This is a genomic window from Vibrio cidicii (assembly GCF_009665415.1).
GTDB lineage: Bacteria > Pseudomonadota > Gammaproteobacteria > Enterobacterales > Vibrionaceae > Vibrio > Vibrio cidicii.
Map to the genome: position 1 here is coordinate 57,672 of NZ_CP035922.1, position 115,343 is coordinate 173,014.

A 115,343-nucleotide genomic window follows, 5' to 3' on the forward strand; every position below is an offset into this window, starting at 1 on the left:
TCAGACCAGAGGCGACGTCCACTGCATCTGGTGCGTATTGTTCCGCCAGTTTTACCACGTACACTTGCAGCCCGGGCACGTTGCCAAAGGCAAAGGCGCCCCACAGCAAAATGGTGGCGACCGCCGCCATTGGGTGCGCCGCGGTAAAGTTAAACACCACTAAAATCGCCGCTAGACCAGTAAAAATAATCGTCAGCGCTTTAACCGGTCCCATTTTGTCGGCCATTTTTCCGCCCCAGAGATTGCCAATCGCTACCGATACGCCATATACCAGCATGATGATGCTGATCGCGCTGGCGCTAAATCCGGCTTCTTGCTGCAAAATCGGCGCAAGGAAGGTAAAAGCGGTAAAGGTGCCGCCATAGCCAAGTGCAGTAATGGCGTACACCAGTAACAAACGAGGCTGCGTTAACACCCTAAGCTGGGAGGAAAACTTTGCCGCAGCAGGCTGTTTTAGGTTGTTGGGCACTAAGAACGCACTGCCAATTAAAGCAATCAGCCCCAGTAGCGCAACGATCAGAAACGTCGCCTGCCAGCCAAAAGTTTGCCCAATGTAAGTGCCAAGCGGTACCCCCGTAACCAGCGCGACGGTCAGGCCAGTGAACATCAGTGCAATCGCACTGGCCGCTTTTTCTTTAGGCACCAAACCTGTGGCGATGGTTGAACCAATCGAGAAAAATACCCCATGGGCTAAACCGGTCAAAATGCGGGCGAGAATCAAGGTGTTGTAACCGGGTGCTTGCCATGCCAGTAGATTACCGACCACAAACAGCGACATCACTGCCAGCAGAACGTACTTGCGGTTCCATTTTCCGCTCAGGGCGGTCAAAACAGGCGCGCCAACGGCTACACCAAGCGCATACAGGCTGACCAGCAAACCGGCTGAGGGGATCGAAACGGCTAAATCGGCGGCCATCGTCGGGATAAGCCCAACAATGACAAATTCGGTGGTACCAATAGCAAAGGCGCTGAGCGTCAAGGCTAAAAGAGCTAACGGCATAATCTCTCTCACTTATTTTAAAATGGATTTTGAGGAAAACACCGTCGCGACTGGCGTCGTCATGCCTAACACGTCGGTGTTGATGGGAGGATTATGCGCAAGGCTTATTTTGCGAAAAATAGGTGTTTTAACAAATGATATTTGTTATTAATGCAAAAATAACGCAACAACGCCGAAGCGAGAAGACGATGAAAACACGATCCGATGACTTAGAAATACTGCTGGCGGTGGTCGATAGCGGCGGCTTTTCTGCGGCAGCGGAACAGTTGGACATTCAGGTCGCGCGCGTTTCTCGCGCGGTGAGCAAAGTGGAAAACCAAGTGGGCGTGTCTATCTTAAACCGCACCACTCGCCGCATCGAACTCACCGAGGAAGGACGCCAGTTTGTCGAGGCAGTACGAATGGGGTTACAACAGATCCAGCAAGCGGAAGAGGAGATTATCTCGCGCGGAGAGTTACCCAAAGGACGCCTGCGGGTCGATGCTGCCAGCCCGTTTGTCTTCCATCAACTGATACCGCTCATCCAGCCGTTCAAACAAGCTTATCCCGACATTGAACTGGAGCTCACCTCCAACGAAGGGTTTGTCGATCTGCTGGAAAAGAGAACCGATTTGGCGATCCGCATCGGCGCGTTAAGCGACTCAACCTTACACGCGAGACCGCTTGGCCGCAGTTCACTTTACATCGTCGCCTCTCCCGATTACTTGGCAAAACGCGGTTTCCCCTATAAAAGCAGCGATCTCGCTCACCACGATACGCTTGGGTTTTCGACCCCAAAAACACTCAACGAATGGCCACTCAAAGGGTTTAGCCGCCTAACGCCAACCCTGACATCAAGCAACGGCGAAACGATAAGACAGCTTGCTTTAATGGGCAACGGTATCGCCTGCCTGTCGGGATTCATGGTGAAAAAGGACCTCGCCGAGGGCCGCTTGATTGCACTGCTGGAGAGCGAAAAAATCCTCAATACCGGCCGTGAGCAGATCAACGCGGTCTACTACAAATCCTCTTCTGTGGCCAAGCGCATCTCGGTTTTCATTGATTTTATTCAGCCGAAGTTAACACTTTAACCTCACGCTAGCGAATCAAGCCGTTCGGCTGACGGCGTAATATTTTGTCAACATTTCCCTGAGCTTAGATACACCTTTTTCCTCGGTTTACCTTGGCAAAATTGATACAAATCAAATTTGCTTGCCACGGGGTTTCCCTCGTGGCGACTAAACCAATCCAGTCGCAATGACGTAATAGTCAATAAAGATGGGGCTGACTTGCCTTCACCATCACTGGTTTGTTTCATTTTTTGAGGAAAAAAGATGTTAGATACCCTCATGTTGTCGCGGATCCAATTCGCCGCCAATATCAGTTTCCACATATTGTTCCCCACCATCACCATCGCTTTGGGCTGGATGCTGGTGTTTTTCAAATGGCGCTATGTGCGAACGCAGGCCCAACAGTGGCTCGATCTCTACTATTTCTGGGTCAAGGTGTTCGCCTTAACTTTTGCTTTGGGGGTGGTGTCGGGCATCACCATGAGTTTCCAGTTTGGCACCAACTGGCCGGGGTTTATGGAACGCGTCGGCAACGTCGCCGGCCCATTGCTCGGTTATGAAGTGATGACCGCCTTTTTTATGGAAGCGACTTTTCTTGGCGTGATGCTGTTTGGCCGCGGCCGTGTGCCGGAATGGCTGCACACCTTAGCGACCGTGTTGGTGGCGGTGGGAACCACTCTTTCGGCATTCTGGATTTTGGTGCTCAACAGTTGGATGCACACCCCAACAGGACACGAAGTGATCGACGGTATCGTACATGTCACCAGTTGGAAAGAGGTGATTTTTAACCCTTCCATGCCGTATCGATTCGCGCATACCCTGCTCGCTTCTGCGCTGACTGCCAGCTTTTTGATCGCCGGGCTCAGCGCTTACCAAGTGCTGCGCGATGGCAAAAATCAAGCGGCGAAACTCGGACTAAAAGTGGCGGTGAGCGTGGCAGCCATCACCATTCCTGTGCAGATCTTGGTGGGCGACCTACATGGTCTCAACACATTGGAACATCAGCCAGCGAAAATCGCCGCGATGGAAGGAGTGTGGCAGACCGAACGAGGCGCACCTTTGCTGCTGTTTGCCTTACCTAATGAAGAGACGCGCAGCAACGATTGGGCTATCGGCATTCCGCACTTGGCGAGTTTGATTTTAACCCATGAAATGGATGGCGAAATCGTCGGCTTAGATGCCTTTGCACCGGACCATCCTCCAGTCGCGCCGCTGTTTTTTGGCTTTCGCGTGATGGTGGGCGTCGGCGTGCTGATGCTGCTGGTCAGTTGGTTCGGCGCTTGGCATTTTTGGCGCAACAAACCCGTGCCGAAACCGTACATGTATGCTTTGGTGGGAATGACTTTCTCCGGTTGGGTCGCCACTCTTGCCGGTTGGTACGTGACCGAAATCGGCCGTCAACCTTGGCTGGTGAACGGCGTTTTGCGCACCTCTGAGGCCGTCACACCCGTGGCAAGCAGCTCGGTCGGAATCTCGCTCGCGCTCTATCTGCTGACCTACGTGGTGCTGCTCGTCGCCTACATTCATACCTTGTTCTATCTCGCGCGCAAAGGCGTACAAGCCGCGCCGACTTCCTCAACCACTTCAAAGGCCGCGTTATGATGCAGTATCTTCCAGAAATTTATCTTCTGTTACTTGGCTTTACCGTGTTTATGTACGCGGTGCTGGATGGCTATGATCTCGGTGTTGGCATCTTGCTGCCACGCAATGATGTGGTGCAACGCGATCGGATGATCGCCTCCATCGGCCCGTTTTGGGATGCCAATGAAACTTGGCTGGTGCTGGCGGTGGGTATTCTGCTGATTGCTTTTCCCACCGCGCACAGCTTGATTTTTACTGAGCTCTACTTGCCAACAGCACTGATGCTGATTGCCCTTATCATGCGCGGAGTGGCGTTCGATTTTCGTGCCAAAGCCAAAGCAGATCACAAAGAGCATTGGGATCTCTGCTTCAAGCTCGGCTCGCTGCTCGCCGCGTTAACCCAAGGCTATATGATTGGCCGCTATGTGGTAGGTTTTGATGCTTCGCTGGCCGCTTACGGTTTTGCTGTGCTCAGCGCGTTGTGTGTTGCTGCGGCCTACGTGTACATTGGCGGTGCATGGCTGGTGCTCAAAACCGAGGGCGAATTGCAAGTGCGCGCTGCGCGTTGGTCGCGCAAAGCGGGTTGGCTCGCCGCACTGGGCGTGCTGGCAGTAAGCGTGGTGAACCCATGGGTGAACTCCGCCGTGGCCGAGCGTTGGTTCAGCTTTCCTGAAGTGATTTTACTCGCGCCAATTCCGCTTATTGTGCTCGCCACCATTTTGGTGGTGGATCGCTATCTAAAGCGGGTGCCGACCGTCAATGACGCAGGCGTGCAGTGGCCATTTTTTGGCGTGGCGCTGATTTTCGGCCTGAGTTTCTTAGGGCTCGCCTACAGCTTTTTTCCAGAAATCGTTCCCGGAATGATGACGGCCCAGCAAGCTGCCTCGTCACCCGACACCTTAATGGTAGTGGGTATTGGCGTGGTCATTGTGATGCCGACCATCTTGCTTTACACCTTTTTCGTCTATCGGATCTTTAAAGGCAAAGCAACCGATCTCAGTTACTTGTAATTGAAACCAGCAGCGATGTGAACAGGGCTTTGCCCATCGAACGGGCGGTAACATTCACCGCCCGTTTTTGTATTGGCGCTAGCGGCACAAATCAAACACAAAGAAGAATGTGGCCTGCTGCAGGACGCAGATTGAACCGATTAAGGCCGCATTCGGTTGCAAAAGACGTATCCGGTTGCAAAGCTAGTCATTATTTTCGTTAGCAGCGCTGTTTAGTATCTCCTTGCGCAGCCCCACATTCGACAGTTGCACGGGGACAAAGTGAGGTAACGCTTCGACTCGCTTCAGCCACACTTGCACATCAGGGAAATCCGCCAAACTTATGCCGCCTTCTGGCGCTAACTTGATATAACTGTAGAGGGCTAAGTCAGCAATAGTCGGCGCGCTTCCGACCAACCATTGGCGGCCATGTTGGTAGCTCTGGAGCTGTTTTAGCAGCTTGTATGCTTCTTGAGTCAGCGGTTCACTGTCTATCGCTCGGTTAAATAAATTCGCCGCGCGCAGTTTGGCAATTGAGCCTGCGAGTCGATGCGCGGCAAGAGAAAGAAACTGTTCAATATGCGCGCGCATTTGCGGTGAATCCGGCAGCCATTGCCGCTCTTTATCATAAACGCTGGCGAGATAAACCAAGATCGCGTTTGAGTCAGCAATGACCGTTTCGCCATCCACCAGTACGGGGATCTGGCCAAAGGGGTTAAGCGCCAAAAATTCGGCTTGTTGATGCTCCCCGGCAGGCAGATCAACGGTAATGAGTTCAAAATCCAATTCGAGCATACTCAATAGCATATGCGCGCGGTGTGCATGCCCTGAAAAGGGGTGCCAATATAGTTTAAGCATCGTTTTCTCCTAACTGATTGTTTTTCTATTTAAGAACAACTTGCTAAGAAGAAAAACCCCGCTAACATGGAATGATAATTTCCACTATGTTGATAATGCATGGATACTATCGATGGAATGAGAACAGTGGTAGCCGTCATAGAGACAGGCTCATTCACTGCCGCTGCAGAGCGTTTAGGTATTTCTAAATCTCTTACCTCCAAATACGTTAACAGTGTCGAAGAGCAGCTCGGAGTCAAACTGTTTCATCGCACGACCCGCAAACTTTCTGTCAACCAGTCTGGCCACGAATACTACAATCAAGCGCAACATGTTTTGGCCAATCTTGATAAGTTGTACCAGCAGCTCCACGCCAAAAACAGAGAGGTCTCTGGGCCTTTACGTATAACGGCCTCGCAAGGTTTTGCCGAGGAGCTATTAAGTCCGCTGATTCCAGAGTTCCACCTTCGCTATCCCAATATTCAAATTGATATCATCGTTACCAATCAGAAGCTTAACTTAGTTGAGCAAGCGATAGACATCGCGTTTCGTGCCAGTGAACTACCAGACTCCAGTTTGAGATATCGTAAGATAATGTCACTTCAAAGCTCGGTGTATGCCGCACCCGATTTAGCAAAGCGGTATAGCCAAGGTATGGCGCTGTCACAACTTCCTTGCCTTATCGATAGCAACCTTCACCCGACAGCGCGTTGGCCCGTGCTCAGCTCTTTGGGCCAAGGGAATAGCTTTACTGTAAACACCGTTTTCAAAAGCAATAGCCCAAGGATGATCCGCCAATTGACGCTCTCCGCGGTCGGAGCAAGCTATCAGCCGGATATGATTGTGGCCCCTTATGTAAAAAAGGGCTTATTGCAAAAGCTTGATGTCGGTTTTAAGCCGCTTGAGTATCCGTTAAACGCGCTATATGGCGGAGGCAATTACCAGCCTGAACGAGTAAAAGTCTTTTTGGACTTTGTGATTGACAAGCTCGCCACGGCGAATGGAAATAACATAAATACAAAGGCTTAACCCTGAAGTGCGTATTACCATAGATTATAGATAACGACTTATCAGTACCTATATGTCAGGACACATTTGTGAGCTAGCGGTGCAGGCAGATCGAAATTGCCCCTTTCTTTGTTTCGCCAGATTGAATACACACTTTACCAAGGCATCACTTGACTTACTTTTTATAATACAAGTAAGACTAAAAAAACGGGAAAACATCATTTTAGGATGACTATCTATTACACAAAGCTACGCCAGTATGGTTTCGCTGGCGTTTAGCAAAATATGGCAGTCGATGTATTTCCCAGTAACATATATACAAAAGTCCAACACCCCATGTTTAACAACTTGAGTACTAGACATAAATCACACTTAACACGGTTGAAAAATGCACCACCAAGAGCCATAATCAACAAAAATATGTTGATTATGGCTTTTGCATGCTAATAAAGTTTATCTGTAAAAATTTCTACTCATTTGGCAACGAGCAAGAAGTTTCTTTTGAAGTTGGGAAAAAACCATCAGCTTCCTACTACGACATAAACCTAGAATCTGGTGAGCGTCTAAACAAGGTATTGGCAGTTGTTGGGGCTAATGGTGCTGGTAAGACTCAGCTGTTGCGTCCACTTGCTTTCCTTGGTTCATTTATATCGACTTCTGCGTTCGACTATAAACCTTCTGAAAGTATCCCATACATGCCCCACCGATTGTATGCCGATAGGCCGACTGATTTTGAGTTGCACTTCATGCTCGGTGGGGAGCAGTACAAGTACAACTTGTCGGTTACAAAAAATGATGTCTTGTTGGAATCACTGTATAAAAAAACTAGTCGTAGCTACTCGTATGTGTTTGTTAGAGAGAAAGCTGATGATGGGTACAGCTACAAGCAAAAAGGCTTCGGCTTTTCTGTGGCTCAAGCTAAAAAAGTGAGAAGTAATGTCTCTGTTATTTCAGCTGCATTCCAGCAAAACGTCTCTAATGCATCCGAACTCTATACGTACTTTAATAGTTTTATTTTCAATGTGAATATGATGGGGCGTAGACATTTCAATGATGGTGATATTCTGGAAGCGACCGAATTTCTAAAAGATGAGAGTAAGTTGAAACAGAGATTACACCAAGCTGTCTTTGATTTCGATTTGGGAATTCACGATATTGAATATAAACAGCAAAAGGTTACAGATGAGAAAGGAGAGGAACACGAGTTTGACTTTCCTTTCGCTATCCATAAGTGTGAAAAAGGTGAATTTACACTCCCATTATTCGAGGAGTCTAGCGGTACTAAAGCTCTTTTCGTAATGCTTCGCAGGGTACTGCCAGTATTACAATATGGTGGTGTTGCTATACTAGATGAGATTGATAACGACCTCCACCCTCACATGCTTCCAGTCATTCTGGATTGGTTTAAGCATAAAGAGACTAACCAACATGATGCACAAATTATCTTTACTTGCCACACCCCAGAAATACTAAATATGCTCAAGAAACATCAAGTCTACCTCGTAGAAAAAGAGTGTCTTGAAAGTGATGCATGGCGTTTGGATGAAATGGTAGGAATTCGTGCCGATGACAACCTTTACGCTAAGTACCAAGCTGGTGCTCTAGGTGCTGTACCCAACGTATAGGAGTGTTGAAGTTGGCTAAAAAGAAAGTTAGAAAGGCTAATGTTGCATCACTAATCGTCGTTGGTGAGGGTATTCACGACAGAGCATTTTTGAATCACATGAAAGACAACTATGACGGCCGAGAAACTGGCCAAGTAGTTAAAATAGAATCATCAGATGGTGGTTCACCTAGAAATATTCTCATGTCTGCTAAAAAGAGCCAAGAAGCCGCATACGACAAACGATATGTGTTAATGGATAGTGACGTCGCAATACCGCAACAAGATTGGGCGTATGCGAAAAAGCATAAGATTGAAGTAATTTTATCCACACCTGTATGTCTTGAGGGGATGCTGCTTGATGTTCTTGGTGTTAAGGCTGGAACCTGTGGTGACAGTTGTAAAACTAAACTTAGACCTTATCTTGGTGGCTGCCCTACTCAAAAGACTAGCTATCAAAAATCATTTTCAAAAAAAGTTTTGGATGCTACTGAAAAAGAGCAGATTGTTAAGCTCAGAGAATTGCTCTCTAATCAAAAATAAATACAAATAGTTTAATTTCCATTGATGGGGTGTGGGTAATATCTTCACAGTCGAGAGTTAGGCACGGAAAACGTTACGGGACATTTTCTAAATTTCTATAGAAACAAGATACTTTTTCTTATCTGACAGAACCCTTTTAGAACAAGTACTCTAACAAGGTTCTGTCCAAAAACAAGTTAACCCCCCAAATTTACACTGTAAAAGGGCGTACTACGCCCTTCTCTATTCAACCGCCTTTGGGCTGACTTTGCATCACCAAACATCCACCAATCAGGGCAATGCCCAGCCAGCCAAGCAGAGAAATGCTCTCACCAACAATCCACACAGCCAGAAGGCTGGCGACCACGGGCTCAAACAGCGTCAGCAAGTTGGCATTGTGCACTTCGACATGGCGCAGCCCGTAGCCAAACAGCAGGTAACCCGCGCACATAGGAAACACAGCCATATACAAGGCAATGCTACTGTTGAGTGGGTTTGCGAGCAAGTTCTCACCAGTCAGCGCTAGGCTTGGCAACAACAAGAGCGCGCCAAGGGCGAAGATAGCCCCTACCGCCGCTTGTGATTTCACCCCTTGAACGATCATCGCTTTCGCAACCCAAGAGTAAATCGCGTAGGCTAGCCCTGCCACTAAACCAAGCGCGATACCAAACAGATAATCGCTACCACTTTGCGCATGCATCGGCGTTTTCGCCCCCGCTAGTAACGCGATACCCAAAGCGCCAGTTGCAAAGCTCTGCCACCAGCGCCGAGAAATTACTAACCCTTTGCCAAAAAGACGCTCGATAAGCACGGTAAAAAACGGCGCACTGGCAATCGAAACCACCGTTCCCACCGCCACACCCGCCAGTTGCATCGACGTATAAAACGCCAGCGGATAGACGGCTAAAGCAAGCGCACTGCAAAGCAGCGCCGAGCGAAACTGCCACAACTGACGACGTTGATAGACGATGATCTTGCTGGCGTTGGAGGCTTGCAGCAAGCCTCCAACGCCCATGGCAAAAGCACCCGTCGCGAGGGGCGAAACCGCTTGAGTAAAGCTGGCCGCCGTACCCGTGGTGCCCCATAAAATGCAGGCCAGTAATATGGCGGCAACACCAGTTTGGTATTGGTTGGTGTCGGCTTTAGTGATTATCTCGGTCATTTTTACGCTCGTTTTTAATCGAATCTTGGCGTTATCCTAACCAGAGAAATTACTTTTGACTTTGCTAAACGGACGCAAAAATTGCTTTGTCAGACGTTTTAGGTAGAAAAAAGCCCACTCGATGGAGTGGGCAAAAGCGTAATCGCATTTTAGGGGGTGTATTACGCCGTAGCGCGAACGCCTTGTTTGGCTTTTTCGCGCATGCCAAGCATGACGGTTAAGCCGAAGGCAACAGCAAAAGAGATCGCCATGCCCACCACGTAGTAGCCGATCTTCTCAGGGTTAATTGAGATGACGCCTGGCAAGCCTGCCGCGCCTAGCGCCTGAGCTTTAACGTTAAACAGGGTGATAAAGGCACTGGAAACCGCCGCGCCGATGATCGCAGCAATAAATGGGTAGCGCAGTTTTAGGTTCACACCGAACATTGCTGGCTCAGTAATACCCAGTAGCGCCGTGATACCCGAAGGCAGCGCAATGCCTTTCAGCTTGGTCTCTTTGGTGGTGAAGCCGACGGCTAAAGCCGCTGCACCCTGCGCCACGTTTGACATCGCCGCGATTGGGAAAATAAAGGTGCCGCCCGTAGTCGCGATGTCGGCTAAAAGCTGAGTTTCAATCGCGATAAAGCTGTGGTGCATGCCGGTGATCACAAATGGCGCGTAGATAAAGCCAAACAGTGCGCCGCCGATAAAGCCCGCCGAATCGTACAGCCAGTTCAAGCCGTCGCCCAGCATAAAGCCAACATCACGAGTGATCGGACCTACCAGCGTGAAGGTAAGGAAACCAGTGATGAAAATTGCCAACATCGGAGTAAGCAAGTTATCGAGAACCGATGGCACCACTTTACGCAGGCCAAGCTCCACTTTCGCTAAGATGAACGCCGACACCAGCACAGGAAGCACCGAGCCTTGATAGCCTACTTTTTGGATTTCCAGACCGAGAATATTCCACGTCGGCACCGTACCGGAAACCGTCGCGCTACCAAAACCCCAGCCGTTGAGTAAGTCTGGATGAACCATCAACATACCAAGTGCCGCGCCAAGGAATGGGTTGCCACCAAACTTGCGAGAAGCAGAAAATGCCAATAAAACAGGGAGATAAACGAAAGGTGCATTGGCAAAAGTGTTGATCATACTGGCGAGATCAGCAAGGCCCGGATTGGCATCAATCAAAGATTGCCCATCAATAAACAGCCCCTTGGCGGTTAGCACGTTAAACAGACCCATCAACAGGCCGCCCGCGACAATCGCCGGAATGATAGGGACAAAAATATCCGACAAACCTTTGACCGCACGCTGCACAATGTTCTGCTTTTCTGCGCCCGCGCTGGCGACGTCGTTGGTCGACATCTCTGCCATACCGGTGAGTTTCGCCATTTCGGCATACACTTGGTTGACGATGCCAGAACCAAAAATAATCTGGTACTGACCAGCGACCTTAAACTGGCCCTTTACCCCGTCTAGAGAATCAATCGCACTCTCATTGATCAGCGCTTCATCTTTGACTGCTAAGCGCAGACGTGTTGCACAATGCGCTAATGCCTGAATGTTGGCTTTACCGCCCAAATGTTCTAAAAGTTGTTTTGCTATGACTGGATAGTCCATAACTCACCCCGATTGTTGTTTCGTTTCAGTATAGTGGTTGACTGCGATTTTGTTTTCATTTTTTGGGAACGTTTGCAAAACGAATTCTTGTCAATAAATCGCCATTGGTCAAAACATGCGGGTAAAATCTGTGAGTGGGATCGGTAAATTCAACGCAGAGGATCCGTAAAACAAGGGTAGAATCACGTTAAAAGCGGATTGAGATCGATCAGTTCTGCAATCAATCCCAAATGAAATGTGAAATAGGATGCTTTATGGCAAGTTTGCATGACGTCGCCAAAATGGCTGGCGTGTCCAAATCGACGGTTTCTCGGGTGATCAACGACGAGTACGGTGTAAAAGAATCAACAAAAATCAAAGTGTTACAAGCTGTTGCCGAATGTGGTTACGTCGTCAATCAAGTCGCCAAAGATTTAAAATCGCAAAAGACCAACTTGATTGGGGTGATTGTACCGCGCGTCTCTTCCCATGCGACGGCGCAAGGTGTGGATGGCCTCACCGCCATTTTTGAACAAGCAGGCAAACACGTTCTGCTGGCCAATACACATCAAGTTCATGAAAAAGAACTTGAATATATTCAGATATTTAACCAGAAGCGTGTCGAAGGCATTGTCTTTTACGCCACCCATTTAGACGCACCGCTGGTCAAGGCTATCCAACAATCCGCCGTGCCCGTGGTACTGGTTGGGCAAGATGGCTCCATGCACAATATTCCCAGCGTGGTGCACGATGATATGCGTGTCGGCTTTGAGGCCGGTAATCGCTTAGTCCAAGCGGGCTGCTCGCAAATCGGCTTTATTGGTGTGCAAAGGGACGACATCGCCGTGGATGTGCTGCGCTCACAGGGGTTAGAGCAATCTTTGGCGTTTCATCAACAAGCGCTTTTGTTCCATGTTCGCGGCGATTTCTCTATTGAGTCGGGCTACCGTTTAGCAAAGGAACAGCTTAAAGCGCATCCTAAACTCGATGGCCTGTTTTGCGCCACCGACCGTTTGGCTGTGGGGGCGGTGAAAGCCTTGCAAGAAGAGGGCGTTCAGGTTGGCGAGCAGATCAAAGTGCTGGGCGTGGGGAACGATGAACTCGCTTACGTCAGCACACCCTCACTTTCAACATTCAACTATGCCTTTGATAAAGCGGGAGAAAATGCCGCAAAAATGCTTCTTGAACGCATCGCGGGGCGCGGTCAGGAAATGAGTAAAGTGGTGCTTACCTTCCAAAATATCAGCCGCGAAACTTGCTGAGCTCCCCTCTCAGTTTTTTCTCTTTTGCGCCGGGTTTCTGTGCCCGGCCTCACACTCACTGACACTCTGCCCTCCTCTTTTGCCAGAAAGACTTGCCTAAATCTGCTTTGTTTTATATTTTTGAGAACGTTCCCGAATTTATTATTAGGTAAGTTATGTCACTAGAAAAGCTTATCGAACTCGCTGGCGGGCTCGATAATATCCAACGAATTTTGGCACCGAAGGGGCAAGTGACGGTTGCCGTGATCGACGCAAAGCGCGTTACACAGCCCGACGCTGTCTGCGCCGAGTCTGTCCTCGGAGAATGGCAACTGTCGATGGCGCGCGATGCCAGCATCAGCGATGAGGATCTTGCCAAGGTGGGTTTGGCTATCGCTGCTCGCCAGCGCCAACAAGCCTCACAGCATCTGCAACCCACCGCTTGCCCCTATCGCCCACAATGGCACATTTCACCGCCGCAAGGCTTACTCAACGATCCAAATGGCTTTGTCTACCATCAAGGAGAATATCACCTTTTTTATCAATGGTACCCTTTTGCTTGCGAGCACAAAGACAAATACTGGGTACACCTGAAAAGCGCGGATCTCGTCAACTGGGCTTGGCAGTCCATCGCCCTCACCCCTTCAGATTGGTTCGATAGTCACGGGGTATTTTCTGGTCATGCCGTGAGTGATGGCGACAATTTGTGGCTGTTCTACACCGGCAACACTCGCCTTGGCCATGAACGTGACAGACAAACCATGCAGTGTGCGGCTCGCCTTAGTGCAAATGGCACTTTTGAAAAAATGGGGCCTATGATCCGCACGTTGCCGCCCGGTGTCACCGAGCATATTCGCGACCCCAAAGTGGTGTTCAAACAAGGTCGTTGGCACATGTTGCTTGGCGCGCAGACGCAAGATTTGCAAGGCAGGTTAGCGGTGTACCACAGTGAAGATCTGCATCAGTGGCAGTTCGATAAGCTCTACGGCGATGAACTCGCGCCATATGGATATATGTGGGAATGCCCGGATTGGTTTGAGATCGATGGTGAGCAGTTTGTCGTGTTCGGCCCCCAAGGCATCACCTCAGATAACCCGCACCACACCATAGTGCACCAAAACCGCATCTTTCGTGTTGAGCAGGATGAGCAAGGCGGATTCCATTTTCTGCAAGGTTGGGAACTGGACGCTGGCTTTGATTTTTATGCTCCGCAAAGCCTGCAAACCGCCGATGGTCGCCGCGTAATGTGCGCCTGGATGGGGCTGCCCGACGAAATTGATCACCCAAGTTGTGATAACGGCTGGATCCACCAGTTCACTGCGCTGCGTGAACTTCGTTGGCAAGAAGGTCAAATTATCCAGCAGCCAACGGCCGAACTGGACGCTCTGCGCGGCGAAACACAATCACTGGCGCTAAGCGCTCAGCCAATCACGCTTGGTACTAAAAGCTTTGAACTGCAAGTCACTCTGCCTTGGGGCAGCGAACTGCACTTAATGCACGATGAGCAGCATCGCGTGGTGCTAGCTTTAGACGCACAGCAGCGCGTACTGCGTTTTGATCGCAGCGCCACCGATATTCGCCAAGGCGACACCATTCGCGAACTCGCGCTCACGTCCGATAAAGTGAAACTACACATTCTGGCCGATAACTCTTCGCTGGAAATCTTCATCAACGACGGAGAAAAAGTGATGACAGGGCGCATCTTTACTCCGCCAGAGGCGACGCAAATCTCGCTCCATCATACCGAGGCGCAGGCGCATTTTACCCCGCTAAATACTATGTCATGGTCATTTGCACCACGCTAAAACCAAAAAACCACCGCATGCCAACGGTGGTTTTTCTTTCTCCTCTGTTTTACCACTCAGTTAATAAAATTCACTGGCGGCAAACTCTCAAAACCGGGCTTGGCAAAAAGATAACCTTGCATCAACACCACCCCAGCCTCTTTTAGCCAGCGATATTCACCCTCACTCTCCACTCCCTCTGCAAGCGGGTTGATATTAAGATCGCGAAACATCGCCAAACAGTGCGTGACGATGGATTGACGCGTTGTATCGCGGTCAATATCACGAATCAAACCCATGTCCAGTTTGACAATATTGGTTTGAAAATCCGCCAGCAGACTCAAACCAGAATAACCCGAGCCAAAATCGTCGATCGCAGTTTTAAAGCCTAACGATTGGTAATAAGAAACGATGCGTTCAACGTGCTGGCTGTCTTCTATTTTTTCGACTTCGGTAAACTCAAACATGATGCTTTCTGTCGGGAAATCATACTTTTTCGCCGCTTCCAGCGTGGTGCGAATGCAGCGCTCAGGTTGGTAAACCGCATTGGGAAGAAAGTTAATGCTCAGCATCGATTCTATGCCTAGCTTCGCCGCCAACGAAATGGCTTTGACGCGGCACAACTGATCAAACAGATAACGATTTTCGTCGGTAATACGAGAAATGATAGAAAAAGCAGGTTCGTTATTCAGCCCTCTAACCAAAGCTTCATAACCAAAAACAGTTTGCGTGTGGCAGTTAATGATGGGTTGAAACGCCATCGAGAAATCGAAACCCAGCTGATTTTTATCAGCACAATTTCGGCAGGTTATTCGCTCGCCTTGCATCAATTCTTCTGCCATATCCTAGCCTTATTAGAGATTTACTCTAAAGACTAGCTGGCTATTGAGTTGAGCGCAACTAGGCAAGCTGGCAGTTTACGCATGGGAAAAGTGGCAAACGCTCCCCGATAAACCAATTCGCAATATGACAAGTTGCAGTATCTTTCGCTAACACGCTGTTGTGTGCTCTTTTCAACATCACAGCCAACCTAGTTAGGTAGCAAGCATGCCTGCGTTATCTTGTGTAGCTAGACTATACTGCAACCTTAGGGAACGATCCCGAAATTTAATAGAAAACTTTAATCTGATTCACGATCTGAATCGGTTTTGTGATCTAGGCAGATAAAAAAACGACAACAGAAAAAAGGCGAGCTCGCAGCTCGCCCAAAACAAATTCACTCGCACCATCAAGCAAGAAAGGCCATAAGCGCCGCTTGATTGGGCAGTGCCGTCATCGCGCCTTTCTGCGTCGTAGCAAGCGCGCCACAGCCGTGCGCCCAAGTAATAGCCTGTGTGATGGCCTCTGCCGAGCGCCAATCTTGCGCGACAGACAGTTGGTAAAGTAAGCCGCCAACAAACGCATCGCCCGCTCCGGTCGTATCAATCGGCTTCACCACTTTTCCGCTCACCAACGTTTGCGTTTTGCCCGCCACCACTAAAGCACCCTTGGCACCTTGGGTGATCACCACCAGCGGCAGTACATAGCTTTGCAATACCGCCAAACCTTCTTCAATCGAGGCCGTTTGAGTGAGGAACATCAGTTCTTCTTCGGAGAACTTCACCACATCCGCCAGCGCAACCGCACGCATCACCACCTCAATCAGCTCCTGTGGTTGCGCCCAAACTTCTTCGCGCAAGTTTGGGTCAAAACTGACAAAACCGCCTGCCTGTTTCATCCGCGCGATCGCTTCAAACGTGCTGCTGCGGCTTGGCTCGTTGGCCAAGGCAATTGAGCAAACATGCAGCCACTCTCGCGATTTAAATCTTGGTATATCAGTAGGTTGGAGAAATTGATCCGCACTTGGCTTGACCATAAATGTGAAACTACGCTCACCGTTGTCGTCCAAATCGACCACCACCGTTGAGGTGCGTTTTTCGCTATCTAGGGCTAAATGCTGGCAATCCACCGCTTCATCGCTAAGTGTTTGCTGCATAAAACGCCCAAAGGGATCGTTCCCGACTCGACCAAAAAACGCGCTATCTCCACCTAGGCGAGCAATCGCCACCGCAACATTGGCAGGCGCGCCACCCGGACATTTAAGGTAGTGCGTTTCACCATCGGGGATTAAATCGACCACCGCATCGCCCGTTACCCATACTCTGCTCATCTCACTTCTCCAAACATGATTTGTTTCAGTGTAAGAAGATTTACAGCACCACTCAAGCCTTTAACGGTTAGTTTCGGTAACGTTCCCTAAAAACTTTAACCTTCATCTCACTTGCTGAAAATCATCAACGGCAAAATCAATCAAAGCGCGTACTTTTCTCGGCACAACATTCCCCGCGAGGTACACCACGCTGATGGGATGGGTTTTCATCGTATAATTACCAAGCAGCTCAACTAGCCGGCCTTGGTGTAGCGCATCATGCAATACAAAATCTGGGCATAATGCGATTCCACGTCCATCCATCGCCCAATCTCTGGCGATGCGCGCGCTGTTCACCAGCAAATGGCGTTGCGGCATAAAGGTGATCGGGGTTTCACCACGATAAAACGTCCACTTGCTGTAATCGCGTCGATTGGTATCGACGATGCACAAATGCGATCTCAGATCGTCCGGCACCAACGGCGTGCCGTAATTCGCCAAGTAGTGGGGTGAAGCAACCAAACAGCTGTTAATTTCACCCAATTTGCGCGCTTTGAGTGTGTTCACCTCCGGCTCTCCGATGCGAAAAGCGAGGTCAAAACCATCGGCCGCCAGATCAACGTATGAATCGGTTAGGCGCAAATCAACACAAATTCCCGGATGCAGCGCCGTAAAACGGCTGATAAGGCCTGTGATGTAAATCTCGCCAAAGGTGACGGGCGCAGACATTCGCAGTTGCCCAGTTAACCCCTGTGAGGCTTCAGACACGCTTCCGAGCAGATCGTCCAGCTCGTCGAGCAAAGCAGGTGCACGCGTCAATAACTCCTGCCCGATTGGCGTTAAGCCCACTTTGCGCGTGGTGCGTTGCAACAGCCTAGCCCCCATGCGCTCTTCCAACTGAGCGACATATTTTGAGGTAATGCGATTGGAAACCCCCAAACGCTCTGCCGCCTCAGTAAATGAGCCCGTTTGCGCCGTTGCCACAAACGCTTTTAGTCCATCGATTAAGTCCATTTTGCCACGCCAATTAAGAACATTTTGAGGATTGTTATTCTACATAATCGCCATTTCGTGGAAAAGCAGCGAGACGGATACTCTCTATATCGACGACAAAAGCATGACCGAATAGGAAAGAGTATGAGCCTTGCATCTTCACTAGAAAAACTCAAACACAGCCTGAAAAAATCGCCGAGAATGCCACTCGTCTTCCTCGGGCATGGTTCGCCAATGAATGTGATAGAAGATAACCCTTTTAGCCGCAGTTGGGCAGAGCTTGGCCGGTCGCTGCCTCGGCCACAAGCCATTTTGGTCATTTCAGCACACTGGATGACACGCGGCACCACATTGGTTGATGTGTCTGCCAAGCCTCGCACCATTCATGATTTCTACGGTTTTCCAGAGGAGCTGTACGCCAAGCAATATCCAGCCAATGGGCATCCGCAACTGGCAGGCGAAGTAGCAACATTGCTCTCGCCGTATCAAGTAGAAACCGATGATACTTGGGGGTTAGATCATGGCGCGTGGGCACTCTTAGATGCCTTGTTCCCTGCCGCCGATGTGCCAGTGTTCCAGCTTTCTGTCGACATCACTCAAACGATGGACTGGCATTTGCGTATCGGTCAGACCTTGTCTGAACTGCGCGATCGCGGTGTGCTTATCCTCGGTTCCGGTAACATTGTGCACAATCTGCGTGCGCTGCGTTTTGACGGGAAAGCGCACGACTGGGCACTTGAGTTTGATCGCTTTGTTGCGGATAGACTGAATGAGCGCAATTTTGCCGTGCTCGCCGATGTGAGTTCGATGGGACAATTGATGAACATGGCCAATCCGACATTGGAACATTACGCACCAGCATTGACTATCGCGGGCGCTTCCAGCAGCAAAGATGAGCTCTTCTTTGCGACCGAAACCATCGACCTCGGCTCCATCGCCATGCGATCGTTTGTGTTTCACGGCGGGTAAAGAGCGCGCTTCTACCACTGGCTGCAAACAATGATTGCAGCCAGTATCTTCCGCTGTTATTGGCATATGCTATTAACTCAATTTGCCTAACCAACGGGATCACCATGAATCACGCCCTCACCCTGCACAAAAGCTGTGCTGTCTGCGCCAGCGAACAACAAAACCCGTACAGCCTTGGAGTGGAATACCAATTGAGTGAAGAAAACCTCGTCTTTGCGCAGTTTACTCCGCAGGTTCGTCATATGGGCTATCAAAATCTGCTCCATGGTGGTATCGCCAGTGCCTTGCTCGATGGCGCAATGACGCACTGTTTGCTGTTGCAAAATATTCCAGCGCTGACGGCAAGGCTCGACGTTCGTTACCATGAACCGATTGAAATTGGCGATCAGGTGATGATTTTCGCCCGTTGCGATACGCAGAAACGGGGCATATATCAGCTTTCTGCCGAGCTGTCTGTTCAGGGAAAGGTTCATGTGAGCGCAAGTGGCAAATTTATTGTGCCAAAGCCGCAAAACTAGCGAGCACACTCGCGGGGAGATAGGCCAAAGTGGAGCGAAAAACGGCGGCTGAAGGCGGAAAGATCGCTGTAGCCAACCTGCTGCGCAATCAATTGAACAGGCAAATCTGTATGGGTAAGCAGCGCTTTGGCTTTTTCCATCCGTCGCTCAGTAACATACTGCAACACACTGCAAGAAAGGTTTTGTTTAAAACGCTTTTTAAACTGAGTTGGGCTTAAACAGGCCACCGCCGCAAGCCGATCAATCGAGAGCGGTTGATCGAGGTTTTCCGCAATATGTCGCTGCACCGCCCGTATTCTCGGCTCGATCTGTTTGCTGCCGTTTTGCTGTTGCAAAAGCAGGTTAAACACGCTGAGTATCGAGCTTTCAATGCCACTATCTACCTGAAACTCAAGCTGCTTTTCGATGAAATGCAAAAAACTTAACATAGGCGGCGTAAGCTGAAACACCAGCCATTCTTGCTGGGTCAGCGAAGCAGGTAGCTCACTTAAGTCAGCGACAATGAACCTCGCTAGCTCATCGGCTTTAAACGCATGCGATGTACCAGAGGCAATCACCACACACTCCCCGACGCTCACCTTACCGCAAAAACTGGCCATTTCGATATCGATACTGCCCTGCACTGGCAGCACCAACTGGTGATAGTCATCGTGTGCATGGCTTTGCAATTGCTTGGTGTAGGCACGAATACTCAGGCTGTCTTTCATCAACATCGGCTCAGAAAAAAAGAGAGTGGGCAGTATAACTAGCCAAGCCTAGCTCGCCTAGCGAGAAGGGCAAGCGTCATCGCTGACCGAAGAGACATCGCGAGATCGTCAGTCGGCTTCACACTGTGGGGCGTTTTTTCTTTCAGCTCATTCGCATCAAGCTTTACCGCTCATTTTGCCGAAAGGGAACACTCCCTCTAGTTCAATATGATAGAAACCGCCGCGCGACTGGTTGATACTTCGTTGTTTAACATGTTGTTTAAGAATGTGCTAAACTACGATGTAAGCAATTGTGACAAAAGCTATAATCCTTAATACTGTCCTTCGCCCAAGGTAAACCGACATGTTTTTTAATAAATCTCAGCAAAGAGAAAACCAACAACTAAAAGAAAGATTGTATTCGCTTGAACAGACAAATGAGAGCCTCAACAATGACATGTTGCGCATAACGCTTGACCCACAAGGGAAGGTCATTGACATCAACGCAAATTTTGAGCAAGAACTGGGTATTAAGCTTAATGATATCTCTGGCGAACACCTCACTAACCTCGTTCCCAAACACGCTAGAACTACCCCACATTATACGCGGATGAAAAGTGCCATTGAGAAGCGTGAACATTGGAATGGCGCCTTGCAGATTGAGAAAGGTAATCACCAAGAAGCCTGGCTCAGAGCGATTATTCAACCTGTGATAGATATTAAGGGCAAAGTCCAAAGCTTCGTCGTTTTTGCCACTGAGCTAACCCGTACCATCAGTAAATCTCGCGAGCACGAAGATTTGCTCAAAGCGCTCAATCGCTCTACCGCTGTGATTGAATTTAACCTTGATGGCACAATTATCCGCGCCAATGAGAATTTCTTGCGCGGCATGGGATTTAGCAACAATGAACAAATCGCCGGGAAACATCACCGCATTTTTTGTCATAGCGAAGAAGCGAATTCTTCCGCTTACATAGAATTTTGGAAAAAGCTGGCAGCAGGTCAGTTCATTTCAGACCGCTTTCAGCGTATCGATAACTACGGACGTACCGTGTGGCTCGAAGCCTCCTACAACCCCATCCATGATGACTTCGGGGAACTGTATAAAGTCGTCAAGTTTGCCACGGTGATCACCGATCAAGTGAATCAAGAACAGGTTGTTGCCGAAGCCGCACATTTGGCTTACAGCATCTCGGAAGAGACTGGAAAGCAGACATCGCAAGGTCAAGAAGTGGTCAGAAGCATGATCGACAAGATGGAGAGCCTAGTCGAGCAGATGCAGCGTGCCACGCAAGACATAGAAAAACTGAAAGACGACTCACAGAAAATTGATGACCTCGTAGGCGATATTAGCGCCATTGCCGACCAAACCAACTTGCTGGCACTAAACGCGGCGATTGAAGCGGCGCGAGCGGGCGAACAGGGCCGTGGATTTGCCGTGGTGGCGGACGAAGTGCGCAAACTGGCATCGAGAACCAACCAGACCACCAAAGAGATAGCCGATGTGGTGTCGGAGAATTTACAAAGAACCACCAAAGCGGTTGAGCTTATCGCGGACTGCCAAGTGCAGGCAGGCGACACGTTGCAATTATCCAATCAAGCTGGGCAATTGATGGAAGAGATCAAATCTGGCGCGGAACAAGTCATCGAATCGGTCAGTCAGTTCAACCAAAAGCTCTAAGCCGACAACAAGCGAAAGTGCCACTGGAATTCACCACTTGTGGCACAAAAGCAAAACGCCCACAGCAATGTGAGCGTTTTTTGTTTTTGCGGGCATCAGGTGGGTTATCAGCCAATCAAACGTTCGCTGTTTTCCACTTGTTCATTCAGCGCGATGGTCTGCGCACGTTTGAAAAAGTTAAAGTCCGTGGCCGTCGCGCTGGTGTACGCGCCCATGGTACGGCCAATCACCAAATCGCCGTTTTCCAGTTTTGGCAGCATGATGTTTTCCGCAATCACGTCCACACTGTCACAAGTTGGGCCAGACAACACGCTTGGCAATAGCTCACCGCCTTGTTTGATAGTCACCAATGGGTATTTGGCATCATCGAACATCAAACCACTGAACGAACCGTAGATACCGTCGTCTAGGTAATACCAGATCTGTCCTTCACGCTCGGCTTGCCCCATCACCGAAGCAACGCTAGTTACCGCTGGCGCGCAGATAAAGCGTCCGGGTTCAGCCAGCACATGCACCGTATCAGGCAGTGCATTTAACGCTTGGTTAATCGGCGCACAAAACTCATCAATCGGCATCACTTGCTGAGTGTAGTTGACTGGGAAACCGCCACCGATATCGAGCGTGCTCAGTGCTGGTAGACCCATTTCCACCACTTGCTGCATCACACGATGGCAGGTGTGGATCGCTTCTACATATTTATGCGGATTGGTGGTTTGTGAACCAACATGGAACGACAAGCCTTTAATGCGAATATTCCACGCTTGAGCGGTTTCAATGATGGTCAGTGCTTGCTCTGGTGAACAGCCGAATTTTTTCGATAAATCAGCAAACGCTTCTGAGTTACGAAAGCTCAAACGCACCAACAATTCCACCTCTTCGCTGTACGCTTTGAACTTCGCCAGCTCATTGAGGTTGTCGACCACAAACACATTACAGCCATACGCCAGCGCATCGCGGATATCCGCATCACGTTTGATCGGATGGGTGTGGATGGTCAGCTCGGCCGGTACGCCTTCTTGCGCAACGACATCGACTTCTCCGCTGGTTGCCAGATCAAAACTGGCGCCTTCCGCCAACAGCGTTCTGACCACAACTGGGTGCGGCAGTGGCTTGAGCGCGTAGTGTAACGTCACGCCGGGTAAGGCATTTTTCAGTGCACGGTACTGCTGACGAATAATATCGCAATCAAGCAGCAACAGCGGCGCGCCAAATTGTTCCACGGAAGATTCGATCAGCGCGATGTCGTCATTGGACAGCGCAGGAGAAGAGATAGATTGAAAACCAAATGCAGAATGAGCCATTGTAAACCTCCAAGTCTGTTGGGCACTTTTCATGTGAGTCGTGATGAAAAGTGGAGCGTCAATAAGAGCGCGCGTGCGCCGTCAAAGTCACTCTTGGATAGTTGCTCTATCGCCTTGCCACAAAACAGAATGTGATGTACTCGGATTGGCTATCATCAAGAAGCAGGGGGATAATAAGGTCATCGTTTACTCAGCACAATAAAAAATGTCCCGCCTAAGGAAAAGATTTTTTATGGTAAAGACCACGATTATTTATAACTATATTTTGCATATCTATCTAACAAGTCCTAATGCAATTGCATTTTTCCTTTTGGCTCGGCCTCTTTGCGCTGATGAGGTACACTTGGCGCTTAAAGCAAAAGATAACAAGGCGTTGTGATGAATCTGGCTCTGTTTGATTTCGACGGTACACTCACCAACGAAGATATGTTTTCACTCTTTCTCAACCATTCCGCCTCAGGCACGCGTAAGTGGATGGGTCGAATGGTGATCGCGCCATTTTATCTGCTGTACAAAGCCAATCTGCTGCCAAGTCATCTTATGCGCCCCATCGCCAGTTGGATCGCGTTTAAAGGCCGCCGAGAGGCAAGCTTGCAAGTAATCGGAAAGCAGTTTGCCCGTGAGGTTATTCCACGTTATCTACGGCCGGAAGCAATGGCGAAACTGGCTTGGCATCAACAGCGCGGCGATCGGATCATCTTGGTCTCCGCGTCGCTCGATCTCTATCTACGCCATTGGTGCGACGCGCAGGGCATAGATCTATTGTGCAGTGAAATGGCGGTCAGACAAGGCCGATATACGGGCAAGTACCAACAGGGCGATTGCAGCAGAAAACAGAAAGTACAGCGGGTAAAACAGCACTGTCGCTTAAGCGACTACAGCAAGATTTATGCGTATGGTGACACCGAAGAGGATAGGCTCATGCTCAATTTGGCCGATGAAGCCTATATGAATTGGCAGCGCGTGCGCACTGCCAATCGTTAGTCGCGAGACTATTTCCAAACGCCCCACTCTCCAGTGGTACCCGGTTCCTCACCTTTGGTCCACCATTTGGCAGTCCATTCGCGTCCGTTGTGGCTCACTACATCGCCCGCCTGATAAACTTTGCCTTTGCTCCAAAGGTTGTCTGGCTCGGTCGGTGGTGTGGTATCGCCTTTGACCAGCGACAGCGCGTAACTGAAATCGGCGCTTGGCGCATAGACTTGGTTGGCAAACACGTTGCGCGTATCGAACATATAGTGGTTCATCTCCTGATGCCAGATACCGATGTACCAATCTTTGTGTTGCTGACCATTAAACTGCCCTGCCAGCTCAGCTCCCCAAGTACTGGTGTTGTTGGCGCTGATCGGTAAAGAGAGATCCACCAGCTCTGCGCCGGACGCATCAAAGGTTCGAAAACGCACCGTATCTCCCGATTCCACCGTAAAGCCTTGCGGAACAAAATAGCCCAGCACGCTCAGGTTGTTACCCGGCTCAGTCGGTGGATCCGTCGGGTCGGTTGGAAGCGTGGTTCCTCCGTCTTTGAACGTGATGTCGCTACAGTTGTAGAAGCCTTCACCACCGGCATCAACACGCTGCCAGCGAGTGTAGAGAATGGCATCACCGCTGCGCCCCGCCGGAAAGCGGACCTTAATGCGATAGCGTTTTTGATCATCCACTGCCACATCGCCAGCACTATCGATCAGCTCGAGATCATCCCAGGTCAGTGGCAAAGAAGGATCGTAGCTTGGTTTGGTGAGATAAAACTCCCAGTAAGAGGGGTTATGTGGCACCACGCCAGCGAACACTAAATCCAGTTGATTGTTGGCATCCAAAGAGACATTGGTTCTTTGCCAATGGGGCGAAGGCAGATTCAAACCCGCTTTCGCCGCATCGCCCGCCGAGCACAGCTCGCCATTGGCCACAATCGCTTTTACATGGGCCATATCACGATAGTTAGGCACATTGGCCGAGACTTCATTGCGCTGCACAAATGGATACGCGCCAGAGACATCATACGCCGCCTGACACGCTTTATTCGGTATTTGATTAGTCCAGAAACCGCCATCTTCATAACAGATATTTTGTCTCGCATTGGGGTATTCGACCCAGCCATGGGCACTGACATTGAATGCGCTGAGCGCGGCGATGACACTCGCCCCCAAGGCAGACAGAGTAATTGTATTTTTCATCCTGATCCCTTTTGATTCTCAAAACGTTACGTATTGAAAACCTATCCCGCTTAGTGAGAATAGGCGCTTGTAAAGCTAGCAGGATGTGCGTGGCATGCCGCGCTCAAAATGGGAATCCGTGGGACTTTTTGCCCGGTTTGCTAGCTTCTTTCCAACCTGTTTGTAGCACGCCAAAGCGCTCGACAAACATTTTCGAGCCACTTCAAACCGTGCAGGTAATTGGCGATGAAATCGGATTGGCGGCAGAGCCAAAATCAGGCATAGTGATTTGCAGGCATAATGGCTTGGCTATTTAGCGTAGTTCATTGTTATTTTGGGAGATTTTAACATGCGCACCGTTCTGGTAACTGGCTTTGAACCCTTTGGTGGAGAGTCCATCAACCCCTCTCTTGAAGCGGTAAAAAAGCTGAGTGACAGCCCTTGGCAGCAAGTACGCGTGGTCAGTTGCAGCGTTCCTGTGGTGCGTTATCAGTCGGCACAAGTGGTTATTGAGGCAATTGAACACCATCAGCCGGATGTGGTGATTATGCTTGGTCAAGCTGCTGGCAGACACGCCATTACTCCTGAGCGTATCGCGATCAATCTGGATGATTTTCGTATCGCTGACAATGCGGGCAATCAGCCAGTAGACCAAGCGATTGACGCGGCAGGCCCTGCGGCCTATTTTTCAACTCTGCCAGTCAAAGCCATCACAAAAACGCTACAAGACGCCGGTATTCCTTGCCAGATCTCACATTCGGCCGGAACATATGTCTGCAATCACCTCTTTTACAGCGTGCAGCGCTATCTCGAACAACGTGCGATTCGCAGTGGATTTGTGCATATTCCGCTGCTCACTCAACAAGCGGTTTTGGGCCAGCAGCCCAGTATGAGTTTGGAGACGATCGTACACGGGCTCAAACTTGCCATTCTCGCCTCGCTAGAGCATCCGAACGACATCGCACTGGCTGGCGGCACGATTTGTTAACCGTAAATTGACATTCTCCGCTGAACCGCAAGTGAAGGTGCTAGTCTTAAAAAAAACCGTCAACCCACCCATGCCAGATGATGACTATTCGCCTTTTTGCAGCTTTGTTACCGACTATCACCACTTTTGCCGCACTCACTCAACCGCTCACTTATCAAGTTCAGGTCGACCCGCTATTAAAAAGCCAACTGCACTTTTCCATTGATACGAGCTCGTTACCCAAAATGACGGTTTTGCCGCCAAAAAGTGGTCCCATTACCGCCCAGCCTGATCTCTTTTGTCTGCGTAACGGCACATCCACGCCACTGGATTACCACCGCGAAACAGCGTGTGATGCGCTCACGTGGCAAGTGAACCTGCCAACGGTTGATCCGCAAGGTTTTGATCCTTCCAGCCAAGAAAATACTTACTCAGCGAAATCCGGTTGGTATTTTATCTCTGAATTCAATACCTTGCCGCGCATCGCCGGCAGCAGTAACGCGCAAGTGTGCACTCCGCAAGCTCGTTGCTATCCACTGAAAGGGGAAGATGCGCCGCCACTATACTTGTTGTGGGGGATGCCAACAGCGACGTTGAATATCAATGGCCAGCCCGTAACCATTCACGTTGAAGACCCGCAAGTATTGCAACAAAAGCAGCGCTGGTTACCCACGTTAGAGCATCAGTTGCAGTATCTGCAAAAAGTGTTTCCAGCACAAATGCAGGATTGGGAATTGGCCTTTTTCAAGCGTGAAAAAGAAGGCGGCAGCATTGGCGGCGCGGCAGGCAGTAACCTGTTGCTCACCAATACCCTGCTCGAGCAGGGCGAGTTAACCGATGAGTCGCTACGTCATTTGTTAAAAATTTCGGCCCATGAATCAGTGCACTACATGGAACACCGCAACCTTGCCGGTTGGAAAGCCGAAAGCTTGGCTGAGTATTATGCGCAAAAATCGCTGTTTGGCAGTAAATTCGCCTTTGACACGCCGGACGTGCTTTGGCAGAAAATGGCGCAGAAGTTTCCCTTTGCCAAGCTGGGGTTATACGAGGCGCATCGCCAAGTCAAAGAGCTCGGCAACTATCAATACTACCCTCTGTTTTACTTCAAAGGTGCCGCATTTTGGTACGCTCTTGACTTAGCGCTACAAGCAAAAGGCCACTCTTTAGATAACCTGCAAAACATCGACCTTGGTAGCCAAGTTCAGCTCAGTAGCGACTTTACCACTCAGGTAATTCAGTTTATCGGCCAAGAGAAATGGGAGGCGTTAGCGAGCGAATTTCTCTAGCGTTCATCCTTTGGCGAGTCCATTACCACCATAGTGGTGATGGATTTGACCTGCTCGCACTCTCCTAACACATCGGCGTGAAATTTCTTGTAGCTGACCAGATCGCGTGTTTCGACTCGAAGTAAGTACTCATTCGCTCCCGTGATGTTGTGACACTCGACCACTTCATCGACAAAGCGCACATGATCTTCAAATTGTTGCTGCGCTTTTTTACTGTGCGACGCCAGCCCAATCGACACATAGGCGACAAAACCGATACCAAGTTGGTTGCTGTCGAGCACCGCCCGGTAGCCCTGAATCACCCCTTTCCGCTCCAGATCTTGCACTCGTCTTAAGGTGGCCGAGGCCGACAACCCGACACGCTCTGCCAGCTCAACATTAGGGAGACGACCATTATTTTTCAGTGCGTGCAATATTTTTTCGTCAAACTTGTCCATGGTGAAATTTTCTTGCTGATATTGTGTTTTGTCATCAAATATAAGCACAAAATTGCCATTGAAACTACTTATGATTGTCGTGACCGGTCAAGCGTTATCTCATGAACCAACAATAAGAGAAATTGAGGAAAAAATGATGGAGTTGCAACAATTGGGGGCTTTGGCCTTGTTTGCGTTTGTTTCTACCTTTACCCCCGGTCCGAACAACATTATGTTGATGACCTCAGGGGCCAATGTCGGATTTGTGCGCACCATTCCGCACATGCTTGGCGTTACATTCGGTTTTGCCCTGATGGTGATCTTAGTCGGCGTGGGGCTGATGGGGCTGTTTAACCGCTACCCACTCAGCCATGATATTTTGAAATACCTCAGTCTGAGCTATTTACTCTATTTGGCGGTGAAAATCGCCACCAGCGGCAAAGCGGCCGAGAAAGAGAATTTCACGCCGCTCAATTTTTTACAAGCCGCCAGTTTTCAATGGGTTAACCCTAAAGGCTGGTCGATGGCACTGACTGCGGTCAGCGTTTACAGCAGCGGCAGCCATTGGTGGGAGCTGACGTTGATCGCCGGGATTTTTATCGCTGCCAACATTCCTTCGGTCAGCTTTTGGGCCGCCGCTGGCACACAATTGCAGCGTTGGCTTACCACTAGCACGCGAGTCAAAGGGTTCAACATCAGCATGGCGCTTCTACTGCTGGTCTCCACCCTCCCTATGCTGGGATAAGCAAAGAGCCGGACAAGCCGGCTCTTTTTGATTGCGATGATTTGCTGGTAAAAATCGGCGGCTTTACTGCGCGCTGGCCAGCGAACCCCACAGATCGTACTCATCGGCGTGCTCGATCACCACCTCAACCAGCTCACCCGGCTTGAGGCTGGTTTCGCCATTAAGGTAAACCAGACCATCGATTTCCGGCGCATCAGCGTAGGTACGGCCAATCGCGCCCTCTTCGTCCACTTCATCGATGATCACTTTCATGATGCTGCCAACACGTTTTTGCAGCTTGGCGGCACTGATCTCTTGCTGAACCAGCATAAAACGTTCGAAACGCTCTTGCTTGACCTCTTCGGCGATCTGCTCCGCGATCTCATTTGCCGCCGCTCCCTCAACCGGAGAGTATTTAAAGCAGCCAACGCGATCCAGTTGCGCTTCTTTTAGCCACTCCAGCAGCATTTCGAAATCTTCTTCTGTCTCGCCAGGGAAGCCAACAATGAAAGTCGAACGGATCACCAACTCAGGGCAGATTTCGCGCCATTTTTTGATTTGATCCAGCGTACGCTCGGCGCGACCCGGACGTTTCATCGCTTTCAAAACATTCGGGCTGGCGTGTTGGAACGGAATATCCAAATACGGCAGGATCTTTCCTTCCGCCATCAGCGGGATCAGATCATCCACATGTGGATACGGATAGACATAGTGCAAGCGCACCCAAATGCCCAGTTTGCCAAGTTCTTCGCTCAGCGCTTTGATGTTTTGACGCACAGGCGTGCCGTTGGCAAAGCCTAAGCTGTGTTTGCTGTCGACCCCGTAAGCACTGGTGTCTTGGCTGATCACCAGTAGCTCTTTCACGCCAGCGTTTTTCAAACGCTCCGCTTCGCTGATGATTTCACCCACCGGACGGCTAACCAGATCGCCACGCATCGATGGGATGATGCAGAAGGTGCAGCGGTGGTTACACCCTTCCGATATTTTCAAATAAGCGTAATGCTTTGGCGTCAGCTTAACGCCATGATCCGGCACTAGGCTAGTAAACGGATTGTGCGCGGGTTTTGGCGCAAACTGGTGCACGTGTTCAAGGACGTTTTCGTAGGCATGCGGGCCAGTAATACCAAGCACATTCGGGTGCACCTCGCGGATCTCATCTTCACGCGCGCCCAAACAGCCAGTCACAATCACTTTGCCGTTCTCTTTTAACGCTTCGCCGATGGTATCCAGCGATTCCTGCACCGCACTGTCGATAAAACCGCAGGTATTGACGATCACGACGTCAGAATCATGGTAACTATTGACGATTTCGTAGCCTTCGGTACGTAACTGAGTCAGGATTCGCTCAGAATCCACCAGGTTTTTTGGACAACCCAAAGAGACAAAACCGACTTTATTGCCGCCCGTTGGCGTCATTTCTTGGCTTTGCTGCTCGATGGTTTTCTTTGCCGTCTCCAACGTAGTTGTTTGGTTAGGCGTAAACGTTTGAACTGTCATTACTTGGTCTGCTTCCAGTGTTGATTACTTCCAGCCGGTCGTGATCGGATTGCCACTTTTCGCTGCTGGCGATATCTCTAAAGAGCGCGAATTATAACTGACGGCAAAAAATTGCAAAGAGCCAGATAAGGATTTTAGTGCAAAATTTAGCCAATAAAAATGGGAACGCTCGGTTCCCATTTTTGCCGATCTAGAAACGGATTTTTAGCCCAGTTTATAGAACAGCGTCGACAGCGGCGGCAGGTTAAGCACAATGGATTGCGCCAGACCTTCGCTCTCAATAGCTTCGGTTTTCGCTTGTGGCAGCACGGCGTAATCAGCACCAGCGTATTTGCCGTCATCGGTGTTGAGCAACAGCGAATAGGTACCCTGACTTGGTACACCAAGGCGGAAATCGTCGCGCGGAACCGGAGTAAAGTTGGAGATCACCAAAATACGCTCACCCGCTTCGCTAATACGCTCGTGAGCGATGATGCTCAGTTCTGCAGCGTCTTGCAAACGCCACTCGAAACCGGCTGGCACACAATCTTGATCGTGCAGCGCCGCTTCGTTACGGTACAAGAAGTTGAGATCACGCATCAGCGCTTTCACCCCTTGATGGCGTTCAAAATCGAGCAAGAACCATTGCAGTTGATCGTCGTGGTTCCACTCCGCCGTTTGACCAAACTCAGCGCCCATAAAGTTGAGTTTTTTACCCGGCTGACCATACATATAACCGTAATACGCACGCAGGTTGGCGGTTTGCTGCCACTCATCCCCCGGCATCTTGTTGTGGATCGAGCCTTTGCCGTACACTACTTCATCGTGCGACAACGACAGCACGTAGTTTTCACTGTGCGCATACACCAGCGGGAATGTGAGCGTGTTGTGGTGGTATTTGCGGTGAACAGGCTCTTCTTTGATGTACGCGAGACTATCGTGCATCCAGCCCATGTTCCACTTAAAGCCAAAGCCTAAACCACCGAGGAAAGTCGGGGCAGACACGCCCGGAAACGCGGTCGATTCTTCAGCAATGGTCATGGCATTCGGGAAGTATTTGTACACTTCCTCGTTCATCCATTTGAACATCGCAATCGCATCGTAGTTCTCATTGCCGCCGTCTTGGTTCGGGATCCACTGGCCGTGGCTGCGTGAATAGTCGAGGTAAAGCATCGACGCCACCGCATCAACGCGAATACCGTCAATGTGGAACTGCTCGAACCAGTAGAGCGCGTTGGAGACCAAGAAGCGGCGCACTTGCTCGCGGCCCACATCGTAAATAAACGAGTTCCAGTCTTGGTGCCAGCCACGACGCGGATCGGGATCGTGGAACAGCGGTGTGCCGTCAAAATTGGCCAAGCCGTGATCATCTGACGGGAAGTGCGCCGGTACCCAATCGAGCACAACGCCAAGGCCAGCTTGGTGACACGCATCGACGAAATATTTGAAATCATCTGGTGAGCCATAACGGCTGGTGGGCGCAAACAGACCAACCGGCTGGTAACCCCAAGAGCCGTAGAACGGGTGCTCAGAGACCGGCATCAGCTCGACATGGGTGTAACCCATTTCGGTAAGGTATGGCACCAGTTCATCGGCCAATTCGCGATAGTTAAGAAACTCGCCATCAGCATTGCGTTTCCAAGACCCCGCATGCAGCTCATAAAACGACAGCGCTTCTTTGCGCTTCGCCGTCACCGGGCGCGATTGCCAAGCGTCGTCTTGCCATTGGTAGCGATTGTGATCGTAAGTGACCGATGCAAAAGAAGGGTATTGCTCAGCGTAGAAACCCCAAGGGTCTGCTTTGTGCGGTAACCCTTTGCCATCAGGCCCTTTCATCTCAAACTTGTAGCTAACGCCCTCTACTAAGCCGGGGACAAATAGGCCCCAAATGCCGTAATCCAGACGCTGCATCGGGTGGCGGCGGCCATCCCAATCGTTAAACGCACCGACCAAGCTCACCGCAGAAGCGTGTGGCGCATAGACCAAGAAACGAACCCCGGAGATCGACTTTCCGCCGCGCTCTTGGGTGACAAATTGCGCGCCCATATGGTGATACATCTGCTTTGGAGTGTGCAGATCGTCATACTCAGCGTAAATGGTATGGTACTGATACGGGTCATCGATAAGCTGCTCCACGCCATTCCAATCGATTGCTAATTGGTAATGCGTTAGATGCAGATCGCGCTTTTCTTCTAGAATAAACGCGCTCTCTTTTTCGCGTTTTAAGGTGATGCGTGGTTGCCCATCCAGCACCAGTTCAACCCCAGTTGCTCCGGGCATCCAAACACGCAGTGAGCCTGCTACATCATCAATAAATGGACCCAAAAATGAGAACGGGTCGGCGTAAGCGGCTTGAGACAATTTCTCCACCACCTGATCTCGCTTACTTTTTACACTTTTTTTCAAACCTTTTCCCTCGCCAAACAGCCAACGTTGTGAACTAAATTCCGCGTTCACCACAAACTTATTGCGTTACACAGTAAAGCGCAAACGGCAATAAATAACAAAAATGCCCGCTTTATGGGGCGGGCATAATAACGGTACCTTATTCTACCAATTTACTGGTAAAGATAGAGTGACCCATGCTGTAGTTTCTGTGCGTAAAATCAAGTCATTACATCGGGTCATCTCTTTTCAAGCCGGCTTATTTGCTCGCTTGGGCGCGCACTTCGCTCAAACGTTTGGCGATGCGGTTAACATCGTCACGGCTGAAGATCTCATCAAGATTCATCGACAGTTTACGACGCCAGTTCGGGTACTCATCGACCGTGCCCGGAATGTTGACTGGGTTGTCCATTTGCAGCCAGTCTTCAAGCTGAACGCTAAGCAGTGCCGACGAACCCGCTGCGACGTGCAGTTGCAGCGCTTCGCTTAGGTAAGCATCCATTGGCACAAATTGCGCGTCGTGACCGATACCTTCTGGCAGATAACCGTGCCAACGCACGCTGTCCAGAATGCCTTGTTTGCACTTCAAGCGATCATCAAACAAACCGAGCAGTTGCTCTTCATTCGGGTAAAGGCCAATCTCACGACCCATTTTCAGGTCATCACAGTGCCAGAAACCGCGTAGCGTTGGCATGTCGTGGGTACACAGTGCCGCCATGGATTGCTCGGCGTAATGCTTAGGTGAAATAAAACCCCCATCTTCTTTCGATGTTTCGAAGAAGAACACTTTGTAGGAGTGCACGCCCGCGTCACGCAAAATGTCAACGATCTCATCAGGTACGGTACCCAAATCTTCGCCGATCACGCTGCATTGGTGGCGGTGAGATTCCAGCGCCAAAATCGCCAGCATGTCTTCCACTGGGTAGTAGAGATACGCCCCTTCAGTCGCTTTCTCACCTCTTGGGATCCACCACAAACGCAGCAAGCCAAGTACGTGGTCGATACGCAGTGCGCCACAATGTTTCATGTTGGCGCGCAGCAGTTTGATGTACGCGTCGTATGAGGTGTTTTGCAGCACCTGTGGGTTAAGCGGCGGCAAACCCCAGTTTTGACCAAGTGGGCCCAGCACATCTGGCGGCGCGCCAATGCTTGCGTCTAGCACTAAGTTGCCGTTGTCTGCCCACGTTTCACTGCCGGAATCGGCCACGCCCACCGCGAGGTCACGGTACAGACCAACCGACATGCCTTTCTCTTCTGCGAGTGCTTGCGCTTCGTTGATTTGGCCATCCGCAATCCATTGCAGGTACATGTAGAGGTGAACGCGATCTTGGTTCTCTTTGATGTACTTCTGCGTCGCGGCAGAATCAAAACGGCGATACTGCTCAGGGAAAACAGGCCAGCCCCACATGTTGCTGTCTTTGGCGTGCAGATCGGCATGCAAAGCGTCAAACGCCGCTTGGTGTACTAAGCTGTCGCCGCCATCTTCCACAAAAGCGAGAAACGCGCGAGCGCGGTCGCTGTTTTTGTCCAGATGACGCGCTTTGAACTCGTCAAACAGAAGCGGCAGTACGCTCATCTTCAGCTCGGCGACTTGCGAGTAATTCACCCAGTGCGATTCACGCACTTTTTGCAGGCGCTGCTGGAACTCTGCGCTGCCGACTTTTTGCTGCGCTTGCGCACTTAGGGCAAACTCAGGTACGGAACTCACATCGATGTACAGAATGTTCAGCCAGCGGCGAGAAGATGGGCTGTATGGGCTAGCCCCTTCAGGGTTGGCTGGGAAAAGTGAGTGGATTGGGTTTAGACCAATGAAATCACCGCCACGCGAAGCGATGTCGCTAACCAGTTGTTTCAGATCGCCAAAATCACCGATACCCCAGTTATGCTGAGTGCGCAGGGTGTAAAGCTGAATGCTTGGCCCCCAAAGTTTCTTGCCGTGCTCCAGCGAACCTTGTTTGAAACACGCGCGTGGCGTTTTGATCAGCGTCATTTCATAAGGCGCTTTGCGACGCTTACGACTGACATACAATTTGTGATAACCCCACGCCAAATCTTTTGGCAGTGCAAACACTAGAGGGCCACCCTCGGCACGCTCGTCACGCACAATTTGTGATTGAAGATAGCCTTCCAGTACCTCTCCTTGCTCGGTTTCTAAGCGCCAGTTGAACTCGCTTTCACGCGCGCTCACGCCAAGGTTAAGCTCAACCTCAACCGCATCACCGTCACGTAGAACCAAAACAGGGGCCAATACGTCTTTCTTGTGCATTCTTTCAGCAGATGCCAGTAGTTTTTCGTCGCTGCTGGTGTCGTAGCCAAGCGAAGTCAACAGGCGGCGAAGCGTTTCATCGGAAACGTACGCTTCATCTCCCCAAGCGCTGACGTAGCTATCGGCTAATCTTGCCATCTCTGCGACTTTCTTTAATGCTGTTTGTTCTTTCATCGCTTTCTCCGAAGGTACTTCTCAAGCCTTCAATGTAGGGTTTTATTGCTGCAATTAGTGTTGTTATTTAATTCTTAGATAAACAACCAAGTCGTGGATAAACAACCAAGGCAGCCGTTGGCTACCTTGGTTATTTTGCTTAACGGTGAACCGCTTCGAGTTTCCAGATGTTGTTCACGTAGTCACGAATTGAGCGGTCTGAGCTAAACTTGCCAACCAAGGCGGTGTTCAAAATCGCTTTCTTCGCCCAACCCGCTGGGTCACGGTACTGTTTGTCCATCGCTTCATGCGCTTGCACGTAAGAGGCGAAGTCAGCCAAGCAGAGGTATGGGTCGCCGCCATCAAGCAGGCTGTCGTAAGTGGCGCGCAGCAGACCAGGTTGACCCGGAGTGAACTCCTCACCCAGCAGCAGATCCATTGATGCTTTGAGTAGCGGATCGGCGTGGTAGTAATCAAACGGGTTGTACCCTTTCGCTTTCAGCGCTTCAACACCATCCACTTCCAAACCGAAGATGTAGATGTTGTCATCGCCCACTTCTTCGCGGATCTCCACGTTCGCGCCGTCCATGGTACCGATGGTCAGTGCACCGTTAAGCGCCATCTTCATGTTGCCGGTACCAGATGCTTCTTTACCTGCTGTTGAGATTTGCTCAGAAACGTCTGCCGCTGGAATGATGATTTCCGCCATGCTGACACGGTAGTCAGGGATGAAAACCACTTTCAGCTTGTTGCCGATACGTGGATCATTGTTGACCTTCTCTGCAATCTTGTTGATAGCAAAGATGATCTCTTTCGCTAAGTGGTAACCCGGCGCCGCTTTGGCTGCAAAGAACACCACGCGAGGCGCCATGTCGAAGTTCGCATCGTTCAGTAGACGATGATACAGAGACAGGATGTGCAGCATGTTGAGATGCTGACGCTTGTACTCATGCAGACGTTTGATCTGTACGTCGAAGATCGCATTGGTATCTAGCTCGATACCCATGTTCTCTTTCACCCACTTGGCCAAACGCTCTTTGTTGGCTTTCTTAACCGCCATGTATTGCTTCTGGAACTTGGCGTCATCGGCAAACTTGGCAATGCCTTCTAGCTGCTCAAGATGAGCTGGCCACTCCGTGCCAATCTTCTCAGAGATCAGCGCAGACAAACCTGGGTTACAGAACTTCAACCAGCGACGTGGCGTCACACCGTTGGTCACGTTTTGCAGGCGGGTTGGGTACAGTTCGTTGAACTCTGGGAACAGGTCACGTTTAACCAGCTCTGAGTGCAGCGCTGCAACGCCGTTGACCGCATAAGAGCCAATCACACACAAGTTCGCCATGCGCACCATACGGTGGAAGCCTTCTTGAATGATCGACAGTTTTTGCTGTTTCGCCACATCACCCGGCCATTTGGCACGAACTTCTTGCAAGAAGCGGTGGTTGATCTCGTAAATGATCTCCATGTGACGCGGCAGCAGGTGCTGAATCAACGACTCGCTCCACGTTTCCAGTGCTTCAGGCAGTAGTGTGTGGTTGGTGTAAGCGAAGGTTTTTGAGCTGATTGCCCACGCTTCATCCCAAGTCAGACCTTTTTCGTCGATCAGAATGCGCATTAGCTCAGGGATAGCGATGGTTGGGTGCGTATCGTTAAGCTGAATGGTTTCAAATTTTGCCAGATCCGCCAGCGCGTGACCCGCCGCTTCGTGGCGACGCAGAATGTCACGTACCGATGCAGCGCTGTGGAAGTATTGCTGCATCAGACGCAGTGTCTTGCCTTTTTCGTGGTTGTCGTTCGGGTACAACACTTTGGTGATGTTGCCCGCGTCGATCAATGCGTGCTGCGCTTCAAAGTAGTTGCCGTTGTTAAAGCTCTCTAGCGAGAATGGGGCGATCGCCTGACATTCCCACAAACGCAGCGGATAAACGGTGTCACTCTCGTAACCAACGATAGGCAGATCCCACGGCATCGCTTTCACATGCATGCCCGGTACCCAACGGCGTTTCTCTTTGCCATCTTCTTGGTACGCTTCCACATGGCCGTAGAAACCGATCTGTTGCGCCAGTTCAGGACGCGCTACTTCCCATGGGTAACCTTCAACACCACACCAAGCATCAGGGGCTTCTTTTTGACGGCCATTTTCAAAAGATTGTTTGAACAGTCCGTACTCGTAGTGCAGACCGTAACCCACGGTTGGGAATTCTTGCGCAGCCAGCGAGTCCATAAAACACGCCGCGAGACGACCAAGACCACCGTTACCCAGAGAAGGGTCACGCTCTTCTTCCAGCAGATCCGTCAGGTTTTGACCAAGCTCTGCCATCGCCTCTGTGATCTGCTCATACAGACCTAAGCTGATGAGGTTGTTACCGGTTAAACGGCCAATCAGGAATTCTAGAGAAAGATAGTTAACGCTCTTAGCTTGAAGAATTTTCTTGTCGGTTTCGGTAGCAAGTAAGTCGAAAGTCGTCAGCTCCGCGAGCGCACGACCCATCGCCAGATACCAAGCGCGGCTATCGGCGTTTTCTAGAGTGTGGGCGTAAGTTGCTGAGAGGTGTTTTTTGACACTTTCTTGGAACGACACTTTGTCGAACTGTTTTTGTTGAGTAGGTTTCATTAGAGAAATCTCACCTTTGGTTCTAATCCATCTGCGGTACATCGTGCATGGATGGCAATGAATAAACATCCTCCCATTTTTGGGCCTTTACGGGAGGAGGGGTCAGGGCGTAGAGGGGGGACCAGCGATGAGTTAGTGATCTGTCTCTCACCAATCAACCTCAGCAACCAGATTGCAGTGACCAAGATCACAGCCATCACTCAATCACCTTAAAAGAGAAACATGACGCTGTGATTGACAGGCAATTTTCTAAAATCCATTTATGTAAAACCGATCACAATAAATTTTCCAACAATGGAAAATATTACAAAATGTTGCGCAGCCACATTTAAATCTAGACTGAAAATAGAGATTAATATTGATAGAGTTCACAAAAACGGGGCGTAGTTGGCGTGAAAAGCATCAGCTCTTGAGAATTAGGAAGTGGATCAAAGTCTTTCGTCTTTTGTTTAACGTAACATGCCGGACAAATCGAGCAAATTGACTAATTTTTGTTCGCCCGTTTTTACGGTGTCCTCACTGCGGGCACCGCCAAAATAAGGACAGTTAACGATGTGGATTCCTTCTAAACTCACGCGCCCAGGACGACTGCATAACGCCATTGTGCGTCCCAGAGTGCTGGATCTGCTACAGCAAGCACCACACTACAAATTGGTGCTGTTTCGCTCGCCTGCAGGTTACGGAAAAACCACCATGGCCGCGCAGTGGTTAGCCGATAAAACGCATGTCGGTTGGTACAGTGTCGACGACAGTGATAACGATGGCTTCCGCTTTGTAAACTATCTGCTGCAAGCGCTGAATAAAGCCACCAATGGCCAGTGCGCCAACGCGCTCAAACAGGCCGAAAAACGCCAATTTTCCTCGCTCCGTTCACTCTTTAGTGACGTATTCTCGGAGATGAGCGATTTTCATCAAGAGTGCTACGTGGTGTTGGATGACTATCACGTCATTACCAATGACGAGATCCACGAGGCGATGCGCTTTTTCCTCAAACACATGCCGGATAACGTCACCCTAGTGGTGACTAGCCGCGCCAATCCGCCACTCGGTACCGCCAATTTGCGCGTGCGCGATCTGATGATTGAGATTGGCAATGAGATGCTCGCCTTTGACACCGAAGAGACCACGCGCTTCTTTAATCAGCGCGTTAGCGACGGAATAGACGAAGATACCGCCAATAACCTCCGTATTTACGTTGAAGGTTGGCCATCGGCGCTGCAATTGATCGCGCTGCAAGCGCAGCACCAAAAGCGCACCTTGGCGCAATCGGCTGAATCGGTCTCGCATTTTAACCACGCTCACTTGTGGGATTATCTGGTGGAAGAGGTTTTTGATCTGCTCGATAAAGAGACGCGTCAGTTTCTGATGCAAGTGTCGGTGCTCGATCATTTCAACGATGAACTGGTCTATGCACTCACCCAGCGCGAAGACGCGCTAGGCATGATTGAATCGCTCAACCGTTATGGCCTGTTTATCTATCCGCTGGAGGGGGAACAAAACTGGTTCCGCTTCCACAATCTGTTTGGCGAGTTTTTGTCGCACGAACGTCAGGCGCGCATCCCGCAGCAAGAGCAAGATCTCAACCGCAACGCGGCGATCGCTTGGCTCAAACAGAAGATGCCCCATCAAGCGCTGCGTCATGCACAGCGCGCCTACGACGGCGAATTGGTGGCGGAGATCCTCAACGAGTACGGCTGGAAAATGTTCCACCAAGGTGAGCTCTCAACCTTAGAAGCGGCGATCAACTTGCTCGATAAAGATTTGCTGTTTAGCGACCCCAAACTGACCATGCTGCGCGCTTGGCTGGCACAAAGTCAGCACCGCTACAATCAAGTCGGTACCTTGCTCGCCGAAGCGGAAAATGAGCACACAAAACGCAATATTGACCTCGACATTCAATATCAGGGCCAAGCCAATGCGCTGCTGGCGCAAGTGGCAATCAATAACAATGAACCGCAAAAAGCGCTGGAGCTTGCCGAACTGGCACTGAGTCAGCTTGATAGCACTATCTATCGCAGCCGTATTGTCGCCACTTCCGTGGTCGGCGAAGTCAACCACGTGATTGGCTGCTTGGACCGTGCGCTGCCGATGATGCAACAAACCGAGAAGCTGGCGCGTCAGTACCAAGTGTACCATCAGGCGCTGTGGGCAATTTTGCAGCAAAGTGAAATTCTCATCGCGCAGGGTTATGTGCAAGCGGCATTCGAACTGCAAGATTCGGCGTTCAAATTGATTGAAGATCAGCAGTTGCAACACGTACCGCTGCACGAGTTTTTGCTACGCATCCGGGCGCAAGTGCTGTGGTGTTGGAACCGCCTGGACGAAGCCGAAGAGTGCGCCTACAAAGGGCTACAGATCCTTGAAAATCACGCGCCAAGTAAGCACTTACACAGCTACTCGATGTTGGCGCGTATTGCCATTGGCCGCGGTGAGCTGGATCGCGCCGGTAAGTTTATCGAGCACATCCAACATTTGATGAAACAGTCTACTTATCACGTCGACTGGACTGCCAACGCCTCGCTTTCGCTGATCTTGTATTGGCAAGCCAAAGGCAACATGGCAGCAACGCAAGAGTGGCTCAACAGTGCGGTTCGTCCGGAAACCGCCAGCAACCACTTCTGTCAATTGCAGTGGCGCAACATCGCCCGCGCGCACATCAATCTTGGTCAATACCCAGAAGCGCGTCAGGCACTCGATTTTCTGCAAAGTGAAGCGAACCGCTCACGTTTAATCACCGACAAAAATCGCAACCTAATTGTTGAAGCGATTTACGCAGTCCAGCAGAAAGACGAAGAACAAGCCAAATCGCTGCTTAAAGAGGCGTTAGTGCTCACCAACCAGACAGGTATGGTGGGGAATTTCTTAATTGACGGGGCGACCATTGGCAACTTACTAGAGAAACTGACCAACCGTCACGAGCTCGGCGATCTGGAACGTCACCGCGCGCAGCAACTGATGAAAGACATCTCATCGAGCCAGCGCAGCCGTTCGATTCATTTTGATGAAGAGTTTGTCGAAAAACTGGTCACTCACCCGAATGTGCCGGAGTTAGTGCGCACCAGCCCGCTCACCCAGCGTGAATGGCAAGTGTTGGGGCTGATCTATTCTGGCTTTAGCAACGAGCAGATAGCACAAGAGCTGGATGTGGCAGGCACGACCATCAAAACCCACATTCGCAACTTGTATCAAAAGCTCAATATCGCTAACCGCCGCGAGGCGATCACCACCGCCGAAAGCCTGTTGCAATTGATGGGGTATTAAGCCACACAATGAGTCCCCCAACAAAAGCCGATCGACTGATCGGCTTTTTTCTTTCATCACATACGCTGGCTTATATTCTGCGTTGAGACCCAAACCGCAACATCATAAGATCCCACTCTATCTCGCTGAAGCAGGTTATTCTCTCGCCAAACTGATAAAAACTATATCAAAATCACACTTAAAGGGAGGATTAAGGTGAAATCGACTCGTTTTTATTACCATGCAAGACTAATGAGTTTTATTCTCATTTATAAGGTAGAATAGCAAAACGACATAGCTAGGTATCCGAAAAACTAAGTCATGAATACATCAATCAAACCGCACCATAAATTTTCGCTGTACATGGGTGACAATCGTTCAGATTATTCCGAGTGTGAAATCAACAGTATACAATTTAATATTCATAATTTTGACATGTATGCCTCAAACTCTACTTACATCCAGAACTATGCTGCTTCCGACGATATTTTCTATCGAATAGCAAGCGCAATTCTTTTGCATTGGTCTCGACCTGCGATTCAATATTTGATTGGTTCGGCGTCCGAGCTGGCTAAGATGCATTGGGCGATTCACTGCCAGCCGAACCAGACCATTGAGGTGGACTATTTTACCCAGCGCTTGCAAGTCACCACAGTAGAAAAGCAGCACGATTACAACAGCTACGACTCTTTGATTCATTGGTTGGATGGCGCAAGCATGGCGATTTTGGCCGATAATTCACAGGCGAAAACGCAGCTCAACGCCGTTCCCGCTCATGAAATCTCACGGAAAACAGACCTCACCGATTTTCGTCCGATTGAACAAGATTTCTTTCACTTGTTTAAGGCGTTTTTGTTTGGTGAGCAAAACAAGGAGCAACAGGCCGCACTGCTGCAAGCGGTGGTTCCCTACCTCACCAGTGAGTTAATTGCGGAAAAAGGCCACCCTTACTGGTAATGCCGATCAGTTAAGAAAAGTTTTTGAGATCATTTGACCGATCCTCAAAAGGCTTCAAAATCCGATATTAGGAAACTAATATCGGATTTTTCATGTCTTTAGAGAGCCAACTTGCGAGTACTTTTCGCTCATGCAATACCTTCCATCACTTTGACAAATACTCTGAAATTCTTAGTCCAGAGCTTATCCAGCAAGGTTTTGAAAAAGCTGGCGTAGCAACAGTTAGAAGAAGACGTTTACCCTTGGAAGCAGTACTTTGGTCCGTTGTTGGAATGAGTCTTTTTCGGCAACAATCTGTTTGGGATATTGCTAACCAACTTGATATTGTCCTACCAGACAAACGGCGTTTTGTTGCGCCAAGTGCTGTTGTCCAAGCTAGGCAGAGATTAGGCGAAGAAGGTGTTAAACAAGTCTTTAAGACGATGGCGGCTCAGAGTTATCAATCTTCTAAATTTGAAACTTGGTGTGGACTCAATCTCCTATCTGTCGATGGTGTCGTTTGGAGAACAGCGGATACACCTGAAAATCATCAAGAGTTTAAAGCACAGCGTAATCAGTCATCTGAAAATATTTACCCTAAGGTACGCATGGTTTGCTTGATGGAGCTTACAAGCCATCAGCTCATCGATAGTGCATTCTCTGACTATCGAACCAACGAAATGCGGCTTGCAGAAGAGCTCATAGAACAAACGCCAGACCATTCTCTGACTATTTTTGACAAAGGATATTACTCTCTGGGACTGCTGAACCGCTGGAACAAAGTCGGCCAAGAGAGGCATTGGATGCTTCCTGTGAGAAAAGACTTCCAGTATGAAGTCGTTCATAGGTACAGCAAGAGTGATGCAATCGTTGCGATTAAAACCACTCCTCAGGCAAGAAAGAAGTTTAGTGAACTTCCTGATGTAGTTGAAGCAAGGCTAGTCTCGAAAATCATTAACGGTAAAGAGTATCAGATACTTACCTCAATGCGTGACGGGTTACGTTTTCCTGGCGAAGAAATTGTAGAGCTCTATCGTTATCGCTGGGAAATCGAATTAGGCTATCGGGAAATGAAGGAAACCTTGCTTGACAGAGAGTATACATTGCGAAGCAAGCGTCCAGATATGGTTAAGCAGGAGCTCTGGGGTATTCTACTAGCCTATAACCTTATCAGGCAGGTTATGACAAAAGCGGCAAGTAGGTTAGATAGTGTCTGGCCAAATCAACTGAGCTTTACGAGCAGTGCTATGGCTGTGACGCAATACTTTGCAGCGTTGCCTTTAACAAGCCCAGGAAAGCTCCCTAAACACTATGAAGTATTACTGGAGCATGTATCCATGTTTATCCTACCACCTCGAAGAGAAGATAGAAGTTATCCTCGATGGGTGAAGTTGAAACCCAAGAAGTACGCGACAAATAGAAAAAATGCCAGTCAGCTTAACTGACTGGCATTACACCCTTACTGGATGGATTACTATGAGTTCCTCATTTTTCCGCTCTACAGCCTGATTGCAATTAGCTGGGGATTTGAAGCAACACCGCTAGACCAAGCGGTGGAAGCGTCTATCGAGGCCAACTATCAATGGTATGCCTATTTCGCCGAACAAAATGGCGGCAAAACCGGAGAAGAGAGCTTGCACCTTAATGACCGTAGCTGCTTGTTTCATGACATTCTCACCGCGTTTTTAAAAGTGCACTACCAACAAACGGGTGAAACACCAAGCTTCGATTCGCTCTACGCTCCGATGTGGTTGATCAAAGGCGAAGGCCCAAGCTTTGAAGCGCTCAAGGCCAACCCACCCGAGTTCACCGTTGAATCCGTGTTAGCCGAATAGTTGAGTAGCAAGGTAAAAATCCGATAGCCTTGGCTATCGGATTTTTATTTAAGCAGGGTTTTATGCAAGCATTAACGACGTAGCTTAAGGCTAGAAAGCACCTTGGGTGGCACTGCTACTGCTGCTCAGTTGATTGTTTGCACCAGATTGCCAAACCACGTTTAGCGCAGGATTGGTTTCATCCCGTTTTAGGCACTTCCACTCAATATTTTGCGCCGCTGGTACGCTAATTGTTGCACTCCACGTTGGGTACTGAGCTGGGTCAAGTTTGACCGCGCCTGAGGCTGCCCAGTTGCCGAGCTGCGCAACACTGCCCACCGCGTAAACGCTTTGACCAAGATTGGTGTAGCCGTTGTAGCAAGTGAAGGTGACACTTTTCAACGTCGGATCCACACTGCCACTGCCTGTGGCATGCAGTACCACCGCTTGGTTTTGTGCCAAGTGGAACGTCGCCTGTCCGCCAGCAACACTAACGCTGTCATCGCCAATCAAACTGGTGTGGCTACCGTCTTTCATGGCCAAGTTGCTCACCGTCACCGACGTTGCAGGGCCACGGTTGAGCGCTACGGTCACCACATCGTCGCCCTCTTGGCGCTCATAGACCAACACATCGTCATTCACCCAGCGCTGAGTATAGCTGCCGCGTTGAATCGCTAAGCTGTTCTGGCGGAGTTCAGTCAGCGCTTGGATGATCTTAAAAGCTTGCGTATCTTGGCTAAAGCTTGGCATCTTTTCACGGTTGTATGGGTCACTGCCCACTTGACCAAACGCGTTTTGGGTAAAGTTCGCCGAGTAGTGCTCCGTTCCGTAGTAGATCGCGGGAATACCGCGCACCGTCATGGTCGCTACTAAACCTAAATTAACGCGCTGCTGGGCAAACGCTTCGCTCTGATTGCCACCGGTTTCGTTGTTGCCCGGGCCAAACGTCGAGGCACTGGAGCGCAACGCGGTCGAGATACGCGCCATGTCGTGGTTGTCCATAAACACCACTTGCCAATCATCACTGCTGAAGACGGATTTGCGCGTTTCCAAATAGTTGTTCAGCGTTTTCATGCTGTTGCCTGCACGGCCGGCCAACACGCGCTCTAACGTATCGCGGAAACCGAAGTCGAGCAGTGCTGAGCCTGAGGTGTTGGCGTAGTCAATCGCGTAGCCATCAATGCCTGTGGTGGTATTGGCACTGGCACCAAACCATTCGCCGAAGAAGTAGAAGCCATCGCGCCCCAGCGTTTTGCTGTAGTTGTAGATGTCCGTGGTCCACTGTTGGATAAAGGATTTATCCATGTGTTTGATTGCATCGATACGAATCGCATCCACCCCGGCATCTATCCAGAATTTTGAGCCATCCAGCAGGTATTGATACACATTGGCATCTGACTGGTTAAAGTCCGAAAGGTTGAACAAGTTGAAATTGCGCACTTGGTACCAGTCATTCCAGTTGGTCACACCGCCGTTATGGTGATACCAATTGGTGCCCGCCGCGACATCGCTGTTGTAATCGGTGATGAACTGACCATCACGATACAACGCGCCGTATTCGTTTTCATCGTTGCCGTTGGAATGGTTCGGCGCGTAGTCCAGCACCAGCTTCATGTTGTACTCTGCGCTGTGCATTTTAGCGGTCAGTTCTTTGAAATCGTCTAGCGTCCCAAAATGCTCATCGACGCGAAAGAAATCTCGTCCCCAGTAACCGTGATAGCCCGCGCCACCATTGGCATCGAGGTTATCGGCGTTGTCCACTGGCGGCGTGATCCAAATGGCCGTCACGCCCAATGATTTCAAGTACGGCAGTTTGTTGATTAAGCCACGAAGGTCTCCGCCGACATACTTTTTCAAGTTGTTCGGATCGTAAGTTGCTGGGTTGCGGCCCGTGTTGTTAGTTGCATCGCCATCGCTGAAACGATCAAGAAAAACAAAGTAAATCGTCTCTTTGCGAAAATCGAGAAAAGTGCCACTTTCCGTCTGCGCGCTGGTCGCAGCATAAAGTGTTGGGCTAAACATCAGTCCATTTGCGGCAATAGCCGCCAGCAGCGCACTGCAAAGCATAGTGCGTTTTTTCATTGGAGATCCCCCGTGGTTTGTGAAAATGAACCGGGAACTATTCCCGGTTGTTGGTTAGATTCTTTTCACTGTAGAAATCGAAGATGTGGCAGAAGGCGGTATTGAGGTTGAAGCGCATCGGTTTGCCGATGTCAGCGGTAGTGATGGTTTGATCGTTCACGCGCGCGATCAGCTCCTTGCCTCCCACTTTGAAGTAGAGGTACTTCTCGTTGCCCATGTTTTCGACCACCGTCAAAATACCCTCGACGGCGTTAATGGTGTCACCCGGCGCGGCAACACGAATGTGTTCTGGGCGAATGCCAAAGCAAACCGGTTTATCCACGTATTCGCTGAGCGCTTTCTGCTTTTCCACCGGAATGAACATGCGCAGGCCATTGCCAATTTCAACATAGAGCTGGCCATTTTCCTCGCGGATCACCGTATCAATCAGGTTCATCGCCGGAGAGCCGATAAAGCTCGCAACAAATTTGTTGGCCGGATAGTTGTAGAGGTTGGCGGGAGTATCCACCTGCATGATCTTGCCTTGGTTGAGCACGCAGATGCGATCGCCAAGCGTGAGCGCTTCGGTCTGATCGTGCGTCACGTAGATCATGGTCGCCGGATTACCCTCTTCTTTGAGCGATTGATGCAATTGGGCGATTTTCACCCGCATAGAAACGCGCAGCTTGGCATCTAGGTTGGACAGCGGCTCGTCAAACAGGAAGACATCTGGCTTACGCACAATCGCGCGCCCAACCGCTACGCGCTGGCGCTGACCACCAGACATCTCCTTCGGCTTGCGATACAAAAGATCGGTGATCTCCAATTTTTCAGCCGCCTCTTCCACGCGGCGCTTGATCTCATCTTTCGGCCGCTTTTGCATTTTCAAACCAAAGGCCATGTTGTCAAACACGGTTTTGTGCGGGTAGAGCGCGTAGTTTTGAAACACCATCGCGATGCCGCGATCTTTGGGTGGCAAGTCGTTGACCACTTTGTTGCCAATGCGGATCTCACCGCCCGAGATGCTTTCCAACCCCGCTATCATGCGCAAGGTGGTCGATTTTGCGCAGCCCGATGGCCCGACAAACACCATAAATTCGCCTTCGCGAATATCCAGATCTATGCCATGGACAGCTTTAAAACCGTTCTCATATTTTTTTTCTACTTTACGTAAGCTAACCGTCGCCATGAATCTCTCCACTTACCAAAAGGGTATAAAATTGGTCCTCAATTTACCGAGGCAGACTGGCAGGCAATCTGTCTGGGTAAATCGGGCAGCCGAACGTATCTTCGGCTGCCAACTCGATGACTTTGTTACTGACACTCAGTGACCATCGCCAGCAGCGGTTTTTTGTCCGCAGCGATCTGAATGGTCCAGACGTATTTGCCATCTTTGGGCAAGTTCACTACGGTGTTCTTGGCAAAGCCGCCGCGTTTCAGCTCTTTCACTTGGCCAACCGTCATCTCCATTCCTGCGGCGGTGAACTGCGGTGTCCAGCTCATGGTGGCAAATTGCAAGCTCACGTTGCCCGCTTTTTCGTCCACCACCACTTGATAGATACCATCGCCTTTGTAGCCCATTTTGTGGTTGTCCAAATGAATCCACTGACCTTCTGGGAAAGTACCCACCACAAACAGCGATGGGCGAATTGGCCCGCGATCATCTTCTAACGTCGGCAAGGTACAGTTAGAAAAGCGCGCGTCGACATTGGTCGCGGCAGGCTGGGCCTGCTCAGTGGTGGTGCTGGCACAGCCTGCCAGTAACGCGGTGGCGGTCGCCGCAATCAGAAGTGTATGTTTCATAACAAATCCTTGATTATTTCGTTCTCGTTTCTATCCAGCGGAGTCCGAACTGCCTGCTCCGCGTTGTCGGTTGTGTTCGCTTGTTAGGCCGATTTCTTGTCAAACAGACGGGCAAACCAGCGCTTTTGCTCAGGTGGCGTTTTTTTCAACTGTTCATAGTGCTGAGTCAGTTTGTTCAGCACCGCAAGATTGCGGTAATAGGCTTTAGACTCTTTGGCCGGATAACCAAACAGATCACTGCCCGGCGGGCAAGAGTGGCTCACCCCCGATTTGGCTTTGATCACCGAATGGCTGCCGATGTGAATGTGTCCGGCGGTGCCGACTTGGCCATGCACCACCACGTGATCGCCCAGCACGGTGTGCCCGGCGAAACCGCATTGAGAGATGATCAAACAGTGCTTACCAATGCGGCAGTCGTGGCCGATTTGCACTTGATTGTCGATTTTGCTGCCTTTGCCAATCACAGTGTCGCCCAGTGTGCCGCGATCGATGGTGTTGTTACAGCCGATCTCCACGTCATCTTCAATGATGACGCGGCCAATACTTTCCACGCGCTGATAACTGCCATCTTTGCCAGACATGTACTCAAAGCTGTAGTTGCCAATCGAGTTGTTGGAGTCGATGATGACGTTATTGCCGATCACCGTGCCTTCTTTGATCACCGTATTGGCGTGAATCGCCACGTTGTTACCAATGGTCACGCCGTTCATAATGCGTACGCCGGGCATAAAATGGCATCCCTGCCCTATCTGGCAATGTTTGCCGATATATACCCCATCAATGGTTGATGTGTTGCCTTGATCAAATAGCTGATATTTATGCACTTTATAAAAGCGCAGCAGCGAATTGATTTTCTCCACATCCAAATGGTCAATCACTATGTGTGCTTTGGCTTGGCTTTGTAAAATCGCCGCCGGGCCGACCAGCACATCGGCTGAGGTTTCAGAAAGCTGTTTCAGATCCGAGCGGGCAAAGACCACGGCAAGGCCGCCACGGATATCACTGGCCACCGGACGTATGGTGTCCACCACCAGCGAGGTATCCCCCTCCACTCGACCCGATAAACTTTGCGCAATTTCTGAAACACTCAGCATGTTGACCCCTTAACTCGGTTAGAAACGGTATAAAGCTTGAAGATAGACGGTGTGCTGTTTGAGCTCTTTCTCGTCTGTCTTATCCCCCTTAGAAATAATACTTTTTTCTTCTACTTCGTTCGCGTACTCATATTCGCCTTTTAACAACCAGTTATCGCCCACCGCCTGTTCATAGCCTAAGGTCGCTTTTCGAATGTCTTTGAAGTAATCCACGTTTGCATTGCTACCGCTGTTGGCTGCATTGTTGGTTTCGTTTTCACCCACTCGGACACGTGCATAAAGTACCCCCGCATCGTCGAAGCTATATTGCACAATCGGTTCGATGTATTTTTCATTGAAATCACTGATTTCATTGATAGAACCGCTTGATGAGCGATCTTCGTTGTCTTTGATTTGGTAGTAAAGCTCGACGCCTAACTCCCAGTTGCCAAAGCGCTTATAAGGTTTAAACAGCAAGCTGTATCCTTCTTCGGTGCGCTCGCCCCAGGCACTCTTATCTTCTGAACTGTATAGGTACTCTAGATTTGAGTAGAAGCCCCAGTTATGCTCGTTGTTAAAATAGGTCAAATACGGACGGAAGCTGTGCTCGGCCAACTCTTTACGCAGGCCACTCACATAAGGAGAAAATACTTTGCTACGGGTATACTCCAGCTCATAAATCGCACCAGTAGCCCAGCCATTACCGAGATCAAAGCCCTTATTGAGGGAGAAAAGCTGTTTAATGCCATCTTCATTTTCATGGTAGCCGCTGGTATTTCTCTGCTCACGGTTTTCCAGTTTCAGGCCATAGAGCGCGCTAAGGTTCCAGCGAGCATTGTTGTAGTAGACACCAAACACTTCATGGGTGGTGGTTTTCTCCTTTTTCTTGTCGCCGCTGAAATCTTCAGTCACCTTATCTTCGTATTCAAGAGAGGTGCCCACATGGCCGCCAAACTGCATCGCTTCGTCAAGGAAACCGGTGTCAGAGTCCATGCCACGCTCACTGGCGGCAAGAGTAGGGAAAGAGAGAGCAAGCGCCGCCGCTACGGAGACGGAAATTAACGTTCTTTTCACGATAGGTCCTTATCAACCACTTGGTTGTAAATCGTCGGTAGAGTTAAGTTGAATATTTAGTAGTTCACTGTGAACGCCTATCTATTCTTCTGCATGTTGATTTGTTTTTCCTCTCCCCTTTTCTTCAAATGAGACTCTCATCACTCTCACTGCCTCATTTGAATGACATTGATCACAACTTTAGATTTGACAGCTGAGAATGCAGCCAACTTGTGAGCGTTTTTTGCTCAGACCAAAACCCATCTAACCCGCGACTATCAAAGCACCCCTGGGCTTAGTCTTCATCAGTATTTATTGATGCACATCACACTTGAACTCAAAGTTCGATGGATAGTAGTTGACTTAAAAGAAGGCGGATTTAACCTAGTAGTATATTATGAACTACTACAGAGCTATCACGATGAAAAAGACATGGATAAAAGCAGCGCTACTCGCTACGTTCGTTAGTCTGCCCGCAGTTACTTACGCTCAAGATATTCAGCCGGAACCCGGCTCAGATCTGTTGATCTGGACCGACACCACCACGCTGGACTACATGAAGTACGCGGCAGAGTCGTTTAACCAAGATTTTGGTTACAAGGTGAAGTTTTCATTTCGTGGTTTAGCCCCGATTGATGCTGCGTCACGCATGATTCAGGATGGTGGTTCCGCTCGCGTCGCCGACATCGCCGAAATTGAACACGATCTGCTCGGCCGTTTAGTGGTCGCGGGTGGTGCGATGGAAAACCTCGTCTCTGCCGATCGCATTCAATCGACCTTCTTACCCAACGCCACCTCTGCGGCCAAATACGCGGGCACCAGCTATGGCTTCCCGGTAAGCTACGCCACGTTAGCGCTGTTTTACAACAAAGATCTGCTGCCAACGGCGCCAAAAACCTTTGAAGAGATCATCGATTTTGGCAAAGGGTTTAACAACGCTAAAGAGAACAAATACGCGCTGCTGTGGGATATTCAGAACTACTACGAATCACGCATGTTCTTAACCCTGTACGGTGCCTACGAGTTTGGCAAAGGTGGCACCGATGCCAAAGATCTCGGCATCAACTCGCCACTGGCGCAGCAGGGCATGAGCGCGATGAAAACGCTCAAAGCCGCGAACAACTCCAACCCGGTCGACATGCGCAACCCGCAGGTGCGTCGTGGCCTGTTTGGTGAGGGCAAAGTCGCCGCGATTATCGATGGTCCATGGGCAATTCAAGGCTATGACAACAGTGGCGTCAATTATGGCGTCGTGCCCATCCCAACCTTTGAAGGCAAACAGCCGCGTACCTTTTCAACCGTACGCCTGGCGGTCGTATCCTCGTACAGTGAGTACCCGAAAGCAGCGCAGCTGTTTGCCGACTACCTCTCTTCAGAAAAGATGCTGATGAAACGCTATCAGATGACCAAATCCATCCCGCCGGTAGAGAGTCTGATGGAGAAAATCATTGTCGATGCAGATGAAGCGACCTACGCGATCATCGCGCAAGGCTTCTACTCTGACGCAATGCCATCGATTCCGGAAATGGGCTACCTGTGGTCACCGATGGCCAGTGCCATCACCGCGATGTGGGTCAACGATCAAACGCCCAAGCAGGTACTTGATCACGCTAAAGCGATCATTGAAGAGCAGATCGCGTTTCAGGAGTAGTTATGTTGTTGTCGCAAACCATCAAAGCACCGAAAGTGTCGACCTCGTGGATTCTCATGGGCTCAACACAACTGGCGCACAAACATTGGGTGACTGGCGGGGTTTTCCTCGCCATCCAATGCCTGTTTCTACTCTACTTGCCGGATTTAGCGGCCGCACTCAAGGGCTTAGTATCACTGGGGGACGTGGCGCAAACTCGCCAAGGGTTTAAAGTGATTCAAGGGGACAACTCCATCTTTATGCTGGTGGAAGGGGTCATTGCCCTGCTGTTTCTTTTCTTAGCAATTGCCGCCTACGTGGTTAACGTACGTCAGGCGCAAGAGTGTCAGCCATGCCGTTTGAGCGTGCGCCAGCAACTTAAAGCCATCTACGACGACAAATTCGCTTTTATCGTGTTGTCACCAGCGTTTATCGCCAGCATCGCTTTCATCATCATGCCGATTGCGATCACCGTGTTGGTCTCGTTCACCAACTACTCAGCGCCGCACCATATTCCACCGAAAAATCTGGTCGATTGGGTCGGTTTTAAAAACTTTCTCACTCTGTTTGAGCTGAGAATCTGGTCGAGCACCTTCGTCGGTGTCGCCACTTGGACGGTCATCTGGGCGATTGCTGCGACCATTTGCACTTGCGGTTTTGGTTTTATCCTCGCGCTGGCGCTGGAAAATCGCAACATCAAAGCGAAAAAGCTATGGCGTTTTGTGTTTATTTTGCCCTATGCCATTCCTGCGTTCGTGACACTGCTGATGTTCCGCCTGCTACTCAACGGTATTGGCCCAGTCAATGCCACACTCAATGCTTGGGGCTTTGAGTCGGTCGCTTTTCTCTCGGATCCACACTTAGCCAAGCTGACCGTGATTGCGGTGAGTGTTTGGGTCGGCGCGCCCTACTTTATGCTGCTGATTTCCGGCGCGTTGACCAATATTCCACGCGATCTGTATGAAGCGAGTGAAGTCGACGGCGCCAGCAAATTCCAGCAATTTCGCGAAATCACCCTGCCGATGGTGTTGCATCAAGTCGCACCGTCGTTAGTGATGACCTTTGCCCACAACTTCAACAACTTCGGTGCGATTTTCTTGCTCACCGAAGGCGGGCCAATTAATCCGGAATACCGTTTTGCAGGTCATACCGACATTTTGATCACTTGGATTTACAAACTGACACTCGACTTCCAGCAGTACCAAATCGCTTCGGTGATTTCGATTGTGATCTTCTTATTCCTGTCGGTGATTGCTATCTGGCAATTCCGCCGCATGAAATCCTTTAAAGACGATGTGGGGATGTAACTATGAGTCGTGTATTAGAAAAGCTGGGGACCGTAATCGTCTATTTGTTCCTCGCCGTCAACGCCATCCTGGTGCTTGGTCCGGTACTGTGGACAGTGCTGGCTTCGTTTAAACCGGGCAACAACCTGTTCAGTTCCTCGTTCGGTGAGTTCGCTTTCACCCTCGACCACTACAAAGCACTGTTTACCGATACCCCGTATTTGGAGTGGTACAAAAACACCTTTTTGCTCGCAACGGCTAACATGCTGATCTCGCTGGTGATTGTCACCATGACGGCGTTTGTGTTCTCGCGCTACCGCTTTCAGGGCAAACGTAACGTGTTGATGAGCATTTTGGTATTGCAGATGTTCCCGGCCTTTCTCTCGATGACGGCGATATACATTCTGCTGTCAAAAATGGGCTTGATTGATACCTACATCGGCTTGCTGTTTGTCTACGTGACGGGCTCTCTGCCGTTTATGACTTGGCTGGTGAAAGGCTACTTTGACGCCATTCCCACCTCGCTGGATGAAGCGGCGAAAATCGACGGCGCCGGGCACATGACCATCTTCCTTGAGATCATTTTGCCACTCGCCAAACCGATCTTAGTGTTTGTCGCCTTGGTCTCTTTTACCGGCCCTTGGATGGATTTCATCCTGCCGACGCTGATTTTACGCAGCGAAGAGAAGATGACTTTAGCCATCGGCATCTTCAGTTGGATCACCTCCAACTCAGCGGAAAACTTCACCCTGTTTGCCGCTGGCTCGCTACTGGTCGCCGTACCGATCACCTTGCTGTTTGTCGCCACACAAAAACACATCACAACTGGCTTAGTCAGTGGCGCAGTAAAAGAATAAATATCAGGAACCTTTATGATTACTAGAAGCTCATTAACTCACTTGGCGAAAAGTGCGGACAGTTACGCCTACGACAACGACACTTTGCACATTCGCTTTCGCAGTGCCAAAGGCGAAGTTGACCGCGTGACGCTGTGGATCGGCGACCCCTACACCTGGGCCGAAGGCGGCCTAGACGGCGGAAATTTAGGCGGCAGCGACGCGCACGGCTGGACCGGCGGAACTGAAGTGCCGATGCAGTTAGAAGGACAAAGCGAACATCATGATCACTGGTTCGCCCCATTCGTGCCACCGAAAAAACGCACCCGCTACGGCTTTATTTTGCATGGCAAAGCGGGCGAGAAACTGCTGTTTGGCGAAAAACGTTGTGTGGACATTCAAGACGAGCGCACAGCCGAAATTGAACTGAGCAACTTAAGCAATTTTTTCTGCTTTCCTTACATCAACCCTAAAGATGTGTTGAAAACCCCAACGTGGGTGCGCAGCACCATCTGGTATCAGATTTTCCCGGAGCGCTTTTACAACGGCCGTGCGGAGATCTCGCCTGCCAATGTACAGCCGTGGGGCAGCACGCCCACCAGCGACAACTTCATGGGCGGCGATCTGTGGGGCGTGATTGAAAAGCTCGATTACTTGCAAGAACTCGGGGTCAATGGCCTCTATTTCTGCCCAATTTTCACCGCCAACGCCAACCACAAATACGACACGGTCGATTACTACAACGTCGACCCGCATTTTGGCGGCAACGAAGCCTTCCGTGCTTTGGTTCAAGAAGCGCACCGCCGTGGCATGAAGGTAATGTTAGACGCGGTATTTAACCACATCGGCCATCAATCCCCGCTGTGGTTGGATGTGGTGGAAAAAGGCGCCGAGTCTCGCTACGCCGATTGGTTCTGGATCAAGCAGTTTCCGGTTTATCCAGATAAGCCCAAATCGGAGTGGGACTTTAGCAACCTCAATTACGAAACGTTCGGCAATGTGGCGGAGATGCCCAAACTCAACACTGAAAACCCAGAGTGCCGCGCCTACCTGTTGGATGTGGCGCGCCATTGGGTGCAAGAGTTTGATATCGACGGCTGGCGTTTAGACGTAGCCAACGAGGTCGACCACGAGTTCTGGCGTGATTTCCGCCGTTTGGTCAAAGGCATCAAGCCCGATTGCTACATTTTGGGCGAGATCTGGCACGAAGGCATGCCGTGGCTGCGCGGTGATCAATACGACTCGCTGATGAACTATCCGCTGACACAGGCGATCACCGACTTCTTTGCCCTTGGCAACGACGACAAAACCAGCTTCATCAATGCGGTTACGCGCTCTTACCTTGCTTACCCGCGTAACGTCAATGAGGCGATGTTTAATCTGCTGGAAAGCCACGACACCACGCGCCTTTTGAGCCTGTGTGGCAACGACAAACGCAAAGCGAAACTGGCGTATCTATTTATGTTCACCCAAGTGGGCTCTCCGTGTATCTACTACGGCGGCGAAGTGGGCATGGACGGGCAAAAAGGCATGGGCCTTGAGCTAAACCGCAAATGCATGATTTGGGATGAGCAGCAGCAAGATCTCGAGTTCAAAGCCTTTATGCAAAAGCTGATTCGACTTCGCCAAGCCTACCCAGAGTGCAACCAGCCTTACTTAGAGTGGATCGAGGTGGAGCATCCACACGTGGTGGCTTTTCGCAAAGGCGCACTGCAAGTGGTGCTCAACAATAGCGACAGTGAAGCGCGCTGTCTTGTCAACGGCGCGGAGCTTGCTTTGCCCGAGTTTGGCTTTGAGCTGCGTGATCTCACCACTGCGGAAGTGCTATGAAGCTGGGTCTTTCTGTCGATTCAGAATGGATCTGGGGGGTGCTCATCGATAACGATGGGCAGCCCCGTTATCGCAATCAGCTCAAAACGCCACTCAGCGCGCAACAAACCGCTGAAGTCATCACCAGCGTGGCGCTGAGCATGCAGCGCATGTTTGGCCCACTCACACTGGTCGGTATCAATCTTATGCCCGATTGCTGGCAAGGCGCACTCTCCAATGCCAAAGAGGTCTTGACCGATTGGCTGACAACGCATCTCTCGGTGCCCTGCCAGTTGTTTAATCCAGCGGTGATCGCCTTAGCGCAAATTCCAAGCCTGCCGCAAGGCAACGTTTTAAGCGCGGTATTGGATGACGGCTGCGAGCTGTACGTTACCGATCAACTTTGTCGGCGCGAACCGTATCGCCACGTGCTCGATTTAGGCTGGGCGCACAAACCGCTCAAAGGGTATCAAAGCTTAATTGACGGGCTGACACCACTGTGCAACTGCGGCAGTGATGAGTGCATTCGTCAATATTTGTCACGCAAGGGGATTGAGCGCCAATATCATCAACTCTCTTTGCAACATCGCACCGCGCGCGACATCGTCTTCGGGGTCGATGACAACCACGCTTGGTCAACGCGCATTTATCGTATCTGGGTCGATCAGCTCGCCAGATCGCTCTCCGATGCGGTGTTTCGCTTCCAACCTAAGCTGCTGGTTTTAAGTGGTAGCTTGATCCTGCACCCTGATCTCGCCTTAACGCTCAAAAGCACCTTAAGCCGCTACTGCCAATTTGACGCCCTGCCGGAAATTTTATGTCTGCACAACGATGAGTATCGTTTTGCCGAGGGAGCCGTCTCGATGTGCACCGTAAATTGTGCACAACCATCTACATTCACTGCATGAGGAGTGGTAACCTTGACAGGAAAATTCGCGTGAATCATTACCGAGGAACCCCCGTGACCGAGCTGGTAACAAAACTGATGGACTTTGGCTTTACCAAGACCGATGCCTTGGTTTATATCAATTTACTCAAAAATGGCCGCGCCAGCGGTTATAAAATTGCCAAAGAGATTTCGCTCTCTCGCTCATCTGTCTATTCATCGATTGATAACTTGTACAAAAATGGCTGCATCTTTATGTCCGATGGCGAGACCAAAGAGTACGAGGCCAAATCACCCGATTTGATTTTTAGCCAGATTGAGAAAAAAACCATAGAGAACATTCAGATCCTGAAAAAAGAGCTCTCACGCATGATGCTTCAGGAAGAGAAAGAGTTTATCTATAACGTCTCTGGTTTTGAAAATCTGCTGCAAAAAGCGCGCGAGATGCTGAATTTGGCGCAGATCGAAGTCTATCTCAATACTGATTTTCATCTCGACCTACTCGCCGATGAGATCTGCCACGCGATTGAACGCGGAGTGCGCGTCATTGTTTTCTCTTTCAATCGTTTAACCTTGCCGCATCCGAAAGTCGAGCACTATTCGCGCTCCGATAGCTTAGAACAACGTTATCCTTCACACCGCTTCATGCTGGTGGTGGACATGAAACAAGCGATGATGTTTTCACATCGCGAGGAGACGCAAGGGCTATTTTCCAACAACCGTTTGATGGTCAAAATGATGGCCGAACATATCCACAGTGATATCTATCTCACTGAGTATGAAAAGCTAGCGCCGGAAAAGCGCTGTCGTATTGCCACCGTGCACGAGCTCGAAAACAATATGGTGGTGGATGATCGCTTAACCTTACAAGCACAAAGCAAAGCCTAGGCAAGAAAAGTGCGGCGGGAAACGGATGTTCCGTCAATGGCGAATAGGGCAAAAAGCGTCCAAACCAAAACGCAGATAAAAAAAGAGCCAAGCGCAAAAAGGTGCGATTGGCTTATGTATGGTGTGAACAATAGATATTCACTAACAACGTCAGTTGGCTAGGTGACCCTCGGCTTAATAAGGGTCGAAAGAGATTATGCATGATTCATGCCAAGATTAAAAGCTCTATTTTTGGCTAAATATCTCATATTCTTCTCATCGATCGATTTTCTATTGCATTTTGCAATTTCATTTTGCAAACAACCACGCAAATAGCCATATGCTTATCAGGGTGATTACTTTTCACCCAACTCCTGCCACTTCCGCTGCATAAGAAGATCACGGCGGCGCGATTCAAAGCGATTGCATACTTTTTTACCTTGAATCTGGTTATACTCCTCCACTCTGTTTTCTGACGGTTTATGAGCCATGAATTATTTATCCACGTTTCTCAAAGGGCTGGCCATGGGCGCCGCCGATGTGGTCCCGGGCGTTTCTGGGGGTACCATCGCTTTTATCACTGGTATTTACGACACCCTACTTGAAAGTATTCGCCGCATTAACCCGAGCATTTTTCGTTTATGGAAAGCCCAAGGCTTTAAAGCCGCTTTTAAGCACATCAACGGGTTTTTCCTCATAGCGCTGTTTGGCGGCGTACTGACCAGTATTGCTACACTGGCGAAGCTGATTACTTGGATGCTGGCCAATCATCCGATCCCGATTTGGTCGTTCTTTTTTGGCCTGATCCTTGTGTCGGTGTACCACATTCTCAGACAAGTTGAGCGCAAAGATGTAGCGCGCTTTGCTCTGCTCTTGTTCGGCATCGTTTTCGCCTACAGCATCACAGTGCTCAAACCACTGTACCTCGAACCGACGTCGCTCAATGTCCTGTTAGCAGGCGCGATTGCCATCTGCGCGATGATCTTACCGGGCATTTCTGGCAGCTTTATTTTGCTGCTGATCGGCATGTACGCGCCCGTGCTCGGCGCGGTCAAAAACGTGCAGTTTGATATCCTCGGCCTGTTTCTCATCGGATGTGTCGCGGGTTTGCTGACGTTTTCTCATGTGCTCTCTTGGCTGTTACGCCGCTTTCGCGATTTCACCTTGATGTTTCTCACCGGATTGATGATCGGCACACTACCGAAAATTTGGCCATGGAAAGAGACCATCAGTTGGCGCCTCAACTCCAAAGGCGAGCAAGTGCCTCTGGTGCAACACAATCTCTCTCCGTTCGAGTTTGAAAGCCTGACCTCGCAACCTTCGCAGTTAGGCTTGGCCATCGTCATGGCCTTGCTGGCGTTTGCCTTGGTACTGGGGCTGGAGAAGTTTGCCGAAGCCAATCAAAAAACGCATTAACACTTAGCGCACGCTATGGCACTGACGCCAATTTTGCCCTGTTTGAATAGAAAAACCCCACCGAATTTGGTGGGGTTTGTTTTTAGGCTGATAGAATGAGTGAAGCGTTAGTTACGCAGCTTCTCAAACACCGCCACAGACCACGCAGGTACAGAGAGTTTACCCTCGGTCACTGACGCCACTTGAGCTTGGTTTTTCGCCAAAGAATCATTGCCAGCGGCAGCTTGAATGGCATGCAGGCTGTAACCTGTCGCATCAAAGTGAGCGAAGCTGCTCAATGCGCTTGGTGAAGCGTTGACCACCACCACTAAACCATCACGAGTTGCATCCACTTTCGCGTCGTACAGCTCACCGCTGTTATCCACGCTCATCACAATCAGACCCGGGGTTTGATCCGCGCCAGTGTTGTGGAACTTAACTCGTTTGATGATTTCGCTGCCTTTGCCTAAGGTCAACAAGCCAGATGATGCACGCAGCGCCGCCAGTTCATTGAAGAACTTGTCCATGTTGCCAATGTCTGTTGCGGTTGGCATGGCGCGATCACTCGACCCTGTGATGACATCGCTAATAATGCCCCAGTTACTGCCATCTTTATCTTCACGTGGCAAGCCAACATTCCAGTTGTTGTCTTGTTTGGTGAAATCAACACGGTTGTACCAGTCACCCGAATCGTACGAGTCGCGCTGCATCGATTTAGAACGAAGCAGCTCACTACCCATGTGGATAAATGGCACGCCTTGGCCCAGCATCGCCGTTGACAGGCTGACCGCCTGCATGCGAGTACGATCAGCAGACGTCACGTCGTACGCAATCTTGTACTGGTTGTTGTCCCACAATGTTTGGTTGTCATGCTTAGAGACGTAGTTTTGAATTTCCCACGCATCTTGCGCGTAACCAGCCGGTTGGCCGTTGTAGTCCAGCTCACCACCTGTAATCGCTTTGCCTGTGCTGTCGGTAAATGGGAAATCTTTCAGGTTACCCGCCATACCAAGGCGAGTGAGATCCGCCAAGTGCAGCGCAGTTTTCTTCAATTCAGCGGTTTGGGTATTTTTGTCATTCACTTGTACGTAAATACCATTACCAAAACCTTGGTTCGAACGCAGGGTCGCTTCACCATCGAATGGGCCACCACCGCGAACGGCATCGCGCAGACGGTCAGAGAAAGAGCCGATGCCCGTGCCGCCCAAGTTCGGCTGCGTCGCTTGCTTAAACATGCGATCATTACCTACTTCACCAAAGTTCCACCCTTCACCGTAGAAGTAAACGTGTGGATCGACCGCTTGCGCCACCGCGAGGGTTTGCTGCATTTGCGCCAGTGGGTGATGTCCCATCAAATCCCAGCGGAAAGCATCAATCTTGTACTCTTTCACCCAAGTGGCGATCGAATCGTCGATCAATTTGCCGAACATTTTGTTCTCAGGAGCGGTGTTTGAACAACAAGTTGATTGCTCAACCGCACCAGAGAATTCGTTCAAGCGCTGGTAGTACCAAGGCACAATGCGATCCAACACCGACTTGGAAGAGACGCCCGATTCGTTGGTGTGGTTGTACACCACATCCATCACGACGTTCATACCGACATCCTGTTTCACCGCCATCACCATCTCACGGAACTCTTTGATGCGCGTCATGCCCTCGGCGTCAGAGGAGTAAGAGCCTTCTGGCACCGTGTAGTGGTATGGATCGTACCCCCAGTTGAAGGAGTCAACATTACGAACATGGCTGTTGAGGCGCTGAACTACCGCATTGTCTTTACTGTCGGCCTTTGACAGAGTGTCAAACACCGCGGCGATGGTTTCATCTCCAGCGCAATAGCTGCCAAAGTCTTTGTCATCTTTCACGCTAGCGTCGAGTTCACACAATTTGGCGAACTTAGCGTTGATGTCGGCCACTTTGCTTGGATCTTCGTTGATGGTCGCGATGTCAAAGGTAGGCAACAGGTGCAAATGAGTAACGCCTGATTTCGCCAGATTCTTCAAATGCTCAACCGGCGCGCTGCCACTTTGAGTAAAGGCTTTGTATTTGCCACGGTTCGCTTCAATGGTTGAACTGTCTAGCGCTGAGAAGTCACGAATGTGTGCTTCGTACAAGACAAAGCTGGCTGGGTTATCTTGCGCGTGCGGCGCGGCAAGCGCATCCCAACCCGACGGTTTCAGCTCGGCATTTTCCAGATCCACCACTTGGCTGTATTCCGAGTTCATCGACAAGCTCAATGAATACGGGTCGGTCACTTGATAGGTTTCCACTTTGTCGGTTGCAGGGTGGTAAACCGTCACTTCGTAGCGGTAGAAATCACCATGTTTTAACGCTGTGTTTTCTGCTACCCAAGCACCACTAGTGGCGTCAAAGCTCATTGCAATTGCACTTTGCGCCTGTTTATCCGCGCTGTAAGGGATCAGTTTGACACTTTGCGCGGTCGGAGCCCACAAACGGAACGTGGTGCTGCTGTCTTGGTTGATGATCGCGCCATAACTTAGCTTGGTCGCGCTATCCGCGTACAATGCGTCCAGTGCGCTGGCAGGCTGAACTTCGGTCGCTTTGATAACACCTGTCGCGTCACTTGCCACCACCATTAGTTGACCTTTCAACAGATCTTTCAGCGCGAGACCTTCGCCGCTAAAGTCCATCTCAAAGCCAATAAAGTCATTTTTCAAATGAGGTTTAACGCTGGCCCAATCACCGCTTGCCACTTTGCTTGAGGTCACCTGTTTGGTGGCACCTGTGACTTTTTTCGTCGCGCTGTCAAACGCGAGTTCGCCGCTTTGTGAATAGTAGAGCGTGACGCTGGTTGCGTCTTTGGCATTGACTAGGATGACTTTATCATCGGCAAAAATCGCGCTCGCACCCGCCAGTTCCACTTGTGCAACGGGTTTTTGCGCCAAAGCGCTGTAGTAAACCTTGTCGGTGCCTTTGAAAACAAACGCCACCTTGCCAATCGCTGTGGTTTTATCAAACTCAAACTTCAAGTTCGCGGTTTGGTAATCGCCATTCGATTTGTTGTTTGGAATGATATTGAGACAACTGTCGGTACCGGTGACAGGCAAGTCCCAATAAGGGCCATACACTTCACTCACACCCGTAGGTTCAAGGCCCGGCCAGTCGGTATTGGCTGCTCCATAGTTTTTACATGTGTCGTCATTCCACACATGCAGGCGGAACGCACTTTGGTCGCCATCTGGCGTGTTCATGTAAACGCGCGCCGTGTTTGCAGGAATGTCCGAGGTCGGGATCAGCTCAGGATAAACCGCCTTGACGCCTTCTTGGGTAAATACCGCGTTGTTTTTGTCTGTTTGCGTCAGATCGAGTTTGGCATCGAAGTCGCCCAACGGTTTGTTACCATCGATGCGCGGAATAAAGTTGATACACTGGGTTGCATCTTCACGGACGTCGAGCTCCCAGTAAACGCCGAGCTTATCGTCCACCCCTTTTGGCGCCATGCCCGTTCCCCAGTCGTTAGCATTGGGATCGGTTTCGGCGTAGCTATTGCAGCTGTCATTATTCCATACATACAGCGACGCTTTATCGTAAGCAGAGGCGTCGGCCGCTGCCACTGCGCTATTCGCTTTGTAGTAAACACGCGCCGTTTTGCTGGGATCCGGTTGTTGCGGTGTGCCGTTGTCGCTGCTGGAAGAATTACAGCCAACCACGAGCGATGTGGCTAACAGAGGTAAAATGGCTTTCGCCACCATTGATAAATTAAAAGGTTGTATGTTCACGTTCTATATCCATATGCGTAATTATAAAAAGCCCAGTTATGCTAAGAATTTCGTTTGCCAGCAAAATGTGAGAAGACTCAGTAAAGATTTTTGTCGTTAATAATTAATGCAATGCGGGTATCGAGATCACGGAAAGTAGAAGGAGAGGTCGTGAATTGCTGCACATTTTTAGGGCGTAGAAAGGGGGAGGAATAGGCACTTTTGTGAGCTAGGTACGGAGGATGCCATTCTGCATAACATTTCGCCACTCTCACCCAGTGCGGGTCAAATCACATATTTCATTGATGTTAATTTTCGAATAAAAATAACCTTCCTGTAGCTCACGAAAAAAGCGCATTCAGTACCCAAATAAAAAAACAATATCGAACAAAACAATATGGATGAAAGGAAAACAGGGAAACAAAAGAGATTAAGCGAGAATGAAAGAAGGGCACAGGTTATCAAGCCCTCCCCAAACCAGCGTCTGGGGAAGGCTAAGGCTTGTGATTACAGCGCCATATCGATGGTGATGTAGTAAGAGCGACCGATCTCACTTTCCTGATAATCTTGGCTTTCCGCTTGAAGATTTTTGTCTAGGAAGTTGGTGACGCCTGCTTTTACCGTCCAATCATGATTGATGCGGTAGCTGGCACCGAGATTGGCGATCACATACGGGTCAAACCAGATGTTCTCACCGAGGCTATAACTGTAGCCCCACTGTTTCCCCGTGTAATTGGCTGAAGTAAACAGAGTGAGATCCGTGCTTACGTCCCAGTTCAGCGTAATGTTCGCCAACCATGACGGCACGTTTTCCAAATCCAGCCCCGTCGCTTTCACTTCGGTTTTTGTGTATGTGGCATTCGCGTTGAGATAGAGGGTATCGCTGATATCCAGATCGCCTTCCAGCTCTAAGCCTTTCGACTCAACATCGTCTTTAATGTTCTGGTAGGTAATAAAGCCCGTAGCACGTGTTGAGGTGTCTCGGTCAATCATATTTTCAATCTGGTTTGCAAACACCGTGCCCTGAACAAACCAGCTATCACCGCGGTAACTAGAGGTGAATTCGACGGTTTTTGAGCTCTCTGGCTTGAGATCGGGATTGCCCGTCAGGTAGCAAGCACCGCCACAGCTGACCAGAGTGAACTCTTTCGATGATTGGTAAATAGAAGGCGTTTTAAACCCTTCCGCATAGCCCCCTTTGAGCGTCAAACGATCGCTTGGGGTATACACTAAATACGCTCTTGGGGTGAAATCACTGCCAAAATTGTTGTTGTGGGTTAAGCGGCCACTCAGCGTTGCTGATAAGGAATCACTCAAAGTTATCTGATCTTGCAAGAACAGCGCATTTTGCGTCAGCGATTGGCTGTCATTGTAATCTCGGTCGATGTCGATTGAGGAGTAAAGAACATCAAAGCCAGTGGTAATCAGTTGTCCATCGATGGCCGTGATGCCAAACTTAGCATCCAGTGAGTGGTTTTGCTGTTTCGCATTGGCAACCGCTAGCAGAGGGTGCGTGTTGTCATCATGGATTTTCGAGTTTTCGTACAAATAGTTGATGTTGTTATTGCCCCAACTCCACTCTCCTTGATGGCCCAACGAGGTGGTGTATTTTTTACCGTTGGTGATGTCATCATCCGCCGAACTGTTTCTGTCGGTATCGGGATAGGTACGCTTATCTTCCAGATAGCTGATATCCCAAAGGATTTTGTTGTTTTCATTCACAAGCCAAGTCAATGCCGCTTGGATACCTTTACGTTCCTGCTCTGCGTTACCGGAGAAGTTATTCCCAGCATGCACATCGTCAGGGAACCAAGCATCTTGCTGGCTCACTTCTGCTGCCACAGAGTAGAGCAGTTTGTCAGGCAGTGCGCTCCCACTGACCCAAACGTTGCCTTTGGTCATAGCGCCATCCCCCTCTTCAGGGTGCGAATAAGAGAGACTGGCGTTAATGCGCGTCTCTTCCGTTGGCTGCTTGAGGATAACGTTCACTACCCCGCCGAGCGCATCACTGCCATAAAGCGACGACATCGGCCCGCGGATCACTTCAATACGATCAATGGCGCTAATCGGAATGCTGGAGAAATCAAACCCGGCACCGCGTACCATCGTCTCACCGGAATTGATACGACGGCCATTGACCAGCAACAAGGTAAAGTTGTCCCGTGCGGTATTGTTGTTCTTCAAACCACGAATAATGATATTCGGCTCGCTACCAGAACTGCGCACCACATGCACACCGGGGACACTTTCAAGCGCGCTGGCCACATCATTCACTGGCGTGCGGTTGAGATCCTCACTGGTGATCACGCTGATGGTCGCTGGCGCTTCGCGCAACGAGGTTTGGTTGGTGGTCGCGGTCACCACCATAACATCCACGTCAGAACTTTGCGTTGTATCCGCCAAAACAGGGAGGGAGAAAACCGCCAACGTAATTGCGTAACTGAGTGCTGATTTTTTCATTCTCTTTTTCATTCCTTTTTATCCTGGTTAAAAAACTGGGCTAAACCTTGAGCCAACATAACGCGCCAACTGAAGTAATCATGACCACCAGCTACCTGTTCAAAGACCACGGAGTAACCTTTCTCTTTCAGTACTTTGTGCAGTTTTTGGTTGGTTTTCAGTATATTTGCCGAATCCGGGCTAACTTCGAACACACCCGCGTTCATGTAAATGTCGACATCTTTGCGCTCGCTAAGCGCAAACTGCTGTGTCAACCACTCGCCGCTGTGTGGGTTTTCTCCCCACCAAAACGAACCAGACTGACTGAGCACCTTGCCAAAGGCATCGGGGCGGTGAAAAGCAATTGCCATCGAGGCCAAGCCACCAAAACTTGAGCCGGAAAGAATGGTCTCTTCCGCCTTGGGGCAAATTCCATGTGCCTGACATAGCCAAGGCTTGAACTCGTCGGCCATAAAATCGGCAAAGCGAGCGTTGGGAGTCAGCTCTTTCGCACGTAAGCTGGGCAACGGATTATTGATAAACACCGCACGCAGTGGCGGTATTTTTTTCTGCGCAATTAAGTTGTCCAACGTCATCGGGACAGAGGCGCGACCCAGATACGCATCCCCATCGAACAAAATAAGCAGCGGCGAAGCTGGTGTCACCGCATAGCGAGCATGGGGTTGATAGAGGTGGATGGTGCGGCGATTGTTCAGCATCGCACTGTCGTAGTGAAACGTCGTCACTTGGCCGGATAGATTGCCCTGTGGCCGGGTTATCTCATCGCTCAACGCCTTCGGTAAGGTCACGGTGGAAGCGGCAGAAAACAGCGTATCGTCTTGCGCAAAAAGCGCGTTGTGGTTAAGGGGATCGGGCCCTGCCGTTGCCAGCACTGCGCGGCGCTGCTCTCGCCACGCCTCCAGAGAATCGTCACTCACAATTTGTGGCACATTAGGCGCTAAACGATAAGAAAGGCGCGTTTGTGCTGGCACCACATAGCTTTTATACCAGATGGTGCTATTGGCCAGACGGGCTAAGTGAACATGGCCATCGTACGGACTGCCGAGCAAACGAACGTTGTCTGCTTCACCGCGCCAAAGAAATGTGAGGAGCATTTGCCCATCATCAATCGGCTCGATCAGTGGGGTCCCAACTTGTTCTATTCGCTGCCAGAAGAGTGACTCGGCATCGACGTTGCTGGCCACAATCGCATCGTGCGTCTGCTGAAGCAGCGGGCTGAGCAGCGGATGTTGTGGTAATACACGTTGATCAGACTTTAGGGCCAGCTTGTTCAAATTAAGCGAAATGTGAGCATTTTGCTGCGCAAAAGGCTGAATCTCTATCTGATAGCGCCCTGCCTTATCCGCCAGCCAGAAGATTTCTGCTTCTTTCTGCCCAGAGCGGAGCAGTTGTTTCACCACTTGACCTTGCTGATCGACAATCAAAGCGGACTGTAACGGTGCATCACTAGAGAGTGTGCCACGAAAATAGGTTTGCGACTCAGTGAGCAAAGGCTGGAGCGTGGTTTGCTCGATGTCAAACTCTTTCTGCCACGTTTGAGGCACTGGTGACGTGGCTGAAAGCGCTAGCATAAATACCGGGGACAACACAACGACCCTCCTTAATGCAAATAATAACAATTATCATTTGTGTTTTTGCGCATTATACGGATTTGTTTAATTAGGTAAAGTGATGTTTTCGAGTGGTTTTATTCGCGGATCTGCTGTCGGGGGATGAAAAGTATTAGGACGAGGTAAAAAAATCCCCGAGCATAGCCCGGGGATGAAAGGTTTGATCAAAGTGGCATCAAATGCCACTCAGAGCATATTGCGCAGATTAACGCTGTGCTTTTTGTGCTTCTGATTCACACACTGCAGCCGTAAAGACCACGTCAGTTGAGCTGTTAAGCGCCGTTTCCGCCGAGTCTTGGATAACACCGATGATAAAGCCAACCGCAACCACTTGCATCGCGATGTCGTTGGAAATCCCGAACAGACCACACGCCAGCGGGATCAAAAGCAGCGAACCACCAGCCACACCAGAGGCGCCACAAGCCGACACCGCAGCCACAACGCTGAGCAGAATCGCGGTCATTAGATCCACTTCGATACCCATGGTGTGTACCGCAGCCAGAGTCAGTGTTGTGATGGTAATAGCAGCGCCTGCCATGTTGATGGTCGCGCCTAGTGGAATCGATACCGAGTAGGTGTCTTCATCCAGTTTTAGCTTCTCACACAGAGCCATATTGACTGGAATGTTAGCCGCACTTGAACGGGTAAAGAACGCCGTTACGCCACTTTCACGCAGACACTGGAACACCAACGGATATGGGTTTTGTTTGGTTTTTACGTAAACCATCGCAGGGTTAACCACCAGTGCGATGATCGCCATCGCGCTCAGCAGTACCACTAACAGGTGTGCGTAACCGGCTAGCGCGTCAAAGCCTGTGGTCGCAAAAGTAGACGCAACGAGGCCGAAAATACCGAATGGTGCCAAACGGATGATGAAACGCACGATGTGTGAAACGCTGTGGCTGAGATCTTCAAACACCGCTTTCGTGGTTGCTGAGGCATGATGCAACGCCAAGCCAAGGCCCACACCCCAAGCCAAAATACCAATGTAGTTGGCATTGGTTAGCGCATTAACTGGGTTATCCACCAGTTTGAAGAGCAGGGTTTTAAGTACTTCCATAATGCCTTGCGGTGGGTTTGCCCCTTCCGCGCCTGTCACTAAGGTCAGTGTTGTTGGGAACATGAAGCTCAAGACAACGGCTGTCAGAGCGGCAAAAAAGGTTCCCGCCAGATACATCACCACGATTGGGCGCATATGGGTATGCTGATTTTTCTTTTGATTGGCGATGGAAGCGGCGACAAGGATAAAGACCAAAATTGGGGCGATCGCTTTCAACGCACCGACGAATAAGCTCCCAAGTAAGCCAACACTTTCAGCTGAACTTGGTGAGACGACGGCGAGTGAGATCCCGAGGATGATACCGACTAGGATCTGTAGCACGAGGTTGCCACGGGCAAATCGCGCTATAAGACTGTTATGTTGCATACATCATTCCTGCATTTATCAGAATTATGGTGGTTTGATTATTCATTCTATAGAACTAAGCGAAATCCAGCATAGTTGTGCTGAATAGCATCTATAGTAGCGGGGGAATATTTTGTGTCTAGTTTTAGTTTGTTTCTGGGCTGATTGTGTGTTCAAAGTTGTGATGGATGGTGAAAAATGTTGTAGAGTTGTTATAAACAAGAGAAAGAAGAATAAAATAATAGCCAAAGCAGTTTTGATAACCACTTTGGCTACAACAAGATGCGTTGTCAGTTAACTCAATAAGGCGCTTTTAATTTTTGCTTATCACTGAGTACGTTACGATGCATTTTTCCTATTTGCTTCAATCGATTCCTTTGCTCAGCGAAGGTTGACGCATTGTAGGCCTGCTCTTTTTGCAGTTTGAGGTAGTTTTGATAGCGTCTTAGCTCTAATGTGCCATTTTCTATCGCTTTTTGTACCGCACAACCCGGCTCTTGCTGGTGTCGACAATCACTAAAACGGCAACGCTCTGCCAAGCTTTCGATTTCGGCAAAAGTCTCACTGACCCCCTCACCACAATCAGCCAGCTGCAGCTCACGCATCCCGGGCGTATCAATAATGATGCCGCCACCGACTATCAGATGCACCGAACGCGCGGTGGTGGTATGTCGTCCTTTGCTGTCGTCTTCACGAATCCCGCCCGTTTGTTGCGTTTCATCACCCAGTAGCGAGTTGGTCAAGGTTGACTTTCCTACCCCGGATGAGCCGAGAAACGCCACAGTGCGGCCCGTCGTGCACCACGGTCTTAACACGTCAACGCTATGGCTATCGAGTGCATTGACCGCTTCAACCAGCAACGTCGCGCTTAACTGCTTCACTTGTTGGATGCGCGCTTCGGCGTCAACACAAAGATCCGCTTTAGTGAGTACCACCACAGGTTCAATGTGCGCTTCCTTGGCGACACTAAGGTAACGCTCAATGCGACTGAGGTTAAAATCATCATTGAGCGAGCAGACGATAAACAGCGTATCGACATTGGCCGCAATCAATTGCTCCTCAACTTTGCTGCCCGCCGCTTTGCGGCTCAATTCACTCTGGCGTTCCAGCAGCCGTTTAAACTGATGCTGCGCATCGACCAACAACCAGTCGCCAACCGTCATTTTGGGCTGTGCATGATGAATGGCTAAATGAAAACTGCCCTGCTCACAAGCCAGTTGATACCCACTACGATGGTGAGCAAGCACACGGCAAATCAGCGTGTCGTCGTAATCGTCTAGTGTCAGTTGTTGTTGAAAAAAAGGTTTCCAGCCAAGTTGAGAAAGTGTTGCTGGCTGAAGTGGATTACTTGTTTTGTTCATTGCGAATCTTCCCGGTGCACAAAAGCACCTGACTAAATCATTAGGATTCAGGGTGTAATTCGTTCGTTACGATAGAATGACCCCGGTTGTACCGGGCAAACAAGAAGGGATGGGGAGAAGTCGCTCGTTGCGATAAATAGGTTTGTGAACGGACTTTCCGTTAACCCAACAATGCCCTTTGAAGTTGGTTAGTGACAATCATCAGAATTCCTCCAGTGTGTTTTAGACAGCGGCAGTATAGGCGCAGCAAAGAAAAAGGAGCGACTGTTGTCGCTCCTTTTTGTGCATACTGTCACATTAATGACTGGCGTGCTTCATGCCTGCCATCACTTTCTTCACTGGTGCGGTGAAGGTTTGTTTCTCACCGCTGGCGAACGTGACTGTCACTTCAATCTCACTGCCCTCTTTCAACTGCTGTGCCAGATCAAACAACATGATGTGCAAACTGCCCGGCTTAAGTTCCGTCTTGCCATTGGCAGGAACCTCAATGCCTTCAATCTGGCGCATCTGCATCACATCGCCTTGTTTGATCACATCATGCAGTTCGACTTTTCCCGCCGCCGGAGTGCTAGCCGCAACAATGGTTTGCGCTTGCGCGCTATTGTTAACCAGTTCGACAAACACTGCGCTGTTGACCGCCCCCGGTGCCATGGCGCGCGCATAAGGATGGTTGAACATAACATCACTGGCGTGTGCGAGCGGGCTAAGCAGCAGTGCGCCAATCATCAAAGCTTTCAGTTTCATTTTATTGTCCTTGTGTGGTGGTTTTAATTGCATCCACAATCGGTGCAGGCGTTAAGGTGTGCGGCACTTTGGTGATCAAGGTACCGTCAGGCTTCAAAAAATAAAAATAGGAGCTATGGTCTAAGGTGTACTTAAGTTGTGAATCTTTCAGCTCGGTTTTACGAAAAATAACCCCATAGCGATTAGCCAGCGATTTGGTGATATCGAGTGGCGCAGACAGACCCTCAATCATGGGGTGGAAGTAGTGGGCGTACTCGGCAGAAGCCTTAGCACCATCTCGCTCAGGGTCGAGAGAGATAAACAGCGGGCGCAACTTGGCTTTGGTGACATCATCCAGTTGATTGAGCGCGCCAGCGAGCATCGCAAGCGAGGTTGGACAAACATCCGGACAGCGAGTGAAACCAAAATAAGCGATGCGAATGCGTGGATCATTCTGGTCAAAAATATCGACTGGTTGCTCGTTTTCACCAAACAAAATTGGCTGCTCGGCACTTGGTGTGGGCTTAGGGGCAACTTTCTGCTGCTGATCAAAATAGCTTTTTACGCCAAAACCTAAAACAAATGCCACTACTAAAATCAGTGACCAATTTCTACTCATCGTTGCATCCTCATCGCGGGGTAAAGGGTATGTTGTCCGTCACTCAGTTCCCCCGCCCAAGTCATTGAGTCGGACGTACACACAGGCAGCACCAACTGGCCCACATAGTGGCCGGGAGAAACTTGCTGCAAAATGTATTTTGGATTGCCCATCTCCATTTCCACCCCCGTTAAGCTCAGTACCAGTTGCGTGGCACTGCTCTGAGGCCAATCAACGGTGAGCGTGGCCGCGGCAAGCGGTTGCAGCGTGTCAACGCTTAGCGTCATGGACGCTTGCTGCTGCTGACAAGGCTCAGTGGACAATAGGCAATAATCGGCAAGATCGACGCTTCTGGGCTTGGCGGAGAAATAGCTGGCAACGTCTTGGGCAAAATACCCACCAGCCAGAGCCAGCATCAGTGCGACGAATTTGAGAAAGTTGTTCATTGGCATTCCGGGAAGATAAACCGTGCCCGCATCCTAGCACAAAATCGCTCAAGGCTCTGTTTAAGCAGTGAAAATTGTGCGTCACTGCCACCACTTTTCTTGGTCGAAAAAGGCGTGTAAAAGCAGAGCAGGAAAGGCTATTTTTGATATAGGGTCGAGAGCAGTTCAGGATTAACACCAAAACCCGTTTTATGCTCTTCAATCACCACTTCGCTGCGAGTTTGAATCACTCCCGGCAAGGTGCCCAGTTTGCTCGACATAAACTCCTGATAGGCTTTCATACTTTTTACTCGCACCTTAATCATGGTGTCGAAGTCACCCGAAAGAGAGTAACACTCTTCGATTTCCGGCATATCCGCCACCGCTTTAGCAAACTTGTCGAAAATAGAAAAACTGGTTTGATCGAGGCGAATATGAATAAACACTTGCACATCCAGCCCCAACTTTTCCGCATTGAGCTCAGCATGATAGCCTTTGATGTAGCCCTCTTTTTCTAGGCGTTTAACCCGCTCAGAACAAGGTGAGGTGGTGAGGTTGACTATTTTCGCCAGCTCTACCACGGGCAGACGCCCCTTCAGATGCAGTATCCGCAATATGTGTAAGTCGATGCGATCGAGTTGGTAACCTGGCATCTTTGAGTCCTTTTCTCTTTTTTGTCAGTGTAATCGCCCAGCGCTTTGATCAGCAACCGTCGGCGCCACGGTTTCACATGCCGATTAAAAATAATCCATGCAAAAAGCCCAAGCGAGAAGCTTAGGCTAGTAAGTGGCAAAGTATCGGTACGAATTTAAATATGCTGCACAACCGAGGGTGCGGGGATCTTCTTCACTGGCGCGATGTTTTTCTGATTGCAGTAGCGGCAGAAATGCTGCGGCTCCATTTCGTAGTAGTGCTCACCCGAGACGAATTTGGCCATCAGTTGCGTAAAGCTCAAGATCCTTCCGGTAAAACTTTCTACTGGCTGTGACTCACAACGACACATGATAACCTTGTGCGCGGTTGTCTTTTTACAAGCTGAGCAGTAAATTTCCGGCATGACCTTTCCTCCGATGTCCGACCACTAGTTAATGAAAGTGGCCTATTTTGTGCAAAAATTTCCCACATGAAAAAAGATACTTTTAATTTTTGTGGTACAGATTCAATATTTATTGTTGATTTTATCGAAAGTGAGAAGCGTATCGGTAAGTTATGATCGTCAGCGCTCACTTTGTTACGCAGCGAGTATAACGTTCAACGTACTGCTTGTGTTAAGAGCATGACAAAATAGCGACAACTTAGTTATTTTCTTTCAACAAGCAAAAACCCCGCACAGCGAACTGAGCGGGGTTTGACTATTTACAATGTAAATCGAGCGACAGCTTAGTCGAGCTCAACCAGTTTCTGTTCGAACTGTTTATGCTGCTCAACCACATTCTTCGCAGGGCCGCCCGTCAGCTTGCTGATAATCACAATCGCCGCAGTCGAAATAATAATGCCAGGGACAATTTCGTACACATCGAACCAGCCACCAGAAAGCTGTTTCCACACCACAATAGTCACACCGCCCAACACAATTCCCGCTAACGCGCCATTACGGTTCATCCCTTGCCAGTACAGGCTGAGAACTACCGCAGGGCCAAAGGCCGCGCCAAAGCCTGCCCACGCATAGGAAACCAGACCCAGTACTGAGCTGTCTGGCGTCATCGCCAAGAACAGCGCCACCAGCGAAATAACGATCACACCAATACGGCCAACCATGACGATCTCTTCAGAAGAAGCGTTTGGTTTGAAGACTTGTTTGTAGAAATCTTCCGCTAAGGCTGAAGAAGAAACCAACAGCTGCGAGTCAGCGGTACTCATTACAGCCGCCAGAATGGCTGCCAGCAAGATACCCGCAATGACTGGATGAAATACGGTATTAACCAGCAACATGAAGATTTTCTCGCCATCAGCCAGTTCAGTGCCTGGGTGGCCATTGACCCACACCAAACCAACAAGACCAACTAAGATCGCGCCGCCCATCGAAAGCGCAGTCCAACCCACGGCGATACGACGTGCCGTACCCAGTTCACGATTTGAACGTGTGGCTTTAAAGCGCGCCAGAATGTGTGGCTGACCGAAATAACCCAGGCCCCACGCAACCAGTGAAATAATCGCAATCGCAGAGAGTGGTTCCCCTTTTACGTCATGCCAAAGGGTTAACAGCTCAGGGTTGATGTTGTGCATATCGCTCGCCAACTGGCCAAAACCGCCTTCCATTACCGCCACAGGAACGATCATCAGCGCCGCAGCCATCAGTAGGCCTTGCACTAAGTCAGTCCACGATACCGCGAGGAAGCCACCAAACAAGGTGTACGATACGACACACACCGTACCGACAATCACCGCGATGCTGTAATCTAAACCAAATACCGTTTCAAACAGTTTGCCCCCTGCGACCAAGCCAGAGCTGGTGTAGAAGAGGAAGAATAGAAGAATGAAGAACGCAGAGATTGTCTGAATCAGTTTTGATTTATCATCAAAACGACGCGATAAGAATTCAGGCAAAGTAAGAGCGTCTGTTTGAATACTGTATGTGCGCAGGCGCTTAGCGTTGATCAGCCAGTTGGCCCAAGTGCCAACAAGTAGACCACCCGCGAGCCATAGAGACTCGATACCCGCAGCGTAAGCGTAACCCGGTAAACCAAGCAGCGACCAACCACTCATGTCAGACGCACCCGCCGACAGTGCTGCTGGCCACGGCCCAAGGCTGCGCCCTCCCAAGAAGTAATCACTCGAACTAGACGTCTTTTTATAAGCGTAAATCCCTATGGCGACCATAAGAATTAAATAGGCAACAAACGTGCCCGTAATAGCAAAGCTATTCTCTATCATTAGATAGTCCTCATTAGAATAGTTATCCTTCCCTGATTCCCCCCAAACGGCTTGGGGGGAGTGGAGAAAGGTTAGTGAGTATCGTTCCCCAACTCGAGCAGAGTTGCGTTACCACCCACAGCGGTAATATTTATGGTACGCGTGCGCTCAGTAATAAAGCGCAGCGAGAGATGCGGATCGTTTGCTACGTTCAACGTTGCCGGATCCGTTGCAGACACTAAACCAACGATCGCCCCGTTGCGTTTAGCCAATTGCAGGTTAAGCTCGCGCTCAACCGAAGTATGCCCAACATAACCAACACTGCGTACATCACGCTCAATCAACTGCTGAGCAGCATCATAAGCCACCATCTGTACTAGGTTTGATGGGAAAGGGGTTTGTTCAAGGGCACTGCCGAGCAAGCCATTGAACGTTTGGTTATCACTGCACACAATCACACTGTTTCCAGCGATCAGCGCACAGGTCACCAGAGCAAACGCGCTATATAGAGCCGCCTCTTGGTCGCTTTGCTCATTTTCAACGATCACCAGCGCGACGCCACGGCCAGCGGTGTACAACTCGTTGGTTTCTCCGGTTGGCCCAACCAGAAGATGGGCCTCCGCCAAAAGTGAAGCAGCTTGTTGCAAGTGGTACGACACCACTTTCGCCAGCGTAGAATGCTTCGCTTCCAGCGCGTTTTTAAATGCCAGCAAGTGCTCGCATTTGTAATCAAAATTGGTCAGATTCCACTGTTCCCACGCTGAGAATGCATCCGCAAAACTTGTTACTTGATGAACCATGTTGTGACTCCTTATGCGTTCTCAGTTGGTTTGAATTGGATCTGGGTAAAGCGGTACAAATAGTGTGGGCCACCCGCTTTCGGCCCAGTGCCAGACAGCCCTTGGCCGCCAAACGGTTGTACGCCCACCACCGCACCGACTTGGTCACGGTTGATATAGCAGTTGCCGACTCGCGCATGTTTTTCTATCCAGCGATAGGTGGTCTCGTTACGGCTGTGTATCCCCATGGTCAAGCCAAAACCAGTCTGATTGATCTGCTCAACCACTTTCGTCAGCTCAGACGCTTTGAAACGCACGATGTGCAGAATAGGGCCAAACTGCTCTTCTTGTAGCACGTGGATACCTTCAATTTCAAACGCACTTGGTTCGATAAAATCACCATGCTGACAGACGTCATCCAGCGTCAGTTGCGCCACTTTCTTCTGCGTGGCACTCATCTGTGCCAAGTGTGCACGTAGCTTCTCTTTCGCTTTGTTATCGATCACAGGGCCGACATCGGTTTTGTGCAAATACGGCAGACCAACGCTCAGCTCGTTCATCGCCCCTTGGATGAGAGAAATAACGCGATCAGCGATGTCTTGTTGCACAAACAGCACCCGCAACGCCGAGCAGCGCTGTCCCGCCGAGGCGAAAGCAGAGCGGATCACATCACGCACCACTTGCTCTGGCAGCGCAGTACTGTCGACAATCATCGCGTTCTGCCCACCCGTCTCTGCGATAAATGGCACGGGTTTGGCCTCACGTTGTGCTAAGGTCACGTTGATGCGCTGAGCGGTCGCCGTCGAACCGGTAAAGGCGACTCCCGCAATCGCAGGATGAGACGTCAGCGCCGAGCCGATATCCGCGCCGCGGCCGGGGATCAGTTGAATCACACCGGCAGGGAATCCCGCTTGCTGCATTAATTCCACCGCACGCGCTGCGATAAGGCTAGTTTGCTCAGCGGGTTTAGCGACAACGGTATTACCAGCCACCAAGGCGGCGGAAATTTGCCCTAAGAAGATCGCCAGCGGGAAGTTCCACGGGCTGATACAAACGAACACCCCCAAGCCTTCGCGGCTGGCGATGCGCTTCACGCCATCAAAACCTTGCAACTCGAAAGGTTGCAGGTTTTGCGCTTGCTTGGCGTAGTAACGACAGAAATCGACCGCTTCACGCACTTCATCGATGCTGTCGTGGAGAGTTTTACCCGCTTCTTGATGGCACAGGGCCACCAGCTCGGCCAGATTGGCTTCCATGAGATCCGCCAGCGAGTCCAAGCAACGTGCTTTCTCGGCCAGTGGGGTGGCTTGCCAACCGGCAAACGCTTGTTGCGCTCCCTCAATCGCGGCGGAAACATGATCAAGTGACGCAAAGGCGATCTTGCCAACTTCGATGCGACGATCATAAGGTGCGGTCACGCTTTCCGCTTGCCCATCCTTGATCATGCTTTCGGCCAGAGACTGACCATTGATCACTGGGCCAGCAATCCACTGCTTGGCTAAAAACGACTCAACCTGCGCTTCAAACGGCTTGGATTCGCTTTCAATATCGACGTTCACGCCATACGAGTTCTTACGCTCTGGGAAAATCGCGCTCGGCAGCGGGATCTTGGTATTGTTGAGGGTTGCAAAGGAAGCCAACGCTTCGACTGGATGTTTGGTCAGCTCAGAAATCGGGCAGCGCGCGTCAACCAAACGGTGTACAAACGAGCTGTTGGCGCCATTTTCCAGCAAGCGACGAACCAGATAAGGCAGCAGATCTTTGTGGCTACCGACTGGCGCATAAATGCGCACGGGCTGACGATATTTGTCCATCACATGGTTGTAAAGCGAATCACCCATGCCATGTAGACGTTGGAACTCAAAATCTTTGTGTTGCGCCATCACGGCAATCGACGAGACGGTTTGCGCGTTGTGGCTGGCAAATTGAGGGAAGATGTTGCCGCGCACGTTCTCGCTTAAGAGGAAACGAGCACAAGCAAGGTAAGCCACATCGGTCGCTTCTTTACGGGTATAGACTGGATAGTTCTCATAGCCGCGCTGCTGCGACCACTTCACTTCGCTATCCCAGTAGGCGCCTTTTACCAAACGCAGCGGGATCAAATCGCCCTGTTCTTTGGCCAGTGCGTTGAGCCACACCAAAACAGGCAGCGCACGTTTGGAATACGCCTGAACGACGAGGCCAAACTTACCCCACCCTTTAACCGTTTCGCTGCGGTAGAGTTTGGCAAACAGCTTAAGCGACAGTTCTAGGCGATCCGCTTCTTCTGCATCAATGGTGATGGCGACATCCAATTCAACCGCACGCTTAAGCAGCTGTTCAAGCGTGGTATAAAGCTCGCTCATTACACGTGCTTCGTTGGCCACTTCATAGCGTGGGTGCAGCGCAGAAAGTTTGATCGACACCGACGGCGCAGGGCTGGTGTTGTTGCCATAGCTTTCACGGCCCACCGACTCAATCGCCATCAGGTAATCTTTGAAGTATTTATTGGCATCGGCCGTGGTCAGCGCCGCTTCACCCAGCATGTCAAATGAGTAAGTGAAGCCTTTATCACGCATTGGGCGACCGTTTTTCTGCGCCTCTTCGATGGTGCGACCACGAACAAATTGGTGGCCCATGATCTTCATCGCCTGATACATCGCTTTGCGGATCACTGGCTCAGAGAGCTTGTTGACCAGACGATTCACCGCTTGAGTTGGGCTGCTGGTATCTTCATCCGCAAGACCGATCACTTTGCCCGTCAGCATCAATCCCCAAGTGGAGGCGTTGACGAACACCGACTCCGAGTTCTTTAGGTGAGATTTCCAATCGGCCACACTGAGTTTGTCTTTGATCAAGGCATCGGCGGTGGCCGAGTCCGGAATTCGCATCAGCGCCTCAGCCAGACACATCAACAAGATCCCTTCCTGAGTATCTAAGCTGTACTCCAGCAAAAGGGCATCGATCAATTGGATCGATTTCTTATCAGCGCGAATCGCTTCTATCAGTTGCGTGGTGCTTTTGGCAATCGCCGCTTTTTCTTCCGCTGAAGGGGTCGCCAGTGGCAGGAGCTGCTGTAGCCATTGAGATTCGTCCACCATATACAATGGGGAGATCAATGACCAAAGCGTATCAAGCGGCTGCTGGACAAACTCCGGTTTCAACACATCTGTCGCTGTAAACATGCGTTTTCCTCAATCTCATCCCCGAAAACCGCTCCGGGGCTATACATATGGCAGGCAGTGTATTTTGAGGCTGAGAGGAATACTTGTCAAAAACTCCGAGCTTTTTGCTAAAAACTCGCTTTTTTAACAAAACAAACACATGATCACACGAAATTAAGCAAAATAAACCAATACATAATGCAACTTATTTAACGCTATTTTGCTTTTTGTAGAGAGAAGGAGAAATGCCCTGCAGACGGGTGAAGGAGTGGGTAAAAGTGCTTTGTCCGGAAAACCCGGTGATTTCGGCAATTTGCCCTAAGCTGAGGGTGCCTTTTTCGATCAGTTCTTTGGCCATGTCGATGCGTTTACCCAACACATACTGATGCGGGGTAATGCCCATCTGTTCTTTGAACAAGTTATGGAACTGACTCTCGCCGAGAAAAACGCTCCCCGCCAGCTGCGCGACACTGATCCTATGGCTCAAATGGCTTTCAATGTAACGATCAATCGCGTCGAGATCAAAGCGAGACTCTTTTTTCGGCGTCTCAAACGCTGAGATGTGGCGCTGTAGCAGCGCCATGACGGTATCATTGCAAGCGCGACTCAGCAGAAGATCATTTGGACTGGCCTGCATTTCACGCACTAACATCTGGATCAACTTTTGGATCTGCCCATCTAGCTGAAAGTAGAGATGAGATTGCTCCAACTGATTGATTTTTTGCAGCATCAGAGGATCATCGCCACTGGGCAGCGGCATATTGAGCACCAAAATATCCGACTGACCAATCACCCCACCGAAAGCATGATCAGAGCACGCCGTCACCACACATCCCTGCCCGGGGCCAACCAAGTTGCCGCGCCCGCGCACTTCAAATTCCGCCTGCCCTTTGAGGCCAATGACAATTTGCGTGTACTGATGATCATGGCAATCCATATACGAGGGTAACGTCACCAGCTCTGCGGGCCTGGGCTTACTCTGCTCCGGCGTGATCTTAGATTGCACTTTCGGTTGTTCGCTCATAATCAAGTTTAGTGAGAAAAGGACCAATAAATCATACCCCAGCACAGGCCGATTGCCTATCTGCACTCATTTGATTGACGAGGATCCATGCGCCAACTTCGATGATCATTGTTCCGGAACGATGATCATGTAGCGTCATCCTACGGTCACTGTACGACCAACCGAGGATAACCACTTTGGGCCATCTTATTGATGAATAGGGGTTTTCCCCCCTTTTGCTTATGCACCATTTCCCCTACAGTAGCGCTCAGGAACTCAAGGTACTGCTGTACGCTGAGATCCCGGTATCAATCGATACCTCTAAATTCCCGTAGCAGACCCTCGCTATGTGATTTAGAACCTCTTCTACACGTCGACAAGATGATTATCTTGTATTGCCAGCCCGTCTTCAGGCTGGCTTTTTTTTATCTGCACCTTGGCTCTTTATTGATAATCCTCGCAAAAGTGAGACATTGCTTATAAGATATAGCGCAACCAAAAGATTGCACACCAATCAAGCGCATATTTATTCTGTCCTAGTGTCGTAAAAGCGAGTTGCAACGTGACGATTTCATTTACTTCTGTCGAACAATCTCTTTTTCATCAGTTACCCGGCTGTTGGGGCTGCAAAGATAAAGACTCCGTATTTCGTTACGCCAATCACCACTACGCACAGTTAATCGGCCATCGCAAAGCAGAAGATTGCATTGGCCTCACCGATTTCCAGATGCCCAGCCCAACCACTGAGTGCGCCGCAGAGTTCCAACGTCAAGATAAATACGTGATGGAAACGGGCCGCACGCTGAAGATCCTCGATATTCATCCTTATCCTGATGGTCACTGGCACGCGCACATCTTCACTAAATCTCCTTGGCGTAACGCGGAAGGAGAAGTGCAAGGCACTATTTTTTATGGGCAAGAGCTGACCGACACAGCGGTGCTGGAAGTGGGTTACTGGGTGTGCCGCGCTACGGGGTTGCATCAAGATACACGCAGCAATTTTCGCTTCGATGAATCGGTCAGCGTACCGAAGAATTTAACCGCGCGAGAGCAGGAAACGCTGTTTTTGTTGCTTTACGGCCGCAAGCCACAGTACATCGCGAAAATTATGGGCATTTCCATTAAGACCGTTGAAGGGCATGTGGCGAGGTTGCGCACGAAATTTGCGGCCAATAGTAAAAATCAACTGATTGATAAAGCGCTAGAGGCAGGATTTGGATCGATGATCCCGGAGAGTTTGTTGCAAACGCAGCTTTCGGTAGTACTCAACGGCGACCAACTGTGACGTCGGTCGCCAGAAAAAAGCGTTAAGGAGCGAGACGATCGATTTGCCACTCGCCTTCAGTTTGGCTAAACAGGAAGCGATCGTGCAGACGATGCTCGCCCCCTTGCCAAAACTCCACGCTTTGCGGCTTAACTCGGAAACCACCCCAGAAGCTTGGCACCGGAATATCCCCGTTGGCGAATTTCTGTTTTAGCTCAAGAAACTTCCCTTCCAACACACCACGCGCTGAAATTCGGCTACTCTGACGGCTGGCAATCGCCGCCAGTTGGCTCTCTTTGGGTCGCGAGGTGAAATATTTCAGGTTTTCCATCGCCGTCAACTTCTCCGCCGTACCGGTAATATGCACTTGGCGCTCGAGTGGATGCCAGGGAAAATGCAGACTGATTTTGCTGTTGTGCTCTAAATGCTGCGCTTTGCGGCTGCCTAAATTGGTGTAAAAAACAAAGCCATTTTCATCGACACTTTTCAACAGTACGATTCGTTGAAAAGGCATGCCATTTTCATCAACTGTAGCCACTGTCATCGCAGTGGGATCGCTTAAGTTGGCACGAATCGCCTGCTCCAGCCAAAGATTAAACTGGTCAATCGGATTTTCTTTCAAATCTTTGCGGCGTAAACCACCTTTGGTGTATTCACGGCGAATATCAGCAAGTTCCATCTCTACTCCTTCACTATTTTTTTGCCGATTGTGCGCCCGAACTCAAACAAACTCAAGGTTTGATGGCCGTTTGTAAAACTAAGATCGGTTTCGCGTTGTTGCGGCATGTCGGTTTATCTTTGGCGCGCTCGCAGTTAAAGTAAACCTTCTTTCATCTTCGCTGTGGCTTGGGTTTCCAGTGTCCGTTTCTAATCGTCCATCGCTGCGTCGCTTTGTCTTACTCGCTAGCCTACTTGGTGTTGCCGGCCTTTTGGTCACCCATTTTTCTGCCTCGCAGTATCTGGAGAAAAAATGGGCTAACACTCTGAAGAACTACTCGGAAAGAGCCACCCAGCAGATCGCCTCGGAGCTGGCGAAATTTGAACAGATCCCCAAGCTGCTCAGCCACGATCCTCGCCTAGCGGCCTACCTCACGGAGCAAGGCGATCAAAGCACACTCAATCGCTTGCTAGCCGATTGGTCACAGCAGACCTTGGCCGATACCATCTATCTGCACGATCGAAACGGTTTGGTGCTGGGGTCGAGTAACTACCAGCAAGACGACACCTTTGTCGGTGAAAACTTCTCTTTTCGTCCTTACTTTATGACCGCCATTCAGGGCGAGATCGCCCGCTACGTTGCTTTAGGTATTCGCTCCAACAAACGCGGCTATTTTTACTCTGCGCCGATTTGGCACGCCGGTGACATTCTTGGCGTAATTACCGTGAAAGTGAGTTTGGAAGCGCTTGAAGATACCATCGAGCCAGAGCGGGCAGACATCATGGTGTTGGATGAGAACCAAGTGGCGTTTCTGAGCAATCATCCGCGTTGGCGCTACACAGCCCTCGCAGCGATTGATGAGCAACGTATCGCGCAAATCGTGCAAAATCAGCAATATGGCCTGCAAGCGCCTGCAGTGCACCCCGATATTCAACTGCCGCTGCATCTCGGTCCTGAAGCGGCCGCTTTGATGGCGGCACGCTACCAAGTGTTCATTTCGGCCAGCAACGAAAACGGTTTTCGTGTGGTCACGCTCGCACCGCATCAGCAACGTATTCTCGCTGCGCTACAAGCCGACACCATCTTCTTATTGATTTTCGGTTTAATTACCCTGATCGCGTTTGCTTGGCGTCAAACCCTAACTAATAAGCAGCAGCTCGCCAGACTCAATGCTGAGCTTGAACAGAAAGTGACTCAGCGCACCGAAGTACTCAGCCAAGCGAATAGCCAATTGCAGCAAACCATCATTCAGTATGAAAAAAGCCAGCAAGAGCTCAAACAGACACAACAAGAGCTAACGCAAGCGGCAAAACTGGCGCTGCTTGGCGAGCTCTCGGCCAGCATCAATCATGAAATTAACCAGCCGCTTGCGGCGCTGCGTACTTACACTGAAAACAGCCAAAAGCTGCTGGCGATGGACAAAATTGATCTCGTCAAGGGCAACCTTGAACAGATGCTTGAGCTCAATCAAACCATCCATGAGGTGATTGCGCGCCTGAAAGTATTTACCCGTAAATCCACCACCGATGATCGGCGCTATTGCGCCAATCTGCACGATTCGGTGCACAATGCCACGCGAATTTTAAGCAATAAATTGATCAAATCAGGCGTCACCCTCAAAGTTGAGCCCATTTTGGCCACACTCGCCGCCAACATTCACCATGTCGAGCTCGAACAGGTGCTGATCAATCTTATCCATAACGCCGCACAAGCGATGGATGGGCAGGCAGACGCGCAAATCGTTGTCGAATGCCACCATGATAGTGATTGGTGCCAACTCAGTGTTGCGGACAACGGCCCGGGCGTAGAGAAACAAAAACTCGCTCACTTGTTTGACCCTTTTTATACCACCAAGCCTGAAGGATTAGGGCTGGGTTTAACCATTTCCCGGCGTATCATCGAGAGCTATCAAGGCTCGCTTGAGGTACAAGCGCGCTCGCCGCAGGGCATGCGTTTTACCATCCGTCTCCCACGTCTCTTGCCGACACAAGAATAAAGCATGCAAAACCGAATTTACCTCGTCGATGACGAACCACACATCCGCGATTCAGTCAGCCAAGCCCTGATGATAGAAGGCCTTGAAGTGCGAACCTTCCCCAACGCCGTAGAAGCGCTCAAACTGATCGATAGCAGCGAGCCTGCGGTTGTGATCACCGATATTCATATGCCAGTAATGAATGGCTTAGCCTTCCTCGCTCAGTTGCTTGAGCGCAACGCGCATTTTCAGGTGATCGTCTTAACTGGCTATGGCGATGTGAAAACCGCCGTGCAAGCGATGAAAAGCGGTGCGTACGATTTTCTCGAAAAACCCTTTTCCAGCGATAGTCTGCTGAAATCGATCCGCAATGCACAAGATAAGCTGGCGCTGCTGCAAGAAAACGTCTGGCTGAAAAAGGAGCTCGACATGCAGACTCATGCCGGTTCCAAACTGATTGGCCATTCACAAGCCATGGTGCAGATTCGCCGAGCGTTGATCAGCGCCAATCCCGAAAAACCGCTGATTTTGCTGGGTGACAGTGGCACGGGGAAGCGGCTGTGTGCGCAGTTTTTCTACGACATTCACAACCGCGCGGAAGGCGAACTGGTCCCCATTTCCGGTTTTTACTTTAGCGATATGCCCGCAGACGAGATCCAGAGCAAGCTTGCTCGCCTGCTGGAACAACATAAGCACAGCACTTTGTATATTAATGATGGCGAAGTGCTCAAACCATCTCAATGGCAAGCACTGGTTTCTGTGCCCCTAAACGGCACCCGCTTGGTCTGTTCAACGCAAGCACTGCCAACCGCGTTGCAAGGCGAAATTGATAGCGTGTCACTGCCGCCGTTAGATGCGCGCAAAGAGGACATTCCGGCGCTGTACAAACACTTTGTGCGCAATGCTTGCAGCCGCTATCAAGTGCAACCTCCACGTATCACCGCCGCTGAGCTAGACGCCATTCAACAGCAATCATGGCCAGAAAATATTCGCCAGTTGCGTCAGTTTGCCGAACTGCGGGCACTGAAAGCGCAGCAGTTTATCTCCTGGCAAGATGTCGAACAACTCAACCAAGGCGAAGCGCAAAGCATGGCCCAACGTATGGATTACTTCGAATACACATTGCTGTTTGACGCTCTGCAACGGCACGGCGGGCGGTTAAAAGACGTGCAACACGAGTTACAGATATCGCGTAAAACGCTGTATGATAAGCTTAAAAAGCATCAGCTAGATAAATCTCAATTTAAAGAACCGTAAGCAAGTAATATTTGGCAGCACTCGATTTGTCAGTTCTGCCTTTAACATTATTTCCGACTGGGCTTACAATTACTTAGACAACTAATTAAACAAGGACAGTGCATGAGCAGCGACAACTACAACAAGCTCAGCAACCAAGAGCTCGATTTTGTCGACGACAAAACCGCCGCTTTGCTTTTAAACACCCCCACTAATGCGCGCCTTATGCTGTGGGTGATTGTGTTATTTTTTGCCATTTCGATTGGCTGGGCCTCGTGGGCCGAAATCGACAAAGTGACCGTCGGCCAAGGGAAAGTGATCCCCTCGTCGCAAATCCAAATTGTGCAAAACCTCGAAGGGGGGTTAGTTAAAGAAATTCTGGTAAAAGAGGGTCAGTTGGTACAAAAAGGCCAGCAACTGTTACTGATCGACGACACCCGCTTTCGCTCTGACTACCGTGAACGTGAACAGCAAGTGGCCAACTTAACGGCGGCAGTGCTGCAACTCACCGCCTCAATCGACAGTGTCGAAATCGATGAAGAGTTCACCAACGCCGAGTGGGAAAAAAGCGTGGTGATCAACTACAGCCAGCTCAGTTTTCCTGAGCAATTAGAGCAAGAGCAGGCTGATCTGATCCAGAGACAAAAAGCAGAATATCGCCAAGATTTAAATAACTTACGCAACCAACTTTCCGTGTTAACCCAGCAAGTTAGGCAGAAACAGCAAGACTTGGTGGAAATCCAATCGCGCGTGAAAAGCTTGCGACAAGGGTACGAGTTCGCCAAGAAAGAGCTGGAGATCACCCAACCGCTGGCCGACGAAGGTGTAGTGCCAAAAATCGAGCTGCTGAAGTTGCAGCGTCAAGTCAACGATACCCGTCGAGAGCTCACATCGACCGAACTGAAAATTCCGGTTCTGCAGTCTTCGATTCGCGAGTCCATGCTCAGCCGCATTGATGCGGCGCTGAAGTTTCGCTCGGAACAGCAAGAAAAGCTCAATAAAGCGCAAGATCAGCTCTCGGCGTTAGTGGAATCCACCGTTGGGCTAAAAGACAGAGTGAAACGAACCGTGGTGGTTTCACCGGTTACCGGCAAAATTAAAACGCTGAACATTAATACCGTCGGCGGCGTCATTCAGCCGGGGATGGATATTGTTGAGATCGTCCCCACCGAAGACACGCTCTTAGTCGAAGCGAAAATTGCTCCGCAAGATATCGCCTTCCTTAGACCGAACTTGTCGGCGGTGGTTAAGTTCACCGCCTACGATTTTAGTAAGTACGGCGGCCTGACGGGAGTGCTGGAGCACATCAGCGCCGATACCACTAAAGATGAGGAGGGAAACAGCTTCTATATTGTTCGCGTTCGCACGGAAAAGACCAATTTTGGCCAAGATGCCGATTTGCCGATTATTCCCGGCATGACGGCTTCGGTGGACATCATCACTGGTAAGCGAACTGTACTGGAATATTTGCTTAAACCCATTCTTAGCGCGCAAAGCAATGCCCTTAAAGAATAAGAGACACTTTAAAGCAGCGCTCAGTCTGCTAAGGCACAACACCAACAACGCAGGCCGATGGGTTGGACTCGCGTTACTCGGTTGGGCGGCGTTTAGCTCTCAAGCGCTCAACACCACCGAGCAGAAATGGGTTGAGGCTGTTTCCAGCACCTATGGGCAAAGAGCGGGTAAGCGTGTTACGGCTTGGCGCGAGAATATTGATTTTTTTAAACAGTTAGAAGAGCAAGAACAACTGGCAGGCATCAACGACTTTTTCAACCAGCTCTATTTTGTCGACGACATTAAGCTATGGGGACAGAAAGATTATTGGGCCACACCACTGGAATTTTTAGGCAGTAATGCAGGCGATTGTGAAGACTTCACCATCGCCAAATATTTTTCATTGCTGGAATTGGGCGTCTCGGACAACAAACTGCGCTTGGTGTACGTCAAAGCCTTGGAACTCAATCAGTTCCATATGGTGTTGGCTTACTATAAAACGCCGAGTTCAGAACCATTGATCCTCGACAACCTCAATCCAAGGATCCTCAAAGCGTCCAAGCGCCAGGATCTGCTGCCGATATACAGTTTTAACGGTAAAAATCTCTGGTTGATGAAATCCGCCAACTCCAACGGACAACTGGCTGGCGATTCATCCCGTTTAAGCTTGTGGAACGATCTTCGTTCAAGAGAAAAAACACTCAAGCTAAACAAACCTATCATTAACTATGACGAGTAATGAGCATGACATTATACAAGCAACTTGTGGTTGGTATGATTACAGTGTTTATCCTGCTGATGGCATCAGTATTTGTAATCGAATTCAACACCACTCGGAATAGCCTAGAGCAGCAGCAACGCTCCGAGATGAACAACACCATCAACACCGTTGGTTTAGCGCTGGCCCCTTATCTGAAAGACAAAGATACAGTGGCGGTGGAATCGGTGATCAACGCTCTGTTCGATGGCAGTTCTTACTCAGTGGTGCGGCTTATTTTCCTCGATTCAGGGGAAGAGATCATTCGTACTTACCCAGTCAAGCCGAACTCAGTACCTGCTTGGTTTAGTAAACTAAATCTGTTCCAGCGCATCCATGATCAGCGCATTGTCACCAGCGGTTGGTTGCAACTGGCGGAAGTGGAGATAGTGAGCCACCCGGGTGCGGCATACGAACAGCTTTGGCAAGCTTTTATGCGCCTTGTCAGCGCATTTAGTGGCATCTTTGTCATCGGTCTACTCGCGATTGCTTACATACTCAAACGCTCGCTGAAACCGCTCACCGCCATCATTGAGAAGATGAACGACATCGCCAACAACAAGTTTGGCGAACCACTCGCTCGCCCTCACACCAAAGATTTGATTGCCGTCGTCGATGGCATTAACCGCATGTCATCACAGATTGAAGTCTCCTTTAAGATTCAGGCGAAAGAGGCACAGCGTCTACGCGAGCAGGCGTACATCGACCCTGTATCGAAGCTGGGCAACCGCTCTTTCTATATCAGTCAGCTCGATCAGTGGCTTGCGGAAAATGCGCCCGGCGGCGTCGCGGTACTCAACGCCGAGTACATCGGCGAAGTGTATGACAACAAAGATTATCAATCGGCCGATCGCATGGTGGCCGAATTGGCAAAACAGCTCGAGAGTACCATCACCGTCCCCGGCGCCACCATGGCTCGAATCTCCAGCGATGAGTTTGGTTTTATCTTCCCTCACATGGATGAGAGTGAACTCAAGATTGTCGCGGACAGCATCATCAATTGCGTGCAAATGCTCAATACTGACCCAACGGGTACTGCTGATGCCAAAGTGGCTTTGGGGGTTGCGCATAACAAAGACAGCAAAACACGCACAGAAATGCTCTCTATGGTCGACAACGCGCTTTCCAAAGCCAAAGCGTCACCAGAGCTTACCTACGGCTTTGTCGGCACCGACACACAAGGCAGTACCATGGGCAAACAGCAGTGGAAAGCCTTGGTGGAAGAAGCGATTCACAACGATTGGATTCAGTTCCGTTTTCAATCAGCCAACAGCCGCACTGGTAACACGTTCCACCGTGAAGTCTTCTCCAGCATTGAAAAAGAAGGCGTGGTTTACCGTGCGAACCAATATCTCTATGCGTTGGAACAGCTCGAAGCAACCCACCTATTTGACGAATACGTGATTGAATCGATGATCAAGCTGCTGGAGCGTAAAACCTTCACCGAGCCGATGGCGATCAACATCGCCCACAGCAGTCTGTCACAGCCCAGCTTCATCCGTTGGATAACCAATACACTGGAGAAACATAAATCAGTGGCGTCTTTGCTTCATTTTGAGATCCCAGAAGAGTGCTTTGTAAACCAGCCACACCACACCGCTTTATTGTGCCACGCTATTCGTAACGCTGGTGCCGAGTTTGGCGTGGACAACTACGGTCGTAACTTCCAATCGCTCGATTACATTAATGAATATCGTCCTAGCTACGTCAAACTCGACTATCTGTTTACCCACAATCTGGACGATGAAAAGCAGAAATTCACCCTGACGTCCATCTCTCGGGCGGCTCACAATTTGGGTATCACCACCATCGCCTCAAGGGTAGAAACCCAAACGCAGTTGGACTTCTTGTCAGAACATTTTGTTGAAGTATTCCAGGGCTTCATCGTAGATAAAGAGTAGTAAGGTTATCTCATGAAAGATCCATTGTTGAATTCGCTGATATACGTCAGCCGCTATTACGGACTGGCCAACTCGCCTGAGGCGCTGGTCAATGGTTTGCCACTCTCCGATGGCAAGCTGACGCCTTTTCTGCTGCCACGTTCTGCAGAGCGTGCAGGCCTGGTTGCGAAAGAGAACCGCGCAGAACTGGAAGCCATCTCCAGCTTAGTCTTGCCCGCCATTTTGCTGCTCAAAGGCGGCGACTCATGCGTACTTAACAGCCTCAATCAAGAAAAAGGCGAAGCGGAAATCACCACCTTAGAAAGTGGTATGGTGCCGGTCGTCATTCCTTTGGACGAGCTCAAAGCGCAGTACACAGGGCGCTATTTCTTAGTCAAAAAGCAATTTCGCTATGACGAACGCTCGCCTGAAATTCTTAAAACGCGCGAAGGTCATTGGTTCTGGTCTACTTTGTGGCAATCAAAACACATCTATCGTGACGTCTTGATCGCTTCTATCCTGATTAACCTATTTGCCATCGCAGCGCCGATGTTTACTCGTATTGTCTATGACAAGGTGGTGCCAAATCTCGCGTTTGAAACCTTATGGGTACTGGCAAGTGGGATTTTCGTTGTCTTCCTGTTCGATTTTGTCCTAAAAATGCTGCGCAACTACTTTATTGATGTGGCAGGGAAAAAGTCGGACATCTTGATTTCTTCCAAGTTGTTTAGCAAAGTGATGGGCATTCGCATGGAATCGAAACCCCCTTCTGTCGGCGCTTTTGCTCGCCACTTGCAAGAGTTTGAATCGATTCGCGAGTTTTTTACTTCGGCAACGATAAGCTCGCTGATCGACCTTCCCTTCGCACTGCTGTTTCTCTTACTGATTTGGTTGATGGCGGGCGACTTGGTTTGGGTACCCATCATCGGCGTGCTGATCGTGATGATTCACTCATTCCTCATTCAAGGCCCTCTGCGCCGCTCGATTGAAGAAGGCTCCCGTTTGGCGTCACAAAAATATGCCAACCTGATCGAAAGCCTAGCCGGGCTGGAAACGGTCAAACTGTTCAGCGCTCAAGGTCAGTTTCAGTACCGCTGGGAAGAAGCGGTCGCCCACATGGCTAACTGGAACATCAAAACCCGCCGCATCACCGACAGCATCCAAAGTGCTGCTGGCTTTGTGCAACAAAGTGCCAACGTGGGTATGATCATTCTTGGCGTCTATCTCATTTCTGAGGGTGATCTGACCATGGGGGGCCTGATCGCCGCGACGATGCTGAGCGGCAAAGCGATTGGTCCGCTAGTGCAGCTTTCGCTGTTATCAACTCGCTACAATCAAGCAAAATCGTCAATGACCATCATTAATCAGGTGATGGAAATGCCAGATGAGCAAGAAGAAGGCAAACGCTATATTCACCGCCCGATTGTGCAAGGCAAAATTGAACTGGATCGAGTGACATTTCACTACCCAGATGCCCCCATCGCTTCGATTCGTGATTTGAGCCTGACCATTAATCCGGGGGAAAAAGTCGCCATCATTGGCCGAATTGGCTCGGGTAAAACCACACTGGAACGGCTAATTATGGGCTTGTACAAACCCACAGCAGGACACGTGCGTATCGACGACACCGATATTGAGCAGTTGCATCATGTCGATATCCGTCGCAACATTGGCTGCGTTCCTCAAGACAGTACCCTGTTCTTTGGCTCCATTCGCGAAAACATTACCTTAGGGCGTCCTTTGGTCGACGATAGGGACGTGTTAGACGCCGCTAACCGCGCCGGTGTGACCAGTTTTACCCAAGCTGACCCCGCAGGTTTGGAGCGTCAAGTGGGCGAAGGCGGTGCAATGCTCTCGGGGGGGCAGCGACAAGCGGTCACCATTGCGCGCGCATTTTTGGGACGGCCACCAATCCTACTCATGGACGAGCCAACCAGTGCCATGGATAACCGCTCGGAAATGCAGATCAAGCATCAGCTCTCTCAACTAAAAGCGAGTGAAACGCTGATTCTCATCACGCATAAAACGTCGATGTTGGATGTGGTGGAACGCGTCATCGTGATGGAAAAAGGCAGTATTATTGCCGATGGGCCCAAAGCACAGGTGCTCAGTGATCTCAAACAAGGCAAAGTTCGCGCCGTCAGTTAACACCAACCCCAGCACAAGCTGGGGTTATTTTTATTCTCAGTTTACAGTGTAAATAGACCCGTCATGCCCGACTCAACGTCGCTGTAACGTAGTTGAGTGGTTACCAACATCATTCACTTGATAACCGAGTTCCACAATCTCATCTCTTAGTTTATCCGCCTCTTGATAACGTCCTTGCTGTTTCAGCGCCAAACGTTGGTCCGCCAGTGCTTGTACTTGCACTGGGATGATAATCTCCTCATTGCGCTCCAACTGTAAACCAAACACGCGGTCGAAATAGAGCAAGGTTGCTCTTTTATCCTCCGGCGAAATGTCACTGTCGAACACCTGCCAAGCGAGTGCCAGGGCTTGCGGCATGTTGAGATCGCGGTTGACCAGCAGCATAAAACGCTCTCGGAAAGCCGCATCTACTCGCCCGCCTTCGGGTAAATCAGCGAGCCTTCGCCGCATGCGATTCAGTGCGGTCTGCGCGCCGCTTAACCCTTGCCAAGTAAAGTTCAAATGGCTTCGATAATGGGCAGTCAATGTGAGGTAACGATAAGCCAGCGGAGTGTAGCTTTGCTGCAACAAGCTTTCTAAGCGCATTGACGTTCCGGATTTGGAGATCTTTTCATTGCTGAGTTGTAGAAAATAGCCATGCAACCAAAAATTGGCCTGAATATGACCATTCTTTGCTTCACATTGGGCGATCTCGTTGGTGTGATGAATTGGGATATGGTCTTCTCCGCCGACATGAATATCAAATCGCTTACCCAAGTATTTTTCGGCCATCGCGGAACATTCGATGTGCCAACCGGGAAACCCAATGCCCCAAGGGCTCGGCCACTCCATTTGTCTTTGTTGCTCGCCACTGAACTTCCACAGCGCAAAATCGGTGGGCAGCCTTTTCTCAGCCATCTCCACACGAATACCCGCCGCGAGTCCTTTTTTATCCAGTTTGGCCAACTCGCCATAATTCGCGAGCTTTTCTGTATCGAAGTAAATTCCGTCACTGGTGCGATAAGTAAAGCCTTTTTCTTGCAGCTCACGCACAAACGCTATCTGCTCATCAATGTGCTCTGTGGCACGGCACACCTGACTCGGCTGCTCGATATTCAGTTTGTGCAAATCCGTGAAAAAGGTTTGTTCAAAGTAGCGAGCGATTTCCCACGCGCTTTTCCCTTGTTTGCGCGCACCTTTTTCCATTTTGTCTTCTCCACTGTCCCCATCGGAGACCAGATGACCAACATCGGTGATATTCATCACGTGCTTGACTTGATAACCGTTGAGTCTCAGCACTCGTGTCAAAACATCAACAAACAAGTAGGTACGCAAATTGCCGATATGCGCGTAATCGTAAACTGTCGGGCCACAAGCATAGAGCCCGACTTCGTTTTTCCGAATGGTGCGAAAGGGCTGAAGGGTCCTAGTGAGCGTATTAAACAGCTGAACGGGAGAGGGATAATTCATATTTTCTTCCTTGCAAAAATAAAAAAGGCCGTGGATGCATGCATCGACGGCCTTAGAAATACGGGTAGTTATACTAACAAACAGACACGCGCTTTCGGCCGTAAAACGGAGTTTTACAGCAACAACAAAGGGCTTGGGTAACAATCTTAGTCTGTGTCATATAGTTAACCTAAAGGAGTTGTGGCTAAAAAGCAATCTTCTAAAAAGCAATCTTCCAAAAACTAATACTCAAAATGAGGGCTAGTTTACGGCCACGTCTTCTTCTTCCAGAGTTGAAGAAACTTTGATTTCATACTGATTGAAGCGGAAGATACTGCCACCATGAGTTCGCTTGGTCACCACCTGTTCATCACCAAATTGCACCGTCACTCGGGTGAACACTTTTTCCGTTGCTTCCACCGTGTTAATTTCCAACAATGCGTTGAATTCGGCATCGGCAGTTTCGAGATCGCCTTTAAGCGACTCGAGTTGCGCACTGTTTTGCGCTTTCAGATCTGCAATTTCAGCTTCGACGCCTTCTTCCCTCTCCGATTTCGGCGTCTTCTTAAATTCGAGTTCGCGACGAATCACATCCATCGTCTCTTCTTGGGCAATCTTATACTGCTCTTTGAGCGAAGCGATTTTATCTTTATAGGCGGCGAAACGAGCAAAGGCCTCAATCTTAGTCGCCGTATCCCCTTCAACGCCAAGGAAGACACATTTTACTTTTCCGCCAACGCGGGCTACCCCGCCACTCAAGGTACCATTTTTACCATTGGCGTCCATCACGGTGAGATCATGCCCGCACAAAATGTCGTTGTTGAGTGAATGCACTGCAAGTTCAATGTTGTGCCCTGCCTGCAACTCACAATATTGTGCGTAGTTGGCGCTAATATTGCCTTTGGTTTTAACCGAGCAACTTTTGGCTTCACCATCACTCACGGTATGACCTATGATGCCTTTGCCAACCACAATATCGCCTTGTGCCTGTACATCGGCGGATTCAATGAAGCCACCAACGGTGATAGAGCCCGTCGCACGCACTTTCATCCCAGCCTCAATATCACCGGAGATCACGACATTACCTTTAAATTTGATATGTCCAGTCCCGACACCGACGTTATTGAGGCACAGCGCACTGTCGACTTCGATGGTTTTTTCTTTAATCAGCGGCATGCCTGCTTGACTGGCGATGAGTATGTTGGGATTGTAAGACGCAATTTCCGTTCCTTTGCCGGGTTTCAGCACAGCATCTTTCCCCGCTAAAGGTGGAATGGCTTTGCCTTGAACCGTAAATCCCGGGGTACCTTTAGTGGCGGGCTCGCGACGCATCACTTCGTCTCCGCGTTCAACGGTAATGGTTTCACCAAGATTGCGCATGTCGATTTTAGCGTTCGCTGATTTCCCTTTTTCCGGTTTAAGCACTCGCTTGGTGATGTCTTCAACTAGAGGGACAAACTGGGCATCTTTGCCTTTAACTGGTTGTTTGCCTTGCGCCACAGCCTGTACAAAGCTCTCTCCCGGTTTGAGCTGATTACTCATGACCAGCACTTTTTTCAAGGCCAGCTTGTTAATGCCTTTAGTGACATGCGCGCTGGCTAGCGCGTGGACTATCTCACTGCCACGTAAACTTCGTCCACCGTAGGCGCCCGTAACTTTCATACTGGCCAACATATCATTGTTTGACAGTTCGACTTCCAACTGTGCATTCAACCGTTTTGCCACCTCAATACCTTGGTACGCTTCGGCCTTTTTCTCCCGCACACTGTTAATAAACCGCACCACTTCTGCTTCATCAAGAAACAGATTTCCAGCGTCCATCTCCGCCAGTACGGCGTCAATTTCTTTTCTGATCAGCTCACCACCCAAATCCACTTCTGGGAGTTTGGCAATGATGCTGGTCTTATTTTCATTCCATGAAAGGCATAGTTTCCACATAAACAGCCACGTGCAGTTAAAGCCAAAAGGTAATCTTGGAACTAGTCTAACGAAAATGAGGATCGCTGAGAATCATGGAAAGGGAATAATCTGGCTCACATCACTAAAGGGTATATCGAACGAGATTGCATCCAGTTTGTGACTGCGAGTTCATTTCTCGCTCAATCGGTTTACACTGTAAATCCACTTCACCAACCACACACAGATAGATCCCCACTAGCCAAAGCGCGCCTCCAATATATCGATTCCCTTTCCGTTGCAGCTCACTATCTTCTACTGCTAAAAACAAATAAGGATTAATGGGCTCGATTTACAGTGTAAATAGCAATGAGTTTACTCGGCAAGATGCTCCAATTTACATTGTAAATTTGACAGGGAAACGAGTTGGTGCACATCGCCTCTTAGCGCTTGTTCTGCTTGTTTGCGGCCAGGGAAAGTAAAACGCTCCGCGCAGTACTGCCACGATTGGTTAAGCAACACTTTACTGATTAACAGATCCGATAGGCTCTGCACCTCAAGCGACAGTAGCCAAGCTTTAAGCCAAGGTTGGACGCTGTCAAAACTGTTGCCACCTTCAGCATAATTAACAATCAGAGCGATACAAGTCGGATTGGGGCTTGAGTAGCTCACCGTGTTGAGCAGCGATCGTACCAGCATCGCATCCAACTCGGAAAAACTCGACGACAGATAATCCGGCAGTGTCTCTTTGAACATCAGATGCGCTTGCGTTTGCCATCTTTCAGCCAAGGCACTTAACGCTTTCACCATCACCAGAGAATGGCATCCACTGGCCGCATCACGCGAAAAACCCAATCGCAGTGGCACATAACCCGCTTGCTGCCAAAAGCGAACCAATTCCGCGCTGGCGCCAAAACTGGTCGCAAGGTAATCCGTTTTACCTTCGAGCAGAACTTGTAACTGAGCCAATAGATTCTGCCCGATGCCACGCCCTTGCCAATCTGGGTGAACAGCAATTCGCATCACCCGTGTCGCGGTTTGCTGCGCGGCTTGCGTAATGCCGAGATGATTGGCAATGGTGGTCGCAACCAAATGCCCGGCTGGGCGCCTGTGGCCAAGCTGAATCGCTTTAATCAGATCGGCCTCCAACCCGCCTTCGTCAACAGTCAAGATGCAGCAAACGACCGCATTTTGCGCTTGAGCGAGATAAAGCTGACACGCCTCATCGGCAAGCAACTGAAGTAAATCATTGGGTGTGGTTTGATAATGTGCGTTGACCAAAAGAGAGAAACAAGATTGAAGTATGGCTGGCTTCGCAAGTAATTCCGCTTTACTTACTAAACGCAAGCTCAACGCATCACGAGTCACGTTGTCAATCGACACATCATCGCTTTGTAACAAAAAGGCGTGATTGAGCCACGCTTCCAGTGGGTCATTGCTTTTCCAGCGGATAGGCTGCTCTAAATGATACGCTTTCATTCCGGGCCGCTCGGCTTGCAGCCAAGGAATAAACTTATTGGAAAAGCCTCTGCCGCAACCTTCGTAACCATGGACGGTAGAAGAGAAGACCAAACGATGATAGTCAGCCACCATCGCTTTTAGCATCGGCAAAGGAATGGAGGCAGCTTCGTCAACCAGCAAGAGGTCACACGATGGGCGTTGTGATAACAGCTCATCGGGCGCAATAAATTGCAGTGACGATTCACCAGTACGTAAAATGAATTTCCCATCGCTTTGGGCACTGGATAACTGGGTTTGTGCGTGGAAAAATAACGTTTCAACTGCTGAAAATGACGGCGCAGTCAGCAAAATTTTCAAAGGCCGCTGCTGCATTAACTGGCCACAAGCCAGACCAAGCGCACTGCTTTTCCCTCGTCCTCGGTCTGCCGTCAGAACAAGAGGCCGCTTGCGATGACCTGTCAGCACTTTTTTGACCAACTCGACGGCATGAAGCTGATCTGCGAAACCATCTTCAACCTCGGCAGCTAAAACCAATTGGGGAAGCTGGGTAATCTGCCCTTTATCTATTTGTACTAACTCGGCAAAGTGACGCTCTAACCAAGCTTGAGCATAAGAGGTTGTGGGCCCGTTACTGGGTAATATCAGCAAAATTCCGCCGCCAACTAATGCACCACAAGCCGCAGTGAAGCTATTGGCATCAAACGGCTGGCGCGCATCGACAACCAGAATTTGGCACTCCTGCCCTAAAAGGCGCTGCCCCTGTTTATATCCAACCGCTTTACTGATCTGCGGATGAAAGTCATCACGTAACCCAACAGAAAAAATCACCGCTGAAGTTTGCAGAGTTAGCCAGTGATGCAATTGTGCATCTTGCCACTTAGCGTCACCACGCAAAACCACGCCGTAACGCCAGCCAGTCGTTGATGCTTGCTGACAAATCGCATGCAACGCTTGTAAAGGAGTGTCCATAAATCGTACCCAAGTTCGAAGTGTGCTTATGGTAGCACAGGATCAAAAAAAGCCGCATCAGCGGCTTTTCGTCAAAAAATGGCGTCTTATCCTAGTTTGGATTCAAGGAACTTTAGGATCTCATCCATTGTTTGGTCATCAATTTTCTTTAGTGTCAGCGCTAAATTACTGCCCTTACGGCTGTAAGATGCGCGTCCTTTGATAAGCTCTGTCTTCTCTGCTTTGGCTTTAGGCTGACTTGGTAGCAACTCAGACATCCACAGCTCAAGTGTTTCCGTCACTTCTTTGGTCAAACGCGCCACTCCCTGAGCCTGACTGCGTTGCCAAACCAGCCCTTCTTCACTCAAACATTTATGCAAAAGCTGCGTTTGTTGCTCACTTGGCAAAGAGAAGTACTGTTTGTGCAGTTTTACGATCGTCGGGCGGCCAAGCTCGCTCACGTTGGGGTAAGCTTGCAGCAACCCCAGCGGCAGCGAAGCCGCTTTGAGTGCGCCGCTAACCAATGCCTCACTGCATTGGAACATTTTTGCCAGCGCTTTTTGATCTTCTGCTTCGCCTTTGTCTAGCTTCGCTTGCATCTCTTTACCTTTCTCGTACAGAGAGAGTGGCTTGTGCGCGTTAGCGACATCAGACAAAAATTTCGCCTGCTCAGCACTGATGTTATCGGCGACATAAATGAGGAAATCTTGCTTCGCGAGAATACAAGACATACGACGACGACTACCATCGAGTACTTCGATCTTACCGTCAGCCGCACGACGACCGACCGCTGGGTATTGCTGTCCTCTCTCTTTGAGAGTACTTAAAACATCGGACAACGCGTGTTCATTTAAAAATGCTTGTTCACGAGCATTTTCTGCAAACACGACCGTTTTCTGTTCCACCTCTTGAGCGGCAATACGCACCAATTCAAACGTGACGCTCTGCTCGCCCGCCACAGACAGTTCAATCACTTGTGCTTGCTCTTTCGCCGCGGTCTGTGCCTCTTGAGGTGTGGTGACTCGGCGCTTATCTGCTTTACCAAAGAGTTTGGCATTGAGTTCTGAAGTTCTAATTGCCATGACTTATTTATCCTTGATTCAGTGAAGACCAATGAGAATGAAGCACACGCTCTAGTTCAAGCGCACTCTTTTGCACCGCATCTTGCGCCGTCGCTAGTGTCTTTTTGCCACCTTCAAAGTCACCCGTGGTTAAATCAAATACGGTGCTGTACGTATCGGCGCAGGTTTCAAAAGCGCGGCTGCGAGGAATGGTCGCCATCATCACTTGATCACCAAGCAAGTAGTTCATCTCGGTCAGTACCGAGACTTGTTTTTTATTGTCATCTTCAAACATGGTTGGCATAAGGCGGACAAACTCCAGCCCTTTCCAATCGTCTGGAAACATTTCATACACGGTTGGCAAGTGTTGGAAGAAGTTGACGGTCGACGCCCAGTCTAAACGTTTCGCCGCACATGGGATCAACAGCGCATTCGATGCATACATCGCATTCCACACCAGAGGATCGACGTGAGGACCAGTATCAATCATGATGACATCAAAATCATCAGCAATCTTATCGATCAGTTTTTCCTTGAGCAGTCGCACGATATCAAGCGACTGATTTTGTGACAAATACTGCCAAGCTTCAGCGTTAAACATCGCATCTTCCGGGAATGCGGAAATGGTTTTCAGATTAGGATACTGCGTTGGTAAAAGCACATTGCGGTGCAAGAATTCACGATTCACCTCGACCTCTTCTGGAACGTTGTCCAACATGATATCAACCGCAGAATAGATATTATCGTGCTCGGCAATACTGATTTGCGGATTGAGGAACAAACGCAAAGAGCCTTGTGGGTCTAAGTCAATAAGACAAATACGGTAACGCTTATCCAAATTCAATGCCAAGCAAGCGGCTAAATGCACAGCCGTCATTGACTTGCCCGTACCGCCCTTCTGGTTTTGCACATTGATAATCCACGGCTTGTTTCCGGTACTGTTTTTACGCTGGTGGAACTTCGCCACGCCCGCAGCGTCCATCAACATATGTGCTTCTTCTAAAGAGATCGAGTAATGGTTGGCGTTGTTTTTGGTAAACTGATGCCCTTCCGCTTCCATTTTGCTAATCGCATCATCCAACTTACGACGGGTTAAACCAGAACGCGTTTCCATTAATGCCTTGGACATTGGCGGAAAATAATCATCACTGCGCTCTTCAAGCACAATCTCAATTCGGTCCGCCTGAACTTGTTGAGTTGATTCGGCCAACTTAATGAGATTCTCTATCGTTTGCTCTCTTTTCATTATCGATTCCTTAGAGAAATATCTTTCACACGATTGTACAGCACTTTAATTCAAATACAACAAAAAGGTGAACGTTCATTTTGAAGAGTAATCACATAAAAATGTTTTAATCACGTCATAATGATGTAAAAAAGAACGATAATGTGCTTTTGAGCACTATGGCTTTTATCAACTTGATGTTTGCAACTGAGATAGAATGAAAGAATTACAGTGTCACTAATTTACAATGTAAATGTCATAAATCATCGGAACGATTAGATAGCACCTCTAAATTACGGCACTTGTCAAATCGATTAGCCAAACGAGCGGAAAAGTCGCTCTAATCGCAATCACGTAGAAAGAGAGAAAGAAAGCGCGGTATCGCATCATAATCATGCTTCTGTAAAAAAGTCGCGCCTTTTCCATTCTATTTTGAGTAAATCGCATTAGGAAAGATGATCAAGGAAGCCTGTTGATCATCTTTCCGTAAATAGTTTGGTTGGCGAAACGATGATCATGGCCATGAAGCTCGATGAGATCTACAGGAAGAGAGAGGGCAGGAGGATCCATTCTGCGGAACCATGATCAAGTGTCATCATGCTCGGAAGCATGTAAATACTTAACCAAACTACGGAAGAATGCCGATGGAATGGGGATTCAGGCAATCCCGCACGTTTCTTTGGTGCATCAAGCAGTGACGACAAACGCATTACATCATCCTTATTTCCATGATCATGCTTTCGCAAAGATTAACTCAAACCAATTACGCTCTATTAACGCTGGTAAACGCACAATTTTTAGACTATCAGCCGATACTGCTGTTATTCCCATCGCATATTGCCAAAATGTGCCATGCTTGATCATCGTTCCGTTAGCCATTCAGCTCGGCAGATAGAGATAAAAAGCTTACGTTTGGCTTCTCTCTGTGGATAAATTGTTTACGACTGATGATCATGCTTTCTATTCTTTGCTGATCATCGTTTCGATTCTCTAATGATCATGTTTTCATAAACTTATGATCATGCTTTCTGGCTAATGATGATCATGTTTTCTATCTGGAGATGATCATGCTTCCTAACGGGGAAAATAAAAAGTCTTTAATTACGGGAACTTACAGGCGCCGTTCGTTCCAGATCATTAGATCATCTATATCAATAAGATCAAATAAAGCAAAAAGATCAGTTATTTAAAGATCTCTCTTTTCCCTTTATTTATGATCTTTTTTTCATTATTCTCTTGGAACTATAGTGCTTTTACGGTCAAAGCGATCTGGATCTAACATGACAACCGAAGAAAAAATACTGATCAAAGCTCCAAGGAGCCACAAAGACGGCCATCTATTTGAAGTCAATGACTCATCTGCAGATTGGGTTGAGCAATATCAGCATTTCAAAGGGGTAACGAAAAGTATTTTAGAATTGTTAAATTTGATCTCTTTGCGTGGGTTTAGCAGTAAAGATGGATTGGTATCCACCACTGAAATTGTCGATGCTACCGATGGACAATTAACCCGAGCCGCTCTGCAGCAACGTTTACGAGCCGCGGTCAGTATCGGCTTGTTTACCCAAACCCCCGTGCGCTTTGAAGAGGGGCTCGCAGGCAAAACCATGCTGCATCGCTTTGTTAATCCAAACAAACTTATCTCAGTATTAGGTGCAGCCAGTTTAGTCACCGAAAAAGTGAAACAGAGCGAAAAAGAGAAACGCTCGAAAGCCTTAGCACAAACTCAGGTCAATAAACGATTGCTCAATGAGCACGGCTTAAACACACCACCGAGTATGAAAGATGAAGCCGATCAATTCGTCGTTTCACCAACCAATTGGGCTGGGATCATTGACCAAGCGCTCGCTCCTCCAAGGACGCGTAAAAGTTACCAAAAATCGATGGTTTCAATCTCCGGTACACGAGCGGTTATCGAAACTCGTTCCTCAAAAAATATCATGACGGTGGACGATCTGATGACACTATTTGCACTGTTCACTTTGACGGTGCAATACCATGATCATCACAAAGAGGAATATCAGTTAGATGCCACTCATATTCCGAACAAGACCCCACTCTATATCACGGATATTTTGTCGCTAAGAGGCAAAAAAGACAGTGGCCCTGCACGGGATTCGATCCGCGATAGTATTGATCGCATTGAGTTTACCGATTTTCAGTTGCATGAACTGACAGGGCGTTGGCTGAGTGAGAATATGCCCGAAGGGTTTAAAAGCGATCGCTTTCGCTTTCTTGCTCGCACCATTACGGCATCTGAAGAGGCGCCTACAGAGGGCAGTGATGGCGAAATTCGCATTAAACCCAATCTATACATTTTGGTTTGGGAACCTTCGTTTTACGAAGAACTGCTGACGCGCGATTACTTCTTCCTCTTTCCACCAGAGATCTTGAAACAACATACCTTAGTGTTCCAGTTGTATTCATTTTTCCGCAGTCGTATGGTTCGTCGTCACACCGACAGCATGCTGTTAACCGAGCTTAATCAGAAGCTGGCACGTAACATTGAATGGCGACGTTTTTCGATGGATCTGATCCGTGAATTGCGTCGATTATCCGAAGAAAAGGGATCGGAAGATCTTTTTACTGTCAACTTATGGGGCTACCACCTGAGCGTTACAACGATCCAAGATAAAGATAAGGTGATCGATTACCAGATCGATATCAAATGTGATGTTGAAGAAGTGCTGCGTTACTCGCGAGCTCGCACCACCAATGCGGGCAAACGTAATATGGCGCCAACTTTGCCTAATCCGCTACGCAACGAAATGGTGAGTAAGCAGAAACTGGAAGAGCTATCGGGCATCATTGATGGTGAGTTTGAACCGATTCAGCGCAAGGAGCGTTCTCCGAAAGGCAATTTAGGACGTAGAGTGAAACTGCGTAAACACTTGGTGGAGATCAATGCCGATGAGATCACCATTACGCTAACCAAATATACCTCCCCAGAGGCTCTAGAACGCAGTATAACGGCGTTGTCTGCGATGACAGGCCATCCGTATGTTTCTATCAAAGAAGAGTGTCAGGAGCTCTTAGAGAAGCTGGATTACATCCGTGTCGATGAGCATGTTTTGCCCTATGAAGCGCTCAGTAAAGTCGTAGAACTGTACAACAGCCAGACGGAGAACAAACATTTGTCGATTGAGCGTTTGATTGCCGGACTCGCTGTGCGGCGAAAAGTGTGCCGTCAAGTGTTTGAGGGCCATTTGGATGACACTGTGTTTCGTGCGCTAGACGAAGTGGCCGTCTGATTTTCCAACGTACCATGTTCTACACTGGGCGGATGTAAAACCGCCCAGGTCCAATACCTCACTCTACCTTAAATATCAGTTCTTTACCTCGTTATGATTGAGTTGACATGGCTGAACTGTCAGTAAGAGTTTACATACTATAAATAAGCAACTAGTTGCTTATTTTGTCACAGCGATTATGTTTTTATCGATATCGACAACCGATAAGGACATCCAATGATACACATTCTACGCAACGTTATTTTGGCTTCATCACTCTGCAGCGCTTCCGTGGCTTATGCGCAAGTGGAACTGCCTGTGATCGCCGATCAAATACCATTTGCTTACACCTCTGCATTCAAGGCGATCGCTCCGCTGGAGATTAAACATCCCGGCGCGCAGTTTATTAAGATACACTTTAAAACCTTGATCTTACCAGCAGGAAGTTCGATCCGCCTGACCTCAAAAGAGGGAACCGAGGTGCTGGAGTATACGCAAAGCCAAGAGAATTGGTTCGCGCAATCGATTTTCGGTGAACAGGTCACCGTTGAGTTGCTGCCTAACCAAGCGGGTGAAGTCGGTGAGTTCGACATTGACTATTTTACCGCCGGTCATCAGGCTGAAATGACAGCGTCTAGGGGAGATAGCACATTCTCCACTTGCGGAATCAACGAGCGTAAAGATGTCGCTTGCTGGCAAGAGAGCCATGCTGACAAAGTGGCGTGGTCAAGCCCAGTGGCTCGGCTACTGATTGACGGGCGTAGTCTCTGTACGGCTTGGCGTGTTGGCCCTGACAATACGCTCTTTACCAACAACCATTGTGTCAGTACGGCATCTGAGTTGAAAAACACCGAAGTGTGGTTCAATTATCAACGCAGCAGCTGTAACGGATCTTTGGCAACAACAGTGAAAGTGATGGGCAGTGAACTGCTGCGCACAGATTACACCTTGGACTACACCCTGTTTAGTGTTGATGACTTTGCCAAGATTGCAGCCTTTGGTTACTTAGGTTTGGATGCCAATGAACCCGTCTATGGCGATGGTATCTACATTCCTCAACATGGTGCTGGCAACCCGAAAGAGCTCGCGATTGAAAGCGATCAAAATGGCTCCGGTTTGTGCCAAATTGATATCGCTTCAACCAATGGCCGAGGCACCAACACCGATACCGGTTATTTCTGCGACACCATCGGTGGATCATCGGGCTCTCCAGTATTGAACGCGGCCAATAACAAGGCGATTGCGCTCCACCATTTTGGTGGCTGTGAAAATCAAGGGGTCAAAATAAGCCGTATTTGGCCGCAGGTCGCCACGTACTTCAACAACACTTTGCCTGAGGGGTCTATTGATCCAACTACGCCAACGATCGAAGAACTCATCCCAGATTCCGCGATTACCGACTTGGCTTTGAATAAAGGGGAAGAGAAGATGTTTGTCGTCAAAGCGGAAAATAGACTGTCAGCACTGACAGTGGCGATTCAATTTGGTGCGGGTGATGCCGATTTGTATGTACGCTCAGGTGAAAAACCTACCACGAGTGTCTATGATTGCCGCCCTTTTCGTTCAGGCAACAATGAATCTTGCTCTGTGCCTGCTGCGGGGAAAGATCTTTACATCATGGTGAGAGCTTACAGTAATTTCTCTGGGGTGATGTTGAATGCCAGCAAACAGTAAAAGTCTCTGCCAATCTTCAAGTGATTCATGTAAGTAAATATTAACCAATGCAATAATTTGTATATTGATTGAATTCAGACCGAACGTTAACAATCTACTGACATTAGCATCGTTCGCCAAAGCTACTATGGCCTCGAATAGACAACCTTTTGTCCTTTCTGATGATTAATAGATTGGCTCATATTGTTACATTCATTCTGAATAGATTTCGCGAGTTCAAACGAACTCGCTTTTTTTTATCCAAAATCTGCCATTAAGCATTTCTTACCTTGATCATTGTTCCGTGGGTAGTTCGATCAATGCCAAATCACTTGATCATGCTTTCGAGGTTCATTCCAAGCAAGTGATTCCATCAGTTTCACATGGCCGTCAATGATACTGTTGGCTTTGACTAACCAAGCCGTTTGATCGTTTTGCTCTGCACAAAACTCTAAGCTAAGGACCGTGATATGTTGTAAACGCTTGAGACACCAATCGCGGATCTCGACATCGGTATGACAATCACATCCCACCAGCTCGAACTTGCCGGCTGCATACAGTAGGAACTCAAAAGCGTGAGGCGGATTTTGATAACGATAGTGTTGGAAAAGTCGCAAGCACCCATCTAACCAACAAGCGATCGCTTTACTTTGATCATCGGTGAGATCAGGGCCAAATACGGCGTCAGGTGCAGAGAAGAGGATCGTTTCCAACTCACGTCTTTGATCATATTTTCGCTGTTGATACCAGTCAGAAATGCTGGTTAGCCAGAAAGTCAATGTCATTCTCAACCCCATACCATCGTTAACTTTAGTGTTAAGTTTGGTTGATATTCCGACAATTGACCAGTGGTGGTATTGATGTGAATTTACTTATATCGGCTTGAATCAGGTACTTTGGAAGAGAGAGTTGAAAGCGAAATGAGAGTTTGATCTCCTTGCTTTTGACAAGGGTAATCTTTTAAATCTACTGGGCTGTGGCGAATTTAGCAAAAGTTAAATGACGGTTTTATAATTTAGTTGATGGAAGAGAGGGAATGGTCACATTTCCCTACTGTTTTACTTAATTCAGCAAATCGGGTTTGCTATACATCAAGTGTCAAAACATGGTGTGTTCGGAGGTAATATGTCCATTAATTCAATAAACCATGACGAGATGGCAGATATGGCTCACAAGTGGGAAGTTCCGGAAGAGGAAGTCGCGCTGAGACCAGAAAAACAAGTGAAATCCGCAGAAGCGAGACGCCGCATTGAAGCGCTGAGAGAGATCCGTGAAAGCGGTCTGAGTATCGAGGAAGCAAAAGAATTAGGACTGCTTCACTAACGCAACTGTGTGATCTAACGAACTCAATGGAGAGGGTGGCCGCTAGCCACCCTTTGTGCTTTTTGGCAAGCAGACGAGTGTTTTCCGGGACGGCTTGCTAAACAAGCGCTCTCGATTTATCTTCTGTAAAAAGCAGGCGCTGTGTTATATTTCGCGACTCGTTGTCCTTAAAGGGGCGATTTCCTCACTAAGAGGGCACCTTGAAACAACCAGATGCGTACCGATGTAGAACTTCAGGAGATTTTCATGTCGTTTAATCTTTCACTGTTGGCGCCGGATGAAAAGAACAAAGTTGAGTTAGATAAGCAGGCTTCGTTCTTGGTCTGGAGAATGAAAGAAGCGAAATGTGGTCCAGAGGCGATCATTGAGCGTGCCAATAAAATCACTGATCCGCGTGAAAAGGCATTTTTTGAGCAATCAATTGAAAAATACAAACGAGCAATGAGAGTGGCATGAGCAGGTTTGCCTAGCAGCCAAATTGGCCGTGATTGGCGGCTCTGATTTCTCGTGGAGCGAGAATTGAATTGATCTCGCTTTTTGCTAAAATCCTTCGCGTTAAAAATGTAATGTAGAGAGACATCCCGATGGGAAGAAGTTTTGAAGTGCGCAAAGCCTCAATGGCGAAAACAGCAGGCGCAAAAATTAAAGTTTACTCCAAATACGGTAAAGAAATTTACATGTGTGCGAAAAATGGTGGTTCAGATCCAGATATGAACCTGTCTCTTCGCCACCTGATCACTAAAGCGAAAAAAGACCAAGTACCGTCGCACGTTATCGAGAAAGCGATCGACAAAGCAAACGGCGGTGGTGGTGAAGATTACCAACCAGCACGTTACGAAGGTTTTGGCCCAGGTGGTATTAGCGTGATCGTTGACTGTCTAACAGACAATGGCAACCGTACTTTCCAAGACGTTCGTCAGTGCTTTGTGAAGACAGGCGCAAAAATTGGTACTCCTGGTGTGGTTGCACACATGTTCGATCACCAAGCGGTATTCCAGTTCAAAGGCGAAGACGAAGAAGCGATTCTTGAAGCGCTGATGATGGCCGATTGCGATGTGACCGATATCGAACTTGAAGACGGCGTGATCACCATTTACGCACCAAATACCGAGTTTTTCAAAGTGAAAACCGCGTTGAATACAGAGTACCCTGATCTGGTTATCGACGTTGAAGAGATCACTTTCGTTCCACAGAACTACAGCCCTGTGCCGGAAGAAGACGCAGAAAAATTCCAGAAATTCCTCGACATGCTGGATGACTGTGATGATGTTCAGCAGGTTTATCACAACGCTGAACTGTAATGAAAAAAAACCGAGCTGTTCGAAGCTCGGTTTTTTTATACCTCGACGTTATTCCACGCCTCGATTTTTCTCGCTCGTATTGACTTTTCTGATTGAAGCCTTGCTGGCGAAAGTGGCGCAGCCGCAATTTCGCCATCGCCCTTAATCTCTCCCGTTTATCCTCTCTGTTGACCGTTTATCGCGCCTCGATGCGTTTGGTCGCATGCTCCTGCAAGCGGGAAATGGGGCCGATATGCTGACATCATCAAACCAACAGAAGGATAACGGTGATGATGTTGCTAAAGAAAAAAACGCTGCTCTCTGGTCTCTTAGTTGTGACGTCGCTATGGACAGTGCCGGTGCTTGCCAACCCCGATCAAGCGTTAATCAACCAGTATAATCTTGCCGCACAAGGTGAAGCGCCACTGGTCGACTCGGTTTTCGGTCAACTGAACCGCTTGATTGAGAAAGAAGGCGCGACGCCTTTGTCTCTGGTTTACCTTGGCAGCACGCAAACCTTGCAAGGTCGAGATGCCTTCTTGCCGTGGAATAAAATGAAGTTCACCGAGCAGGGGCTTTCGACCATTAATAAAGGCTTGGCGCTGCTGCACACTTTACCTTCCTCTCTCGAAAAGCAAGAACGAATTCAGGGCTTGCCAGAAAGCTATCTAGCACGTGCGATGGCGGCTGCCACCTTTACAGCGCTGCCCGACATGTTTAATCACTTTGAGCGTGGCTACGATTTGTATCTCAACTTGCTTGATGAACCGGGCTTCGTTGAGCAGCCGTTTGCAGCCACTTCATGGATTTACCGCTACGCGGTGCAGGCGGCATTGCGAGCGGAAGACATTAAACAAGCGAAAGCATGGCTCAGTGAGATGGAACAGCGCGACAAAGCCAATTTAGACACCCAATCGGCATTGGCGCAAGTCGCTGCCAAAGGGTAGGGGAAGCAAGATGATTGAATTTAGCCAACTTGAGCGCCACTACCTTTTAGGGAGTCAAAGTGTTCCCGCACTGCGTGGCGTGAGCGGGTATATCGCACAAGGGGAAATGGTTGCGTTATGCGGCCCATCTGGTTCGGGCAAAAGTACCTTACTCAATGTGCTTGGCATGCTGGATGCTCAATATCAAGGTCAGGTAACGTTTGCTGGCCAACCTTACCCGAACGGACAAATGCAGGCTGCGAAAATGCGCCGTGAAAAGCTGGGGTTTATATTCCAAAAATTCAACTTGGTGCCAGTGATGACGGCTTTAGAGAACGTCGCTTATCCGCTGCATCTCAACGGTTTTTCAAAAACAGAGCAAACCGAACTTGCCTCACAAATGCTGGAACATGTGGGGCTGGGTGAATTTATCCGTCACATGCCCGATAACTTGTCTGGCGGTCAGCAGCAACGGGTAGCGATTGCTCGCGCTTTGGTTCACAAACCTGCATTAGTAATTGCCGACGAGCCAACAGCAAGCCTCGATAGCCAAACCGCAAACAAAGTCATCGATATCATGAAAGAGCTCGGGCACGAGTTTGGTACCACCTTTATTGTCGCCACTCACGATCCTCGCATGGCATCACGCTGTGATCGCACCATCGAGCTGGTGGACGGCAAAATCATCCAAACGCACGCCAGAATGGAGGAGGTTTCATGGGCAAGTTGATCGCACGCTGTTTGCCTGATTCGCTACGTATTGCGTTGCTCAATTTGCAGCGTAATCGTCGTCGCAGCGCACTCTCAGCCAGCATTATCGCCATCGCGGTGTTTGCGCTAGGCAGTGCGGGCGGTTTTGGCCTGTACACCTATGACAGTCTCAAAGAGTCAACCGCTAGAGATACCGGTCATTTGACCATCAGTACCCCTGGCTACTTCGAGAAAGAAGAAGAGATGCCGCTGAGCAACGGTTTAAGCAATGCCGACTCTTTGATGCGCGATCTGATGGGGCTGGAAGCGGTCCGTGGCGTGCAGCCGCGCATCGACTTTACCGGACTGGTGTCGAACGGCAGCAAGTCGACCATTTTTGCTGGTATTGGCGTTAATGAGCGCGAGTTTGATATGAAAGGGCCGTTTTTGGATGTGCGCCAAGGGAAAACCTTGTCTGATCCAAGCTCTGTACGCTATGACCCGGGCGAACCGGAAGTGATGTTGGCGACCGATCTGGCGCGCAACTTACACGTCAGTGTCGGGGATTGGGTGACATTGCTGGCCACCACCACCGATGGTGCGCTCAACGCGTACGATTTCAAAGTTCGCGGCATCTACTCAACTGGTGTACCTGAGCTGGATAAACGTCAGTTGTATCTACACATTGACAGCGCGCAATCTCTGCTGGGCAGCGACAAAGTAAGCACTCTCTCCGTGTTTCTGTTTGAGACGGCGAAAACCGAGCAAGTCGGGCAAATGTTGACCAAACGCCTCGCCAGCCAAGAACAAGCATTGCAGATCTCCCCTTGGCAAGAGCGAGCGTTTTTCTACCTCAAAGTGAAAGATCTTTATGATCGCATTTTCGGCATCATGGGCGCGGTGATGGCGCTGGTGGTGTTTGTCGCACTATTTAATACCATGACCATGTCGGTGACCGAACGCACGCGGGAAATTGGCACCTTGTCGGCACTGGGCAGCTATCCCAATGAAATTATTGGTGGCTTTTTACGTGAAGCGGGATTAATCGGTCTGATTGGCAGTGTGGTCGGCGCGTTGGCTTGCGCTGCGCTTTGTGCTCTTTTGATGGTGGTGGATGTGCAAATGCCGCCTCCGCCGGGGCGTACCGATGGCTACCCGCTCTCCATCTACTTCTCTTGGCCGCTGGTGTTGAGTGCAACACTCGGCGTGGTGGGGATCTGTCTCCTTGCCGCTTACCTTTCTGCCCGCAAAGGGGTGAAAAAACCGATCACGGAGGCGCTAATTTATGTCTAATTTCACCGTATTTTCATCGCGAATTTTGCTCGGCCTAGCGCTTGTTGCCCCAACCAGTATGGCCGCCACCGCGCCATCGCCTGAACAAGTGGCGCAAATGCTTCAGCGCGCCGACGACTATCGACTGAAAGAGGAGGCAGCGCGAGTGATTTCACTGGTCAGTCTCTATCAAGCGGGGGAACTGGATAAAACCCGCGAGTATCACGTATACACTCGTTCTAACCGCGAATCTCTGGTGATCTTCAAATCGGCGGTGGAAGCGGGGCAGAAGCTGCTGATGCTACAAGATAACTACTGGTTGCAAATGCCGAAAAGCCGTCGCCCGATCCGCATTACGCCGATGCAAAAGCTGCTTGGCGAAGCCTCGGTAGGCGACATTTCGACCCTGACTTGGAGTGACGATTATCAAGGCCAGTGGCAAGCGCAAGAGACACTCACTTTGCCTGAGGGCCAATCGCTGAATACGCACAAGTTGGCCTTAACCGCGCTCACCAGCGGCGCCAGCTATCAGCATATCGACCTTTGGATCGCGCAAAAGGATGATTTTCCCATCAAAGCGGATCTCTATCTGCGTTCCGGGAAGCTCGCCAAGCAAGCATGGTTTGAGCGTGGCGATCGGCAAGGAGCTAGCCGCGTTGTCTCAATGACCTTACTTGACAGTATTCAGCCCGCGAAAAAAACCGTGATTGAGTATCAAGATATTCAGCCATGGGCTTTGGAGGATAAGTTTTACAACCCGAGCTACCTCATCAAAGCGGATGTCAGCCAATGGTAACTTTGATGCACAAACAGGCGTCAATGTGCTGGTCTCGTGCTTGGTTTGCTCTTGCGCTGCTCAGTTGCGCTACGCCGAGTGTTGCAGGGTTAAGAACGGCTTGGGATTGGGCACTCAGTTACGAAACGGCGAAGCCGCGTGAGAGCGCTTTTGTTGCGGCGCAAACGAGTCATCGCGCTGCTGTTAACGGCATGTTGGATTTGCAGCTTGATTATGCCAGTGAGTACGGTACTTGGACTTCGCTTTGGACGCTCTACAGTGAGGGTTTGTATCTTGATGATGGCCATCAATCCGCATGGTGGCAGGAGCGAGATTCGGATCTGATTGTTCGTGAGCTTGCTTGGCAAGGTGAATGGACGATTTATGGGTTACCACTGGATGTTAGTGTCGGCAAATTGCGCCTTGATTGGGGTGTCGGTTATGGCTATCGGCCACTGGATCTGTTTCGTCCTTATCGGCAAAACCCGATCAGCTTGGTGGCCGAAGAGGGCACGGGCGTAGTGTCGTTGTCGCATTTTGACTTAGACGGAGAATGGACTTGGCTGGTGACGGATTCGAGCTGGACACATGCCAGACAAACGGCGCTGGATAATGCCAGCGAGCAGCGTGGTTCCGGTCTCCGCCGTTACTGGTTAAATGAGCAAAGTGAGTATCAATGGATTGGTTACTACGATGACGTACGCCGCGGGCTGCTTGCAGCCAGTTTGCGCTCCGTGTGGTCGGATTCTCTGGCTTGGCACGTCTCTACCGTCTGGCAGCGGCAAAGCGTCGGCTATCAGTTCCCGCCGACGACTTATACAGCGCCGTACGTTGCAGAGCAAGGCCATGCGCTACAGGCGTTGGTGGGGCTGAATTGGGCCAGCCAAGACGGCCATAATCTGATTGGTGAATACTGGTACGACAGTCGATCTTGGTCGCATGATGAGTGGCAACAGGCCCTTGAGCGAGCAGAAAGCTTCAAGACGGCTGCACAAACGGCCGGATTGGCTGCTAGCTATCAGCAAGGCTTTCAACATGCCAACTTAGTACAACATAACCTGATGCTGCATTGGAGTTGGGATCTGCAAGCTTGGATGATGTGGAACGGTCTCACCGGGCCAGCCTGGCTTTCGGATATCACGCCAACGTTGGATCTGCTTTTCTCGCCGCAAGATGGCGGGGTAATTGCCACTCAGTGGCTACGTTATCAGTGGCTCGACACGGGCACGCAAAGCGTTGAAGTGGAATTTGCCGCACGCTTTTTGACGGGGAATGGGGATTCTGTATACGCCCATCTCCCCGACCAGCATATGATGGTTTTTAATCTCAAAGGGAGGTTTTAATGTTTCTCGCTAATGTTGCTAATGAAAACAGTTGGCAGAAAAGTTTCATCGTGACATCGCTTTTCTGCCTGTTCGTCTCGCTGTTGACGCTGTCTGTGTGGGGCGGGCCTTACTATATCCATCTGTTCATCAGTTTAGGGTTTGGTTATTCAGCGCTGTTTTTTTCTTGGCTGATTGTACATCTGTTCCCAGAGGTGCCTCGCCGGGCGGAAGTATTGCTCTCACTCACCGCTTGCTTGCTGTTTGGTATTCTCAATGCCCGTTTTTGGGTGAGTGACTACATGGGCATGTCAGATATGGTGCCCGTTGGCTTGATGGGGTTACTTTTCAGTGGCATGTGTTATTTTTATTTTCACTCTAAAGAGCAGCAAATGAGAGCGCTGCATGAGCTAGAAGTGATCAAAAGAGAAAAAGCGGAGCAAGAACAAGCGCTATTACTTAGCCAGCTCAAACAAATGCAGAGCCAAATTGAGCCGCATTTCCTTTTCAATACGCTGGCTAATATCAGCGCTTTAATGTCGCAAGACATCGACAAAGCGCGGCTGATGCTGGAAAGTTTAACCGCCATGATGCGGGCGACGCTGAGTAATTGCCGTGAAGAACACACCACGATTGCCGATGAAGTCGCGCTGATTGAGGCGTATCTCGCCATCCAACATATCCGTTTGGGCGATCGTCTGCGCTATCGAATCCAGGTAGAACCCGGTTTAGAGCACGTCAGCATTCCGCCGTTGATGCTGCAACCTTTGGTTGAGAACGCTATTTTGCATGGGATTGAACCGCTCAAAATGGGCGGCGAGATTGAGGTGACGATCGACACGTTCGATCAGACATTACAGATTTGCGTAAAAGACACCGGGGCAGGGCTCGGTTCAAGTTCGACGCATGTGGGTTCCGGTGTCGGATTGAATAACCTTAAGCAACGAGTAGAGACTTTGTTTGCTGGGCGTGGTCAGGTCAGCATCGTTGAGAACAAGCCGCAAGGTGTGATTGTACGCTTGAGCTGGCCGTTAGCGTTGACAGAGAAAAAAGAGTAGGAATAGCAAGATGCAACAAAGCTATCGCGCGATCATCGTGGATGATGAGCCGCTGCTGCGACACCATTTGAACAAAAGCCTCGCCGATGTATGGCCAACGCTGGAGATAGTCGCATTGGCTGACGATGGTGAACAAGCGCTGCACGCCATTGAGCAGCATCAGCCGGACGTGGTGTTTCTCGACATTCGCATGCCAGTGATGGATGGGTTACAAGTGGCGAAGCAGCTACACGGCAAACAAGGTGCGCCGCTGGTGGTGTTTATCACCGCGTACGATGATTACGCAATTCGCGCTTTTGAACAAAATGCCGTGGATTATCTCCTCAAGCCAATTTCGGCGGCGAGATTGCAAAAGAGTTGTCAGCGGGTTGAGCAGCGTTTGCATGAGCGCGCAGGGCAAACGCAAAGTGATCCCTCACTATCTGCCTTGTTGAATCAGTTGCAACAACTTTCGACACCATTACGCACACCACAGTATTTGCAGTGGATCAAGGCGCAACTGGCCGAAGAGATCCATCTGATTGCGGTTTCGGATGTGCTCTATTTCAAAGCGGAAGAGAAGTACGTCTCCGTTTTTGCCGCGCAAGGGAGGGAGGCGATGCAAGAGTATTTGATTCGCACTTCGTTAAAAGAGTTGCTGGCGCAGCTCGACCCAGAGCAGTTCTGGCAAATCCATCGTTCTTGCGTGGTGCAGGTGAGTAAAATTGAAAAGGTGAAGAAGAACTTCAGCGGACATATGTTTGTGCATATCGGCAAAACGCAACTGCCGGTAAGCCGCGCGTCACAAAGTCTGTTTAAAGGGATGTAACTGTGGTGTTTACAGTGTAAATCGGGCAGCCAATCGGCTGCCCGAACTTTACATGCACCGTTAGCTTATACGGTGAATCGACCGACTAAGTCATACAGCTCATGAGCTTTGTGGTTCAAACTCTGGCTGCCCGCTCGGTTTTGGTTCGCCAGATCGGCAGATTGGCTACTTTGATCGGAGATAACCACAATCCGTTGGGAGATTTCCTGTCCAACAATGCTCTGTTCCTCGGTCGCGGTGGCGATAAGCGAGTTCATGTCCATGATTGTGCCAATCGAGGATTTGATCTTAAGCAGCGCTTCTGCAGCCGCATTGGCCTCTTTCACGGTATGCTCCCCACGGGCTTGGCTGGCGTCCATCGCTTTCACTGCTGCATCGGAAGCCGACTTGAGCTGATTAATCATCTGATGGATCTCGCCGGTACTGTCTTGAGTGCGGCTGGCTAATTTGCGCACTTCATCGGCCACTACGGCAAAACCGCGTCCTTGCTCACCAGCACGCGCAGCTTCGATAGCCGCATTCAGCGCCAACAGGTTGGTTTGCTCGGCAATGTCTTGAATCACTTCCAGCGATGATGAGATGTTTTTCACATCATCTTCTAGGCGTGAGATAACCTGATTTGCTTTGGAGACTTCACCTGCGAGATCGCGCACTGAAGAGGCGGCCGAGTTGACGATGGTTTCGGCCTCGTTGGCATTGTCTTCTGCATAGCGAGCGGCTTGCGCTGCTTGATTAGCATTGTTTGATATTTCGGTCGCCGTGGTGGTCATCTCGGTCATTGCCGTGGCCACTTGCTCGGTTTCTTCTCGCTGGCCTGCGGCGATTTCATCAACTTGGGTTGCGCGCCCTGTCATGTTGTTGGTTTCACTGACGACCTCTTGCCCAACTTCACTTACGCGGTGAATGATGTTCTGCAAACTGGCAACAAACTGGTTAAAGTTTTTGCTCAGTTGCGTGAACTCAGGAACGGTGAACGGTTCCATACGCGCGGTTAAATCGGCATCGCCGCTGGCAAACGAGCGAATAGATTGGTCAAACAGCTCCAACGGCCGCATGATGCTACGGTTAACAAACACGGCGAAAATCCCTACCAGTACAGCAATCACAACACAAAAGAGCCCTATGGCAGTGAGTGTGTCTTGCAAAGCTTGATGGGCATTTTCCTTCATCTCGTTAACGGTGGCATCAATGTCGTCCGTGTAAAAACCGGTACCAATCATCAGATCCCATTGTGGAATGTACACCGAGTAACTGAGCTTAGGCAGTGGCGTGTTTTGCCCAGGTTTTGGGAAATAGTAAGTGGTAAATTGCCCCTGTTTGGCGTTTTTTAACAGATCTTTAACCAAGTAGTTGCCTTTCTGATCTTGCAAATTCAGAAAGTTTTCGCCTACTCCTTTATCGCTTTTACCAAGAAAAACCCGTGTACCTTTGGAGTCGTAGCCAAAGATGTAGCCGGAATCACCGTACTGTATCTCTTTTAAAATCGGCAGCGCTTCAGAGAGCGGGGCGTTTTTTTTCAATAATGGTTGAACAGCGGATTCAGCCATTTGTATGTAGTTTTTTAGTTCCTCTTGCTTCATACGCATCATGTTCTGGTGGGTAACACTGAACTGCTGCTCATTAAACGCGACGGTTTTGAGATAGGTAAACCACATCATGCCCAATGCAATAGTGACAACCGGCACTATTGACAAAATGTAGAGTCTTTTTCTTATGGTCAAACTCATTGCTACTTTCCTTGCTTAATCGGCTTATATCGTGACAACTTAGCGTTGATAGATTGGTGTAATAGTTATGTGTTAAGCGTAGCCAAATCTGACTGTTCAGACTGTGAAATCTGAAAGTTTTGTGGCTGAAAAATGAAGTTATTGCTGTAATTTTGCTTTTTGTCATTTTTTTAGCCGCACATTTTAAGCGTTCGGTTGCTTATTGATGGGCTGTAACGCTAGAGACGCTTGCTTCCATTAGCGCGCAAAGGCATCTTTGAGTAATTGGCTAGAAATCTTTCATTTTTATACTGATACTGTTTTATTTTCTGGTGTTTTATCTGGAGTTTTTCTAATTGCATTGGCTGTTTAAGCTAAGTTCGGACATTTTCGTCGAATTATGCTATAGTCTGCGACCTATTGATTTGGTGCGAGAATCCGCATCTCAATGATTCAATGGTTTGGCCGTTGATAGGCTCTGTTTGACCAACTCAATAGCAACGGATTTTGAACGCCAGTACGCGCGTAAGGCCTTTGCACCTCATCGAGGAAAGTGAGTGTGCAATTTGCCGACACTTCTAGGAGCTAGAGATAGCTCCTTTTGCATTTTGGAAGCTTGCTGAGGGTGTTTGAGACATCACCCGATGATCGTTTTCCAGTCTGAGCCTAACCAGATGGCTTGTCTCTGTTGTTGCTAACCATGCGCTGTGGCGAGGTTAGTTCGACGCCTTAAACATATGCAGCACTGACGTTCAAAAGTAACAACAACACTCTGACATCAAGGAAGATAAAGAGTCTGAGATGAAGAGGTTGTATGAATCATCTAATCACAGTCGGGGCGCTGGAATCATTTTTAGTGGCGATTAGCGTCCTGTTTCTCGGCCATTTTATTAATGCAAAATTGCCCGTGTTGCAAAAGTTCAACATTCCAGAACCCATCGTTGGTGGGTTGATTGTGGCTTGTGCTATTACCGCGCTGCACTTTCATGGCGTGGATTTGCAGTTTGATTTGCCCTTGCAAAACACCTTTATGTTGATGTTTTTTGCCACTGTGGGACTGGCGGCGAACTATACGCAGTTGCTCAAAGGTGGTGCAAAAGTGCTGCTCTTCTTAGCTATTGCTTCCGTGTATATCGTGATTCAAAACGGAGTTGGAGTCGCGTTAGCCAGCGTGCTGGGTTTAGAGCCATTGATGGGCCTGATTGCCGGCTCGATTACCCTCTCTGGCGGCCATGGTACGGGCGCGGCGTGGTCGCAAACCTTTACCGATCTGTATGGTATTGAAAATACGCTAGAAATTGCAATGGCGTCAGCGACATTTGGCCTGATTATCGGCGGTTTGATCGGTAGCCCAGTGGCACAGCGTTTGGTCGATAAACATCAGTTAGAGTCGGAATACGGACGCGGTTCGAAAACCCACGAGAAGTTTCCCGAGCTGGTGACCTACAACGAATATGAAGAAGACAAAGTGACCGCCAAGAAGGTGATTGAGAAGCTGTTTTTTCTGCTGATCTGCGTCACTGGTGCTAAATACGTAGAGCAGTGGGTGAGTGCGTATCAAATCAAATGGTTGATGATACCTGATTTCGTCTATGCACTGTTTATTGGCGTGATCATCACCAACTTCTTGGAAGTGAGCAAAATTCGCAAATTGGACGCAGAAACCATCGATATGCTCGGCACGGTATCACTGTCTTTGTTTTTGGCGATGGCGCTGATGAGCCTAAAACTGTGGAACATTTTTGATTTGGCGATTCCATTTCTGCTCATTCTGGCGGTTCAGTCGCTTGTGTTGGCGCTGTTCACTTACTACGTGACGTTTCGGACGATGGGGCGTAATTACGATGCAGCGGTGATGGCCGGAGGGCACTGTGGTTTTGGTTTGGGAGCGACCCCCACTGCGGTGATGAATATGGGCTCGATTGTCAATCGTTTTGGCCCGTCGCCTCAGGCGTTTATGGTAGTACCGATTGTGGGCGCGTTTTTTATCGATATTGTCAATTTACTCATTCTGCAAGGGTTTATCTCGTTTATC

At 49.6% G+C, this 115,343-nt stretch carries 85 protein-coding genes and 4 pseudogenes (2 of these 89 cut by a window edge); 47 read left to right on the forward strand and 42 right to left on the reverse strand.

All coding sequences use genetic code 11. The features are described from left to right. A protein-coding gene (locus EWA64_RS15885) for an MFS transporter (protein ID WP_061894248.1) crosses the window boundary here: on the reverse strand, positions 1-1,000 show its 5' portion. 197 nt of this gene lie to the left of the window's left edge; 1,000 of the gene's 1,197 nt are visible here — the first part of the coding sequence; it begins with the start codon at positions 998-1,000; its stop codon lies beyond the left edge, outside the window. A gap of 188 nt (positions 1,001-1,188) precedes the next feature. Here EWA64_RS15885 and EWA64_RS15890 point away from each other — a divergent pair, with 188 nt between their 5' ends. The 3 genes from EWA64_RS15890 (at position 1,189) to EWA64_RS15900 (ending at position 4,640) form a co-directional block, all read left to right on the forward strand. Beyond that, complete coding sequence (locus tag EWA64_RS15890) at positions 1,189-2,070, forward strand: LysR family transcriptional regulator (RefSeq protein ID WP_061894247.1); 882 nt, start codon at positions 1,189-1,191, stop codon at positions 2,068-2,070. Positions 2,071-2,313: 243 nt separating this feature from the next. Then, on the forward strand, positions 2,314-3,651 hold the full coding sequence (locus EWA64_RS15895) for a cytochrome ubiquinol oxidase subunit I (RefSeq protein ID WP_061894246.1): 1,338 nt from the start codon (positions 2,314-2,316) through the stop codon (positions 3,649-3,651). Beyond that, on the forward strand, positions 3,648-4,640 hold the full coding sequence (locus tag EWA64_RS15900) for a cytochrome d ubiquinol oxidase subunit II (protein ID WP_061894245.1): 993 nt from the start codon (positions 3,648-3,650) through the stop codon (positions 4,638-4,640). Before EWA64_RS15895 ends, EWA64_RS15900 begins: the two co-directional genes overlap by 4 nt. A gap of 183 nt (positions 4,641-4,823) precedes the next feature. Here EWA64_RS15900 and EWA64_RS15905 read toward each other — a convergent pair whose 3' ends face one another. Next, positions 4,824-5,477, reverse strand: a complete 654-nt coding sequence (locus EWA64_RS15905; RefSeq protein WP_061894244.1) for a glutathione S-transferase family protein — start codon at positions 5,475-5,477, stop codon at positions 4,824-4,826. 117 nt (positions 5,478-5,594) lie between these two features. Between EWA64_RS15905 and EWA64_RS15910 the strand changes: the two genes are divergently transcribed. The 3 genes from EWA64_RS15910 to EWA64_RS15920 all read left to right on the forward strand — a co-directional run bounded on the left by EWA64_RS15910 (position 5,595) and on the right by EWA64_RS15920 (position 8,610). Beyond that, entirely contained in the window at positions 5,595-6,485 is an 891-nt protein-coding gene (locus EWA64_RS15910) for a LysR family transcriptional regulator (RefSeq protein ID WP_061894651.1), read from the forward strand. Between the two features lie 419 nt (positions 6,486-6,904). Next, on the forward strand, positions 6,905-8,089 hold the full coding sequence (locus EWA64_RS15915) for an AAA family ATPase (RefSeq protein ID WP_061894243.1): 1,185 nt from the start codon (positions 6,905-6,907) through the stop codon (positions 8,087-8,089). Between the two features lie 11 nt (positions 8,090-8,100). Then, positions 8,101-8,610, forward strand: coding sequence for a hypothetical protein (locus EWA64_RS15920; RefSeq protein ID WP_061894242.1), 510 nt, complete (start codon positions 8,101-8,103; stop codon positions 8,608-8,610). A gap of 226 nt (positions 8,611-8,836) precedes the next feature. Here EWA64_RS15920 and EWA64_RS15925 read toward each other — a convergent pair whose 3' ends face one another. Then, a complete protein-coding gene (locus EWA64_RS15925) occupies positions 8,837-9,751 on the reverse strand; it encodes a DMT family transporter (protein ID WP_061894241.1) in 915 nt (304 codons plus the stop codon). 161 nt (positions 9,752-9,912) lie between these two features. Then, complete coding sequence (locus EWA64_RS15930; RefSeq protein ID WP_061894240.1) at positions 9,913-11,352, reverse strand: sucrose-specific PTS transporter subunit IIBC; 1,440 nt, start codon at positions 11,350-11,352, stop codon at positions 9,913-9,915. 254 nt (positions 11,353-11,606) lie between these two features. Here EWA64_RS15930 and EWA64_RS15935 point away from each other — a divergent pair, with 254 nt between their 5' ends. Both EWA64_RS15935 and EWA64_RS15940 read left to right on the forward strand, forming a co-directional pair. Further along, positions 11,607-12,593: a LacI family DNA-binding transcriptional regulator gene (locus tag EWA64_RS15935; protein ID WP_039441418.1), complete on the forward strand. Its 987-nt coding sequence runs from the start codon at positions 11,607-11,609 to the stop codon at positions 12,591-12,593. A gap of 155 nt (positions 12,594-12,748) precedes the next feature. After that, the gene (locus tag EWA64_RS15940; protein ID WP_061894239.1) at positions 12,749-14,377 is read left to right on the forward strand and encodes a glycoside hydrolase family 32 protein; all 1,629 of its coding nucleotides are present in this window, start codon (positions 12,749-12,751) and stop codon (positions 14,375-14,377) included. Between the two features lie 56 nt (positions 14,378-14,433). On the opposite strand, the gene EWA64_RS15945 is transcribed toward EWA64_RS15940, so the two are convergent. From EWA64_RS15945 to EWA64_RS15955, 3 genes are all read right to left on the reverse strand, one after another. After that, positions 14,434-15,198, reverse strand: a complete 765-nt coding sequence (locus EWA64_RS15945) for an EAL domain-containing protein (protein ID WP_061894238.1) — start codon at positions 15,196-15,198, stop codon at positions 14,434-14,436. 386 nt (positions 15,199-15,584) lie between these two features. Beyond that, a complete protein-coding gene (cscK, locus tag EWA64_RS15950) occupies positions 15,585-16,505 on the reverse strand; it encodes a fructokinase (RefSeq protein WP_061894237.1) in 921 nt (306 codons plus the stop codon). A 102-nt stretch (positions 16,506-16,607) separates the two neighbouring features. Continuing rightward, positions 16,608-17,498, reverse strand: a complete 891-nt coding sequence (locus EWA64_RS15955) for a LysR family transcriptional regulator (RefSeq protein WP_061894236.1) — start codon at positions 17,496-17,498, stop codon at positions 16,608-16,610. A 123-nt stretch (positions 17,499-17,621) separates the two neighbouring features. Here EWA64_RS15955 and ygiD point away from each other — a divergent pair, with 123 nt between their 5' ends. Both ygiD and EWA64_RS15965 read left to right on the forward strand, forming a co-directional pair. Further along, positions 17,622-18,446 (forward strand): 4,5-DOPA-extradiol-dioxygenase, encoded by an 825-nt coding sequence (gene ygiD, locus EWA64_RS15960; protein WP_061894235.1) that lies wholly within the window; start codon positions 17,622-17,624, stop codon positions 18,444-18,446. A 104-nt stretch (positions 18,447-18,550) separates the two neighbouring features. Then, on the forward strand, positions 18,551-18,964 hold the full coding sequence (locus EWA64_RS15965) for a PaaI family thioesterase (protein ID WP_061894234.1): 414 nt from the start codon (positions 18,551-18,553) through the stop codon (positions 18,962-18,964). Here the strand turns inward: EWA64_RS15965 and EWA64_RS15970 are convergent. Beyond that, a complete protein-coding gene (locus tag EWA64_RS15970) occupies positions 18,961-19,671 on the reverse strand; it encodes a helix-turn-helix domain-containing protein (RefSeq protein WP_061894650.1) in 711 nt (236 codons plus the stop codon). The genes EWA64_RS15965 and EWA64_RS15970 overlap by 4 nt on opposite strands. A 436-nt stretch (positions 19,672-20,107) precedes the next feature. On the opposite strand from EWA64_RS15970, the pseudogene EWA64_RS21250 reads away from it, so the two are divergent. Together EWA64_RS21250 and EWA64_RS21255 are read left to right on the forward strand one after the other, a co-directional pair. After that, a pseudogene (locus tag EWA64_RS21250) lies at positions 20,108-20,794 on the forward strand (PAS domain-containing protein); the annotation flags it as partial. Between the two features lie 111 nt (positions 20,795-20,905). Then, a pseudogene (locus EWA64_RS21255) lies at positions 20,906-21,331 on the forward strand (methyl-accepting chemotaxis protein); the annotation flags it as partial. A 107-nt stretch (positions 21,332-21,438) separates the two neighbouring features. Here the strand turns inward: EWA64_RS21255 and EWA64_RS15980 are convergent. After that, positions 21,439-22,632 carry a type III PLP-dependent enzyme gene (locus EWA64_RS15980; RefSeq protein ID WP_061894232.1) on the reverse strand — a complete coding sequence of 398 codons (1,194 nt, stop codon included), beginning with the start codon at positions 22,630-22,632 and terminating at the stop codon, positions 21,439-21,441. A gap of 378 nt (positions 22,633-23,010) precedes the next feature. Between EWA64_RS15980 and EWA64_RS15985 the strand changes: the two genes are divergently transcribed. Continuing rightward, complete coding sequence (locus tag EWA64_RS15985; protein WP_061894231.1) at positions 23,011-23,616, forward strand: HAD family hydrolase; 606 nt, start codon at positions 23,011-23,013, stop codon at positions 23,614-23,616. An 8-nt stretch (positions 23,617-23,624) separates the two neighbouring features. Here the strand turns inward: EWA64_RS15985 and EWA64_RS15990 are convergent, their stop codons facing one another. Next, positions 23,625-24,803: a lytic polysaccharide monooxygenase gene (locus EWA64_RS15990; protein WP_061894230.1), complete on the reverse strand. Its 1,179-nt coding sequence runs from the start codon at positions 24,801-24,803 to the stop codon at positions 23,625-23,627. A 328-nt stretch (positions 24,804-25,131) separates the two neighbouring features. Here EWA64_RS15990 and pcp point away from each other — a divergent pair, with 328 nt between their 5' ends. Both pcp and EWA64_RS16000 read left to right on the forward strand, forming a co-directional pair. Beyond that, positions 25,132-25,770, forward strand: coding sequence for a pyroglutamyl-peptidase I (gene pcp, locus EWA64_RS15995; RefSeq protein WP_061894229.1), 639 nt, complete (start codon positions 25,132-25,134; stop codon positions 25,768-25,770). 77 nt (positions 25,771-25,847) lie between these two features. Continuing rightward, complete coding sequence (locus tag EWA64_RS16000; RefSeq protein ID WP_139045665.1) at positions 25,848-27,035, forward strand: hypothetical protein; 1,188 nt, start codon at positions 25,848-25,850, stop codon at positions 27,033-27,035. Here the strand turns inward: EWA64_RS16000 and EWA64_RS16005 are convergent. Continuing rightward, a complete protein-coding gene (locus EWA64_RS16005; RefSeq protein WP_061894649.1) occupies positions 27,032-27,472 on the reverse strand; it encodes an Lrp/AsnC family transcriptional regulator in 441 nt (146 codons plus the stop codon). The genes EWA64_RS16000 and EWA64_RS16005 overlap by 4 nt on opposite strands. A 136-nt stretch (positions 27,473-27,608) precedes the next feature. Between EWA64_RS16005 and EWA64_RS16010 the strand changes: the two genes are divergently transcribed. Next, positions 27,609-28,196: a LysE family translocator gene (locus EWA64_RS16010; RefSeq protein ID WP_061894648.1), complete on the forward strand. Its 588-nt coding sequence runs from the start codon at positions 27,609-27,611 to the stop codon at positions 28,194-28,196. Between the two features lie 63 nt (positions 28,197-28,259). Here the strand turns inward: EWA64_RS16010 and rimO are convergent, their stop codons facing one another. The 4 genes from rimO to EWA64_RS16030 form a co-directional block, all read right to left on the reverse strand. Continuing rightward, positions 28,260-29,672, reverse strand: coding sequence for a 30S ribosomal protein S12 methylthiotransferase RimO (gene rimO / locus EWA64_RS16015; RefSeq protein WP_061894227.1), 1,413 nt, complete (start codon positions 29,670-29,672; stop codon positions 28,260-28,262). Positions 29,673-29,876: 204 nt separating this feature from the next. Continuing rightward, entirely contained in the window at positions 29,877-32,057 is a 2,181-nt protein-coding gene (gene glgB / locus EWA64_RS16020; RefSeq protein ID WP_061894647.1) for a 1,4-alpha-glucan branching protein GlgB, read from the reverse strand. Between the two features lie 238 nt (positions 32,058-32,295). Beyond that, positions 32,296-34,476 (reverse strand): 4-alpha-glucanotransferase, encoded by a 2,181-nt coding sequence (gene malQ, locus EWA64_RS16025; protein ID WP_061894226.1) that lies wholly within the window; start codon positions 34,474-34,476, stop codon positions 32,296-32,298. Positions 34,477-34,615: 139 nt separating this feature from the next. Continuing rightward, the gene (locus tag EWA64_RS16030) at positions 34,616-37,069 is read right to left on the reverse strand and encodes a glycogen/starch/alpha-glucan phosphorylase (protein WP_061894225.1); all 2,454 of its coding nucleotides are present in this window, start codon (positions 37,067-37,069) and stop codon (positions 34,616-34,618) included. 552 nt (positions 37,070-37,621) lie between these two features. Here EWA64_RS16030 and malT point away from each other — a divergent pair. The 4 genes and pseudogenes from malT to EWA64_RS16050 all read left to right on the forward strand — a co-directional run. Then, a complete protein-coding gene (gene malT, locus EWA64_RS16035; RefSeq protein ID WP_061894224.1) occupies positions 37,622-40,330 on the forward strand; it encodes an HTH-type transcriptional regulator MalT in 2,709 nt (902 codons plus the stop codon). 300 nt (positions 40,331-40,630) lie between these two features. Continuing rightward, positions 40,631-41,263: pseudogene (locus tag EWA64_RS16040) on the forward strand (hypothetical protein); the annotation flags it as partial. 95 nt (positions 41,264-41,358) lie between these two features. Continuing rightward, positions 41,359-42,690: an IS4 family transposase gene (locus tag EWA64_RS16045; RefSeq protein WP_061893439.1), complete on the forward strand. Its 1,332-nt coding sequence runs from the start codon at positions 41,359-41,361 to the stop codon at positions 42,688-42,690. A 9-nt stretch (positions 42,691-42,699) separates the two neighbouring features. Beyond that, positions 42,700-43,080, forward strand: a pseudogene (locus EWA64_RS16050) (hypothetical protein); the annotation flags it as partial. 90 nt (positions 43,081-43,170) lie between these two features. Here EWA64_RS16050 and EWA64_RS16055 read toward each other — a convergent pair. The 5 genes from EWA64_RS16055 to EWA64_RS16075 all read right to left on the reverse strand — a co-directional run bounded on the left by EWA64_RS16055 (position 43,171) and on the right by EWA64_RS16075 (position 49,070). Then, positions 43,171-45,141: an alpha-amylase family glycosyl hydrolase gene (locus EWA64_RS16055; RefSeq protein WP_061895503.1), complete on the reverse strand. Its 1,971-nt coding sequence runs from the start codon at positions 45,139-45,141 to the stop codon at positions 43,171-43,173. 37 nt (positions 45,142-45,178) lie between these two features. Further along, positions 45,179-46,309: an ABC transporter ATP-binding protein gene (locus EWA64_RS16060; protein ID WP_039426549.1), complete on the reverse strand. Its 1,131-nt coding sequence runs from the start codon at positions 46,307-46,309 to the stop codon at positions 45,179-45,181. Between the two features lie 125 nt (positions 46,310-46,434). After that, positions 46,435-46,923 (reverse strand): early set domain-containing protein, encoded by a 489-nt coding sequence (locus EWA64_RS16065; protein WP_061895502.1) that lies wholly within the window; start codon positions 46,921-46,923, stop codon positions 46,435-46,437. An 83-nt stretch (positions 46,924-47,006) separates the two neighbouring features. Beyond that, positions 47,007-48,017 carry a UDP-3-O-(3-hydroxymyristoyl)glucosamine N-acyltransferase gene (lpxD, locus tag EWA64_RS16070; protein WP_061895501.1) on the reverse strand — a complete coding sequence of 337 codons (1,011 nt, stop codon included), beginning with the start codon at positions 48,015-48,017 and terminating at the stop codon, positions 47,007-47,009. A gap of 18 nt (positions 48,018-48,035) precedes the next feature. After that, positions 48,036-49,070, reverse strand: coding sequence for a hypothetical protein (locus EWA64_RS16075; RefSeq protein WP_061895500.1), 1,035 nt, complete (start codon positions 49,068-49,070; stop codon positions 48,036-48,038). Positions 49,071-49,470: 400 nt separating this feature from the next. Between EWA64_RS16075 and EWA64_RS16080 the strand changes: the two genes are divergently transcribed. The 7 genes from EWA64_RS16080 to EWA64_RS16110 all read left to right on the forward strand — a co-directional run bounded on the left by EWA64_RS16080 (position 49,471) and on the right by EWA64_RS16110 (position 57,779). Then, positions 49,471-50,700, forward strand: a complete 1,230-nt coding sequence (locus EWA64_RS16080) for a sugar ABC transporter substrate-binding protein (protein ID WP_061895510.1) — start codon at positions 49,471-49,473, stop codon at positions 50,698-50,700. Positions 50,701-50,702: 2 nt separating this feature from the next. Next, a complete protein-coding gene (locus EWA64_RS16085) occupies positions 50,703-51,986 on the forward strand; it encodes a carbohydrate ABC transporter permease (RefSeq protein WP_039441685.1) in 1,284 nt (427 codons plus the stop codon). Positions 51,987-51,988: 2 nt separating this feature from the next. After that, positions 51,989-52,822 (forward strand): sugar ABC transporter permease, encoded by an 834-nt coding sequence (locus EWA64_RS16090; protein WP_061895499.1) that lies wholly within the window; start codon positions 51,989-51,991, stop codon positions 52,820-52,822. A 15-nt stretch (positions 52,823-52,837) separates the two neighbouring features. Further along, on the forward strand, positions 52,838-54,631 hold the full coding sequence (locus tag EWA64_RS16095; protein WP_061895498.1) for a glycoside hydrolase family 13 protein: 1,794 nt from the start codon (positions 52,838-52,840) through the stop codon (positions 54,629-54,631). Then, positions 54,628-55,518, forward strand: coding sequence for an ROK family protein (locus tag EWA64_RS16100; RefSeq protein ID WP_061895497.1), 891 nt, complete (start codon positions 54,628-54,630; stop codon positions 55,516-55,518). The genes EWA64_RS16095 and EWA64_RS16100 overlap by 4 nt, the downstream gene beginning before the upstream one ends. A gap of 53 nt (positions 55,519-55,571) precedes the next feature. Next, the gene (locus tag EWA64_RS16105) at positions 55,572-56,384 is read left to right on the forward strand and encodes a TrmB family transcriptional regulator (protein ID WP_039426569.1); all 813 of its coding nucleotides are present in this window, start codon (positions 55,572-55,574) and stop codon (positions 56,382-56,384) included. A 468-nt stretch (positions 56,385-56,852) separates the two neighbouring features. Further along, a complete protein-coding gene (locus EWA64_RS16110) occupies positions 56,853-57,779 on the forward strand; it encodes a polyprenyl-phosphate transporter (RefSeq protein ID WP_061895496.1) in 927 nt (308 codons plus the stop codon). 107 nt (positions 57,780-57,886) lie between these two features. Here EWA64_RS16110 and pulA read toward each other — a convergent pair whose 3' ends face one another. From pulA to EWA64_RS16180, 14 genes are all read right to left on the reverse strand, one after another. After that, positions 57,887-61,495, reverse strand: a complete 3,609-nt coding sequence (pulA, locus tag EWA64_RS16115; protein WP_061895495.1) for a pullulanase-type alpha-1,6-glucosidase — start codon at positions 61,493-61,495, stop codon at positions 57,887-57,889. 486 nt (positions 61,496-61,981) lie between these two features. Next, positions 61,982-63,934, reverse strand: coding sequence for a TonB-dependent receptor plug domain-containing protein (locus EWA64_RS16120; protein WP_061895494.1), 1,953 nt, complete (start codon positions 63,932-63,934; stop codon positions 61,982-61,984). Between the two features lie 8 nt (positions 63,935-63,942). Beyond that, positions 63,943-65,523, reverse strand: a complete 1,581-nt coding sequence (gene fes / locus EWA64_RS16125; RefSeq protein ID WP_139045721.1) for an enterochelin esterase — start codon at positions 65,521-65,523, stop codon at positions 63,943-63,945. Between the two features lie 226 nt (positions 65,524-65,749). Further along, the gene (gene sstT / locus EWA64_RS16130) at positions 65,750-66,970 is read right to left on the reverse strand and encodes a serine/threonine transporter SstT (protein ID WP_061895492.1); all 1,221 of its coding nucleotides are present in this window, start codon (positions 66,968-66,970) and stop codon (positions 65,750-65,752) included. Positions 66,971-67,248: 278 nt separating this feature from the next. After that, positions 67,249-68,310, reverse strand: coding sequence for a ribosome small subunit-dependent GTPase A (rsgA, locus tag EWA64_RS16135; protein ID WP_061895491.1), 1,062 nt, complete (start codon positions 68,308-68,310; stop codon positions 67,249-67,251). Between the two features lie 297 nt (positions 68,311-68,607). Continuing rightward, positions 68,608-69,054, reverse strand: a complete 447-nt coding sequence (locus EWA64_RS16140; RefSeq protein ID WP_061895490.1) for a copper chaperone PCu(A)C — start codon at positions 69,052-69,054, stop codon at positions 68,608-68,610. Position 69,055: 1 nt separating this feature from the next. Further along, positions 69,056-69,652: an SCO family protein gene (locus EWA64_RS16145; RefSeq protein WP_061895489.1), complete on the reverse strand. Its 597-nt coding sequence runs from the start codon at positions 69,650-69,652 to the stop codon at positions 69,056-69,058. Further along, entirely contained in the window at positions 69,649-70,077 is a 429-nt protein-coding gene (locus tag EWA64_RS16150; protein WP_061895488.1) for a hypothetical protein, read from the reverse strand. The genes EWA64_RS16145 and EWA64_RS16150 overlap by 4 nt, the downstream gene beginning before the upstream one ends. Before the next feature lie 137 nt (positions 70,078-70,214). Then, positions 70,215-70,709 (reverse strand): Lrp/AsnC family transcriptional regulator, encoded by a 495-nt coding sequence (locus EWA64_RS16155; RefSeq protein ID WP_039426589.1) that lies wholly within the window; start codon positions 70,707-70,709, stop codon positions 70,215-70,217. A 155-nt stretch (positions 70,710-70,864) separates the two neighbouring features. Further along, positions 70,865-71,113: a hypothetical protein gene (locus tag EWA64_RS16160; RefSeq protein ID WP_039426591.1), complete on the reverse strand. Its 249-nt coding sequence runs from the start codon at positions 71,111-71,113 to the stop codon at positions 70,865-70,867. A 323-nt stretch (positions 71,114-71,436) separates the two neighbouring features. Continuing rightward, positions 71,437-72,930 (reverse strand): sodium/proline symporter PutP, encoded by a 1,494-nt coding sequence (gene putP / locus EWA64_RS16165; protein ID WP_369435842.1) that lies wholly within the window; start codon positions 72,928-72,930, stop codon positions 71,437-71,439. Between the two features lie 71 nt (positions 72,931-73,001). Next, the gene (locus tag EWA64_RS16170; RefSeq protein ID WP_039426594.1) at positions 73,002-73,709 is read right to left on the reverse strand and encodes a 1-pyrroline-5-carboxylate dehydrogenase; all 708 of its coding nucleotides are present in this window, start codon (positions 73,707-73,709) and stop codon (positions 73,002-73,004) included. Positions 73,710-73,720: 11 nt separating this feature from the next. Next, positions 73,721-76,852, reverse strand: coding sequence for a bifunctional proline dehydrogenase/L-glutamate gamma-semialdehyde dehydrogenase PutA (putA, locus tag EWA64_RS16175; protein WP_061895486.1), 3,132 nt, complete (start codon positions 76,850-76,852; stop codon positions 73,721-73,723). A gap of 184 nt (positions 76,853-77,036) precedes the next feature. Continuing rightward, positions 77,037-77,855: a helix-turn-helix domain-containing protein gene (locus tag EWA64_RS16180; protein WP_061895509.1), complete on the reverse strand. Its 819-nt coding sequence runs from the start codon at positions 77,853-77,855 to the stop codon at positions 77,037-77,039. Between the two features lie 541 nt (positions 77,856-78,396). Between EWA64_RS16180 and EWA64_RS16185 the strand changes: the two genes are divergently transcribed. After that, positions 78,397-79,119 (forward strand): helix-turn-helix transcriptional regulator, encoded by a 723-nt coding sequence (locus EWA64_RS16185; protein ID WP_061895485.1) that lies wholly within the window; start codon positions 78,397-78,399, stop codon positions 79,117-79,119. A gap of 22 nt (positions 79,120-79,141) precedes the next feature. Here EWA64_RS16185 and pdxH read toward each other — a convergent pair whose 3' ends face one another. Next, the gene (pdxH, locus tag EWA64_RS16190; protein ID WP_061895484.1) at positions 79,142-79,777 is read right to left on the reverse strand and encodes a pyridoxamine 5'-phosphate oxidase; all 636 of its coding nucleotides are present in this window, start codon (positions 79,775-79,777) and stop codon (positions 79,142-79,144) included. 178 nt (positions 79,778-79,955) lie between these two features. Here pdxH and EWA64_RS16195 point away from each other — a divergent pair, with 178 nt between their 5' ends. From EWA64_RS16195 to EWA64_RS16220, 6 genes are all read left to right on the forward strand, one after another. Next, positions 79,956-81,752 carry a sensor histidine kinase gene (locus tag EWA64_RS16195; protein WP_061895483.1) on the forward strand — a complete coding sequence of 599 codons (1,797 nt, stop codon included), beginning with the start codon at positions 79,956-79,958 and terminating at the stop codon, positions 81,750-81,752. A 3-nt stretch (positions 81,753-81,755) separates the two neighbouring features. Continuing rightward, complete coding sequence (locus EWA64_RS16200; RefSeq protein WP_061895482.1) at positions 81,756-82,988, forward strand: sigma-54-dependent transcriptional regulator; 1,233 nt, start codon at positions 81,756-81,758, stop codon at positions 82,986-82,988. Positions 82,989-83,090: 102 nt separating this feature from the next. Next, positions 83,091-84,482 (forward strand): HlyD family type I secretion periplasmic adaptor subunit, encoded by a 1,392-nt coding sequence (locus EWA64_RS16205; RefSeq protein ID WP_061895481.1) that lies wholly within the window; start codon positions 83,091-83,093, stop codon positions 84,480-84,482. Further along, complete coding sequence (locus EWA64_RS16210; protein ID WP_082796714.1) at positions 84,466-85,200, forward strand: transglutaminase-like cysteine peptidase; 735 nt, start codon at positions 84,466-84,468, stop codon at positions 85,198-85,200. The genes EWA64_RS16205 and EWA64_RS16210 overlap by 17 nt, the downstream gene beginning before the upstream one ends. A gap of 5 nt (positions 85,201-85,205) precedes the next feature. Further along, entirely contained in the window at positions 85,206-87,119 is a 1,914-nt protein-coding gene (locus tag EWA64_RS16215) for a bifunctional diguanylate cyclase/phosphodiesterase (protein ID WP_061895507.1), read from the forward strand. Between the two features lie 12 nt (positions 87,120-87,131). Beyond that, on the forward strand, positions 87,132-89,246 hold the full coding sequence (locus EWA64_RS16220) for a type I secretion system permease/ATPase (protein ID WP_061895480.1): 2,115 nt from the start codon (positions 87,132-87,134) through the stop codon (positions 89,244-89,246). Between the two features lie 72 nt (positions 89,247-89,318). On the opposite strand, the gene cysS is transcribed toward EWA64_RS16220, so the two are convergent. From cysS to EWA64_RS16245, 5 genes are all read right to left on the reverse strand, one after another. Further along, a complete protein-coding gene (cysS, locus tag EWA64_RS16225) occupies positions 89,319-90,695 on the reverse strand; it encodes a cysteine--tRNA ligase (RefSeq protein ID WP_061895479.1) in 1,377 nt (458 codons plus the stop codon). Between the two features lie 240 nt (positions 90,696-90,935). Beyond that, entirely contained in the window at positions 90,936-92,612 is a 1,677-nt protein-coding gene (locus EWA64_RS16230; RefSeq protein WP_061895478.1) for a flagellar assembly protein A, read from the reverse strand. A 333-nt stretch (positions 92,613-92,945) separates the two neighbouring features. Then, entirely contained in the window at positions 92,946-95,000 is a 2,055-nt protein-coding gene (locus tag EWA64_RS16235) for a tRNA(Met) cytidine acetyltransferase TmcA (protein WP_061895477.1), read from the reverse strand. Between the two features lie 86 nt (positions 95,001-95,086). Then, positions 95,087-96,061, reverse strand: a complete 975-nt coding sequence (locus EWA64_RS16240) for a ParB/RepB/Spo0J family partition protein (protein WP_061895476.1) — start codon at positions 96,059-96,061, stop codon at positions 95,087-95,089. 7 nt (positions 96,062-96,068) lie between these two features. Beyond that, positions 96,069-97,286 carry an AAA family ATPase gene (locus EWA64_RS16245; protein ID WP_039426622.1) on the reverse strand — a complete coding sequence of 406 codons (1,218 nt, stop codon included), beginning with the start codon at positions 97,284-97,286 and terminating at the stop codon, positions 96,069-96,071. A 1,259-nt stretch (positions 97,287-98,545) separates the two neighbouring features. Here EWA64_RS16245 and EWA64_RS16250 point away from each other — a divergent pair. Both EWA64_RS16250 and EWA64_RS16255 read left to right on the forward strand, forming a co-directional pair. After that, positions 98,546-100,516 carry a replication initiator protein RctB domain-containing protein gene (locus tag EWA64_RS16250; protein ID WP_061895475.1) on the forward strand — a complete coding sequence of 657 codons (1,971 nt, stop codon included), beginning with the start codon at positions 98,546-98,548 and terminating at the stop codon, positions 100,514-100,516. Between the two features lie 216 nt (positions 100,517-100,732). Then, a complete protein-coding gene (locus EWA64_RS16255; protein WP_061895474.1) occupies positions 100,733-102,169 on the forward strand; it encodes a serine protease in 1,437 nt (478 codons plus the stop codon). A 296-nt stretch (positions 102,170-102,465) separates the two neighbouring features. On the opposite strand, the gene EWA64_RS16260 is transcribed toward EWA64_RS16255, so the two are convergent. After that, positions 102,466-102,933, reverse strand: coding sequence for a hypothetical protein (locus EWA64_RS16260; RefSeq protein WP_061895473.1), 468 nt, complete (start codon positions 102,931-102,933; stop codon positions 102,466-102,468). A gap of 340 nt (positions 102,934-103,273) precedes the next feature. On the opposite strand from EWA64_RS16260, the gene EWA64_RS16265 reads away from it, so the two are divergent. The 10 genes from EWA64_RS16265 to EWA64_RS16310 all read left to right on the forward strand — a co-directional run bounded on the left by EWA64_RS16265 (position 103,274) and on the right by EWA64_RS16310 (position 111,602). Continuing rightward, the gene (locus EWA64_RS16265) at positions 103,274-103,471 is read left to right on the forward strand and encodes a PA3496 family putative envelope integrity protein (RefSeq protein ID WP_039426636.1); all 198 of its coding nucleotides are present in this window, start codon (positions 103,274-103,276) and stop codon (positions 103,469-103,471) included. 246 nt (positions 103,472-103,717) lie between these two features. Continuing rightward, complete coding sequence (locus tag EWA64_RS16270) at positions 103,718-103,927, forward strand: DUF3283 family protein (RefSeq protein WP_039428896.1); 210 nt, start codon at positions 103,718-103,720, stop codon at positions 103,925-103,927. A gap of 128 nt (positions 103,928-104,055) precedes the next feature. After that, positions 104,056-104,772 carry a YebC/PmpR family DNA-binding transcriptional regulator gene (locus EWA64_RS16275; RefSeq protein WP_039426638.1) on the forward strand — a complete coding sequence of 239 codons (717 nt, stop codon included), beginning with the start codon at positions 104,056-104,058 and terminating at the stop codon, positions 104,770-104,772. 272 nt (positions 104,773-105,044) lie between these two features. Next, on the forward strand, positions 105,045-105,698 hold the full coding sequence (locus EWA64_RS16280) for a hypothetical protein (RefSeq protein ID WP_061895506.1): 654 nt from the start codon (positions 105,045-105,047) through the stop codon (positions 105,696-105,698). A gap of 10 nt (positions 105,699-105,708) precedes the next feature. Continuing rightward, on the forward strand, positions 105,709-106,407 hold the full coding sequence (locus EWA64_RS16285) for an ABC transporter ATP-binding protein (RefSeq protein WP_061895472.1): 699 nt from the start codon (positions 105,709-105,711) through the stop codon (positions 106,405-106,407). Next, positions 106,395-107,660: an ABC transporter permease gene (locus tag EWA64_RS16290; protein WP_061895471.1), complete on the forward strand. Its 1,266-nt coding sequence runs from the start codon at positions 106,395-106,397 to the stop codon at positions 107,658-107,660. The genes EWA64_RS16285 and EWA64_RS16290 overlap by 13 nt, the downstream gene beginning before the upstream one ends. After that, a complete protein-coding gene (locus EWA64_RS16295; protein WP_061895470.1) occupies positions 107,653-108,435 on the forward strand; it encodes an outer membrane lipoprotein-sorting protein in 783 nt (260 codons plus the stop codon). Before EWA64_RS16290 ends, EWA64_RS16295 begins: the two co-directional genes overlap by 8 nt. After that, the gene (locus EWA64_RS16300) at positions 108,429-109,757 is read left to right on the forward strand and encodes a hypothetical protein (protein ID WP_061895469.1); all 1,329 of its coding nucleotides are present in this window, start codon (positions 108,429-108,431) and stop codon (positions 109,755-109,757) included. Before EWA64_RS16295 ends, EWA64_RS16300 begins: the two co-directional genes overlap by 7 nt. Continuing rightward, positions 109,757-110,794 carry a sensor histidine kinase gene (locus tag EWA64_RS16305; protein ID WP_061895468.1) on the forward strand — a complete coding sequence of 346 codons (1,038 nt, stop codon included), beginning with the start codon at positions 109,757-109,759 and terminating at the stop codon, positions 110,792-110,794. The genes EWA64_RS16300 and EWA64_RS16305 overlap by 1 nt, the downstream gene beginning before the upstream one ends. Positions 110,795-110,804: 10 nt before the next feature. After that, positions 110,805-111,602, forward strand: a complete 798-nt coding sequence (locus tag EWA64_RS16310) for a LytR/AlgR family response regulator transcription factor (protein ID WP_061895467.1) — start codon at positions 110,805-110,807, stop codon at positions 111,600-111,602. Between the two features lie 65 nt (positions 111,603-111,667). Here EWA64_RS16310 and EWA64_RS16315 read toward each other — a convergent pair whose 3' ends face one another. Next, positions 111,668-113,329, reverse strand: a complete 1,662-nt coding sequence (locus EWA64_RS16315) for a methyl-accepting chemotaxis protein (RefSeq protein ID WP_061895466.1) — start codon at positions 113,327-113,329, stop codon at positions 111,668-111,670. Positions 113,330-114,122: 793 nt separating this feature from the next. Between EWA64_RS16315 and gltS the strand changes: the two genes are divergently transcribed. After that, on the forward strand, positions 114,123-115,343 hold the 5' portion of the coding sequence (gltS, locus tag EWA64_RS16320) for a sodium/glutamate symporter (protein WP_061895465.1). Its footprint extends 6 nt past the window's final position; the window shows 1,221 of its 1,227 coding nt (coding positions 1-1,221); the start codon lies at positions 114,123-114,125; its stop codon lies off the right edge, out of view.

What these genes read in the sequence shown, in the direction of transcription:
- EWA64_RS15890 (WP_061894247.1), top strand. Translation starts at nt 1,189, where the DNA reads ATGAAAACACGATCCGATGACTTAGAAATACTGCTGGCGGTGGTCGAT.
- EWA64_RS15895 (WP_061894246.1), top strand. Translation starts at nt 2,314, where the DNA reads ATGTTAGATACCCTCATGTTGTCGCGGATCCAATTCGCCGCCAATATC.
- EWA64_RS15900 (WP_061894245.1), top strand. Translation starts at nt 3,648, where the DNA reads ATGATGCAGTATCTTCCAGAAATTTATCTTCTGTTACTTGGCTTTACC.
- EWA64_RS15905 (WP_061894244.1), bottom strand. Translation starts at nt 5,477, where the DNA reads ATGCTTAAACTATATTGGCACCCCTTTTCAGGGCATGCACACCGCGCG.
- EWA64_RS15910 (WP_061894651.1), top strand. Translation starts at nt 5,595, where the DNA reads ATGAGAACAGTGGTAGCCGTCATAGAGACAGGCTCATTCACTGCCGCT.
- EWA64_RS15915 (WP_061894243.1), top strand. Translation starts at nt 6,905, where the DNA reads ATGCTAATAAAGTTTATCTGTAAAAATTTCTACTCATTTGGCAACGAG.
- EWA64_RS15925 (WP_061894241.1), bottom strand. Translation starts at nt 9,751, where the DNA reads ATGACCGAGATAATCACTAAAGCCGACACCAACCAATACCAAACTGGT.
- EWA64_RS15930 (WP_061894240.1), bottom strand. Translation starts at nt 11,352, where the DNA reads ATGGACTATCCAGTCATAGCAAAACAACTTTTAGAACATTTGGGCGGT.
- EWA64_RS15935 (WP_039441418.1), top strand. Translation starts at nt 11,607, where the DNA reads ATGGCAAGTTTGCATGACGTCGCCAAAATGGCTGGCGTGTCCAAATCG.
- EWA64_RS15940 (WP_061894239.1), top strand. Translation starts at nt 12,749, where the DNA reads ATGTCACTAGAAAAGCTTATCGAACTCGCTGGCGGGCTCGATAATATC.
- EWA64_RS15945 (WP_061894238.1), bottom strand. Translation starts at nt 15,198, where the DNA reads ATGGCAGAAGAATTGATGCAAGGCGAGCGAATAACCTGCCGAAATTGT.
- cscK (WP_061894237.1), bottom strand. Translation starts at nt 16,505, where the DNA reads ATGAGCAGAGTATGGGTAACGGGCGATGCGGTGGTCGATTTAATCCCC.
- EWA64_RS15955 (WP_061894236.1), bottom strand. Translation starts at nt 17,498, where the DNA reads ATGGACTTAATCGATGGACTAAAAGCGTTTGTGGCAACGGCGCAAACG.
- ygiD (WP_061894235.1), top strand. Translation starts at nt 17,622, where the DNA reads ATGAGCCTTGCATCTTCACTAGAAAAACTCAAACACAGCCTGAAAAAA.
- EWA64_RS15965 (WP_061894234.1), top strand. Translation starts at nt 18,551, where the DNA reads ATGAATCACGCCCTCACCCTGCACAAAAGCTGTGCTGTCTGCGCCAGC.
- EWA64_RS15970 (WP_061894650.1), bottom strand. Translation starts at nt 19,671, where the DNA reads ATGAAAGACAGCCTGAGTATTCGTGCCTACACCAAGCAATTGCAAAGC.
- EWA64_RS15980 (WP_061894232.1), bottom strand. Translation starts at nt 22,632, where the DNA reads ATGGCTCATTCTGCATTTGGTTTTCAATCTATCTCTTCTCCTGCGCTG.
- EWA64_RS15985 (WP_061894231.1), top strand. Translation starts at nt 23,011, where the DNA reads ATGAATCTGGCTCTGTTTGATTTCGACGGTACACTCACCAACGAAGAT.
- EWA64_RS15990 (WP_061894230.1), bottom strand. Translation starts at nt 24,803, where the DNA reads ATGAAAAATACAATTACTCTGTCTGCCTTGGGGGCGAGTGTCATCGCC.
- pcp (WP_061894229.1), top strand. Translation starts at nt 25,132, where the DNA reads ATGCGCACCGTTCTGGTAACTGGCTTTGAACCCTTTGGTGGAGAGTCC.
- EWA64_RS16000 (WP_139045665.1), top strand. Translation starts at nt 25,848, where the DNA reads ATGATGACTATTCGCCTTTTTGCAGCTTTGTTACCGACTATCACCACT.
- EWA64_RS16005 (WP_061894649.1), bottom strand. Translation starts at nt 27,472, where the DNA reads ATGGACAAGTTTGACGAAAAAATATTGCACGCACTGAAAAATAATGGT.
- EWA64_RS16010 (WP_061894648.1), top strand. Translation starts at nt 27,609, where the DNA reads ATGGAGTTGCAACAATTGGGGGCTTTGGCCTTGTTTGCGTTTGTTTCT.
- rimO (WP_061894227.1), bottom strand. Translation starts at nt 29,672, where the DNA reads ATGACAGTTCAAACGTTTACGCCTAACCAAACAACTACGTTGGAGACG.
- malQ (WP_061894226.1), bottom strand. Translation starts at nt 34,476, where the DNA reads ATGAAAGAACAAACAGCATTAAAGAAAGTCGCAGAGATGGCAAGATTA.
- EWA64_RS16030 (WP_061894225.1), bottom strand. Translation starts at nt 37,069, where the DNA reads ATGAAACCTACTCAACAAAAACAGTTCGACAAAGTGTCGTTCCAAGAA.
- malT (WP_061894224.1), top strand. Translation starts at nt 37,622, where the DNA reads ATGTGGATTCCTTCTAAACTCACGCGCCCAGGACGACTGCATAACGCC.
- EWA64_RS16045 (WP_061893439.1), top strand. Translation starts at nt 41,359, where the DNA reads ATGTCTTTAGAGAGCCAACTTGCGAGTACTTTTCGCTCATGCAATACC.
- EWA64_RS16055 (WP_061895503.1), bottom strand. Translation starts at nt 45,141, where the DNA reads ATGAAAAAACGCACTATGCTTTGCAGTGCGCTGCTGGCGGCTATTGCC.
- EWA64_RS16060 (WP_039426549.1), bottom strand. Translation starts at nt 46,309, where the DNA reads ATGGCGACGGTTAGCTTACGTAAAGTAGAAAAAAAATATGAGAACGGT.
- EWA64_RS16065 (WP_061895502.1), bottom strand. Translation starts at nt 46,923, where the DNA reads ATGAAACATACACTTCTGATTGCGGCGACCGCCACCGCGTTACTGGCA.
- lpxD (WP_061895501.1), bottom strand. Translation starts at nt 48,017, where the DNA reads ATGCTGAGTGTTTCAGAAATTGCGCAAAGTTTATCGGGTCGAGTGGAG.
- EWA64_RS16080 (WP_061895510.1), top strand. Translation starts at nt 49,471, where the DNA reads ATGAAAAAGACATGGATAAAAGCAGCGCTACTCGCTACGTTCGTTAGT.
- EWA64_RS16085 (WP_039441685.1), top strand. Translation starts at nt 50,703, where the DNA reads ATGTTGTTGTCGCAAACCATCAAAGCACCGAAAGTGTCGACCTCGTGG.
- EWA64_RS16090 (WP_061895499.1), top strand. Translation starts at nt 51,989, where the DNA reads ATGAGTCGTGTATTAGAAAAGCTGGGGACCGTAATCGTCTATTTGTTC.
- EWA64_RS16095 (WP_061895498.1), top strand. Translation starts at nt 52,838, where the DNA reads ATGATTACTAGAAGCTCATTAACTCACTTGGCGAAAAGTGCGGACAGT.
- EWA64_RS16100 (WP_061895497.1), top strand. Translation starts at nt 54,628, where the DNA reads ATGAAGCTGGGTCTTTCTGTCGATTCAGAATGGATCTGGGGGGTGCTC.
- EWA64_RS16110 (WP_061895496.1), top strand. Translation starts at nt 56,853, where the DNA reads ATGAATTATTTATCCACGTTTCTCAAAGGGCTGGCCATGGGCGCCGCC.
- EWA64_RS16120 (WP_061895494.1), bottom strand. Translation starts at nt 63,934, where the DNA reads ATGAAAAAATCAGCACTCAGTTACGCAATTACGTTGGCGGTTTTCTCC.
- sstT (WP_061895492.1), bottom strand. Translation starts at nt 66,970, where the DNA reads ATGCAACATAACAGTCTTATAGCGCGATTTGCCCGTGGCAACCTCGTG.
- rsgA (WP_061895491.1), bottom strand. Translation starts at nt 68,310, where the DNA reads ATGAACAAAACAAGTAATCCACTTCAGCCAGCAACACTTTCTCAACTT.
- EWA64_RS16140 (WP_061895490.1), bottom strand. Translation starts at nt 69,054, where the DNA reads ATGAAACTGAAAGCTTTGATGATTGGCGCACTGCTGCTTAGCCCGCTC.
- EWA64_RS16145 (WP_061895489.1), bottom strand. Translation starts at nt 69,652, where the DNA reads ATGAGTAGAAATTGGTCACTGATTTTAGTAGTGGCATTTGTTTTAGGT.
- EWA64_RS16150 (WP_061895488.1), bottom strand. Translation starts at nt 70,077, where the DNA reads ATGAACAACTTTCTCAAATTCGTCGCACTGATGCTGGCTCTGGCTGGT.
- EWA64_RS16155 (WP_039426589.1), bottom strand. Translation starts at nt 70,709, where the DNA reads ATGCCAGGTTACCAACTCGATCGCATCGACTTACACATATTGCGGATA.
- EWA64_RS16160 (WP_039426591.1), bottom strand. Translation starts at nt 71,113, where the DNA reads ATGCCGGAAATTTACTGCTCAGCTTGTAAAAAGACAACCGCGCACAAG.
- putP (WP_369435842.1), bottom strand. Translation starts at nt 72,930, where the DNA reads ATGATAGAGAATAGCTTTGCTATTACGGGCACGTTTGTTGCCTATTTA.
- EWA64_RS16170 (WP_039426594.1), bottom strand. Translation starts at nt 73,709, where the DNA reads ATGGTTCATCAAGTAACAAGTTTTGCGGATGCATTCTCAGCGTGGGAA.
- putA (WP_061895486.1), bottom strand. Translation starts at nt 76,852, where the DNA reads ATGTTTACAGCGACAGATGTGTTGAAACCGGAGTTTGTCCAGCAGCCG.
- EWA64_RS16180 (WP_061895509.1), bottom strand. Translation starts at nt 77,855, where the DNA reads ATGAGCGAACAACCGAAAGTGCAATCTAAGATCACGCCGGAGCAGAGT.
- pdxH (WP_061895484.1), bottom strand. Translation starts at nt 79,777, where the DNA reads ATGGAACTTGCTGATATTCGCCGTGAATACACCAAAGGTGGTTTACGC.
- EWA64_RS16200 (WP_061895482.1), top strand. Translation starts at nt 81,756, where the DNA reads ATGCAAAACCGAATTTACCTCGTCGATGACGAACCACACATCCGCGAT.
- EWA64_RS16205 (WP_061895481.1), top strand. Translation starts at nt 83,091, where the DNA reads ATGAGCAGCGACAACTACAACAAGCTCAGCAACCAAGAGCTCGATTTT.
- EWA64_RS16210 (WP_082796714.1), top strand. Translation starts at nt 84,466, where the DNA reads ATGCCCTTAAAGAATAAGAGACACTTTAAAGCAGCGCTCAGTCTGCTA.
- EWA64_RS16215 (WP_061895507.1), top strand. Translation starts at nt 85,206, where the DNA reads ATGACATTATACAAGCAACTTGTGGTTGGTATGATTACAGTGTTTATC.
- EWA64_RS16220 (WP_061895480.1), top strand. Translation starts at nt 87,132, where the DNA reads ATGAAAGATCCATTGTTGAATTCGCTGATATACGTCAGCCGCTATTAC.
- cysS (WP_061895479.1), bottom strand. Translation starts at nt 90,695, where the DNA reads ATGAATTATCCCTCTCCCGTTCAGCTGTTTAATACGCTCACTAGGACC.
- EWA64_RS16230 (WP_061895478.1), bottom strand. Translation starts at nt 92,612, where the DNA reads ATGTGGAAACTATGCCTTTCATGGAATGAAAATAAGACCAGCATCATT.
- EWA64_RS16235 (WP_061895477.1), bottom strand. Translation starts at nt 95,000, where the DNA reads ATGGACACTCCTTTACAAGCGTTGCATGCGATTTGTCAGCAAGCATCA.
- EWA64_RS16240 (WP_061895476.1), bottom strand. Translation starts at nt 96,061, where the DNA reads ATGGCAATTAGAACTTCAGAACTCAATGCCAAACTCTTTGGTAAAGCA.
- EWA64_RS16245 (WP_039426622.1), bottom strand. Translation starts at nt 97,286, where the DNA reads ATGAAAAGAGAGCAAACGATAGAGAATCTCATTAAGTTGGCCGAATCA.
- EWA64_RS16250 (WP_061895475.1), top strand. Translation starts at nt 98,546, where the DNA reads ATGACAACCGAAGAAAAAATACTGATCAAAGCTCCAAGGAGCCACAAA.
- EWA64_RS16255 (WP_061895474.1), top strand. Translation starts at nt 100,733, where the DNA reads ATGATACACATTCTACGCAACGTTATTTTGGCTTCATCACTCTGCAGC.
- EWA64_RS16260 (WP_061895473.1), bottom strand. Translation starts at nt 102,933, where the DNA reads ATGACATTGACTTTCTGGCTAACCAGCATTTCTGACTGGTATCAACAG.
- EWA64_RS16265 (WP_039426636.1), top strand. Translation starts at nt 103,274, where the DNA reads ATGTCCATTAATTCAATAAACCATGACGAGATGGCAGATATGGCTCAC.
- EWA64_RS16270 (WP_039428896.1), top strand. Translation starts at nt 103,718, where the DNA reads ATGTCGTTTAATCTTTCACTGTTGGCGCCGGATGAAAAGAACAAAGTT.
- EWA64_RS16275 (WP_039426638.1), top strand. Translation starts at nt 104,056, where the DNA reads ATGGGAAGAAGTTTTGAAGTGCGCAAAGCCTCAATGGCGAAAACAGCA.
- EWA64_RS16280 (WP_061895506.1), top strand. Translation starts at nt 105,045, where the DNA reads ATGTTGCTAAAGAAAAAAACGCTGCTCTCTGGTCTCTTAGTTGTGACG.
- EWA64_RS16285 (WP_061895472.1), top strand. Translation starts at nt 105,709, where the DNA reads ATGATTGAATTTAGCCAACTTGAGCGCCACTACCTTTTAGGGAGTCAA.
- EWA64_RS16290 (WP_061895471.1), top strand. Translation starts at nt 106,395, where the DNA reads ATGGGCAAGTTGATCGCACGCTGTTTGCCTGATTCGCTACGTATTGCG.
- EWA64_RS16295 (WP_061895470.1), top strand. Translation starts at nt 107,653, where the DNA reads ATGTCTAATTTCACCGTATTTTCATCGCGAATTTTGCTCGGCCTAGCG.
- EWA64_RS16300 (WP_061895469.1), top strand. Translation starts at nt 108,429, where the DNA reads ATGGTAACTTTGATGCACAAACAGGCGTCAATGTGCTGGTCTCGTGCT.
- EWA64_RS16305 (WP_061895468.1), top strand. Translation starts at nt 109,757, where the DNA reads ATGTTTCTCGCTAATGTTGCTAATGAAAACAGTTGGCAGAAAAGTTTC.
- EWA64_RS16310 (WP_061895467.1), top strand. Translation starts at nt 110,805, where the DNA reads ATGCAACAAAGCTATCGCGCGATCATCGTGGATGATGAGCCGCTGCTG.
- EWA64_RS16315 (WP_061895466.1), bottom strand. Translation starts at nt 113,329, where the DNA reads ATGAGTTTGACCATAAGAAAAAGACTCTACATTTTGTCAATAGTGCCG.